Origin of the sequence: Reichenbachiella sp. MSK19-1, assembly GCF_003590315.1 — a bacterium.
Taxonomy (GTDB): domain Bacteria; phylum Bacteroidota; class Bacteroidia; order Cytophagales; family Cyclobacteriaceae; genus Reichenbachiella; species Reichenbachiella agariperforans.
On sequence record NZ_MIER01000016.1, the window covers coordinates 634,388 to 749,730 of the forward strand.

General features: G+C 43.7%; 97 protein-coding genes and 3 tRNA genes (2 of these 100 running past the window's edge). 49 read left to right on the plus strand and 51 right to left on the minus strand.

From position 1 onward, the window contains the following. Both BGP76_RS15320 and BGP76_RS15325 read left to right on the plus strand, forming a co-directional pair. Positions 1-343 carry the 3' portion of a tetratricopeptide repeat protein gene (locus BGP76_RS15320; RefSeq protein WP_119845325.1) on the plus strand. It extends 467 nt beyond the left edge of the window, so only the last 343 of its 810 coding nucleotides appear in the window; the start codon falls outside the window, past its left edge; the stop codon is at positions 341-343. 166 nt (positions 344-509) lie between these two features. Then, entirely contained in the window at positions 510-2,060 is a 1,551-nt protein-coding gene (locus BGP76_RS15325) for an Rne/Rng family ribonuclease (protein WP_073121256.1), read from the plus strand. Positions 2,061-2,078: 18 nt separating this feature from the next. Here BGP76_RS15325 and BGP76_RS15330 read toward each other — a convergent pair whose 3' ends face one another. Then, positions 2,079-2,732, minus strand: a complete 654-nt coding sequence (locus BGP76_RS15330) for a porin family protein (RefSeq protein ID WP_119845326.1) — start codon at positions 2,730-2,732, stop codon at positions 2,079-2,081. Between the two features lie 80 nt (positions 2,733-2,812). Between BGP76_RS15330 and BGP76_RS15335 the strand changes: the two genes are divergently transcribed. Next, the gene (locus tag BGP76_RS15335) at positions 2,813-3,838 is read left to right on the plus strand and encodes a gliding motility lipoprotein GldB (protein WP_147407484.1); all 1,026 of its coding nucleotides are present in this window, start codon (positions 2,813-2,815) and stop codon (positions 3,836-3,838) included. Here the strand turns inward: BGP76_RS15335 and BGP76_RS15340 are convergent. Together BGP76_RS15340 and BGP76_RS15345 are read right to left on the minus strand one after the other, a co-directional pair. Next, positions 3,825-4,991, minus strand: a complete 1,167-nt coding sequence (locus tag BGP76_RS15340; RefSeq protein ID WP_119845328.1) for a glycosyltransferase family 4 protein — start codon at positions 4,989-4,991, stop codon at positions 3,825-3,827. The two genes, BGP76_RS15335 and BGP76_RS15340, sit on opposite strands and share 14 nt — an antisense overlap. Before the next feature lie 599 nt (positions 4,992-5,590). Further along, positions 5,591-5,664, minus strand: a tRNA-Asn gene (locus tag BGP76_RS15345). A gap of 293 nt (positions 5,665-5,957) precedes the next feature. Here BGP76_RS15345 and BGP76_RS15350 point away from each other — a divergent pair. From BGP76_RS15350 to BGP76_RS15385, 8 genes are all read left to right on the plus strand, one after another. Continuing rightward, the gene (locus tag BGP76_RS15350) at positions 5,958-6,395 is read left to right on the plus strand and encodes an Hsp20/alpha crystallin family protein (RefSeq protein ID WP_119845329.1); all 438 of its coding nucleotides are present in this window, start codon (positions 5,958-5,960) and stop codon (positions 6,393-6,395) included. A 148-nt stretch (positions 6,396-6,543) separates the two neighbouring features. After that, entirely contained in the window at positions 6,544-8,031 is a 1,488-nt protein-coding gene (locus BGP76_RS15355; RefSeq protein WP_119845330.1) for a Do family serine endopeptidase, read from the plus strand. A gap of 195 nt (positions 8,032-8,226) precedes the next feature. Next, the gene (locus tag BGP76_RS15360) at positions 8,227-10,680 is read left to right on the plus strand and encodes a hypothetical protein (protein WP_221409894.1); all 2,454 of its coding nucleotides are present in this window, start codon (positions 8,227-8,229) and stop codon (positions 10,678-10,680) included. Between the two features lie 68 nt (positions 10,681-10,748). Then, positions 10,749-12,986: a TonB-dependent receptor plug domain-containing protein gene (locus tag BGP76_RS15365; RefSeq protein ID WP_119845332.1), complete on the plus strand. Its 2,238-nt coding sequence runs from the start codon at positions 10,749-10,751 to the stop codon at positions 12,984-12,986. Then, positions 12,979-13,812, plus strand: a complete 834-nt coding sequence (locus BGP76_RS15370) for a DUF4249 family protein (protein ID WP_119845333.1) — start codon at positions 12,979-12,981, stop codon at positions 13,810-13,812. Before BGP76_RS15365 ends, BGP76_RS15370 begins: the two co-directional genes overlap by 8 nt. Before the next feature lie 39 nt (positions 13,813-13,851). Further along, positions 13,852-15,396, plus strand: a complete 1,545-nt coding sequence (locus BGP76_RS15375; RefSeq protein WP_119845334.1) for an aldehyde dehydrogenase family protein — start codon at positions 13,852-13,854, stop codon at positions 15,394-15,396. 118 nt (positions 15,397-15,514) lie between these two features. Further along, positions 15,515-18,418 carry a two-component regulator propeller domain-containing protein gene (locus BGP76_RS15380; protein WP_158584291.1) on the plus strand — a complete coding sequence of 968 codons (2,904 nt, stop codon included), beginning with the start codon at positions 15,515-15,517 and terminating at the stop codon, positions 18,416-18,418. Between the two features lie 47 nt (positions 18,419-18,465). Beyond that, positions 18,466-19,734, plus strand: coding sequence for a hypothetical protein (locus BGP76_RS15385; RefSeq protein WP_119845336.1), 1,269 nt, complete (start codon positions 18,466-18,468; stop codon positions 19,732-19,734). Positions 19,735-19,781: 47 nt separating this feature from the next. Here BGP76_RS15385 and acs read toward each other — a convergent pair whose 3' ends face one another. After that, positions 19,782-21,677, minus strand: coding sequence for an acetate--CoA ligase (gene acs, locus BGP76_RS15390; protein WP_119845337.1), 1,896 nt, complete (start codon positions 21,675-21,677; stop codon positions 19,782-19,784). Positions 21,678-21,868: 191 nt separating this feature from the next. Between acs and BGP76_RS15395 the strand changes: the two genes are divergently transcribed. After that, on the plus strand, positions 21,869-23,038 hold the full coding sequence (locus tag BGP76_RS15395; RefSeq protein ID WP_099600115.1) for an AIR synthase related protein: 1,170 nt from the start codon (positions 21,869-21,871) through the stop codon (positions 23,036-23,038). A 200-nt stretch (positions 23,039-23,238) separates the two neighbouring features. Here the strand turns inward: BGP76_RS15395 and BGP76_RS15400 are convergent, their stop codons facing one another. The 5 genes from BGP76_RS15400 to BGP76_RS15420 all read right to left on the minus strand — a co-directional run bounded on the left by BGP76_RS15400 (position 23,239) and on the right by BGP76_RS15420 (position 26,844). Next, positions 23,239-23,685 (minus strand): KTSC domain-containing protein, encoded by a 447-nt coding sequence (locus BGP76_RS15400; protein ID WP_073121231.1) that lies wholly within the window; start codon positions 23,683-23,685, stop codon positions 23,239-23,241. 629 nt (positions 23,686-24,314) lie between these two features. Further along, positions 24,315-25,589, minus strand: coding sequence for an O-acetylhomoserine aminocarboxypropyltransferase/cysteine synthase family protein (locus BGP76_RS15405; RefSeq protein WP_119845338.1), 1,275 nt, complete (start codon positions 25,587-25,589; stop codon positions 24,315-24,317). A 137-nt stretch (positions 25,590-25,726) separates the two neighbouring features. Next, positions 25,727-26,110 (minus strand): nuclear transport factor 2 family protein, encoded by a 384-nt coding sequence (locus BGP76_RS15410; RefSeq protein WP_073121229.1) that lies wholly within the window; start codon positions 26,108-26,110, stop codon positions 25,727-25,729. Positions 26,111-26,159: 49 nt separating this feature from the next. Continuing rightward, a complete protein-coding gene (locus BGP76_RS15415) occupies positions 26,160-26,729 on the minus strand; it encodes a uracil-DNA glycosylase family protein (protein ID WP_119845339.1) in 570 nt (189 codons plus the stop codon). A 38-nt stretch (positions 26,730-26,767) separates the two neighbouring features. Further along, positions 26,768-26,844: transfer RNA gene (locus tag BGP76_RS15420), tRNA-Ala, on the minus strand. A 144-nt stretch (positions 26,845-26,988) separates the two neighbouring features. Here BGP76_RS15420 and asnB point away from each other — a divergent pair. Together asnB and BGP76_RS15430 are read left to right on the plus strand one after the other, a co-directional pair. Then, positions 26,989-28,860, plus strand: a complete 1,872-nt coding sequence (gene asnB, locus BGP76_RS15425; RefSeq protein ID WP_119845340.1) for an asparagine synthase (glutamine-hydrolyzing) — start codon at positions 26,989-26,991, stop codon at positions 28,858-28,860. A gap of 67 nt (positions 28,861-28,927) precedes the next feature. Next, positions 28,928-29,791 carry a universal stress protein gene (locus tag BGP76_RS15430; RefSeq protein ID WP_073121223.1) on the plus strand — a complete coding sequence of 288 codons (864 nt, stop codon included), beginning with the start codon at positions 28,928-28,930 and terminating at the stop codon, positions 29,789-29,791. Here the strand turns inward: BGP76_RS15430 and BGP76_RS15435 are convergent. Further along, positions 29,788-30,348, minus strand: coding sequence for a hypothetical protein (locus BGP76_RS15435; protein ID WP_119845341.1), 561 nt, complete (start codon positions 30,346-30,348; stop codon positions 29,788-29,790). The two genes, BGP76_RS15430 and BGP76_RS15435, sit on opposite strands and share 4 nt — an antisense overlap. 134 nt (positions 30,349-30,482) lie before the next feature. Here BGP76_RS15435 and prfA point away from each other — a divergent pair, with 134 nt between their 5' ends. Genes prfA through BGP76_RS15455 form a run of 4 tightly spaced genes read left to right on the plus strand, consistent with a single transcriptional unit; the run spans position 30,483 to position 38,059 of the window. Further along, complete coding sequence (gene prfA, locus BGP76_RS15440) at positions 30,483-31,553, plus strand: peptide chain release factor 1 (protein ID WP_073121219.1); 1,071 nt, start codon at positions 30,483-30,485, stop codon at positions 31,551-31,553. 6 nt (positions 31,554-31,559) lie between these two features. Then, positions 31,560-32,972 carry a hypothetical protein gene (locus BGP76_RS15445; RefSeq protein WP_119845342.1) on the plus strand — a complete coding sequence of 471 codons (1,413 nt, stop codon included), beginning with the start codon at positions 31,560-31,562 and terminating at the stop codon, positions 32,970-32,972. Positions 32,973-33,003: 31 nt separating this feature from the next. Continuing rightward, entirely contained in the window at positions 33,004-33,960 is a 957-nt protein-coding gene (locus BGP76_RS15450) for a helix-hairpin-helix domain-containing protein (RefSeq protein WP_119845343.1), read from the plus strand. Between the two features lie 58 nt (positions 33,961-34,018). Then, positions 34,019-38,059 (plus strand): AAA domain-containing protein, encoded by a 4,041-nt coding sequence (locus tag BGP76_RS15455; protein ID WP_119845344.1) that lies wholly within the window; start codon positions 34,019-34,021, stop codon positions 38,057-38,059. Positions 38,060-38,066: 7 nt separating this feature from the next. Here BGP76_RS15455 and BGP76_RS15460 read toward each other — a convergent pair whose 3' ends face one another. From BGP76_RS15460 to recQ, 4 genes are all read right to left on the minus strand, one after another. Further along, the gene (locus BGP76_RS15460; protein ID WP_119845345.1) at positions 38,067-38,546 is read right to left on the minus strand and encodes a gliding motility lipoprotein GldH; all 480 of its coding nucleotides are present in this window, start codon (positions 38,544-38,546) and stop codon (positions 38,067-38,069) included. Continuing rightward, complete coding sequence (locus BGP76_RS15465; RefSeq protein ID WP_119845346.1) at positions 38,543-39,832, minus strand: regulatory iron-sulfur-containing complex subunit RicT; 1,290 nt, start codon at positions 39,830-39,832, stop codon at positions 38,543-38,545. The genes BGP76_RS15460 and BGP76_RS15465 overlap by 4 nt, the downstream gene beginning before the upstream one ends. Positions 39,833-39,912: 80 nt before the next feature. Further along, positions 39,913-41,196, minus strand: a complete 1,284-nt coding sequence (purD, locus tag BGP76_RS15470) for a phosphoribosylamine--glycine ligase (RefSeq protein ID WP_119845347.1) — start codon at positions 41,194-41,196, stop codon at positions 39,913-39,915. Between the two features lie 85 nt (positions 41,197-41,281). Then, entirely contained in the window at positions 41,282-43,465 is a 2,184-nt protein-coding gene (gene recQ / locus BGP76_RS15475) for a DNA helicase RecQ (RefSeq protein ID WP_073121212.1), read from the minus strand. 183 nt (positions 43,466-43,648) lie between these two features. Between recQ and BGP76_RS15480 the strand changes: the two genes are divergently transcribed. Further along, positions 43,649-44,725, plus strand: a complete 1,077-nt coding sequence (locus BGP76_RS15480) for a mannose-1-phosphate guanylyltransferase (protein WP_073121211.1) — start codon at positions 43,649-43,651, stop codon at positions 44,723-44,725. A 38-nt stretch (positions 44,726-44,763) separates the two neighbouring features. On the opposite strand, the gene rlmB is transcribed toward BGP76_RS15480, so the two are convergent. Next, positions 44,764-45,546, minus strand: a complete 783-nt coding sequence (rlmB, locus tag BGP76_RS15485) for a 23S rRNA (guanosine(2251)-2'-O)-methyltransferase RlmB (RefSeq protein ID WP_073121210.1) — start codon at positions 45,544-45,546, stop codon at positions 44,764-44,766. Continuing rightward, entirely contained in the window at positions 45,525-46,715 is a 1,191-nt protein-coding gene (locus BGP76_RS15490) for a GWxTD domain-containing protein (RefSeq protein ID WP_119845348.1), read from the minus strand. Before BGP76_RS15490 ends, rlmB begins: the two co-directional genes overlap by 22 nt. A gap of 57 nt (positions 46,716-46,772) precedes the next feature. On the opposite strand from BGP76_RS15490, the gene BGP76_RS15495 reads away from it, so the two are divergent. From BGP76_RS15495 to BGP76_RS15515, 5 genes are all read left to right on the plus strand, one after another. Further along, positions 46,773-47,546 (plus strand): bifunctional 2-polyprenyl-6-hydroxyphenol methylase/3-demethylubiquinol 3-O-methyltransferase UbiG, encoded by a 774-nt coding sequence (locus BGP76_RS15495; RefSeq protein WP_073121208.1) that lies wholly within the window; start codon positions 46,773-46,775, stop codon positions 47,544-47,546. A 142-nt stretch (positions 47,547-47,688) separates the two neighbouring features. After that, positions 47,689-47,763: transfer RNA gene (locus BGP76_RS15500), tRNA-Val, on the plus strand. Between the two features lie 411 nt (positions 47,764-48,174). Beyond that, the gene (locus tag BGP76_RS15505; RefSeq protein WP_119845349.1) at positions 48,175-49,170 is read left to right on the plus strand and encodes a hypothetical protein; all 996 of its coding nucleotides are present in this window, start codon (positions 48,175-48,177) and stop codon (positions 49,168-49,170) included. 3 nt (positions 49,171-49,173) lie between these two features. Next, positions 49,174-49,623, plus strand: coding sequence for a 3-oxoacyl-ACP synthase (locus tag BGP76_RS15510; RefSeq protein WP_119845350.1), 450 nt, complete (start codon positions 49,174-49,176; stop codon positions 49,621-49,623). A 307-nt stretch (positions 49,624-49,930) separates the two neighbouring features. Continuing rightward, a complete protein-coding gene (locus BGP76_RS15515) occupies positions 49,931-50,662 on the plus strand; it encodes a GIN domain-containing protein (RefSeq protein ID WP_158584292.1) in 732 nt (243 codons plus the stop codon). Positions 50,663-50,716: 54 nt separating this feature from the next. On the opposite strand, the gene hisIE is transcribed toward BGP76_RS15515, so the two are convergent. The 12 genes from hisIE to BGP76_RS15575 all read right to left on the minus strand — a co-directional run bounded on the left by hisIE (position 50,717) and on the right by BGP76_RS15575 (position 60,149). Then, positions 50,717-51,310, minus strand: coding sequence for a bifunctional phosphoribosyl-AMP cyclohydrolase/phosphoribosyl-ATP diphosphatase HisIE (gene hisIE / locus BGP76_RS15520; protein WP_119845352.1), 594 nt, complete (start codon positions 51,308-51,310; stop codon positions 50,717-50,719). Positions 51,311-51,382: 72 nt separating this feature from the next. After that, positions 51,383-52,138: an imidazole glycerol phosphate synthase subunit HisF gene (hisF, locus tag BGP76_RS15525; protein WP_119845353.1), complete on the minus strand. Its 756-nt coding sequence runs from the start codon at positions 52,136-52,138 to the stop codon at positions 51,383-51,385. Next, positions 52,128-52,847, minus strand: a complete 720-nt coding sequence (gene hisA, locus BGP76_RS15530) for a 1-(5-phosphoribosyl)-5-[(5-phosphoribosylamino)methylideneamino]imidazole-4-carboxamide isomerase (RefSeq protein ID WP_119845354.1) — start codon at positions 52,845-52,847, stop codon at positions 52,128-52,130. The genes hisF and hisA overlap by 11 nt, the downstream gene beginning before the upstream one ends. 2 nt (positions 52,848-52,849) lie before the next feature. Continuing rightward, positions 52,850-53,146 carry a type II toxin-antitoxin system RelE/ParE family toxin gene (locus BGP76_RS15535; protein WP_119845355.1) on the minus strand — a complete coding sequence of 99 codons (297 nt, stop codon included), beginning with the start codon at positions 53,144-53,146 and terminating at the stop codon, positions 52,850-52,852. Then, positions 53,128-53,361: a hypothetical protein gene (locus BGP76_RS15540; protein ID WP_119845356.1), complete on the minus strand. Its 234-nt coding sequence runs from the start codon at positions 53,359-53,361 to the stop codon at positions 53,128-53,130. Before BGP76_RS15540 ends, BGP76_RS15535 begins: the two co-directional genes overlap by 19 nt. Positions 53,362-53,435: 74 nt before the next feature. After that, positions 53,436-54,023 carry an imidazole glycerol phosphate synthase subunit HisH gene (hisH, locus tag BGP76_RS15545; protein ID WP_119845357.1) on the minus strand — a complete coding sequence of 196 codons (588 nt, stop codon included), beginning with the start codon at positions 54,021-54,023 and terminating at the stop codon, positions 53,436-53,438. Then, positions 54,020-55,153: a bifunctional histidinol-phosphatase/imidazoleglycerol-phosphate dehydratase HisB gene (hisB, locus tag BGP76_RS15550; protein ID WP_119845358.1), complete on the minus strand. Its 1,134-nt coding sequence runs from the start codon at positions 55,151-55,153 to the stop codon at positions 54,020-54,022. Before hisB ends, hisH begins: the two co-directional genes overlap by 4 nt. Before the next feature lie 38 nt (positions 55,154-55,191). Beyond that, positions 55,192-56,229 carry a histidinol-phosphate transaminase gene (gene hisC / locus BGP76_RS15555; protein ID WP_119845359.1) on the minus strand — a complete coding sequence of 346 codons (1,038 nt, stop codon included), beginning with the start codon at positions 56,227-56,229 and terminating at the stop codon, positions 55,192-55,194. A gap of 6 nt (positions 56,230-56,235) precedes the next feature. Further along, a complete protein-coding gene (gene hisD / locus BGP76_RS15560; protein ID WP_119845360.1) occupies positions 56,236-57,531 on the minus strand; it encodes a histidinol dehydrogenase in 1,296 nt (431 codons plus the stop codon). Further along, the gene (hisG, locus tag BGP76_RS15565) at positions 57,528-58,385 is read right to left on the minus strand and encodes an ATP phosphoribosyltransferase (RefSeq protein WP_073121800.1); all 858 of its coding nucleotides are present in this window, start codon (positions 58,383-58,385) and stop codon (positions 57,528-57,530) included. Before hisG ends, hisD begins: the two co-directional genes overlap by 4 nt. Positions 58,386-58,653: 268 nt before the next feature. After that, complete coding sequence (locus BGP76_RS15570; RefSeq protein WP_119845361.1) at positions 58,654-59,400, minus strand: ZIP family metal transporter; 747 nt, start codon at positions 59,398-59,400, stop codon at positions 58,654-58,656. Next, positions 59,397-60,149, minus strand: coding sequence for a bifunctional 2-polyprenyl-6-hydroxyphenol methylase/3-demethylubiquinol 3-O-methyltransferase UbiG (locus BGP76_RS15575; protein WP_073121183.1), 753 nt, complete (start codon positions 60,147-60,149; stop codon positions 59,397-59,399). The genes BGP76_RS15570 and BGP76_RS15575 overlap by 4 nt, the downstream gene beginning before the upstream one ends. A 199-nt stretch (positions 60,150-60,348) precedes the next feature. Between BGP76_RS15575 and BGP76_RS15580 the strand changes: the two genes are divergently transcribed. Next, the gene (locus BGP76_RS15580; protein ID WP_119845362.1) at positions 60,349-60,750 is read left to right on the plus strand and encodes a globin; all 402 of its coding nucleotides are present in this window, start codon (positions 60,349-60,351) and stop codon (positions 60,748-60,750) included. A gap of 5 nt (positions 60,751-60,755) precedes the next feature. On the opposite strand, the gene BGP76_RS15585 is transcribed toward BGP76_RS15580, so the two are convergent. After that, positions 60,756-61,775, minus strand: coding sequence for an FAD:protein FMN transferase (locus BGP76_RS15585; RefSeq protein WP_119845363.1), 1,020 nt, complete (start codon positions 61,773-61,775; stop codon positions 60,756-60,758). Between the two features lie 179 nt (positions 61,776-61,954). Here BGP76_RS15585 and ruvB point away from each other — a divergent pair, with 179 nt between their 5' ends. Continuing rightward, complete coding sequence (ruvB, locus tag BGP76_RS15590) at positions 61,955-62,983, plus strand: Holliday junction branch migration DNA helicase RuvB (RefSeq protein ID WP_119845364.1); 1,029 nt, start codon at positions 61,955-61,957, stop codon at positions 62,981-62,983. After that, on the plus strand, positions 62,980-63,915 hold the full coding sequence (gene queG / locus BGP76_RS15595; RefSeq protein WP_370453800.1) for a tRNA epoxyqueuosine(34) reductase QueG: 936 nt from the start codon (positions 62,980-62,982) through the stop codon (positions 63,913-63,915). Before ruvB ends, queG begins: the two co-directional genes overlap by 4 nt. Before the next feature lie 34 nt (positions 63,916-63,949). Here queG and BGP76_RS15600 read toward each other — a convergent pair whose 3' ends face one another. Further along, positions 63,950-64,456 carry an outer membrane beta-barrel protein gene (locus tag BGP76_RS15600; protein WP_073121173.1) on the minus strand — a complete coding sequence of 169 codons (507 nt, stop codon included), beginning with the start codon at positions 64,454-64,456 and terminating at the stop codon, positions 63,950-63,952. Between the two features lie 150 nt (positions 64,457-64,606). On the opposite strand from BGP76_RS15600, the gene BGP76_RS15605 reads away from it, so the two are divergent. Continuing rightward, positions 64,607-66,649 (plus strand): M3 family metallopeptidase, encoded by a 2,043-nt coding sequence (locus BGP76_RS15605; RefSeq protein ID WP_073121171.1) that lies wholly within the window; start codon positions 64,607-64,609, stop codon positions 66,647-66,649. A 59-nt stretch (positions 66,650-66,708) separates the two neighbouring features. Here the strand turns inward: BGP76_RS15605 and BGP76_RS15610 are convergent, their stop codons facing one another. Further along, the gene (locus tag BGP76_RS15610) at positions 66,709-67,134 is read right to left on the minus strand and encodes a hypothetical protein (protein WP_073121169.1); all 426 of its coding nucleotides are present in this window, start codon (positions 67,132-67,134) and stop codon (positions 66,709-66,711) included. A gap of 203 nt (positions 67,135-67,337) precedes the next feature. Between BGP76_RS15610 and BGP76_RS15615 the strand changes: the two genes are divergently transcribed. After that, positions 67,338-68,735 (plus strand): MATE family efflux transporter, encoded by a 1,398-nt coding sequence (locus BGP76_RS15615; RefSeq protein WP_119845366.1) that lies wholly within the window; start codon positions 67,338-67,340, stop codon positions 68,733-68,735. A 149-nt stretch (positions 68,736-68,884) separates the two neighbouring features. After that, complete coding sequence (locus tag BGP76_RS15620) at positions 68,885-70,888, plus strand: tetratricopeptide repeat-containing sensor histidine kinase (RefSeq protein WP_158584293.1); 2,004 nt, start codon at positions 68,885-68,887, stop codon at positions 70,886-70,888. 27 nt (positions 70,889-70,915) lie between these two features. Here BGP76_RS15620 and gpmI read toward each other — a convergent pair whose 3' ends face one another. From gpmI to BGP76_RS15655, 7 genes are all read right to left on the minus strand, one after another. Further along, positions 70,916-72,436 carry a 2,3-bisphosphoglycerate-independent phosphoglycerate mutase gene (gpmI, locus tag BGP76_RS15625; RefSeq protein WP_119845368.1) on the minus strand — a complete coding sequence of 507 codons (1,521 nt, stop codon included), beginning with the start codon at positions 72,434-72,436 and terminating at the stop codon, positions 70,916-70,918. A 100-nt stretch (positions 72,437-72,536) separates the two neighbouring features. Continuing rightward, positions 72,537-73,745, minus strand: a complete 1,209-nt coding sequence (locus BGP76_RS15630; protein ID WP_073121161.1) for a murein hydrolase activator EnvC — start codon at positions 73,743-73,745, stop codon at positions 72,537-72,539. Beyond that, positions 73,729-74,481, minus strand: coding sequence for a DUF4292 domain-containing protein (locus tag BGP76_RS15635; RefSeq protein ID WP_073121158.1), 753 nt, complete (start codon positions 74,479-74,481; stop codon positions 73,729-73,731). The genes BGP76_RS15630 and BGP76_RS15635 overlap by 17 nt, the downstream gene beginning before the upstream one ends. Next, on the minus strand, positions 74,474-76,225 hold the full coding sequence (locus BGP76_RS15640; protein ID WP_084190435.1) for a tetratricopeptide repeat protein: 1,752 nt from the start codon (positions 76,223-76,225) through the stop codon (positions 74,474-74,476). The genes BGP76_RS15635 and BGP76_RS15640 overlap by 8 nt, the downstream gene beginning before the upstream one ends. Before the next feature lie 97 nt (positions 76,226-76,322). Then, entirely contained in the window at positions 76,323-77,840 is a 1,518-nt protein-coding gene (locus tag BGP76_RS15645; protein WP_119845369.1) for a lipopolysaccharide biosynthesis protein, read from the minus strand. A 15-nt stretch (positions 77,841-77,855) separates the two neighbouring features. Further along, positions 77,856-78,641, minus strand: a complete 786-nt coding sequence (locus tag BGP76_RS15650) for an enoyl-CoA hydratase-related protein (RefSeq protein ID WP_119845370.1) — start codon at positions 78,639-78,641, stop codon at positions 77,856-77,858. A 136-nt stretch (positions 78,642-78,777) separates the two neighbouring features. Continuing rightward, entirely contained in the window at positions 78,778-79,707 is a 930-nt protein-coding gene (locus BGP76_RS15655; protein ID WP_119845572.1) for an NAD-dependent epimerase/dehydratase family protein, read from the minus strand. Between the two features lie 111 nt (positions 79,708-79,818). Between BGP76_RS15655 and BGP76_RS15660 the strand changes: the two genes are divergently transcribed. The 5 genes from BGP76_RS15660 to BGP76_RS15680 are packed head-to-tail and all read left to right on the plus strand — an operon-like array spanning position 79,819 to position 84,298. Next, entirely contained in the window at positions 79,819-80,067 is a 249-nt protein-coding gene (locus BGP76_RS15660) for a hypothetical protein (RefSeq protein WP_119845371.1), read from the plus strand. 1 nt (position 80,068) lies between these two features. Next, positions 80,069-81,256 (plus strand): glycine C-acetyltransferase, encoded by a 1,188-nt coding sequence (gene kbl, locus BGP76_RS15665; RefSeq protein WP_073121147.1) that lies wholly within the window; start codon positions 80,069-80,071, stop codon positions 81,254-81,256. Continuing rightward, positions 81,257-82,000 carry a tRNA pseudouridine(38-40) synthase TruA gene (truA, locus tag BGP76_RS15670; RefSeq protein WP_119845372.1) on the plus strand — a complete coding sequence of 248 codons (744 nt, stop codon included), beginning with the start codon at positions 81,257-81,259 and terminating at the stop codon, positions 81,998-82,000. A 15-nt stretch (positions 82,001-82,015) separates the two neighbouring features. Further along, on the plus strand, positions 82,016-83,785 hold the full coding sequence (locus BGP76_RS15675; protein WP_119845373.1) for an ABC transporter ATP-binding protein: 1,770 nt from the start codon (positions 82,016-82,018) through the stop codon (positions 83,783-83,785). A 3-nt stretch (positions 83,786-83,788) separates the two neighbouring features. Continuing rightward, positions 83,789-84,298, plus strand: a complete 510-nt coding sequence (locus BGP76_RS15680) for a shikimate kinase (RefSeq protein ID WP_255416145.1) — start codon at positions 83,789-83,791, stop codon at positions 84,296-84,298. Here BGP76_RS15680 and BGP76_RS15685 read toward each other — a convergent pair. Together BGP76_RS15685 and BGP76_RS15690 are read right to left on the minus strand one after the other, a co-directional pair. Further along, the gene (locus tag BGP76_RS15685) at positions 84,295-85,863 is read right to left on the minus strand and encodes an OmpP1/FadL family transporter (protein WP_158584294.1); all 1,569 of its coding nucleotides are present in this window, start codon (positions 85,861-85,863) and stop codon (positions 84,295-84,297) included. The two genes, BGP76_RS15680 and BGP76_RS15685, sit on opposite strands and share 4 nt — an antisense overlap. A 52-nt stretch (positions 85,864-85,915) precedes the next feature. Next, on the minus strand, positions 85,916-87,331 hold the full coding sequence (locus tag BGP76_RS15690) for a hypothetical protein (protein WP_147407485.1): 1,416 nt from the start codon (positions 87,329-87,331) through the stop codon (positions 85,916-85,918). Positions 87,332-87,448: 117 nt separating this feature from the next. On the opposite strand from BGP76_RS15690, the gene proS reads away from it, so the two are divergent. The 6 genes from proS to BGP76_RS15725 all read left to right on the plus strand — a co-directional run bounded on the left by proS (position 87,449) and on the right by BGP76_RS15725 (position 93,298). Continuing rightward, positions 87,449-88,933, plus strand: a complete 1,485-nt coding sequence (gene proS / locus BGP76_RS15695; protein ID WP_073121134.1) for a proline--tRNA ligase — start codon at positions 87,449-87,451, stop codon at positions 88,931-88,933. Between the two features lie 105 nt (positions 88,934-89,038). Further along, positions 89,039-89,506 carry an NfeD family protein gene (locus BGP76_RS15700; RefSeq protein ID WP_158584295.1) on the plus strand — a complete coding sequence of 156 codons (468 nt, stop codon included), beginning with the start codon at positions 89,039-89,041 and terminating at the stop codon, positions 89,504-89,506. Positions 89,507-89,519: 13 nt separating this feature from the next. After that, complete coding sequence (gene floA, locus BGP76_RS15705; RefSeq protein ID WP_084190472.1) at positions 89,520-90,500, plus strand: flotillin-like protein FloA; 981 nt, start codon at positions 89,520-89,522, stop codon at positions 90,498-90,500. 181 nt (positions 90,501-90,681) lie between these two features. Then, positions 90,682-91,290: a hypothetical protein gene (locus BGP76_RS15710; protein ID WP_119845376.1), complete on the plus strand. Its 609-nt coding sequence runs from the start codon at positions 90,682-90,684 to the stop codon at positions 91,288-91,290. A 602-nt stretch (positions 91,291-91,892) separates the two neighbouring features. After that, positions 91,893-92,687, plus strand: coding sequence for a sensor histidine kinase (locus BGP76_RS15720; protein WP_073121126.1), 795 nt, complete (start codon positions 91,893-91,895; stop codon positions 92,685-92,687). After that, positions 92,684-93,298: a response regulator transcription factor gene (locus tag BGP76_RS15725; RefSeq protein WP_119845378.1), complete on the plus strand. Its 615-nt coding sequence runs from the start codon at positions 92,684-92,686 to the stop codon at positions 93,296-93,298. The genes BGP76_RS15720 and BGP76_RS15725 overlap by 4 nt, the downstream gene beginning before the upstream one ends. A 368-nt stretch (positions 93,299-93,666) precedes the next feature. Here BGP76_RS15725 and BGP76_RS15730 read toward each other — a convergent pair whose 3' ends face one another. Further along, positions 93,667-95,286, minus strand: coding sequence for a M1 family metallopeptidase (locus BGP76_RS15730; protein ID WP_119845379.1), 1,620 nt, complete (start codon positions 95,284-95,286; stop codon positions 93,667-93,669). A gap of 225 nt (positions 95,287-95,511) precedes the next feature. Between BGP76_RS15730 and BGP76_RS15735 the strand changes: the two genes are divergently transcribed. Then, a complete protein-coding gene (locus tag BGP76_RS15735) occupies positions 95,512-95,772 on the plus strand; it encodes a hypothetical protein (protein WP_147407486.1) in 261 nt (86 codons plus the stop codon). Positions 95,773-96,122: 350 nt separating this feature from the next. On the opposite strand, the gene BGP76_RS15740 is transcribed toward BGP76_RS15735, so the two are convergent. From BGP76_RS15740 to BGP76_RS15750, 3 genes are all read right to left on the minus strand, one after another. Further along, positions 96,123-96,881 (minus strand): phenylalanine 4-monooxygenase, encoded by a 759-nt coding sequence (locus BGP76_RS15740; protein WP_255416146.1) that lies wholly within the window; start codon positions 96,879-96,881, stop codon positions 96,123-96,125. Between the two features lie 129 nt (positions 96,882-97,010). Next, positions 97,011-97,973, minus strand: coding sequence for a methylenetetrahydrofolate reductase (locus tag BGP76_RS15745; RefSeq protein ID WP_216011783.1), 963 nt, complete (start codon positions 97,971-97,973; stop codon positions 97,011-97,013). Positions 97,974-97,981: 8 nt separating this feature from the next. Then, positions 97,982-99,124, minus strand: a complete 1,143-nt coding sequence (locus BGP76_RS15750; RefSeq protein WP_073121115.1) for a PLP-dependent aspartate aminotransferase family protein — start codon at positions 99,122-99,124, stop codon at positions 97,982-97,984. Positions 99,125-99,237: 113 nt separating this feature from the next. On the opposite strand from BGP76_RS15750, the gene BGP76_RS15755 reads away from it, so the two are divergent. Further along, complete coding sequence (locus tag BGP76_RS15755) at positions 99,238-99,924, plus strand: TVP38/TMEM64 family protein (protein ID WP_119845381.1); 687 nt, start codon at positions 99,238-99,240, stop codon at positions 99,922-99,924. Here the strand turns inward: BGP76_RS15755 and BGP76_RS15760 are convergent. Beyond that, positions 99,914-101,536, minus strand: coding sequence for a mechanosensitive ion channel family protein (locus BGP76_RS15760; protein ID WP_158584296.1), 1,623 nt, complete (start codon positions 101,534-101,536; stop codon positions 99,914-99,916). The genes BGP76_RS15755 and BGP76_RS15760 overlap by 11 nt on opposite strands. Positions 101,537-101,569: 33 nt before the next feature. Then, the gene (locus BGP76_RS15765; protein ID WP_119845383.1) at positions 101,570-102,481 is read right to left on the minus strand and encodes a prolyl oligopeptidase family serine peptidase; all 912 of its coding nucleotides are present in this window, start codon (positions 102,479-102,481) and stop codon (positions 101,570-101,572) included. Positions 102,482-102,815: 334 nt separating this feature from the next. On the opposite strand from BGP76_RS15765, the gene BGP76_RS15775 reads away from it, so the two are divergent. The 4 genes from BGP76_RS15775 to BGP76_RS15790 all read left to right on the plus strand — a co-directional run bounded on the left by BGP76_RS15775 (position 102,816) and on the right by BGP76_RS15790 (position 107,538). Further along, a complete protein-coding gene (locus tag BGP76_RS15775; RefSeq protein ID WP_119845384.1) occupies positions 102,816-104,261 on the plus strand; it encodes a BatD family protein in 1,446 nt (481 codons plus the stop codon). Positions 104,262-104,344: 83 nt separating this feature from the next. After that, positions 104,345-105,421: a chorismate synthase gene (aroC, locus tag BGP76_RS15780; RefSeq protein WP_119845385.1), complete on the plus strand. Its 1,077-nt coding sequence runs from the start codon at positions 104,345-104,347 to the stop codon at positions 105,419-105,421. A gap of 26 nt (positions 105,422-105,447) precedes the next feature. Next, entirely contained in the window at positions 105,448-106,854 is a 1,407-nt protein-coding gene (locus BGP76_RS15785) for a dicarboxylate/amino acid:cation symporter (protein ID WP_119845386.1), read from the plus strand. Between the two features lie 84 nt (positions 106,855-106,938). Next, entirely contained in the window at positions 106,939-107,538 is a 600-nt protein-coding gene (locus BGP76_RS15790; RefSeq protein WP_119845387.1) for a NifU family protein, read from the plus strand. 74 nt (positions 107,539-107,612) lie between these two features. On the opposite strand, the gene BGP76_RS15795 is transcribed toward BGP76_RS15790, so the two are convergent. After that, complete coding sequence (locus BGP76_RS15795; RefSeq protein ID WP_158584297.1) at positions 107,613-109,088, minus strand: RagB/SusD family nutrient uptake outer membrane protein; 1,476 nt, start codon at positions 109,086-109,088, stop codon at positions 107,613-107,615. Positions 109,089-109,115: 27 nt separating this feature from the next. Then, complete coding sequence (locus tag BGP76_RS15800) at positions 109,116-112,262, minus strand: SusC/RagA family TonB-linked outer membrane protein (RefSeq protein ID WP_158584298.1); 3,147 nt, start codon at positions 112,260-112,262, stop codon at positions 109,116-109,118. A gap of 832 nt (positions 112,263-113,094) precedes the next feature. Here BGP76_RS15800 and BGP76_RS15805 point away from each other — a divergent pair. After that, entirely contained in the window at positions 113,095-113,313 is a 219-nt protein-coding gene (locus BGP76_RS15805) for a hypothetical protein (RefSeq protein WP_370453802.1), read from the plus strand. On the opposite strand, the gene BGP76_RS15810 is transcribed toward BGP76_RS15805, so the two are convergent. Further along, positions 113,273-113,680 (minus strand): hypothetical protein, encoded by a 408-nt coding sequence (locus tag BGP76_RS15810; RefSeq protein WP_119845390.1) that lies wholly within the window; start codon positions 113,678-113,680, stop codon positions 113,273-113,275. The genes BGP76_RS15805 and BGP76_RS15810 overlap by 41 nt on opposite strands. Further along, the gene (locus BGP76_RS15815; RefSeq protein WP_158584299.1) at positions 113,661-114,062 is read right to left on the minus strand and encodes a Panacea domain-containing protein; all 402 of its coding nucleotides are present in this window, start codon (positions 114,060-114,062) and stop codon (positions 113,661-113,663) included. The genes BGP76_RS15810 and BGP76_RS15815 overlap by 20 nt, the downstream gene beginning before the upstream one ends. 258 nt (positions 114,063-114,320) lie before the next feature. Between BGP76_RS15815 and BGP76_RS15820 the strand changes: the two genes are divergently transcribed. Continuing rightward, on the plus strand, positions 114,321-114,800 hold the full coding sequence (locus tag BGP76_RS15820; protein WP_119845574.1) for a hypothetical protein: 480 nt from the start codon (positions 114,321-114,323) through the stop codon (positions 114,798-114,800). 483 nt (positions 114,801-115,283) lie between these two features. On the opposite strand, the gene lipB is transcribed toward BGP76_RS15820, so the two are convergent. Then, a protein-coding gene (gene lipB, locus BGP76_RS15825) for a lipoyl(octanoyl) transferase LipB (RefSeq protein ID WP_119845392.1) crosses the window boundary here: on the minus strand, positions 115,284-115,343 show its final stretch. Its footprint extends 657 nt past the window's final position; only the last 60 of its 717 coding nucleotides appear in the window; the start codon falls outside the window, past its right edge; the stop codon is at positions 115,284-115,286.

Sequence of the window (115,343 nt, forward strand, 5' to 3'; positions counted from 1 at the left end):
GAAATTAGCCATGACGATGGTGATCTCTGACAATCCGATGCAGGGTATATCGATGTTGCGTGAGATACTAGATGAGTATCCCGACAATACTACAGCACTATATAGTCTCGGCATGCTGTCCATTCAATCTGGACAATATGACAAGGCCATATGGCGATTTGAGAAATTGATGACTATTGATGCGACGAATCAGCAAGCAGCCTTTCTTTTGGCAACTAGCTATTTTGAGACTGGGCAGCGTGACAAGGCAAAGCAATGGTTTGAAAATATAAAAAGTACTAGTACTGATCCAGCGATACTTTCATCGACAGATCAATACTTGAAAGAGTTAAATGAATTTTAGAACATTAAAGATTTTTTGTTATGCCGTGTGGTAAAAAAAGAAAAAGACATAAGATCTCTACTCACAAGAGAAAAAAGAGACTAAGAAAGAACAGACACAAGAAGAAGTAATTGTGCTTTCTTGGGTTATTTGAGTTAATCAAGTTTTCATATTAAACATTTAGGAATTGAGTAACGAATTGATAATTAATTCAACTCAAAACGGATGTCGAATAGCCCTTTTAAAAGATAAAAAATTATCCGAGTTTCATCAAGACGATGATGGACATCAGTTCAACGTAGGTGACATTTACCTAGGCCAAGTGAAAAAAGTTGTGCCTGGGCTGAATGCCGCCTTTGTTGATATTGGGTATGAAAAAGATGCATTTCTGCATTATTTGGATCTCGGACCCCAGCTTCAGTCGTTGAATAAATGCACGAAACAGATTCTCTCTGGCAAAATGGCCGGAAAAAATCTGAACGGCTTTAAACGACTACCTGATATTAATAAGCTAGGGAAGATGAACCAGGTTTTGTCAAAAAACCAAAGAGTTCTCGTACAGGTTGTAAAAGAACCGATTTCTACAAAAGGGCCAAGACTATCCAGTGAGTTGTCAATTGCTGGTAGGTATATAGTACTCGTACCATTTTCGGATTCAGTAAGTGTTTCCAAGAAAATAGCAGATAGTGCTGAGCGTAAAAGATTGCTTCGTCTGATCAATTCGATTAGACCAGAAAACTTTGGAATCATCATTCGAACAGTTGCACAAGGTAAAGATGTGGCTGAACTCGACAGAGATTTGACCAGCTTGGTAGACAAGTGGTCGAAGGGAATGGAGAAACTGAAGAAGGTGAAGCCTAACGAAAAGGTGATTGGCGAGATGAATCGCGCTAATTCCATTCTTCGTGATGTTCTCAATGAATCGTTTGATAGTATAGTGGTTGATGAAAAAGCACTATACCATGATGTCAGAGATTTCATCAGAGAGATCGCTCCTGATAAGGAGAAGATTACAAAGCTTTACAACGGTAAAGCTAAAATATTTGAAGCCTACGGAATAGAAAAACAACTGAAAGGTTTGTTTGGACAATCTGTAAGCATAGATGGAGGGGGGTACCTCATCATCGAGCATACTGAAGCACTACATGTCATAGATGTCAACAGTGGTAATAAATCTAACGCAGAGGATAATCAAGAAAGCACCGCACTAAAGGTGAACTTGGATGCTGCTAAGGAGATCGCCAGGCAGTTGAGATTGCGTGATATGGGTGGTATCATCGTTATCGATTTTATCGATATGAGAAAAATAGAGAACAAAAAAGCTCTTTTCTCTAAGATGAAGGACGAGATGAAAACGGATCGTTCTAAGTATACCATTCTGCCTCTGTCTAAGTTTGGTTTGATGCAAATCACCAGACAGCGTGTAAGACCTGAACTAAATATCAAGACTAGGGAAGTTTGCCCATCTTGTAATGGTACTGGAAAAGTCACTGCGTCTATTCTAGTGACTGATCAGATCGAAAAGGATGTCGAGCACATCATGACTAAACAGAATGAAAAGAAACTAACCATCAGCCTACATCCATATTTGTATGCGTACTATACCAAAGGCTTGTTTTCAAGACAATGGAAATGGTACTTTAAGTACAAGCGTTGGATAAACGTGGTAGAAGATTCATCAATGGCGATTTTGGAGTACAACTTCATCAATAGCCTAGGAGAAGAGATCGCACTTTAAGTGCGATCTTTTTTTTGCTTAAAATTTTACGCCGACCTTGAGATGCAGCATATCCATACGTATGGCTAGGTCTGCGGCTAGGTCGTCATTCTGATCACGAACAACATTGACCAAGCCTCGGTCATAAAACACACCGGCATAAAGCCGCGTATTGATTTCTGCGCCATACTCTACACCAATACCTCCAGTAAAGGAAAAGTCAAAGAATCGGAATTTTTCAATCATGATATAGTCTTTGTCAAAAGCTTGGTCGTAGAGCAAAATTTCTCCCATGAAACCTAGCTGGAAAAACAAACGCAAATCAGGCTGAATCTCACTGGTGAACAGTTTAAGTGTAGCGGGAATTTGAAGGTATTGTGCTTTGTACTCTTCTTTTTGATTGATAATGCTCGTTGTGATTTGGTCAAAATCAGATGCAACAACAGATATTTTTTTGGGAGCGAAAAGGATGCCGGTACTAAAAGCATAAGTCTCAGTGATGGGAAAATCAATCTCTAATCCGAATTTGGCTCTAAAAGCCATGTCCCCTTTGGATACTTGACTATCATCACTAGGCTGATAGGTTGTTCTGGTAAAGGAAAAACCGGGTGAGACCGTCAGTCCAATATTAGGCTGGGCGATACAGATAATACACGAGAATAGGAGCGGTAATAGGGCTAGACATTTCTTCATGAGAATAAAATAAATACTTTTGTTGGTGATAATCAGATCTTATGGATAGTTATAAAATTACAAATCTAAAGCCCATCTTATTGAAGACGAATAGAATATTTCGAATAATTCTTAAAATTAGTTTTTGGTGTCTTCCTTTAGTATGGTTGAGTGCATGTCAGCAGGATGCATGTGATCAATGGAAGGATTATAATGAGGTCTCAGTAGAGACCTCTGTAGAGCACTTAGAAGAAGAGCTAGGGAAGCTGGCATCATGGGAAGAAGTAGTTCTTTTTTTGGGTGCGAATCGAGTGATGGCTGACTATTTTTTGGATGCCAATCAATACCCTAATGATACGATATTGGCCAAGAGGCTATTTGGCCTTATGAGAAACCCTCATATCGACACATTGTTTACGGAGGTTGGAGAGTACTTTGAGCAATTTGATCAGGAGAATCTGACAGAGCTAGAGTCTGCATACCGTGTGATCAAACATCATTATCCAGACGTAGTGATGCCTAGGATACAGACCATCATCACTGGGCAGTACAACGATCTTTATGTTTCTGATTCGTTGATTGTACTGGGGCTGGATTTTTTTATGGGATTGAATGCCAAGTATCCACCTAATGATGTGCCTATGTACATTGTCAAACGGTACATGAAAGAGAGCGTAGCTCCGATAGTTCTCAGTTTTGTGTCGAATGAGTTCAACTATATAGACACACAGCATGGGACGCTATTGGCGGACATGATTAACGTGGGAAAATCCTATTACTTTGTCTCCACGACACTACCATGCAAACCTGATTCATTGATTATTGGTTATACGGATGAGGAGATGGATTTGGTAGAACAAAACCAAGAAGTAATATGGGCGAGTTTCATCCAAAATGAAGTGCTCTATGAGACGGATCATGCGATTAAAAACAAGTTTGTTGGCGAAGCTCCTAATGTCTATGAGATAGATGAGAAATGCCCTGGGCGAGTGGGAGCATGGATTGGCTGGCAGATCGTTCGTAAGTATATGGAGAACAATTCTGATGTGTCTCTGCAGCAGCTCATGCGAGAGACTGATGCGCATAAGATATTCCAACAATCAGGGTACAAACCTAGGAATCTTTAGCGTGTACAAGTCGCTCCACAAATGATAGAAACTTCGGGGCTTGGAGTTTGAGATCAAATTGTCTTTCGGCTAGTTGACGGCTATTGATTTGATAACTGTGGAGCAGTTCGGGATTGTCTAGGAAGGGCGTGATTTTTTCCTTGAAGTTATCGCTAGAGTCGTGGACAAAGTGAACGCCACACTTTGCTTGGTAGATAAGTTCAGCGACCCACCCGTCAAAGTTGGTGATGATGAGTTTGCCAGCAGCTAGCGCATCGAATAGTTTGTTAGGGCTGCCTGTGAATAGGCTGCTATAATTCGCAAAGGAAATCAACATGGCATCTGATTGCTCCATGAGCTTTGCCATCGCTTTTTTATCCGAAAAGCCACGAATCTCTACATTCTTCAGTTGCTTGTCAGCGATGAGTTGTTCGATAGCAGGCTTGTCTGCCCCAGCTCCGACCATGACAAAACGTATAGGGAGATTCTGAACCTGCTCAGCGATGGAGATGACCCGAAAGAGGTCGTTGGCCAAGCCGAATGTGCCCGTATAGCAGATGACAAATTCATTCGTTGACTTCTGTTTTTCAGTTGGTTGAAAGAAATCACAGTCGCTGATGTTGTAGATGGTTTCAGTAGCCACGCTGGGCGCGATGGACTGGATGTGTGAGGTGATAGGTGGAGACATACCGATGTTGCCAATTGAGTGAATGTAGAATGTTTTTTCCATCCATCGTGTCAGATACTTAAGGGGCCAAGCACGGATAAATCCCATCTCTATGGGGACCAAAGGCCACAGGTCTCCCACCTCAAAGAAATAAGGTCTTTTATAGAAGAATTTGTTGAAGAGTCCAATCATCCCTGTTGTGAGTGGAGTGGTCATGATATAGCAGCAGTCGATGGCTTTGTGCCCCATGGATGCGCGACAGGCCAAATAGCTATAGCTGAGGAAAGCTATGATTCGTCTCCAAAACTTATAGGTATTGTCATAGGGTACATGAAGGTAGATGACTCGGATGCCAGCTATATTTTTCACTGTTTTAGGTGCATTGTGTGTGGTGATCATCGTGACCTCATGTCCGTTTTCTACCAATGTTCTAGCGAGTAGGTAGGATCGGATGCTTCCTCCTTCGGTTGGGGTTTTGAAGAATTGATGAAAATATAATACGTTCAAAATGTCGTGATTTGACAAAGTAAATAATAAAGTCGAATTTAGCTGGATACAACTAATCCTGCTAACAATACCTAAATCAATAATAGCGCGAATATGTCAAATGCGAAAAAAGTGATTTTTTCCACCTGTACCAGACTCTTCTTAGGATTTACTTTCATATTGTTTTCGCACTAACAATTATTTGAATAATAAGAGGTGAAGTAAAACAAGGGGGAGTTCATCAACTTCGCCTATCTCGATGATCGTGGCAAGTACAATGTCAAATCAGATTCTATTTATATCAAGATGCGATTAGATTTTATGCCCATAAGCTGCCTTTGCTGCTCATGTGCTTAGTGATGAAATACGGAAGAGCTGTGTGTCAGGTATGAGCATTTCATAAATGAGTTTTACGCTGTGCAGTTTGGGAGAGAAAAACACATACAGGCAGAGCAAGCTAAAACCAGAGAGTGTTTCGGTGCATTTGCTCAGAGGGAAAAGACTAGGGATACCTTACTTCGTGATCCTCTCTAGTTTTTGGTGTGAATTGAAGAGGTGTTAAAACAAAAAAACCCGTTAGAAAATAAATTCTAACGGGTTTTTGTTTTTTTAGCTTTTTGCTCCTCTTGTTGGACTCGAACCAACGACCCTCTGATTAACAGTCAGATGCTCTAACCAACTGAGCTAAAGAGGAATGTATTGAAGTCATCTTTATGACCTCCCCGATTTGGGAATGCAATGTTAGTAGCTATATTTTAGATTCACAATATCCGAGCATAAAAAAGTGTAAATCTTTTTTGAATATGTAAGTGTTGTGTCTGTTTGTAGTACATGGTTTATGAATAATTCGGACATAGTGTCTGTAAAATAGAGTAGGAGTTGATTTTTTAAGTCATAATGACATGTTTTAATGCAAAATGCACACTTGGTATAAAATTCTCTATAGGGTTGGTGTAAATGATTATTAAACCTTAAAATTTTATAGATATGTCACTTATTCATTACAACCCAGCAAGAACTACAACACAAGGTGTTAACAGATTCTTTGATGATATTTTTGGCGATAATTTTTTTAATACAGACGCCGTTCAGTACAAGAGTTTCGTGCCGCAGGTGGATATTTCTGAAACCGACAAGGCATTTGAGTTGCAATTTGCATTGCCAGGATTCAAAAAATCTGATATTAAAGTGGATTTGAATCAAGGTGTACTGACTGTGTCGGGAGAGAGAAAGTTCGAAGAAAAAAAAGATGGCAAAAATTACCATGCTGTAGAAACCAGATATGGATCTTTTAAGCGAGCGTATCAACTGCCAGACAGCATCAATGATGAACAACTGGATGCCAAATATGAAGACGGTATTCTAAACATCTTGGTACCTAAAGACGTAAAGAAAGTACAGCAAAAAACTATAGCAGTAAAATAAGTTTAGGTTAGGTTGGTTTGAACCCCGATTCTGGATTTCGCAAGAATGAATGGTCGGGGTTTTCCTTGTTAAACATTGTTAAACGCTGGATCAAGTTCTATTTTATTACGTTAATTGTTCGAATTCCTTAAAAAAATTAAGAATAGTTATGAGTGTAAGAAAAAATTTTATCGGAATGATAGCTGCTTCCATTTTGGGAGGAGCAGTAGCCATAGGTGGCTATGAATTGATTAGGGAGGAGGCATTGCCTCAGGAAAATGCGCCGTCTGAGCAGGGAGTACAGTTTTCGAACTATAACACTATGCCTAAGGCAACGGCACCTGTGGGGATGAATTTTGTAGAGGCGGCTCAGGTAGTGACGCCTGGTGTAGTACATATTAGGAGCACCGTTGGGGCGAGTACGGCCAGCAATGGCCGTTCTGGTGACCCCTTTGAACAGTATTTTAGAGAGTTTTTTGGTGCGCCTGGGCAGGGCTATCAGCAGCGCCCTTCGGTCGGGACAGGTAGTGGGGTCATTATGAGCCCTGACGGGTACATCGCGACTAACAACCACGTGGTGGAGAATGCTGATGATATAGAAATCCTCCTCAATGATAACCGTACGTATAAGGCAGAGTTGATAGGTACGGATCCTACGACGGATTTGGCTCTGCTAAAAATAGAAGAGAAAGGATTGCCATTTGTTCGGTTTGGTGATTCGGATAATATTCAGGTCGGTGAGTGGGTACTTGCAGTAGGTAATCCATTTGAGTTTAGATCTACCGTGACGGCCGGCATCATTAGCGCGAAAGGTAGAAATATTAACATACTGCGCAACCGCAATAGACTTCAGATCGAGTCTTTCTTGCAAACAGATGCGGCTGTCAATCCAGGTAACTCTGGTGGAGCTCTGGTCAACCTCAATGGCGAATTAGTGGGCATCAATACAGCTATTGCTACACCTACTGGTTCTTATGCGGGGTATTCATTTGCCGTCCCAGCCAATCTCGTGAAGAAGGTGATTGGAGACATTAAGGAGTTTGGAGTCGTGCAGCGTGCATTGTTAGGTATTAATATTCAAGATGTCAATGCCAAGCTCTCCGAAGAAGAAAACCTTGGGGTTTTACAAGGGGTCTATGTCAGTGGCGTCAATGCCAATAGTGGAGCATCAGAAGCAGGGATCAAAGAAGGTGATGTGATCATCGCCATTAATGATCGACGTGTCAACAAAACGTCTGAGTTGCAGGAAAAGGTGGCTCTCAACAGGCCTGGTGACCAGATCAAGGTAACCCTGCTTAGAGATGGAAAGGAAAAAACGGTCACGGCTACTCTACAAAATACCCTAGGAACGACAGCTACAGTCGCTGCGACTAACAATAGTGTCATTATTCAAGGAGCCACTTTCGAAGATGCTTCGGATGAGGATATGACTAAGTTGGGCATCAAAGGCGGTGCAAAACTGGTGGTGTTGGAAAGTGGAATATGGAAAGACGCTGGCATCAAGGAAGGGTTTATTATTACAAGGATAGACCGAGGAGCGGTCGCCAATGTGGAGGATTTGTCTCGTGCATTGAGTCAAACTAATGATGGATCTGGTGTCCTCATAGAAGGGATTTACAGCAATGGCCAGAAAGCATACTACGGTATGGGTTGGTAGTTTGGACTCGATTATAAAATTAAAAAGGCCATAGAGTTTAAAATTCTATGGCCTTTTTCTTTCTTATCCTGCCAAATCACTTCATTTTTTGACGAACGTACTGGATTATTCGATGACTGATAGCGACTTGAGTGAGCTTTGTTTTTAGCTTTGTTGAAGCTATTTATTTTAGAAAAACCTATTAACCCTTATGTTATGAGACAGTTATATTTATTGCTTCTCGCGTTGGTCATCATGACCGTGACCTTTTCTGGATGTATCACCGAAGATAACTCTGGAGAAATTGCAGACCTAAAAGAAGAATTACAAGCAGAGATAGATGCGCTCAAAGCGCTATTGGAAGAGAGTAATAGTATTTCGCAAGTGTTGGTTGAAGACAATGTTCTGAAACTTATTTTTGCGAATGGAGAAGTGCTCACCACTATATTACCTGAAAGCGAAATCCCACAGATCGGCGACAATGGCAATTGGTGGATTGGAGCCGTTGATTTGGGTGTTCCAGCACAATCGGAAATTCCAATCATAGGAGCTAATGGCAATTGGTGGATTGGTGGTGAAGATACGGGGGTGAGTTTTGCAGTTACGGATGGTCAAAATGGTAAGGACGGCGTTGATGGTGCAAACGGGTCGGATGGCAAAGACGGCGTGGATGGAACCAACGGCAAAGACGGAGTTAATGGATTGACACCCTATATTGGAGAAAATGGTAATTGGTGGATTGGAACGGAGGATACTGGTATAAAGGCCGAAGGGCAAGATGGTACGAATGGCTCTGATGGTAAAGACGGTGTGGATGGTACGAATGGTACTGACGGTAAGGACGGTGTTGATGGAACCAACGGCACGAATGGCTCAGATGGTGTTGATGGTAATACCCCATTTGTCGGAGCTAATGGTAATTGGTGGATTGGAACGGATGATACTGGTATAAAGGCCGAAGGGCAAGACGGTGTTGATGGAACAAATGGATTAGACGGTGCGGATGGGATAGGTATTTCCTCCGTAGAGTATGATCAAACCTCTGGAACATTGACAATTACCTTAGATGATGCTACAGTCTATAGTTTTGTTCTGTCATATGAGGATACACTCAAAGCAGTGAAACTGAACGATCTCAATGGTGAATATATGGTTTCTGCGATTTACAATGGAGACCTGCCGTTCGTGATGTTTGATTATACTGTAGATAACCGCTTAGAAACTGTTACTTATTATACAACAGTGTTAAACCAACCAGTTAAATATTTATCAATTGATAGAAAATACACTGTAGGTGGTGATATAGAATCTCAATCCTATACAGAATGGGCTACCAAGAAAAAAGCGATTCAAGAAGGAGAAATATGGCCAGAAAAAGAGTTAGGGATTAATATGACTCCAGAAGACGCGTTTTTTGAATTGACAGGGTCAGTCGATGAGACCTTGTCGGATGAATTTTATTTGTCGTTAACTGGGAATGCCGTGTACAAGGATAGTCTTATATATGTGATGGGACTTGATGACAATGGTGAAACTATCGTGAGAAAGTTCATGGTTCGTGAAACTGATGCCACTGAGCCATTTGGAATGATTGAAGTAGGGCCTGAGGGAGTATATGTATGGACAACTCCATATGATGAAGAGAATGAGGAATGGTCTGGTTCGTACGAAACCACTAATTCAGCATATAATTATAGATCGATATATTATGATGGTAGCACTTATGTTTTAGGAGCTAGTGAGACTATTACTTATTACCCTTGGGGGCAACAAGTATTAGCGATTACAGACCCTATAGACGATACCAGTGTTGCTGGTAAAGTGGATGATTATGTAGGTATATATAGTGGGGACTATGAAAATCCTGATAATGCACTCTCGGGAGATTTTAAAACACTGTTTAAAACATATAGCACGTACGAGCCTGGTGACCAGATAGACAACTACTCTCTAGTATATGCTTATGAAGGAGAGAACTTCAGAGGATATGATGATGGCGAAGGAGAGGACGTTTTTTATGTGACTGTTGATAACGGTAAAATTGTGACTGTTGCACTCTTTGATGAAGGAGAAAAAGAGGATATGCTAGGCTTTAACTATACGGATAATAAACTAACTTCTATTGATTATATCTATGAAGCTATTGATGACATAGTTATGGTTAGCTATGATGGACAGGGTAATCCAATTGAGTTTTCGGTTAATCCATCGTTATTAGAAGAGCAATCTGTTGAGGGGAATATCGATAACGAACTCTTGGCATCTCTGGGACTAATTTACTCCTACGATGAGTATGACCCCACGTTAGGGATGGTAGTAGAAAAGTATCATTATCCAGATGCCTATACCCCTTTGATTAATATCACTTATAACTATGATATGAAGAGCTTCATGAATCATACGTTTATGGCAGCTAATCCTTTAACGTCCTTTTTTGACGTGTCTAATGCGATTAGTGAGATCGGCTGGGCGGGTCATGGTAGCGCTACTTTTAATGAGTACCTTAATTTTAACGAAGGAGGCTATCCTGAGGAGATCAAAACATATCTTCAGGTATCTGCTAGCGATGTGCCTTTGGAGGCGACAGATGAGCTTGAAGATTTTGGTATCCCAATCAATGGTTCTGTTGCTGTGAAATACAAGTTGGAATACGTTAAAAAGAATCCTTAAGATATTAGTACCTAATTTAACCTTTGGAAACCTCAGCCTTTTTTGGTTGAGGTTTTTAATTTTATAGCATGAGTAAGCTTAGCCTTTTCTTCTTTGCTTTTGTGTTACTGTTTTCATCTCAAAGTATGATGGGACAGACGATTCTAAATGGACGAGTGGTTGATGATGAAGGGATAGCAATACCTGACGTATTGATATCCACCAATACCCAATCTACTGTGTCAGATGATGATGGCTTTTTTGTGCTTTCGATCAGTAACGATTCTCTTTTGACTATTACTCACGTTAACTATGAGAGCAAATACATTGTTGCAAGGAAGAGGAAGGAGACTATAGTCGTTGAGTTAAAGTTGAAATCACGGCAACTGGAGGAAGTTAGCATCGTCGATGAGTCAAAGGTAGCTTCGGATAGAGTAGACCTTCATGAGATTAGCAGGATGAATGTGCTCTTCGGAGAAAGTGATGTCATTAAGTATCTCGTGACATTGCCAGGGATCGCTAGTATCAATTCTTTTGATGCGGGTATTTCGGTGAGAGGAGGGAGCACCACAGAAAATGCCTTTTTGGTGAAGGGCATGAGAATAGCGGACCCTACGCATATTACCTCTTTGGTCACGGCTTTTGATCCTTATGTACTGAGTAGATCGACCGTGTATAAAAGTGGTTTTCCCTCCATGTACAATGGGAGGTTGTCAGGGTACGTGGATATGAATAGTGAGACCATTGAGATCGAGGAGGTAGAGGCAGAGCTTTCTGTGGGGATTATATCTTCATCGGCCAAGGTTGCGATTCCTATCGGGAAGGGTGGGAATAATCAGATTAAATTTTCTGCGAGACAGACCTATCTACATCTAATCTCTACAATGTACAACCGTAAGTCCAAGACGGGTACATTGCCCAAGTATGGTTTTCAAGATTACTCTTTGAGTTACCATGGCCGTATTAGTGATAAGTGGTCCCTGTCAGCTTTTGGTTTGGTGTCAGGAGATGAGTTGCCATTCGAACTAACCCAAAATGATAATCAGCATATGCAATGGAACGCACAGTCTGCTGTAGTTTCTTTGGATAGAAAACTCAAGAGAAATGGTTCGCTGAAAATACTGGGAGGAGTGAATGGTAACGAATCAGTATTTGAACAGGATTCAAATGACCAATATATCTCTTCAGAGGCGAACAATCAGTCTGTCTCCGTACGTTGGGATCAGCCTCTGACCCAAACATTTGCTTATCATATGGGCTACAGCTATGAGCGGAATGATTATAGCCTGTCGAAAAACGAACGGGACGAAAGCATTTCGAATAATAGCATGCAGAGCCTGTACGGGGATTTGATCGTCTTCCCAAATTTAAACTGGGTATTGACCGGAGGGATTAACATGACTTATTATGAAGGTCTCAGGTCTTTTTATGATGTTTCCCCTCGCGTGAAGGTTGAATATCTCTTAGATGATTTGGAGCTGTGGGTAGATTATGCACGTACGCGACAGTACGAGGAAAAACTCCCTTTTTTCGCGATTAGAAGTCCAATGGATATCCCTGTACCCTTAGGCGATAACAACCAGTCTGCCCGCTGTGATGCGGTATCTTTAGGTGCTAAGTATGAACTACTGGAAGGGTTAAAACTTACTTCATCTGTCTTCTTTAAAAGGCTGGATTATATAAAGGATTTCAGTGCGAGCAGCCGGTCCAATTTGGAATTTGAGTACATAGAAATGGTAGAAGGGCAAGGGCATGCCTATGGAGTAGAAGCAGAGCTAGTATGGACGCACCAAAAATTGTCAGCTGGTGTGAATTATACCTATTTGGAATCAAAAAGACAGTTTGATGAGATCAATGAAGGAGATGTTTTTAGTCCACCTTTTGATATTACCTCTAGTGCTGGCGTCAGTCTGTCCTATGCGCTCAATCGACATTGGTTTATGTCGGCTTTTTGGACTTATACTTCGGGTATCTATGTGACTGTTCCTGAAGGGGTGGCGGTGGCCAAGGACATCACCAATCCAGGGACTACGGTTAACTATGTGCCGATATATGGTGATCGCTATTACTACCGCTTACCAGCGCGTCACCGTCTTGATTTGGGAATTAGCTATAGGCGGCCTGTTAAGAACAAGCACGCTATCAAATTTTCAGGAGGTACTTATAACACCTACAATCACAAAAATGTCGATTTTATTTATCTAGAAGCGGAGCAAACCAGCACCTATTTGGTTTCTTTCGTCCCCAAGAGTAGAATGGTTTTGCCTTTTGTTCCTTATCTCTCCATTACTTTTTACCTGAGCGAGAAAGGAGGGCAAAATGGTTAGTAGGCATGGTTGGGTAGTTTTGGTTTTTATGTGCTGGGCTTGTGATTTCAATAGAGAATTAGAGACGCCCTATATCGAACCTCATGACCAGTACTTTGTGGAGTGTTATATGCGCCCTGATGAACTGTATAACCTTACGGCTACAGAGGTCTCCCCTATTTTCGAGGAGTATATTTTAGATTATTCCCTAGATTTTGATGTTTATATCATAGATCAAGACACGGTAGAATTGCGACAGAGTCTATTCGTAGAGCCTGAGACGGGGTATATATACAACTATGGCAGTGGTCACAGACTGCCAGAGAATATAGCGGGAGTTAGTATGTTAGTGATCAGTCCGACCAGGGATACGATTCGTGCGTATAGTCGGGTTCCAGAACAGATATTACTCGATACAGCTTTTTTGATTCACAACCAGGTCAACATTGCATTTTACACTTCGGAGGATTCTGAGGATAATTATTACATCTATTACTTGAATTATGACGTGCTAAATCATTCGGGTGCTCAGATTAAAAAAAGTGAGGTTGCCTATTTAGATTTTCATGATTATTCGGAGCGAGTGTTAAAGCAGTCTTCTTTGTCAGGAGATTCGTTAGATTATGCGGATGAGGTGCAGGTAACGTTGATGCGAGTGACACGCGAGAATTTTCTCTACCAGAGGTCCCTACAGGATGCGAAAAATGCTAGCAAAGACAATGTAACCTATCCAGCACCACTGGAAGGAAATATAGAGAATGGAGTGGGGATTTTCACCTGCTATACAGAGGATATACGTCGACTCGTTGCGCATGAGAATGTCTCAGGAAACAGCTTGCCATTCTAAATGTTTTGATAGATTTGTTAAAACATAAAAACCCAAATTATGTCAAATCAATACGGAATAAAAGAGGCCATCGATAGCCTCGGATTATCACCTGCCGAACTAGGTAGCAGTACTGGTAGCACTTGGATCAAGAGTACTGGCAGTGAAATATCATCTCATTCTCCAGCAGACGGTCTCCTGATAGGGAAAGTTCAGGCTGCTGATGAGAAGACCTATCTTCAAATCAGAGAGACAGCTCAAGCGGCTTTTAAAGCTTGGCGACAAGTGCCAGCACCTAAGAGGGGCGATGTAGTGCGCCAGCTAGGTGATGCCTTGAGAGAAAAGAAAGAAGCACTTGGCAAATTGGTGTCTTACGAGATGGGAAAATCCTATCAAGAGGGACTCGGAGAAGTACAGGAGATGATCGATATCTGCGATTTTGCGGTGGGTCTTTCTCGACAGCTCTATGGATTAACCATGCACTCTGAGCGACCAGGTCATAGAATGTACGAGCAGTATCATCCGTTAGGGATTGTTGGGATCATTTCGGCATTTAACTTCCCAGTAGCTGTTTGGGCTTGGAACACAGCTTTAGCTTGGGTGTGTGGTGATGTGGCTATATGGAAGCCAAGTGAAAAGACTCCACTCACGGCCATTGCGTGCCAAAAAATTACTGCAAAGGTATTTGCTGAGAATGACGTACCCGAAGGGGTAAGCAACCTCGCGATTGGTGATGCGCAGATTGGCCAGTTGCTGAGTGCCGATAGTCAGGTGCCACTCGTGTCGGCAACAGGTTCTACCCGAATGGGCAAAGCTGTGGGAGAGACAGTAGGCAAGCGTCTTGGACGCGCATTGCTAGAGTTGGGTGGTAACAATGCCATCATTATTACACCAAATGCGGACTTGGATATGTCACTCATCGGGGCGGTATTCGGAGCAGTTGGCACTTGTGGCCAGCGTTGTACTTCGACCCGTCGATTAATTATTCATGAGGATATATTTGATGAGGTAGCTAGCAAATTGAAGAGTGCCTATGCTCAACTCAAAATTGGGAATCCACTTGATGAGAAGAACCATGTTGGTCCCTTGATCGATACGTTAGCGGTCGATATGTATGAGCAGTCTATTGCAAAAGCAAAGGCTGAGGGAGCCAAAATGATAGTGGACGGAGAAGTGTTGACAGGAGACGACTATGCTTCAGGATGCTATGTGAAACCTGCGATTTTTGAAGTTAAAAATGATTATGAGATCGTGCAGCATGAAACCTTTGCGCCGATACTTTATTTGATTCGCTACAAAGACCTAGATGAAGCGATTGCTATTCAAAACGATGTGCCACAAGGGCTTTCGTCAGCGATAATGACACGCGATATGCGTGAGTCCGAGCAATTTTTGTCCTATGCAGGTTCTGATTGTGGGATTGCCAATGTCAATATAGGAACCTCAGGTGCTGAAATAGGTGGTGCATTCGGAGGAGAAAAGGAAACAGGAGGAGGTCGTGAGTCTGGTTCAGACGCCTGGAAAGTCTATATGCGTAGACAAACTAATACGATTAATTATACCAACAATCTGCCATTAGCTCAAGGGATTAAATTTGAGTTTTAATAGCGATTTTCACTAATACTCTAGGGCTTAGGTGCTTTTTAATTAAATTAGGAAACACTTAAGCCCTATGTGTCTACAGCAGCTGTACATTCGACGAGTTTTTAACATATGCGTCCTAATGTTTTTAGGGGTGCAAATGGCTGTGGCTAAATTGGATTCCCTGTCTATTCAAGCACCTCGGTTGAATTTTCATCATATAGATGGCTTGAATAATAATAAGATTACGGCGTTTTGTCAAGATCATGATGGTTACATGTGGATAGGAACCTATAATGGCCTACATCGATATGATGGACAAAATTATCGTCTTTTCTTGCATAACGGAGATTCGAGTGCTCTCAAATCTAGTCGTATAAAGTGTTTGTTGGAAGATTCCCGAAAGACCCTCTGGGTAGGATCTATGGATGGCCTGTCCCGTTATGTACTAACGCAGGATAGGATTGAGACTATAGAAGTAGAACAGCGTTATTTTCCAGATTTACAATCCCCTAATATTATTCTAGATTTTGTAGAAGATCCTGAGAGAGCGCGCTTGTTGGTCGCCTCTTTTACCGAAGGGTTGTTAGTCTATGACTATCGATCAGATCGTTTTTATCCCTATTTTGAAGCAGGGAATGAGGCTCCATTGTTTAATTATGCTTTTAGTAGTTTAGAACTACGTGCACTGGCTCTTGATCATAAACACCAAAGACTTTGGGTTGGAAGCAGTGCTAAGTACTTAAACTACCTAGATCTAGAAACGGATGAGGTGGGTGAAATAGGCCTACTAGATGAAAATGGGCATGTAGTAGAAGATATTGTCTCATTAGAGATTGTGAATGAAAATAATCTCTGGGTAGGCACATTAGAAAAAGGAGTATTTGTTATTGACATTAGTAAAAAAAAGCCAGTGGTACTCCGTCATTATTATCACGATCGTGGTGATCCCTTTTCGCTCAGAAACAATTTTGTTACCCAGATATACTTGGACAAAGAGAAAAGGATTTGGGTATGTAATGATAATGGAGGGTTACATCTATACGATGCACAGATAGATGGGTTCCATAGCTACATTCCTGATAGTAGTCCTAATTCTATTACCAATATATCTATTCGCTGTGTTTACCAAGATCAGCAAAACCGTCTATGGGTAGGAACGGCATTAGAAGGGGTCGATATAGTAGACCCGCTATTGTATAAATTCCAGCACCTTCAAAAGACCTATTCCCAGAAGGTTAATTTGAGTAACAATATTATTCGAGATTTTTACGAAGATAGCGAAGGGCGTATGTGGATTGCTACAGATGGAGGTGGTGTTAATATTTTTGACCCGATAGATAAGACCGTTGAAGTATTGAAGTGGGAAGAAGGAAAAAACCATAGCTTGTCTTCGGATGCTGTCCTTACAATGCTGGAAGTGGAAGAGGGAGAGGTTTGGGTAGGAACTTGGAAGGGAGGAATTAATATCATAGATGAAAAGACATTAGAGGTTTCTTTCTTTCAGCCAGAAAATGGCGCACTAAAGAGTGTTTTCGAACTAATTCAGGATAAAGAAGGGATGATCTGGGCGACTAGTTTTGGTCAAGGAGTACAGCGTATTGATCCAACTACTGGACAAGTGAAAAGCTATCTACATGATAGAAAAGATCCAAATAGTCTAAAGAGCAACTTGACATTTGCTCTTTTTGAGGATAGTCAGGGCAATATTTGGGTAGGAGGAGCGACTAGCGGACTCTATATATTAAGACATGAAAACAAGGGGAGTGGAAAGTTTGAACAACTTCAATTCAAGACTGGTAGGCCATTAGATATAGCGAATGATTGGGTGGCTCAAATATATGAAGGCAATGATCAGAACATTTACTGTGCTACTTCATCAGGACTCATAAAAGTTGATCCGGAGACGATGCTTTTTGAAAATGTAATTAAAGGTAAGCTGCCAAGTCATGATATTCGTTCCATATTACAAGATAAAAGGGGTAGATTTTGGATAGCCTCTGTAAATAAGTTGAGTCAGTACGACCCGTTGGCAGATAGTGTTATTAGCTACACTTATAGAGACGGTTTACAAAATGATGAATTCACAAAAAATGCCGCTTATATCTGTCAAGATGGGGTGATTTATCTGGGAGGAACTCAGGGGGTGAATTATTTTGATTCAGAAAATATCCCTTTTAATGAATGTCCACCACAGGTACATATTACAGGTCTAAAATTATTTAACAAAGTGGTTGAGCCTAATGATTCCACAGGGCTGATACAGGAGCACATTAGTACGGTTGATGAAATTACTTTTGACAATGATCAGTGGCGTTTTACTCTGTCCTACATTGGGCTGAACTATACAAGTCCAGAGTATAATGCTTATGCATTTATGCTAGAGGGGTTGGACACGGATTGGAATTATGTAGGAAATCAGAAAGAAGTAACCTACTCGCATTTGCCTTTCGGTCAATATGTTTTTAAAGTAAAAGCCGCTAATAACGATGGGGTATGGCAAGAATCTCCAGCGTCGATACGTATCATTATTTTACCTCCGTGGTGGTTGACATGGTGGGCCATTTCGGCAGTAGTGATTTTGGCGGGGTTGATTATTTATGCTTTTATTAGATGGAGAATATTTAAGATTTCCATCAGAGAGCAGCAGCTCAAGGTGATGGTGAAAGAGAGAACAGCACAGCTTAGCGAGAAAAATAATGAGTTGAAAGACCTTAATTTAGCGATTACTGATCAAGCTGAGGAGTTAAAGGCATACAACGACGCCCTCAATGAAATGAATGAAAAGCTAGAAGAGCTGGTCGAGATACGTACGCAAGAGATTAGAGATAAGAATAGCAAGCTGACCAAGTTTGCTTTTGACAATGCACATCGGGTACGAGGGCCATTGACTCGGATTATGGGACTTATGAGTCTGATCAAAAAAGAATCAGAATTCGACCAGCGTGAATTTTGGATAGAAAAAGTAGCCGAAGCATCCCATGAAATGGATGATATCACTAGAGATATGGGAAGTGAGATCGACGAACACCTCAAAGAGGAGTAGTTGAGTTTTGATTAGTATTGCCTCTTATTTTTACCAACTATTATATCATGCGCCGTTTCTTAGGGTTATTTTTTTTGCTGTCTAGTCTAAGGGCCATTTCACAAAATGATTTTAGAGCAGGTTATATTATCAATCACCAACAAGATACTATTTCAGGATATATAGATTATCGAGGCAACAAAACAAACTCTGAGAAATGCTTTTTTAAATCAGAGCTAGACTCAGAAGATAAGGTTACCTATACGCCCCAAGAGATCCAGTCCTATCGTTTTATAGACAGTAAATATTATGTTGCTCAGCGTGTCGAAACCAAAGAGGGTTCGAAGATGGTGTTTACAGAGTACTTAATAGACGGGATTGTAGATTTCTACTATTATTTTGACTCAGAGGGTGGGCATTATTTGATTGATTGTGATGGGGAATTGAGACCTTTAAATAATGAGGAGGTAGAAACCTATGAAAATCATCATACTTACAAAAGTGAGAGCAAGGAATATGTTGGATTATTGAGATACGCCTTTAGAGATAGCCCTACGTTGATGCGAAAGGCAGGTTCTAAACCTCTAAATCACAAGAATTTAATTAACCTAGGGAGTCAATACCATGCAGAGGTCTGTGCTGACGAATCATGCATAGTGTACGAGAAGAAATTACCCGCAGCTACAGTCAATTTTGGTCCGCTCATAGGTGGGCAGCTGGTTTGGTTAAAGAGTGGTGAAAATGCTTATCGAGACGCGTCACGTTACTTAAACGGAAATACCTACTCTTCAAACCCTTACGGCCTAGCGGGTCTATTTGTTAGGATCAATCTGCCTAACTTAGATGAAAGAGTATATTTTCAATATGAGATTAGTTATCAGAGATGGACTGCTTCTAGTCTTAATGTTGAACATCTCGAAATTTATGATATTGATCGCCGTAATTATATTGTCTTCGATAACCAGATGGTTAGCAATTCGTTGGTATGGCGGTTTCATTTTCCAAACAAAAAACTTAGACCGATACTAGCGGCAGGTGTCTTTATGGATTTTATAGTTGACCAAGATGGATACCGCGATCAGACTATTCACTATCATGATGGAGGTCCCTATGACGGGGAGGTATTTTATTACCCAACGGGTAGATATGAACTGAGTTCATCTAATGTCGGGGTTAATTCTGGTATTGCTTTTGGATCAGGCTTAGTGTACCAAACCGCGAAAAAACGAGAGATTCATATGGATCTAAAATATCAGCTGGGACTCGGTTACTTTGGAAAGATGAGTTCTCACCAATTATTGTTCACTCTCGGGTATGGTTTGATAAAGAGGAAATAAAAAACCACTGCCTTGATGTCTGGCAGTGGTTTAGTATGTGTTGATTTTTACTGCGCACCCTTGATGATCTCATCGACTACTTCTGGGTTGAGTAGTGTGGAGGTGTCACCTAGGTTTGAAGTGTCCTTTTCGGCAACCTTTCTCAGGATTCTACGCATGATCTTACCGGATCTGGTTTTTGGCAATCCTGATACGATCTGCACCTGGTCTGGCTTGGCGATTGGCCCGATGATTTTGCTGACCGTAGCACGAATTTCCTCTTTGAGATTCGCTTCCGTGCGTCCTTCCATATCACAGATCACATAGGCGTAGATACCTTGCCCCTTGATGTCGTGTGGGAAACCGACCACTGCCGATTCGATGACTTTTGGGTGCTCGTTGATGGCATTTTCTACTTCGGCTGTGCCCATTCTGTGTCCAGAGACATTGATGACATCATCAACACGCCCTAGGATGCGGTAGTATCCGTCTTCGTCTCTTTTAACTCCATCTCCAGTGAAATACATCCCCTTATACGTGGAAAAGTAAGTGTTGATGCAGCGCTCATGATCACCGTAGGTCGTGCGTATCATTGAGGGCCAAGGGTGACTGATGCACAGGTTGCCTTGTACGCCGTTACCTTTCAGTATGTTGCCATCAGGATCTACGATCACTGGACGGATGCCCGGTAGTGGTAGAGTTGCATAGCCAGGTTTGGTAGGAGTGAGTCCCGCTAGTGGAGAGATCATAATTCCTCCTGTTTCTGTCTGCCACCACGTATCGACGATTGGACATTTTCCCTTGCCGATATGGTCATGATACCAGTGCCATGCTTCTTCGTTGATGGGTTCGCCTACCGTACCGAGTACTTTGAGTGAGTCCAGTTTGTAGGGTGTGACCGCTTCTAGCCCATATGCCTGTAGGGCACGGATGGCTGTAGGCGCAGTGTAGAACTGATTGACCTTGTACTTGTCAACGATCTCCCAAAATCTACCTGCATCGGGATAAGTAGGTACCCCTTCGAACATGATCGTAGTAGCTCCTGTGAGTAAGGGGCCATATACGATATAGGAGTGTCCTGTAATCCAGCCGACATCTGCGGTACACCAGTAGACATCATCGGTGTTGTATTGAAACACGTTTTGGAACGAATACTGGGTGTAGACCATGTAACCTCCCGTAGTATGAACGACTCCTTTGGGCTGTCCCGTCGAGCCAGATGTGTACAGGATGAAGAGCATGTCCTCTGAGTCCATTTCTTCGGCCTTATTGTTGGCGTCTACTTTGGCCACTTCGTCATGCCACCATAGGTCTCTGTCTGCCTTCATGGTGACAGGTGTCTTGGTGCGCTCTACGACGATGACTTTTTCGACTGTTGTTGTTTTTTCTAGTGCTTCGTCCACGACTGATTTTACGCCGATGGATTTCGCTCCTCTGAAGTTTCCGTCTGAAGTTAAGACCATTTTGGCCTCACAGTCGATGATACGGTCTGCGAGTGCTGACGATGAAAAACCAGCAAATACTACAGAGTGTACCGCACCGATACGGGCACAGGCCAGCATCGCAATGGCCGCCTCTGGGATCATCGGCATGTAGATGATAACGCGATCGCCTTTTTGGATGTTGTTATTGAGCAGGACGTTGGCAAATTCACACACCTTCTGGTGGAGCTGCTTATAGGTGAGTGTAATGTTGTCCTCCTTGGGGTCATTGGGTTCCCAGATGATGGCGGGCTTGTCTCCTATGGTGAATAGGTGGCGCTCAAGGATGTTTTCGGTGATGTTGAGTTTTCCGTTGATGAACCATTCTGCTTTGCCCTTCTCAAAATCTGATTCTACTACTTTGTCCCATTTCTTTCTCCAATAAAACTGATTGGCTACTCTCTCCCAAAAGGTGTCGGTATTGGCAACACTCTTTTCGTAGGCCAAAAAGTATTCACTGAGGTTTTCTACTTTGCTTAACATGTATAATAATTTAGTCTCGTTTTTTAAGAAAATAAATATACTTTCTTTTCCATCAAAACCTAAGAAGTATTAGCTAGGAAGGGTCAAAATGATGCTTAATGTCTAAGATTAGATTGATAATGAACTCGCTAGAATCAGAGAGCAAAAGAGATAGTTTATTAGCTTTGCGGCATTATTCATAGCTCGATACCATGGACGAAAGATATATGCAGCGAGGCGTGTCGGCCTCTAAAGAAGACGTACACAACGCCATCAAAAACATAGACAAAGGGGTATTCCCAAATGCCTTTTGTAAAATCGTCCCTGATATGCTCGGTGGTAGCGAGGACTACTGCAACATCATGCATGCCGATGGTGCAGGGACCAAGTCGTCTTTGGCCTATATGTATTGGAAAGAAACGGGTGATCTGTCGGTCTGGAAAGGGATCGCGCAGGATGCAGTCATCATGAATACCGACGATCTGCTGTGTGTAGGTGCAGTCGACAACATCTTGCTCTCGTCCACGATAGGTAGGAACAAAAATTTGATTCCGGGCGAAGTGCTCACCGCACTGATCGAAGGCACAGAAGAAGTCCTCCAGATGCTCCGTGACAATGGTGTGGATATCAAATCTACGGGTGGTGAAACAGCTGATTTGGGTGATCTCGTACGCACCGTCGTAGTAGACAGTACCGTCATCGGCCGCATGAAAAGAGCCGATGTGATCAGCAATGAGAAAATCAAAGGCGGTGACGTCATCGTCGGACTAGCCTCGTATGGACAGGCCAACTATGAGACTGAGTACAACGGCGGTATGGGTAGCAACGGATTGACTTCTGCGCGCCATGATGTCTTCGCCAAGAAGTACATGGAGAAGTATCCAGAGTGTTTTGACCCATCTGTACCAGCTGAGCTGATTTATTCTGGGAGCAAAGATTTGCTAGACAAAGTAGAAGGCTCACCGCTAGACGCAGGTAAACTCGTCTTGTCACCGACCAGAACCTACGCGCCTATCATCAAAAAGATACTGGAAAGCTATAGATCACAAATCCATGGTATGGTACACTGTAGCGGTGGCGCCCAGACCAAAGTACTACACTTCGTCAATGATGTACATGTGATCAAAGACAATCTCTTCGAGATTCCTCCGCTGTTCAAGCTGATTCATGAGGAGAGTGGTACGGACTGGAAAGAAATGTACAAAGTCTTCAACATGGGGCACCGTATGGAACTCTATGTACCAGAAGAGCTAGCGGCAGAGATCATCGCCATTTCGGAATCCTTCGGCGTACCTGCTCAAATCATCGGTCGCGTAGAATCCTCCGAAACCACCAAAGCCACCATCAAAACGGTGAACGGCGAGTTCGAGTATTTGAAATAAGACATGGGTGAACTGTGCGTACTCCAAGGGTTTAGAAAAGCCCCACTTTGCTGTATGGAGAACTTTCGGATGGGTAGCGAAAAGGTTAGTGCCCTCATGTTTGGTGTTGGTTTGTGATACACAGCCCCTTTCTACCAACAAAAAAATCCCATCAGCCTGAGCTCATGGGATGTGGTGTTTTCAATCTCTAGAAGAACGCCTTAGTCCTGTACTTGGTCTTTTTTAGACTTTCTGTAGAGGTAGGCATTGAAGATGTTTCGTTTGGCAAAGCGGTAGGGCTTGTCTGCGTTGACTAGCTTGGCATACATGTTTTTGTTGACCCCAAAGTATTCGTAGGTCGTGCCATCCATGAACGAGACCTCTAGCAACAGCCCTTTGTGCTTGAAGTCTGCTATACCAGATTCGGTAGTCGTGACCGTGTATTCGGCGAGATTGGCCTCTTTGGTCTCTGGCGCGATGCTCACGAGAAAGTGGTACGCATCGATGATTTGCTGACTTTTGAGCTCAGCAGCAGCCTTTTCAGTTTCATCTTGGAACTTGTCTGGGTGCCATTCTTTGACCAGATTTCTATAGGTCGTTTTGAGTTGCTTCAGATCAGTGTCTGGAGCTACATTATACAGTTTTCGATACTCGTTGACGCGCTTCATATGGGGCTTTTTTTCTATCCAGCCGCAAAGCTAGTGATTAAACCCTCATAATGCATCAGAAAATCTAAATCCAACCTAAATACCTTTGAATCAGTTCTTTTATTGCTAGAATTAGCATCATAAATCCTATTCATGTCTCTTATAAAGAAACAAATCTATTAATGTTTTCAGCTCAGGTCTTGAAAGAAAAGGGATCACTTCGTTATTCAACGATTCGTTGTTCGAAATCCGTTATTGTTTTTTTTATAAAATAATCACCTATTATGAGTCTTTGAGGTAATATTTAAATGATTGGAATAATGAATATCGAATGCTCAATATCAAATATTGATTTTTATTTCCAGACATACCAACTGATCCATAAAAGGGGTGAATAAGATATTTCACGTGAGTAAAGGGCTGTTTTCATGAAGTACCCTTACCTCGCACCAAAGCTTGCGCAAGCTCAGGGCAATGGTTGTACGACCTTTGGTACGAGCTTGCGCAAGCTCAGAGGTGTTGTTGTACAACGTTTACCTATTTGTTGTGCAACCTTTCAAAACCATTGGGGGAAGCTAGAACTTTTTAAAAAAGAAAACCTCTGTGCCGAAATACATTTTCGACACAGAGGAAGGCAGTTATTAGGGGGATTATTTGACTGTCGCAAAGGCCTGATCTAGATCAGCGAGTATATCGTCTATATGCTCGATTCCTATACATAGCCTTAGCAAGTCCTGTGTCACGCCAGCCTTCGCTTGTTCCTCGACAGACATCTGTCGGTGTGTGGTGGATGAAGGATGGCAAGCCAGAGATTTGGTATCACCAATGTTGACGAGACGTTTGAACAGGTTCAATGCATCGTAGAACTTCTCTGCTTTTTCATATCCTCCTTTGATCCCAAAGGTCATCAGTGATGAGGGTTTGCCATCACAGTATTTTTTTGCCAAGTCGTGATACTCACTAGAGGGTAAGCCGCCATATCTCACCCAAGATACTTGGTCGTGTTTTTCTAGGTACTGAGCGACAGCCATAGCATTTTGACAATGGCGCTCCATCCGTAGACTGAGGGTTTCTAATCCCTGCATTAGCTGAAAAGCGGCCATGGCTGATAGTGCTGATCCAGTGTTGCGCAGTGCGACCGTTCGTGTACGAGCGATAAATGCCGCTGGACCGAAAGTTTCGTTGTACACTACGCCATGATATGCCGGCTCAGGATTGCTAAACATCGGGAAGCGATCAGTGTGCTGATCCCATGGAAACTTGCCACTATCTACGATTACACCACCGAGCGTAGTACCATGTCCTCCGACATACTTGGTCAGTGAGTGAACAACCACGTCTGCACCATATTCGATAGGGTTGATGATTGCTGGCGAAGCGACTGTATTGTCGACGATCACAGGGACACCCTTGGCATGAGCTGCTTTTGCAATAGCTTCTATGTCTGTGATATTTCCTGCTGGATTTCCGATAGACTCACAGTATACTGCTTTGGTTTTGTCATCGATCAGTTTGACGATATCTACAGCATCAGATGACTCAGCGAAGCGCACGTCGATTCCTTGTTTGGGTAGCATGTGTGCAAAAAGCGTATAGGTTCCTCCATATAGCTGTGGAGTAGAAATGATATTATCTCCTGCTTCGGCGATATTTAGAATGGCGTAGTTGGCTGCTGCACTGCCCGAACTAACGCACAAGGCAGCCACACCTCCTTCTAAAGCAGCCATGCGCTGCTCTAGTACGTCCACAGTTGGATTCATGATGCGGCTGTAGATATTGCCAGGTACTTCTAGGTTAAATAAATCTGCCCCGTGCTGGGCATTGTCAAATTCGTATGCTACAGTTTGGTAAATCGGTACAGCGACAGATTTTGTAGTGGGCTCGGTTTCATACCCTCCATGGATACTGATGGTTTCTTTTTTCATGCTTGTTTGATTTGCTGAGTCGATAGTGCTCAGGTCGAAATTATTTGATGATAATAAACAGACACTTTATAAAGTGTCTGTGAAAACTACGTAATTCAGATTATAAAGTCGGAAAAAAATATTCATTTTCGAATTAACTAGTACATCGTATTCCCATTTGCAGAGACTCTAGGGATTTGTTGGATTGCGTCCCAGTGCTCTACTATTTTGCCATGCTCGTCAAAGCGAAAAAAGTCCATGGTGACATATTGGTCGTCATCAGGCCAGACTTGATGGGTATGAAGTGATACAAGATCTCCCTCTGCGATCGCTCGGACGAACTGGATGGATTTGTCTGGATATTCGGCGTGCATTTTTTCGAAGTAGGAGATGAAGGCCTCTTTGCCGTCTCCTACAGCTGGGTTGTGTTGAATATAATGCGCTCCTGTATATAATTCTGTGGCCTTGCGAGGATTGCCTTCATAGGCCATTTGATAAAAAGCGATGGCATTGGACTTGTTAGTTTCTAGGGTGTTGGGCATGTGTTTTTTAGAAGGATAAAGTTTTATAGTAGTATTTTGGTTCCCCTGCTTACACGATTTCATGAATTTTTTCTTTGAGAACGGGTAAGACTTCTTGGTCAAACCATGGGTTCTTCGCTCTCCAGATATTGTTGCGTGGTGAAGGGTGTGGCAAGACAAAATACTTCGGCAAATACTCTTGATAGTTCTTGACCGTTTCGGTCAGGGTACTGTAAGTGCCTTTTCCCAAGTAGTATTTTTGGGCATACTGTCCGATGAGCAATGTGAGTTTTACCTTACTCATCTGTTCCCAGAGGGACTGATGCCATAGTGGAGCACATTCCTTTCGAGGAGGAAGATCACCTGATTTTCCTGTCCCAGGATAACAAAAACCCATAGGAACCAATGCAATCTGCTCTGGATCGTAGAAAATAGTTTTGTCTATCCCCAGCCATTGCCTAAGGTTATCTCCACTTGGGTCGTCCCATGGTATGCCTGATTGATGTACGGCTCTACCTGGCGCTTGCCCGATGATGACAATTTTACTTTGAGAATGAGCACTCAGCACGGGACGTACTCCTGTAGATAAGTGTGGTTCACACAGTGTACAATTCTTGATATCGGTGAGAAGTGCGTCCATGACCGAAGATAAAAAAAGGAAGCCATATAGACTTCCTTTGGTGGAGAATATCGGATTCGAACCGATGACCTCTACGCTGCCAGCGTAGCGCTCTAGCCAACTGAGCTAATTCCCCTTGTTAGCAGGTCGCAAATATATTCTTATTTTCCAATTTCTACTATTTCGCTACTATTCATTCTATTTGGTTCTAAAATCCCGCTAGCGAGAGATGTCGATCTTTGGTGATTCATTATTATTGCAGCTTACCATTTGATCTATTATGTGTGGGATTACAGGAATATGGGCTTTCAAAGAATCAGAGCAGGCTCAGATGGAGCATTTGGAAGAGGCCACCGAGCGAATAGCACACCGTGGACCGGATCATCATGCAACATGGAGGAATCAAAATGTTGGGCTAGGGCATCGTCGCTTGTCTATTTTGGACACGAGTGATCACGGACATCAGCCGATGCAGATTATGGATGGACGCTATGTGATGGTGTTCAATGGGGAGATTTTCAACTTTCTAGAACTACGTCAAGAGCTCATCGCTAAAGGAATTCACTTCCACTCTCATACCGATACCGAGGTGATTATGCATCTCTACGCACGGGAAGGCAAATCTTGTCTTAATCGTCTCAATGGTTTTTTTGCACTGGCGATTTATGATACGCATGAGCAGTCTCTTTTTGTCGCTAGGGATCGGATGGGCATTAAGCCGCTGCTGTATTGGCAGGACGAGTCCAAATTGCTGTTCGCTTCTGAGATGCAGTCTCTGCTAGCCTTTGCGATTGATAAGCAAGTCGACCAACAGGCACTCCACTATTACCTACAACTCAACTATACTCCTGCACCTTTGACGATGGTCAAGGGAATCAAAAAACTCATGCCAGGAGAGTGTATTGAAATCCGAAACGGAGTAGCTGAGATCAGTACTTATTATGAGTTGCTTCGCTCTAAAGTGTGTCAGGATTTGAGTTATGAGGAGGCTAAAAAGGAATTGGCTGAGCGATTGGAGGCATCGGTAAAAAAACGAATGATTGCCGATGTTCCGCTGGGGACTTTCCTTAGTGGAGGGATTGATAGCAGTGTCATCACGAGTATAGCTGCGAGACACACCGCTCAACTGTCAACTTTCTCCATAGGTTTTTCGGACAATCCTTTCTTTGACGAAACAAGCTATGCGGAACTAGTAGCCAAAAAATGTGGAACGAATCACACCACATTCAAACTTAGCAATGAAGAAATGCTGTCCTATATGGCAGATTTTGTGGAGCATATCGATGAGCCTTTTGCGGATTCATCGGCTCTGCCAGTGTATATTTTGAGCAAAAAGACCAGAGAGCATGTCACGGTCTCCCTGTCTGGAGACGGGGCAGATGAGATTTTTTCGGGCTACAACAAGCACGCTGCTTGGCTCAAAATGGATCAAGACCGATATTTTGGTAAACTGACCGCTGCGATCCGACCTATCGCTGACCGGATGCCTCAGTCCCGGTCGGGCAAGTGGTCTAACCTGATGCGCCAGGTCATTCGTTTCGACAAGGCCAAAAAGATCGCTCCGCAAGAACGCTACTGGTTTTTGGCTGCACTTGCAGATCAAGGATATGCACAGCGCATGATGAAAGCCCCCCAGCAACAGGATGACTATTACACACAGTGGATGAGTCCATTGGCTGATTATCAAAATATCAATGACATGCTGATGGGAGACACGAAGTTTGTCTTGCCCAATGACATGCTCAAGAAAGTCGACATCATGTCGATGGCTTCTAGTCTAGAGGTGCGCGTCCCATTCTTGGACCATGAGTTGGTCGAGTGGGTGCACAGTTTGCCCGTGGAATATAAGATCAATAGCAAGATGCGAAAACGGATTTTACAAGACACCTATAAAGACATACTACCTGCGGAGCTCTATCAGCGACCCAAAAAAGGTTTTGAGATGCCGCTGTTAGATTGGCTCAAAACAGCTCTTCTAGAAGAGCTAGATCAGACTGTTTTTAATCGCGACAAGATAGAGGCAGGAGGGCAGTTTAATTGGGATGCGGTCGAGAAGCTCCGAACCAAATTATTTTCTACCAATCCAGAGGACAGTCATGCACAAGTATGGGCCTTGTATATTTTTCAGAAATGGTATGAAAAGTACTTTTAAAGTTTGCCCCAAACTTGTTATCCATTGAATTTGCTTTAATTTTATTTCGAATAAAAATCAATACCTGATGCTCAATCTCAACAACCTGCTCGTCTGTCTCGATGGTACCAATTTGGACGACCATTTATTAGAATATAGTTCGATGATGGCTCGTTTTTTTAAGAACACCAAGACGACTTTCATTCACGTGGCACCATCGAATACTGATATGGCCATGAAAAAGTATCTGCAGGATAAGATAGATCGTTTGTTTACCAATGACTGTGAAAAGCACATTGAGATGGTTCAAGGCACAGGAGCACAACATATCCTGGGATGGAGTGGGCTCAAAGATATTGATGTAGTCGTGATGGGAATCAAACCCCGGTCGGTTTCTAGCGGTATCAATGCGACCAAAGTTCTCAATGGATCTTTGTGTTCGGTGATGCTGGTGCCCGTGACCGAAAAGTATGATGTGTCTAGAGTTTTGATTCCCTTGGACTTTTCAGAAAACTCTCTAAAATCACTCAACACGGCACTGAGAATCAAAGAGTACACCGATATCGAGGTGATACTACAGCATGTCTACTTCGTACCAACAGGGTACAGTAGTACAGGTAAAACGTATGATGAATTTGCTGAGATCATGCTCAAAAACAAGCAAAAAGAGTATGACGTGTTTAAGAAAACCAATGCGTTGGATGATAGTCAATTCGAAGTGATTTTTACGTTAGACGAGGATCAAAAACCTTCTGACAACATCTATGAACTGGCACAGGAGAGAGATGTTGACCTCATTATCATTGGTTCTAAGGGACGAACCAAAGCAGCTTCTATGCTGGTCGGTAGTACAGCGGTGAGCCTAGTTCACTATGATCAAGATATTCCCTGCCTGGTGGTCAAAGACAAGGATGAGAGCATGGGCTTTTTTGATGCTTTGTTGAAAATCTAATTTGTGATTTTTCCTGTGATCTCGTAGGAGCTTTCGTCTAGTGTGATGATTTTTTGATGTCCAGCGATCTCATAACTTTCTATGAGTTGGTTGCTAGAGTCAAGGTGAAGACTAATTAGCGTTTCGGTCTCATATAGGAAGTTATCTCTTTTCTCTACGAGGGAAATCTGCTGAATGATCGATTGGTTCATGATGATTTCTAGTGAAATCGGACCTGCATTTTCACTCTTCTTTCTCGTATAGGATGCTTTGTTTTTTGAGGTATTCTTGATGTATCCTCCGTTGGTAAACACTTGCTCGTACTTTTTACTTAGAACAGTTTTGAACTCCGATTGTATAAAAGCTGAATCTATCGTGAGCGTTTCTTTTTCGGTCTTTTGGTTGATGGTGGCAGTTTTGGTGATAGGCTTTTTGAGTAGTCCTGTTTTTTGCGCTGAAAGTATACTGTCTATTTGTGCTAAGAGCGGATCAGATTTAAGGATGATTTCGTCTTCAGAGATACATGATCCCAGAGACAAAATACAGGAGAGACTGATGAAAATTAGACGTAGATTCATAGGGATTAATTTGATGGCAATTTAGTGGTTTTCTTCTTTTCGGAAGGTCGCAAAATTAACCTTGCACTAACAGTACGAATTTTAGATTTTTTAGACCAACTCCATTCATTAGTTTTGTAGCAAATACGTAATACATGATTGACAAGTTAGAAGAAATTAAACACAGGTTCGAAGAGGTCGGACAGCTGATCGTTCAGCCAGAGGCTATGAATGACATGAGTAGTTATTCAAAGCTGAGCAAGGAGTATAAGGACTTGGAAAAAATTGTCAAGAAGTATGACGAGTACAGCACTGTGCTCGAAAACCTCAAGAATTCTAAGGAAATCCTAGAAACAGAAAAGGATCCAGAGTTTAGAGAACTGGCCAAAATGGAGCTAGAGGAACTGGATCCTCAAAAAATCCAACTCGAAGAGGACCTCAAAGAAATGTTGATCCCCAAAGACCCCAATGATGACAAGAACTCCATCTTGGAGATTAGAGCAGGTGCAGGTGGAGACGAAGCGGCCATATTCGCTGGAGACTTGTTTAGAATGTACCAGCGCTATGCCGAGAAGCAAGGCTGGAAGCTCAATGTCATGGATTTGACCGAAGGGTCGTCTGGCGGGTACAAAGAAATCATCAGCATGGTGACCGGAGAGGATGTCTATGGCAAGATGAAATTCGAGTCTGGCGTGCACCGTGTACAGCGTGTGCCAGCGACTGAGACGCAGGGGCGTGTACACACCTCGGCAGCTACAGTAGCCGTTTTGCCAGAGATGGAGGAGGTAGATGTACAGATCGATATGAATGATGTGCGTAAGGACACTTTCTGTTCTAGTGGACCAGGAGGGCAGTCGGTGAACACGACCTATTCGGCGATTCGATTGACACATATTCCGACTGGGCTCGTGGTATCATGTCAGGATGAGAAAAGCCAGCTCAAGAACTTGGAAAAAGCACTCAAGGTATTGCGAGGGAGAATCTATGACATTGAACTCAAAAAGCATAACGACGAAGTAGGTGCTCAGCGAAAATCAATGGTAGGTAGCGGAGATCGCTCTGATAAGATTCGTACCTACAATTATGCGCAAGGTCGTGTGACTGATCACCGTATCGGTTACTCTCAGCACAATCTGCCCACTGTCATGGATGGGGAAATAGGCAACTTCATCGAAGAGCTACGTATCGCAGAGAATGCTGAAAAAATGAAAGATGGCGAGGCTTAGGCTTTCATGGAGTTCAAGGTATTGAAAAAGACACTATTTTTTTTGGTGATGTTATCGGGCTGGGTTTTGATCCAGTCTTGTGACCCTGTGGAGGAAGAGGTCTCGACCAACCCTGCACATCAGTTGATCTTTTCGTCAGATACTGTGCGCTTCGACACCCTACTGAGTAGCGTGGGGAGTATTACTCGCCGATTTCGGATTTATAATCCACACAAAAATGCTATAGAGATAGATCGCTTGGCTTTGGGTCAGACGAATGCTTCGCCTTATACGCTCACCGTCAATGGCGTCAAAGGAAAGACTTTTGAAAAGGAGATAATTTTCGGCAAGGATAGTTTGATGGTTTTGGTAGAGGTGTTTATTGATCCGACAGATGAAGATATGCCATACTTGGTGAAGGATTCGGTTCAGGTCGAGTACAACCAAAATGCTTCGGATGTGAAACTCGTGGCATGGGGGCAGGATGCCTATTTTCTGGATCGAGAGGTGGTCGAATGTGATGTGACCTGGACTGCTGGTAAGCCCTATGTGCTCTATGATACGGTATTGGTTGCTGCAGGATGTCAGTTGACTGTCGAGCCAGGGGCACGTATTTTCATTGACAACAACTCCGCTTTAGCCATCGGTGGAACCCTCAAAATTCAAGGAACAGCAGAAGATAAAGTAATCATCCGAAATACCCGATTTGACGCAGGCTATGATGTCGCTCCAGGGCAGTGGAACTCTATATTGTTTTTAGAGGGCAGCAAAGACAATATCATCGACCATGCGGATATTAAAAATGGAGTGATAGGGTTGAGAGTAGGTAGTCCTGATGACGATGTGGACTATGATCTCATTGTATCTAATACGAGTATAGGACACATGTCATCTGCTGGTATTCTGGCTTTTACGTCTGATATTTATGTATTCAATACTGAGGTTTTCAATTGTCAATCCGAATTGGTGGGGAATTATTTAGGGGGGAATTATAAGTACGAGCATTGCACTTTTTCTAATGCTCCCAGTTTGTACACAAGGGAAGTCACTTCGGTCGTCTTGTCGGATTACATCTCCCTCGGTGATGGGTCTACCTTGTCAGAGGATTTGTCGGTGGAGTTGGTCAACTCGATCATTTGGGGTGAAGAGGACGAAGAGCTTAGTATTTACTCGTCTGGGGCATCCAATGTCACAATAGCCCTCCATGACAACATCATTCGGTCAGCCAATGAGGACTGGGTGACCCTAGGCAATGATATCAGCCAAGAAAGGAACTACCCTGAGTTTCATGTGCCTGCTTTTTATGATTATCAGATTGATTCCTTGTCTCCTGCTAGAGGGAAAGCTATCGCGTCAGAGATATCGTTAGATCTCATAGGTACACTGAGAGACACCATGCCCGATCTAGGAGCTTATGAAAGAAAAGATTCTTTGCCATAGATTATTGACGAGGATTTTCTATTTTTAATGAGTGACCAACCGTTTTTCAAATTACTTTCGTCGGTATTTTGGTTTTTCCAGTACCGAGATTCGAGGACTTTTTGTGCTCGTACCTACGATGCTATTTGCTCTTTTTATTCCTCAAATTTATAAGTCTTATCTACTCGCTAATACCGAGCATGGTGCCGTGCAAGATGAAGAGCAATTGCGGGTTTGGGCGGATGAACTTCGCAATCAGATCGTGGTGACGCAGGAGGTGGAGGAATTCCCAATCTATGCCAAGCATTTTGATCCTAACCTGATACGTACTGACCAGTGGATCAAAATGGGTTTTACAGAATCTATAGCCGAGCGTATCAAAAAGTACTTGACCAAAGGAGGGGTGTTTAAGAAGAAGGAAGATGTATTGAAAATTTACGGGATCAATAGGCGTCTAGTGAAGGCTTATTTCGACTACATGTACTTTTTACCTTCCGAGAAAAGAAGAATAAGACAAGTCTATAAACCGACGGTCACCTATGCCGCGCCAGCACCCGCTCCAGTAGAGACAACCTCACAACCTCCCACAGTCCGTCGGGTTGAGCCAGAGACCTATGAACTTAATACTGCAGATACTACTGAGCTAAAGACGATCCGTGGTATCGGTTCTTTCTGGGCCAAAAGTGTGGTGACTTCCCGTGAGAAGTTAGGAGGTTTTGTGGATAGAATGCAGGTTTACGAAATCAACTATATGCCAGACAGTGTCGCAGATTTGATCATAGACCATACGACTTTTGAGCCTTCGGCGATTCGGCAGTTGAATATCAATACATTAGAAATCGATCAATTGCGAAAACACCCCTACATCAACTACAAACTTGCCAATGCTATCGTGAAATACCGAAAGCAGCACGGTGAATATGAAGAAATAGAAGACCTAAAGAAAATCGTGATTTTAAAAGACTCCGTGTATCAAAAAATCTTTCCTTACTTAATAATTTCAGATTAAATCTGGATATTGGCGTATTGTGATAGGGCTTTCTTATTTTAGAAACTGAAGGAAATTTATGCAAGAGATTTTAAAATCATACCTACGCCGATTGACCAACCTATCAGGCAACAATCGATCATTACTCTTGCTAAAGCTACTCAAAGAGCAATTTATCGATCTCCATGAGTTTGACTTTGCACTGAACGAGCCTTCTTTCAAAATCATGGAAGGAGTGATGGCACGCAAGTCTAAAATCCCGCTTTGTAGTGTGCAGGATAGCCGTGATGAAGATAGCAATAAGCTCTCCATGCGTCTCAAAAAGCTTAAACGTGTGGATCATTTGGTATATGAAGAGCAGGGTGCTCGTGATATGTATGTGGGATGGCCTTTCGTCAAAGGCAAATTTAATGATGGTACACTCGTACGGTGTCCGCTAATGTTCTTTCCTGTATCGCTGGATGCGGATGGTAAGGAATGGAATCTGCAGTTTCGAAAGGACGTTAACATTACACTCAACAAGTCCTTCATTTTAGCCTATGCTTTTTACAACGCTTTACCTGTAGACGAAGGGTTGCTGGAGCGAGTATTTGATGATTTTGATAGAGAGAGTACTGGTTTTAAGACAGATCTTTTTGACTTGATCAAGTCTCACGGTTTAGAGGTTCATTTCAATCAAGACAACTTTCAAGATAATTTAAAGTCGTTTCAAGAATACAAAAAATCGGATTTGGATCAGTTTGAATCTGAAGGAGAGCTCAAACTTTTTCCTGAAGCTGTACTGGGCATATTTCCTCAAGCAGGGTCTTATCTCGTGCCAGACTACTTGACGCTCATGGAGCAGGACAAATATGCTTCGGTAGAGGAGTTTTTTTTAGAGCGAAATCTTGATGAATCTGAGGAAGAAAAACTGGACTCTGCGTCCTATTACAGATTTCTCAAACGTGTCAAGGAGGACCAAACCTTTACGCCATTCAAGATGGATGCCTATCAGGAAAATGCTATCAAAGCCATCAAAAAAGGGAATTCGGCAGTTGTGCAAGGGCCTCCGGGTACTGGTAAGTCCCAGTTGATCTGTAACCTAGTAGCAGACTACATCGCCAGAGGGAAAAGTGTACTAGTGGTGAGTCAAAAAAAAGCAGCTCTTGATGTGGTTTTTCAACGGCTAAAAGAGAAGCAGCTCAATGATTTTATTGGGTTACTGCATGATTTTAAGAATGACAGAAAGCCAATCTATGAGCAACTAGAGGGGCAAGTCAATAGACTCAATGATTTTATGGGAATGAATAATTCCCTAGATGCGATACAGATAGAAAGAAATTTTCTAAAGACCAGTAGGAGAATCGACCAATTGGAGGAAGAACTCGAAGAGTTCAAAATGGCACTTTTTGATGAGACAGAGTGTGGGGTGTCGGTCAAGGAATTGTATCTGACTTCTAATCTGCACGAGCCTGCTTTCGCTCTGAATCAGGAATATCGCGAGATGACTTTTGACAAAGTGGATGGTTTGCTAAAGAAGATCAAAAGTTATAGTCAGTACGCCGCCTCTTTTTTGCACGAAAGATATGCTTGGTTCAAACGCAAGTCATTTGCCCGTCTCGGCGTGAGTGACTTGAGCATAATCGTCAAGCATCTAGATGAAATGGATAGCTACATTCACGTGTTAGAGACTGTGACTGAAAAGGCTGTGGGTAAAAAACTAATGTTCGAGGATGCAGTAGAGATTATCGATAAGCGAGAAGATATCGCTCATTTGTCCGAGCTGCTACGTGAGCAACAAGTTTACCTCGGGGTACTCAAAATTCAGAAAAATGCGATTCGCCCAATAAGCAAGACGGAGGTTGTAGAGATCGAAAAAATTGTCATGCAGTTCTTCAAAGGACGAGGGCCAGAACTCTCGCTAGGAAGTGGTGAGTTGGGACGTTTTCAAGAGGTGCTAGAGCGAGGTATTAGTGCCAGAGAAAATATATTCAAATGGTTTTTTTGGCGGTTTTTCTCTAAAGATAAAATATTCATCACGCGTGTTTTGGTGGCCAATCAGATGAAAAACAACAAAGAGGATTTTTCCACTTTGGTGGACATGGTGGATAGCCGTCTAAACCTAGAGCATAACCTGTCGCAGTTCAAGGGGCGAAATGACCTAAACCGCTTACCTGATGTGTACAATAAGGTTAATGTGATGAACTGGTTTTTCTATCAAAAACAGACGATAGAGGCACGAGATTTATTGAACGAGATACGGCCGTTGAGGGATTATATCGCTATAGAATCACACAACGAAGAAACCTATACTGATAAACTCAAAAAACTGGTAACAGCACTAGAACCTATCGCGGATAAATTGGGTAATTGGTTAGAGTATTTTTCTATCCCGCAGATGCGTGAAATTTTCTCTAAGCAAGTCGAAGCACATTTTTTGCTCTCTACGCTGAAAAAGGACTTTGATGCCCTTTGTGAATTTGATGCACTCGACGAAGCGTTGACTGCAGAAGAAAAGAGTGTCATAGAAAAACTTAAAGACGAAGCTCCAGAAGTAGAAGCAGAGGTGTGGCAGGGGATCTTTTTGAACTCGCTGAAGCTAGCATGGATCGATCACATCGAACTTAAGTATCCAATACTACGGGCGGTGAGTTCAAACAAACTGGAAGATATGCAGTCTGAGCTACAGGAGTGTGTGCGTGAGAAACTACGCATTAGCAATGAGATTCTGCTGATCAAAGCGCGTGAGCGTGTCTATAAAAATGCTGAATACAATCGTCTCAATAACATGGTGACCTACCGGGATTTATTTCATCAAGTAACCAAAAAGAGGCGTATATGGCCAGTACGTAAGTTGATTGCTAATTTTCCGAGAGAGATATTTGACCTGATGCCGTGCTGGCTCGCATCGCCTGAGTCTGTGTCTGCTATATTCCCGATGGAAAAAATGTTTGATCTCGTTATATTTGATGAAGCCTCACAGTGTTTCGTAGAGAAAGGCTTGCCAGCTATGTACCGTGGCAAACAGGTAGTGGTCGCTGGCGATGACAAGCAACTAAAACCCAACGACCTCTATCAAATCCGGTGGGAAGAAGAAAATGAGGATGATATACCAGAGTTGGAATTCGACTCTCTTTTGCATTTAGCTTCTAAGCATATTATGCAGGTACAGCTCAACGGTCACTATCGTAGCAAGAGCTTAGATTTGATTCGTTTCTCCAATGAACACTTCTATGACAATAGATTAAAGATGTTGCCTGATTTTGAGGAGGTTAACCTGCACCAGCCAGCTATAGATTATGTCAAAGTTGATGGAGTGTGGGAGAAAAACTACAATGAAGTGGAGGCTGAGAAAGTAGCGCAATTGGTAAAGCAACTCCTAGCCGAGAGACCTGCTATTGAGATAGGTGTGGTTACTTTCAACTCTCGACAGCAGATGTTCATCATCGAGTATCTAGAGCAGTATGCAGTGTCTCAAGGTTTTTTAATTCCAGAGACTTTGATTGTTAAGAATATTGAGAATATTCAGGGAGATGAGAAGGATGTGATCATTTTTTCAACAGTATATGCGCCAGATATAAACGGAAAACTTACCATGCATTTTGGAAGTTTGAATGCAGAAGGAGGAGAAAACCGACTGAATGTGGCAGTGACTCGTGCACGTGAAAAAATATATCTGGTCTCGAGTATTATGCCTCAGCAGCTACGTGTAGATGATACCAAAAATGAAGGCCCCAAATTACTGAAGAAGTATCTAGCGTTTGCTTATCAGGTGTCGAATGGTGAGGAAGTCGCCTATGAATCTACTGATGCTGGACATGAGCAGGGGTGGTATCTCAAAAACCGTATTGCTGAGCTGGGCTATCAGCATTTTGATCATGTAGATTTAGTTCAGCGATTTCCCAATATTGATTTGACGATCAAAGGTGGTGATGACTATGCGGGAGCGGTACTGACAGACGATGTATACTATCATCAATCTGTCTCTGTGAAGGATGCGCATGTGTACAGAGATTTTACGCTCAGACAGAAAAAATGGCCATTTACACGGGTATATAGCCGCCAGTTATGGGTCGATTCTGAGCACGTCAGAGAGCGAGTCAATCGTTTGATATCCAGGAATATAAAGGAGGGTAAATAGGGTTAGGTTAATCTTTGCTAGGCTTAACTTTGAGACCGAAGGACATGATACCTGGCAGTTCTTCCATGCGCATAAACTGCTTGATTTTAAAAGTGTGTTCACCTACTCTGTCAAATTTCAGCTCTTCGAATATTAAGATTTCTCTATCAAATAAATCACCAATACCTGTCCCAAGGGGCTTTCCTGTTTTCCTATCAAAGAGTATGAGTTCTTGGAGTTTCGTATCTAGTATCTCTGTGGTGGAGTCTTCTAGATAGTAAGTGACATACAAATTGTAAAAGGGGTAGTCTACGGCGTGCCGAACGTTATAGGAGAGGTCATAAGTACTCGTTGTATCGAGGACATCAAAGGTAAAAGCAGCCAAAGAATCGACGTGCCAAACGCCTGCTGTGATATCATGATTCTGATCGATGACCATGTCATTAGAACAGGAATAAAAGGTTAGTGATGCTATGACACTAGCCAGAACTAGGAGATGTCTTCTCATGATTGATTTGAATTCTTATTGTTGTTAGGCTTTTTTGGTCTGCGTTTTTTCTTACGATTTTGCGTTGGTTTAGCATCGTTGGAAGGAGTGACCTTTTTCACGGGATCTGCACTCTTATTCTCTCCTCCTTGTTTGTTGGCTGGATTGAAATTCTTTTTGTTCTTGTTTCGGCGTTTCTTGTTCGAATTGGGCTTGTTTTTGCTTTTGAACTTTTTATCCATTTGCTCCAGATCACTATTGAGTGATTGAAACTCGGTAGATGGGCCTCCCTTGGTGTCCTCTAGGAGTGTTTCAGGTGTTTTTCCCTCCTCGTTTTGCTTTTGTATTTCTTTGACACGTTCAGTAGATAGTGCGATCCACGCATTGTCATTTTTGTAGCCAAACCACATTATCTTTCTAAAGATGTCTGTTTTTTGAAGTCTTGCTTCCCCTTTTTCAGTGACTAGTCCTTTTTCCACTTTTGGGATATGTTCTAGCGCCTCCATGTAAGTCTCTAGCTCGTAGTTGAGGCAGCATTTGAGTCGGCCACACTGGCCAGATAACTTGCTAGGGTTCAAGGAGAGGTTTTGGTACCGAGCCGCTGAGGTCGACACACTTTTGAACTCGGATAACCAAGTAGAGCAGCATAATTCGCGACCGCAAGAACCTATCCCGCCAAGGCGGCTAGCTTCTTGTCGCAGACTAATTTGACGCATTTCGACACGGATTTTAAATTCCGCAGCGAGTTGTTTGATCAGCTCTCTAAAATCCACTCGTTCGTCAGCTGAGTAATAAAATGTAGCTTTGGAGTTGTCTGCTTGATATTCTATATCTGTGAGTTTCATCTTCAGCTTGAGCTGATCGATGATTTCTCTTGTTCTAAACAACGTTGGGTTCTCTCGCTTCTTAACGGATTCAAACTTCTCTAAATCCTTGTCAGTTGCGATGCGATAGATACTACGAATTTCGTCATCGTTTTTGACCTTTTTCTTTTGCATCTGTAGACGCACCAGTTCTCCTTGTAGAGACACATAGCCGACGTGGTGTCCATTAGGTACATCTACTACGACAGCATCTCCTGGATAGAGTTCAAGATCATTTACATTGCGAAGAAATTCTTTCCTTCCGTTTTTGAATCGAATTTCAGCTATATCAAAAGTGTCAGTGACGGGTTGATCCATGTTCGACAACCAGTCAAATACGTTCATCTTATTACATCCACCACTACTGCACCCACCATTGCTTTGACAGCCTTTGACTTGGCCATCCGCCGCTGTGAGTACTCCGCACGAACTACATCCTGACATATAATTTTGTTTAGAAAGCCCTAAATATAATCAAGAATTACTACGATATAGAGAGGAAAAGATATTGATCATAGGGGATGTTATGATTTGTAATTGAGCAGGTCTTGGCCGATATCTTTTCGGTAGGTCATTCCTTCCCAAGTGATCTTTTTGAGATTGGCATAAGATAGGTCTAGTGCTCCCTGTATCGAACTAGCCAATGCCGTAGAGGCTAGAACACGACCGCCGTTGGTGACGATGGTTTGGCCGTCCTGCTTAGTACCCGCATGAAAGACAATACCTTCGGATACTTCCTCAAAACCTGTCATTGGTAATCCTTTCGGGTAAGAACCAGGGTAACCTGCAGATACCGCTACTACTGTCGTGGCAGTTTCTGGACCGACTTCTATGGTTTCGGATTTTAAATCCTTTTTAGCTGCTGCGATGAGGTGTTGTAGTAGGTCTGATTTGATACGAGGAAGAACTACTTCTGTTTCTGGATCCCCCATTCTTACGTTATATTCGATTACGCTTGGCTCGCTGTCCTTATTCATGAGGCCGATAAAAATAAACCCTACGTAATCAATGTTGTCTTTTTCAAGTCCTTTGACGGTCGGAATGATAACTTTCTCTTCGACGTTTTTCATAAACGCCGCATCAGCGAATGGTACGGGAGACACCGCACCCATTCCGCCTGTGTTAGGACCTGTATCTCCCTCTCCTATTCTTTTGTAATCTTTGGCTTCTGGCAGGATAAGGTAATCTTTACCATCAGTGAGAACAAAAACAGAAAGTTCGATTCCGTGGAGGTATTCTTCGATCAGGACTTTGCTACTTGCATCTCCGAATTTGCCCGCGAGCATTTCGTCGAGCGTGTCTTCAGCTTCTTGAATGTCTTCTGTGATAATCACCCCTTTGCCAGCTGCGAGACCGTCAGCTTTGAGAACATAAGGGGCTTCTACTTGCTTGAGAAAAGCTTTTCCTTCTGCTATATTGTCTTTGGTGATTGTTTTAGAACCAGCAGTCGGGACTCCGTGACGTTGCATGAAATCTTTAGAGAAATCCTTACTGCCCTCTAGTCTCGCGCCCGTTTCGTCTGGACCTATGAGTAGAATGTTTTTGAGTGTGTCTGTACTTGCAAAATAGTTTCGAATTCCTTTGACCAATGGCTCTTCAGGGCCTACAATCACTAGTTCGATATTGTTATCAAGAACTGCTTGTCCGATCTGCTCAAAATCATTGACCCCCAAATCTAAATTTGTGGCGATATCTGCTGTTCCAGCATTGCCAGGTGCGGCATATACGGTATCACAAAGTGCGCTTTGCTTGATTTTCCAAATAAGGGTATGCTCTCTCCCTCCAGATCCTATGACAAGTACATTCATTTTCAATTTCGCTTTGTTTTACGACGAGCAAAATTAACGGAAATAACTTATCAGTCGTCACCTATAGGCAATAATACCCAAAGAATTAGTTGGCGTATTCGGACATGAATTTGATCCTCATCAATCTGACTTCTTCGAGTGAATACCCGTCGTATTCTAATTCATCCATTGCTACATCGAGATCATCTGTTTCGGCGGTTAGAAAATAGTCTAGTAGATCGTCTTGTCTATCCTCGTCAATGAACGAATCAATATAGTAGTCTAAATTTAGTTTAGTACCTGAAAAACAAATATGTTCGATTTCATCAATGATGGCGTCAAAGGTCATGCTTTTCATTTCAGCAATTTCTTCTAAGTCAACTTTTCTGTCTATTTGTTGTATCAGAAATATTTTAATCTTGGACTTATTGATCGCCGATTTGATAACTACATCGGATGCAGTAGTAAGGTCGTTTTCTTTGATGTATTGGCTGATTAGATCAATGAAGGGCTTCCCAAACTTCATGACCTTGCCCATCCCTACCCCATTGACTTGAGCTAAATCTTCGTTATTGGTAGGATAGCTAGTCGCCATTTCTTCTAAAGAGGGATCCTGAAAGATAACATACGGAGGAAGACTTTTTTGCTTTGCAACCTTTTTTCTAAGGTTCTTTAATAGTTCGAATAACTCTTCGTCATGAGCCTTTTCTACGGGAGGTTTTTCTGCCTCTAGCTCTTCGCTGATATAGTCATGGTCTTTGGATAGCTCTACAGAGTACGGTTTTTTCAGGAAGTCTCTACCCTTTTGGGTGACCTTTAGTACGCCCAAATTTTCTATGTCTTTGGACAAAAATTCGTTGAGGAGCGTTTGTCTTACCACGGATCTCCAAAACACTTCCGTGTCTTGATTTCCTATGCCGTATACGTCGAGTTTATTGTGCTCATAGCTTTTGACGTACTGACTCTCTATTCCTCTAGCTACGTTGACTAAATGTTTAATTCCAAAGCGCTCTTCGGTTTTGATCGCGATATCAATCGTGTGACGGATATACTCCTTTCCTTCGAATATTTCCTTAGGATGTGCACAGTTGTCACACATGCCATTTTCTGAGCAATCTGTGTCTGTGTACTCTTGCCCAAAATAATGGAGCAGTTGGCGTCTTCGGCATACTGAAGATTCAGCATAGGACGACATTTCCTCTAAAAGCAACTTGGCGTTTTCACGCTCAGTGACGGGCTTGTCTTTGTTGAATTTCTCTAGTTTGATGATATCATCTAGACTGTAAAACATGACGCACTTGCCTTCTAGACCATCACGCCCTGCACGCCCTGTCTCTTGATAGTAGCCTTCTAGGGATTTAGGCGTGTCATAGTGAATCACAAAACGGACGTCAGGTTTGTCGATCCCCATCCCAAAGGCTATCGTTGCGACGATTACATCTACATCCTCGTTGAGGAAGTCGTCTTGGTTTTTCATCCTGACAGAGGAGTCTAATCCTGCATGATAAGGAGCTGCTTTGACATCATTCACCTTGAGTAGTTCCGCAATCTCCGTTACTTTTTTTCTGCTTAGGCAGTAGATGACACCAGATTTCCCTTTGTGTTCTCTGACAAAGCGAATCAGCTGTTTGTTGACGTCTACTTTGGGTCTGATTTCATAGTAAAGATTCTGGCGGTTGAATGAAGACTTGAAAACGTCAGCATCTTCCATCTGCAGGTTTTTCTGGATGTCCAGCTGTACTTTGGGTGTGGCAGTCGCGGTTAGCGCAATAATCGGAATCGAACCGAGTTGTTCTACAATGGATTTGATACGCCGGTATTCGGGACGGAAATCATGCCCCCATTCGGAGATACAATGCGCTTCATCAATAGCGACAAAGGAGATTTTTGCCTCACTCAAAAAGGCTACATTGTCTTCCTTAGTTAAAGATTCTGGAGCTACATATAAAAGTTTGACTTCCCCCGCTAGCACTTCTTTTTTGACTCTTTTGATCTCAGTCTTATTGAGTGTCGAGTTGAGAAACTGTGCGTTGACACCAAAAGCGTTAAGCTGATCTACTTGATTTTTCATCAGAGCGATCAGGGGAGAGATCACAATCGCTGTCCCGTCTTGTATGATTGCTGGCAACTGATAGCAAAGGGATTTGCCTGCACCAGTAGGCATCAGTACAAAAGTATTTTTACCAGACATGATATTTTGTATGATATCAGCCTGATTGCCCCGAAAATTACTGAACCCGAAGGTTTTCTTCAGTTGTTCACGGAGTTGGTCGACCTGTTTTACAACCATTTTCTCAAATTTTTGTGTGATACATAAGTTAGCTAAATTCAGACTAATTAGGAACAAGCAGCTTGCTTATGTATTCCAATTGATATATTAAATCTATTTCTTTAAATGTCACGAATTAAGTTGACTTTCTCCTTCCTCTATGCAACCGATGTATATATTTGCACGAAAGAAAACGAATAAGTCATGGACTCAAACGTACATATAGTAATAATGGCAGGTGGGGTTGGAAGTAGATTTTGGCCCTACAGTAGAAACGCCAAACCCAAACAGTTTATTGATGTATTGGGTGTCGGAAAGTCACTACTACAGTTGACCTATGAAAGATTCCTTTCGGTCTCCAACAAAGATAATGTAATAGTAGTTACAAACCATGACTATGCAGGCTTAGTAAAAGAGCAACTTCCCGACCTTTCGGATCATCAGATTCTTTGTGAGCCAAGTAGAAGAAATACAGCGCCTTGTATCGCTTATGCAGCGTATAAAATTCATGCTAAAGACCCCAATGCTATAATGGTCGTGACGCCTGCGGATCATGTGGTTTTTCAGTATGAAAAGTTTGCTAATGTCGCACAACAGGCTATTGATGCTGCGAATGGCACGGATAAGATCGTGACTATTGGCATCAAGCCTACGAGACCCGAAACTGGATATGGTTATATCCAATACATGGAGAAAGAAAAAGGTGTCGTGAAAAAAGTAAAGACGTTTACTGAAAAGCCAGAATTGGAATTGGCCAAGACATTTTTAGAAAGCGGTGACTTTGTATGGAATGCAGGAATATTTGTATGGTCTACAAAAGCCATTACCAATGCTTTTAAAGAATTTTTGCCTGATATAGCTGAGTCATTTGCTGAGGGGGAGGATTTATATTATACAAATGAAGAACAGGTTTTTATTGATAAAATCTACCCCGCTTGCGAAAGCATATCAATTGACTATGGTATACTCGAAAAATCACCTAATGTTCACGTGATTGAGGGTGACTTTGACTGGTCAGATTTAGGCTCGTGGGATTCTCTACATGATCTACGTGACAAAGATGATGACCAAAATGTGGTAGATGGTGACGCGCTTATGTTCGATTGTAAAAATAGTATTGTCAAAGTAGAATCGAACCGGGTGGTAATACTGGATGATCTAGATGGGTATCTCGTTGGTGATTTTAAGGATGTGCTTATTGTCTGTAAGAAGGATAATGAAGCAAAATTTAGAGACTATGTCGCTAAAGTAAAACTAGAACGAGGAGAAAAGTACATATAAAAAGAAAGCCTGTCACCTTAGATGACAGGCTTTCTTTTTTAGCTTCTTTGGCGCATACTTTCGTAGAGGATGATACCTGCTGCGACGGAGACGTTGAGTGACTGAATACTTCCCAGTATTGGAATCTTTAATTTGTGATCTGCTACCGCCAATAACTCATCAGAGACACCGTCTTCTTCGGATCCCATAATAATAGCTGTAGGAATACTCAAATCCGCGCTATAGACGATCTCATCAGACTTTTCGGTACAGGCAATGACCTGAAAACCACTGTCTTTTAGGTATTTGACGGATTCTGTTAGCCGAGGTTCTTTTGCTATGGATAGATAGTTGAGTGCTCCTGCTGAGGTTTTTACTGCATCACTATTGATCATGGCAGCACCGTTGGTAGGGATGACTACTCCGTTGACCCCTACACACTCTGCAGTACGACAGATCGCTCCGAAATTCCGAATATCCGTGATTCGATCAAGTATGAGTATGAGTGGAGCAAAGCCGTTTTCGTAACTAGTTGCTACGATGTTGTGTAAGGGTACAAAATCGATGGGTGAAACGAAGGCCACTACCCCTTGATGATTTTTTTTGGTGAAGCGGTCTAGCTTTTCGGAAGGTACGCGAGAAACACTGAGCATGGCTCCTCCATTGCGTAATGTCTCGGTGAGTTCTTTGGTGAGCTCATTGTCGAGACCTTTTTGGAGAAAAATCTTATCTATTGTTTTGCCTGATTTGATCGTTTCTATGACCGCACGTGTACCAAATACCATGTTGTCGTAAGTGACCGATTTAGGTTTTTTATAGTTTATATATTTCCTTGTCTCCATTTTTTTATTTCGCTAAACCATATTCCTGAGTAGCTCTTTTCTCGTTCGAGTACGTAGTGGAACTGGGTGAACAAATTGATTTGTTTGACAAAAGTAAACTTAATATCTCCCTCGTAGCGCGAATACTCCCATATTTCTTTGTCCTCCTCTCGTTCTACGCGCTCTGGTGGTCCGAAGATGAGGTAGATCATTCCTCTATCCATTTTCCAGCCTTCTTTGTAGGAGGTGAATAGCTCGTTGGCATCTTGAACGTTTCTGTAGAAAGCCTTGATCGTACCTGCGGCCATATTCTTGGCGGGAATGATTTTTAACCAAAAATCTTCAAAGGCCGTTTTTGAGTCTTCTGCCACTAACATGGTTTGATATTCTTCACTTGTACTGATGTAAACCAATGGAGCAATGACTTCTTCTATTTGGGTGAGTTTGGGGTAGCTGCTTGACTGGCTCATGCACATGGAGCCGGTGTTGGTAGTCGTGTCTGTTTGGATAAAATAGAGGGATTTGATGGTGTCAAGCTTAAAGGCGTTTTGTGGTATCGCCGACTTCTGGATATCTAAGATCTGGTTGGTTGTATCGAAGTTGGGGGTGACCATAGGAGGCAGTGCGTGCTTGAAAGGCGTAGTGTATTGGTACAGGTAGTAGGTCTGGTCAACAACACCTAAAGATGATAGGTGCACGCTGTCCCCAAGATGGAAGAGCGGGCCAATCGCCGAGTCCTCTAGTCTCATACAAGAGAATGTAGCCAACGGAAAGGCCAGAGACTCATTGACCGCTATGTCATAGTAATAGGTAGTGTTCTGGTAGTTAAATTGAATGACAAGATAGTTGTGTTCGTTTGGGACGGAAAACCGAAACTCAAAATGTTCTCCAGGAACTAATCTTTTAGTGTTTTGGTAACTAGGCGTCACTTTTTGATCCTTGGAGGACGAGAATTTTTCTTGTGATAGCAGCGTCAGATTTTCGATTTGATCCGTAGATGAGTAGCGAGTATAGTCAATCGACAATAGCAATCTGTATGTTGTATCTGACTGAGAAAGACTGTAGTTCAGTCGTACCCCATTCTTCTTGTAGTTTTGGCTAAAATCTAGCTTGGATAGATCTATGGATTTGACTTGAAAGCATAGGCAGTATAGACATAGAGTGATCAGGAGAGTTTTGTTCCACGGCATGTTCTAAATATAGATTATTTTCGGGTTTTGAGATCATTAATACTTTAGTTTTGCTACATGTCGACATTTACAACTGAAATCGCTTCTGATAAAATCGTCTCAGACAACCCCATACACCAACGGTTGCTAAAGGCCTATTATGAAGCTAAACCATTCGTCTCTGGCAAGGTTCTCGAGCCTGGCTGTGGTGAGGGTAGAGGTATAGAATTGCTGTCCCCAGTGGCAGAGGAGTATCTGGCATTAGACAAGATTCAGGAAGTGATCGATGCGCTCAAGGAAAAACACACGGGTGTGGAATTTCGCCAAGCAGTTTTCCCTCCTTTTGATGGTATTCCTACAGATAGTTTTGATGTAGTTATCAGTTTTCAAGTGATAGAGCATATCCAGAACGATAAGCTTTTTCTCGAAGAGATTCACCGTGTCCTCAAACCAGGAGGAACGGCTATCATTACAACTCCTAATATCAAAATGTCTCTATCACGAAACCCTTGGCACATCCGTGAATACACGAGCAGCGAATTAAAAGCACTAGCTCAAGGAATCTTTTCCAAAGTAGAGATGAAAGGGATCGCGGGCAATGAAAAAGTAATGACCTACCACGAGCAGAACAGAACTTCTGTCAATAAAATTATGCGCTTCGATATTTTCAACCTACAGCACAAGTTGCCTGCTCCTATATTGAGGATTCCCTATGAAATACTGAACCGACTCAACCGGAATAAACTTCAAGATCAAGACGCAGGTTTGGTAGCGGAGATTCATCATGATGATTTTTATCTAGCTGATGAGTCTGACCAAAACCTAGATTTATTTTGTATCTTGACTAAGTGAGTTATTACAATCAGTTGGAACCAGAAAGTGAGCGTAAGAATAAGTTTTGGGGGCTTATTCTATTAATTATTATTTTGGGGCTGCCATATTTGTTATTCAAATTGTTTGGGTGATATTTGCGCCTCGGTTAACGAAACTAAATGGGGTATTAGCTCAGCTGGTTTAGAGCGCTGCCTTGACAGGGCAGAGGTCACTGGTTCGAATCCAGTATGTCCCACTCCATTCCCTTACCGTTTCGATTTTTTTCAACGGTATAGACTCGATATAAATCTTATCAATACCGACTGCTGTTTTTGTTCAAAAGCCTTTGTCTAGTATGTCGTTTTGCACTCATTAAATAAATTTGCTCTGTATGGCGGATCACTCTGTAAAGTTGTGGGGTAAACTCGGTAGACAGATTCGATATTTTTTATTCCAGTCATTCAAATTAAGCTCAAGGCTTATAAGAGATGGTTATTCACGAAAAACAATAATGAATTTCGAACAATGAATCTTGAATCACGAAGTAATCCTAGATCTCTCCCCAGAAATACCGATTGACCCTGTATGGCAGGGGATTTATAACCTTCAGTGCATATAGATGCGTTTGCTTGTATAATTATCTCATACATTCCATGTAATTTGTAGTATGAAACGACTCCTGCTTTTATTCTCGTTTGCTGCCACTATTGCCCACGCGCAGATAGATGTCAATACTGAGGCGTCTTTGCGTGGTATATCTGTTTACGATCAGAAGATTATATGGGTGAGCGGCAGCCATGGAGCGCTTGCGAAAACAGAAGATGGGGGAATAACATGGGCGACTGTGAAAATCCCAGGCACAGATTCGTTAGACTTCAGAGACGTAGAAGTACTTAGCCCTACAGAAGTCGTCGTGATGAGCGCAGGTCTAGGGAACAAGTCCAATGTCTATCGAACGATAGACGCTGGAGTTACATGGAAGTCCGTGTTTGCCAACAACTATCCTGAAGGATTTTTTAACGGGATTTCTTTTTCTGACTCAAAAACGGGTGTCTTGACGGGAGATCCTATAGCGAATAAACTTTTTGTACTCAAGACTAAAAATGGAGGTGCATCTTGGAAGCGTGTCAACCCTAACAAACTACCCATGATGGCAGAAAATGAAGCAGGAGGGTTTGCAGCAAGTGGCAGTCATCTTTACTTAGGGGATAATTTTTTTATGAATGGAACAGGGGGGCGTATGGCTCGCATATTGAAAGCCAACAGTTCTTTTTCTGTATGGAGTGCTATATATGTCCCGTTTATTCAAGGAGAATCCAGTCAGGGGATATTTTCTCTGGACTTTTGTGATGAGAAACATGGCGTGGCTGTTGGTGGGGATTACACCAAAGAAAACCAAGGTAGTGATAATGTAATGATTACTGAAGATGGTGGGGAGTCATGGGTTCCTGCAGATAATTTTCCAGTTTACCAGTCATCTGTTCGTTTTGTGAGTTGTGATCAAGTCGTATCGACGGGTCCTGGAGGAACCTACGTGTCTAATGATGGAGGTTATACTTGGCAAAAGACCACTTACGAAGGATACCATACTTTAGATGTCGCTCCAGATGGTAGTATTTGGGCAGCAGGAAGTGGAGGTAGAGTGATGAAGATAATTTTGTAACCAGTGACAAAGAAAGAAAAGGTCTACAAAGCTTGCGAGGCAGTTTTAGTAGAGAAGATATATATCGCCAAGTCTGGTATGGAGGCTGCACAGGCCTCTGCGAATAATGAGACCAAGTCATCGGCTGGTGACAAATATGAGACGGGTCGTGCGATGAGTCAAAACGAGCGAGATATGTATGCCAAGAAACTAACAGAACTCGTGCATCAGCAGAAAATGCTCAAGGGGATCAATCCCAAAAAGATATCTGACAAGGTAGAGTCGGGAGCACTGTTGCGTACCGAGAAGGGCAATTTTTTTATATCAGTCAGTTTGGGCTTGATCAAAGCTGGTACAGTGTCTGTGATGGCTATCTCTCCACTGTCGCCCATCGCGCAATTGATTCTGGGTAAAGTGGCCGGGGATACCTTCTCATGGATGAACCAAAAACAAACGATTTTGGAAATCGAATAAAAAAATAACGGCACCATAGTTATGGTACCGTCAGCAGCATTTATTCGAGAAAAATTATCTTTAATCAAGAGCTAGTCTAGGTTGATCTAGGTGTTGTCTGATTACAATTCAAAGATGCACATCTCTCTCGCTGTATTCAATACCTATATTCAGGTATATTGTCATTTACCCCGCTCTATTTAGCATATATCGTGTTTTTGTAAAGGGCATACGGGTCATTTTTTTCTGTTTTGATTGGAGAGTTTAGAAATGGCACACTTATTGGCTAATCCATTCTTACATTTTGAATAGAGAAAAAATGAAGGATATGAATAGTAAGCATAAAAAAATCTGGCGGCTAGGGTTGCTCGCAGTAGTGATCATGTTTGCGTCTTGTGATGATGCCACGATTAGCCCATCTTCGACGGTCACTACGGAGGAGATAGCGATTGAGGATTTTAGTAGTATCAGCGTATCGGATGCATTCGATGTAGAAGTGTTTTACTCGGATGAGCAATATGTCTTGATTGAATCCAATGAAAATCTTCATGAATTTATAGAAGCGTACCAAAAAGAAGGAGAATTGGTCATAGGTGTAGAAGGAGGGATTGATATCAGTGGTAGAACTATCTTGAAAGCTCGGGTATATACCAATAACCCAATAGGGTACATTTCTGTAAGGGGAGCGTCTAGACTGACGGCCACTGATGTGATATACAAAGAGGATGTGACGTTTGATTTGACGGGGGCGAGTTTTTTGAGAACCCAAATTGCAACAGAGAACATCATTGCGAATATACAAGGCGCATCTAATCTGGAACTTAGAGGTAGTGCCACTTCGATTCAATTAGAGATCGGAGGGTCTAGTAGAATGCAAGACGCAGACATGGAGGTCAGTATGGCAGATGTCAAACTCTCTGGGGCGAGTAGTGCCGAAATAGTAATCACAGATGAGATTCGACTAAACGCTAGTGGGGCAAGCGTGCTACGTTACGCAGGAGATGCTCGTATCAAAACAATAGATTTGACGAGTGGATCAACAATAGAAAAGATCAACTAAGAGATTAATGATGAATAAAAAAAGGTGGTGAGGACATGTCCTCACCACCTTTTTTTATTTGTGTCGTTCGTCCAATACCTTTACGACATCCTCTAGCGAGTAGCCTTTGGCTCTGAGGAGTATCAGGTAGTGGTACATCAAATCTGCCGACTCGTTGAGGAACAAGCCTTCGTCATTGTCTTTTGCCTCGATGACGACTTCTACGGCTTCTTCTCCTACTTTCTGAGCCACCTTATTGATGCCTTTTTTGAAAAGAGAGGAGGTGTATGATTTTTCGTCTGGGTTGTCGTGACGGTCTTTGATGACTACTTCTAGTTGAGAGAGAAAACCATAGCTTGCTTTGTTTTCTTCGCCCCAGCACGTGTCTGTTCCTTTGTGACAGGTAGGTCCTACGGGATTGACAGCTATCAACAGCGTGTCATTGTCACAGTCTAGCTTGATGTCTTTTAGCTCTAGGAAGTTGCCACTTTCTTCACCTTTGGTCCAGAGCCTTTGTTTGCTACGGCTGTAGAAGGTTACCTTGCCTGTTTCTTGGGTTTTAGTCAGTGCTTCTTGATTCATGTAGCCTAGCATCAGGACATTCTTTGTCTTAGCATCTTGAATGATCGCAGGTACTAGTCCATCAGTTTTTTCGAAATCTATATTCATAAGTATGTAGTCGTTAGTCGGAGGAGGTAGTCAATTGCCCTTTGGGTTTTTGTCTATTGTTTCCAGACTGATTTATATTCTCATCGCTATTCCTTGCGATTTTAGTTCCTGTTTTAGTGTTGGGATTTCAATTTCTTTGAAATGAAATACGCTGGCGGCCAGTGCTGCATCTGCTTTGCCATGCACAAAGGTATCTGCAAAATCTTGAATACTCCCCGCTCCGCCCGAAGCGATGATCGGGATGTTGACCATATCGGACATTTTAGCCAGTGCTTCGTTGGCAAAGCCAGCTTTCGACCCATCGTGATCCATCGAGGTGAACAATATTTCGCCTGCACCACGGCTTTCTGCTTCGCGCACCCAGTCAAATAAATCAATCTCGGTAGGGATTTTCCCTCCTACCAAATGCACCTTCCAGTTGCCATCTATCTGCTTGGCATCCACCGCGAGTACGACGCACTGACTCCCAAACTGTGCCGCGAGTTCGTCGAGTACTTTGGGTTCTTTGACCGCCCACGAGTTGATCGATATCTTGTCTGCGCCACGATGCAACAGAGTGTATACATCTTCCACAGATTTGATCCCACCACCGACGGTGAATGGGATGTTGACTTTCTCGGCGACTTTCTCCACGAGCTCTGCGGTGGTTTTTCGGCCATCTCCAGTGGCGGTGATATCGAGGAAGACGAGTTCGTCGGCCCCTTGCTCCGAGTAGATCGCAGCAAGTTCGACAGGGTCTCCAGCGTCACGTAGGTTGACGAAGTTGACGCCCTTGACGGTACGGCCATCTTTGATGTCCAGACATGGGACGATTCTTTTAGTCAGCATATGCTTCGAGTTGTTTCAGTGAGATCTTGTTTTCGTAGATGGCTTTGCCGATGATGATGCCGTCCATTTTTAGTGCAGCTGCAGCCTCTACATCTGTGATGTCTTTGACACCTCCGCTAGCGACTATCTTTTGTTTTGGAAATTCACGCATCAGGTCTTCGTACAAATCTACGGCGATTCCTTGCAACATACCGTCTTTGCTGATGTCTGTACAGACCATATACTGATTGCCCATTGCTTCGTATTCTTTGATCAGGTCAAAAAGGTCTACTTGAGATTCTTCTTGCCAGCCGTTGATGGCGATCTTGCGATTGGTGGAGTCGGCACTGAGGATGATTTTTTCACTCCCGAACTTCTGGAGCCACTCACCGAATAAGTTTTTGTTTTCTAAGGCTACACTGCCGAGGTTGACCTGAGCAGCACCCGCATCAAAAGCGATGTTGATGTCCTTGTCCGAACGAATACCTCCCCCAAAATCGACGATCAGCCCTGTGTGAGCAGTGATGCTTTCGAGTACTGCTGCATTTTTGATTTCACGAGCTTTCGATCCATCCAGATCTACGAGGTGGAGGTATTTGATACCCGCCGCTTCGAATTCTTTGGCCACTTCGAGTGGATTTTCGTTGTATATTTTTTTCTGGTCATAGTCACCCTTGGTGAGTCGGACACACTTGCCATCTATTAGATCTATTGCGGGAATGATACGCATAATTATATCTTCAGTTTATCGGGGTTTCTGCGAGAGTCCCATACTCTCAAAATTCTTATTTCTTTTGGGGTTGTCTGATAGAAAATCAAATAGTTGAGGACTGGTTTTACTCGTACATCATCAAAATCAGAAACTCTACCTGTATTAGGGAATACTTTGAGGGTTAAGACTGACTTATTAACGAGTTTGAATAGCTTGGAACTGTACTGGCTATTTCCTGTTTTATCTACCCAGTATTCAACAATCCTTTGAAGATCAAAAGCCGCTTTGGCTGTCCAAATTATTTTTCTTTCAGCCATCCTTCAATTTGATGGTTGACTTCTGTATGGCTGAATGTTCGCCCTGCTTCAATGTCATCAATTCCTTCTTGAATAGCTGCTTTTTGAGCATCACTTAGTGTCATGATCTTCTGACTCATTTCGAGTTCAAGGGTTACCATCTCCAAAATTTGGTTTAAAATGGTTTCTTCTTTGATCAGTTTTAATTTTTCTGTTATCTGTTCTAAGGTACTCATGGTGTAAAAATACCTAATCTATCGATGATTTTCAATTTCGATCCTTGACTCCCAACTATCCATTCCCGACTAATCTACATCTCAATAAAATTCTTTAAAATCTGCTGGCCAAATGTCCCACTCTTTTCGGGGTGAAACTGGCAGCCATAGAAGTTGTCTTTGTGAAGTGCCGCACTGAAGGGGGTTGGATAGCTCGCTTTGGCAATCGTCCATTCCGAATCCGGTACGTAGTAGGAGTGCACAAAATACATGTACGCTTTCTCTTCCAGTCCGTTGAATATCGGTGTTTTCAACGCTTCGATTTGGTTCCATCCCATGTGAGGGACTTTTACTGTTCCTCCAGCGAACAACTTCACAGGTAAAGGAAATATACCGAGCCCTTGGGTGTTATTTTCTTCGGATGACTCACACATCATCTGCATGCCGAGACAGATACCTAGGAAGGGCTGCTTGGCGTTTTGGATCACCTCGATCAATTCGTAGTTTTCCAGTGCTTTCATCGAGCTACTTGCCTCACCTACGCCAGGGAAGATGATTTTGTCTGCGGATTGGATCTCTGCGGCATCTCGGCTTAGCATCGGTGTGATGCCCATGCGCTCCAGCGCAAACTTGACCGAGCGAACATTGCCAGCTCCGTAATCTATTATTACTACTTTACTCATAGCATCCCTTTGGTTGATGGCAGGATCATTTTGTCTTTGTCTTGTTTGACGGACATTTTGATGGCTTTCGCAAAAGCCTTGAAAATGCCTTCGATCTTGTGGTGTTCGTTGTCTCCTTCTGCTTTGATGTTGAGGTTGCACTTGGCTGCATCAGAGAAGGATTTGAAGAAGTGGAAGAACATCTCGGTAGGCATCTTGCCGACCATTTCGCGTTTGAACTCCGCATCCCATTCGATCCAGTTTCGTCCTCCGAAATCTAAGGCTACCTGACAGAGGCAATCATCCATCGGTAGGCAGAAGCCGTACCTTTCGATTCCTTTTTTGTTGCCTAGCGCTTCGGCGATCGCCTCGCCGAGGGCTATACCAGTATCTTCGATCGTGTGGTGTTCGTCTACTTCGAGATCACCTTTGACTTGGATTTTGAGATCCAATAGTCCGTGTTTGGCGATCTGATCCAGCATGTGATCAAAGAACTTGATGCCCGTGTCGATATCGGCTTGGCCTGTGCCGTCTAGTTCCACTTCGATATCGATATCGGTTTCTTTGGTGGTACGCTTGACGGTACCCTTGCGTGAACCACGACTGACGAGGTTGTAGATATCTTCCCAATCAGTGGTTGTCAGCGCGATGGAGGGTTGCAATTCTTCTATCTTGGTAGATATTTCATCAGCGCCCAGTCCTTCTTCTTGTTGGATGAAAATCGCCTTTGCACCCAAGTTTTTTGCCAATTCTACGTCTGTGATACGGTCACCGATCACGTATGAATTGGTCAAGTCATAACTGCCATCCATGTACTCGGTGAGCATGCCGGTGCGCGGCTTGCGTGTCGGAGCATTGTCAGCAGGGAAGCTGCGGTCGATTTTGACTGCATCGAAATTTACTCCTTCGTTTTCAAATGCCTGCATGCACTTGTTGTGCGCTGGCCAGAAGGTGTCTTCTGGAAAAGAGTCCGTGCCCAAACCGTCTTGGTTGGTGACCATGACGAGTTCATAACCGAGTTTGGCGATTTTGGCCATCCACTGGAATGCCCCAGGGTAGAATTCCAGTTTTTCCAGAGAGTCTAGTTGGTAGTCCACTGGAGGCTCCAATACGAGGGTGCCGTCTCTGTCGATGAATAGTACTTTTTTCATAATAGATATTTGGTCAACTTCGGTAGTCAACGGTTTCTTTATTTCTTTTCGTAGGCAGTTATTCCGTCCAACAATCGCTGGTTTTCCTCGGGTGTACCGATGGTGAAACGAAGGCAGTTGGCACACAAATGTTCTTTGGAGCGATTTCTTACGATCACCTTTCTCTCTAGTAAGAAATCATACAAAGCGTTGGCATTTTCGACCCGAGCGAGTACAAAGTTGGAGTCCGATGGGAACAACTCTTGGACACAAGGCGACTGAGCCAGTGCCGCTTCTACTTTCTTCTTTTCATCCAGGATAATCGCCAGTTGCTTTTTGAATTCGTCCTCTTGGTTTAGCGCCTTCAGTGCCGCTTCTTGGGATAGCACATTGACGTTGTACGGAGGTTTGATGGCGTTGAGTACACGGACGATTTCTTCGGATGCAAAACACATACCTACTCTCAGGCCTGCCAACCCCCAAGCTTTGGACAGGGTCTGGCATACGATGAGGTTGGGGTAGCGGTCTAGCTCGGTGAGCCAAGAATCCGTCTCTGCAAAATCTATATATGCCTCATCAATCACGACGATTCCCTTTTTCAAATCCAGAATCTGACGAATCTCCTCTTTGTTGAGCAGATTGCCCGATGGGTTGTTAGGCGAGCAGATGAAGAACAGCTTGGTATGCTCGTCTGACGCAGCGATCATTTTTTTTGCGTCAAGCGAAAATCCTGCATCCAAATTGACTTTTCGAAGTTCCACGTCATTGATCTCTGACAAGACGGGGTACATGCCGTAGCTCGGATTGTGTGAGATGACATTGTCCACTTTGGGTTCGCAGAATGCGCGATAGATGAGATCCAGCACTTCATCGCTCCCATTTCCGAGTAGGATTTTCTCTGGTGCGATGTTTTTGATCTCACTTAGGCGTGCCTTGACGGGTTTTTGATAGGGGTCAGGGTAGCGATTGACGCCATTGTCAAACGGGTTTTCGTTGGCATCTAGATAGACCTCTGCTACGCTATCAAATTCGTCACGTGCCGAGCTGTAGGGCGTCAGCGACTGTATGTTCTTTCGTAAAAGACTTCTTATGTTCATGGCTTTTTATTCGCCTCGTGTTTTTAAATAATCTAACCGTACGGTGACGGCATTTTTGTGTGCGTCTAGCAGTTCGGCTGCCGCCATGTGTTCGATGGCAGGGCCTATATTTTGTATGCCTGTGGCCGTGATTTTCTGGAAGGTGATTTTCTTCATGAACGAATCCAAATTCACGCCGCTGTATGACTTGGCATAGCCATTGGTTGGTAGGGTATGATTGGTGCCCGAAGCATAATCTCCCGCGCTCTCCGGGGTGTAGTTGCCGATGAATACCGACCCTGCGTTCCGAACCTGATCAAGGTAGAAGTCCTCGTTTTGGACACAAAGGATGTAGTGCTCTGGCGCGTATTCGTTGATGAAGTCCACACAGTCCTGATCCTCTGCGATGCAGATGATTTTGGAGTTGGCGATGGCTTTTTGGGCGATCTCTTTGCGGGGCAGTACGGCGAGTTGCGCTTCCAATTCGGATTGGATCGCTGTGACTTGGCTCTCGCTTTTGATTACACAAATCACTTGACTATCGATCCCATGCTCGGCTTGGGATAGCAAATCAGATACGACGAAAGCCGGTACAGCGGTTTCATCTGCCATGACGAGCAGTTCTGATGGACCTGCAGGCATGTCTATTGCGACACCTAGTTGTGCGGCTCGCTGTTTGGCAGCTGTGACGTATTGGTTGCCTGGCCCGAAAATCTTGTCCACTTTTGGGATACTCTCTGTGCCGAAAGTCATCGCGCCGATGGCTTGGATGCCGCCGACTTTGTACACTTGCTTGACGCCCGCGTATTGCGCGGCGAAGAGAATCGCCGGGTTGACCGACCCGTCGGGTCCTGGGGGGGTGCAGAGTACGATTTCGTCGCATCCTGCTATTGTAGCGGGGATGGCAAGCATCAGTACGGTCGAAAACAAAGGGGCTGTCCCACCAGGGATGTATATTCCTACTTTTTGGATGCCTTTGGCTTCTTGCCAGCACACTACGCCAGGAGCCGTTTCGACTTCTACACGTCCAGGTTTTTGGGCGGCATGAAAGGTCTCGATGTTTTGGGCAGCCAATTGAATGGCCGCTTTCAGTTCGTCAGAGATGCGCTGCTGGGCCGCTTCGATTTCTTGATCCGAGACAACAGATGAAGACAACTGTGCCTTGTCGAACCGCTCGGTAAACGACAAGACAGCTTGGTCGCCATTTGTCTTGATCGCATCAAATACACCATCAACCGTGGACTGCAAGTTTTGCTGCTCGAGTACAGGGCGCTGTGTCAGTGCTGCCCATTCTGATTTTTTGGGATAGAGAGAGACAATCATAGTACCATTTTTTCGATTGGGACGATGAGGATTCCTTCTGCACCGGCAGCTTTCAGTTGGTCGATGACTTCCCAGAATTTTCCTTCCTCGATCACGGTGTGTACTGAGCTCCATCCTGCTTCTGCCAAGGGCAGTACCGTAGGGCTTCTCATCCCTGGGAGCATGTTGATCACACCATCGATTTTGTCATTGGGTACGTTCATGAGGACATACTTCGATTTTTTACCTTTTTGTACCGCATCCAGTCTGAATAGAAGGGTGTCCAGTAGTTCTTCTTGCTCTGGGGTCAATTTTTTGCTTTTGACCAAAACGGCTTCAGATATCAAGATTTGATCCGCTTCCTTGAGGCCGTTTTTAAACAAAGTACTGCCTGAGCTGACCAAGTCACAAATCCCTTCGGCCAAGCCGATGTTGGGAGCGATCTCTACGGATCCTTTGATGACGTGGATGTCGGCTTTCACGTTGTGTTGGTCAAGGTATTGCTGAAGGGTGTTGGGGTAGGAGGTAGCGATACGTTTGCCGTCGAAGTATTGTACGCCTTCATAGTCCAGTTCTTTGGGTACAGCAAGAGATAGCTTACACTTGGAGAAACCGAGTTTTCTCACTACTTCTATATCGTTGCCTGCCTCGACCAGGAGGTTTTCGCCGACGATAGCAATGTCTGCCACACCATCTTCTACATATTGGGGGATATCACCATTTCTCAAATACAAAACATCCATCGGGAAGTTAGACGCGCTGGCCTTCAATTGATCTTTGCCATTGTCAATGTGAATGCCACAGTTCTTCAATAGACCAATAGAGTCGTCGTTTAATCTTCCGGATTTCTGAACTGCAATTTTTAATGTACTCATGTTTCTGTTTTTAAAGTCTGGGTGTTCTGGAAAGGGCAAAAAAAATCCCGTCCAAAATTAATCAGACGGGATTGATAAAAGTATTTTTTAGACACAACTATATCACCTCGCCTGAGCGTTTCATTGTATGGTGATGATGTTGTCTGTTTGTTGTCATAACTATTGCCGCAAATGTAGGAAAAATAACGGGTTTGCAAACGGCTCGATCGTGAATTATTTCAGAGAGTTTGTCGAGCAAGGATATGTTTTGGACTGCCATTATATGGTTTTAAAAGATCATTTCTGAAAGGACAGCCAAGCCTGCACCAAAAAGGCTGATGATGAGTTTGCGTGAACTCCAGCGGTGTCCGGGGCTCGATTCCAAGAATATCGTCGTAGAGATATGGAGGAAGTTTCCCGAAACGAATGCAAACAATAGGACCATGCCTGTCGAGTCGAGCAATCCGAAATCTCCTAGAAAATGCCCCGTAAATACCCCGATTGGTGAGGCCAAAGCAAAGATCGTCAGCAAGATCAGTTGTGTCTTGCGAGACTTGTATTGGCAAGCGAGTACCGAGATCAGCGCCAGAGCTGCAGGGATTTTGTGAAAGATGATGCCTGCTAGTAGAGTGCCTTCGGTATGATCGGCATGTACGCTCCCGGGATGAGCGAGTAGCGTACCCTCGAGAAAACCGTGGACGCTGAGTGCGACCATGAGCGAGATGCTTTTGAGGGTCGTATGTCCTTCTTCCCCTTTGTGATGGTGGTGCATGTGCCCGTGCTCTACGCCATCGGTGAAGTATTCTAGTACTTGTTGAAAAAAGAACCCTAGGAGTATGAACCCGCCTACGTGCAGGTGGTCTTCTCCTGCTTCGAATATCTCAGGAAGGATGTGGATGATGGTGACCGAAAATAGAAACGAGCCCGCAAACACGAGCAAGTGCTTGATGTTTTTGCTGATGATGTCTATGGAGTTGATCGCAAGGATACCTCCTAGGGAGGCGGACAAGAATAGGATTACGGCGCTTTTGATCATGCGGGTTTTTGTATCACAAAGATGAGACGATCGGATTTTTCTTTTTCGTAAGGAGCCAAACTATAGTCTCCGAATAAATCTAACACCTTAAGCCCATTTGCGTCGAAATAGTTCAAAAAATCTGTGCGGCGAATGGCTTTTACCTTTTCCATGTAATCAAAGTGCTGGCCGTGATCATCCACGGAGATGTTTTTGACGATGTATTGATCGTCGGTGTATTCGCGGCTGATCTTGAAGTGTATGTTGTCGATGGTTTTATCTTCTGCCTCGACGAGGTGATTGACCACCACATAGGGATTCAGGAAGTCGATCAGCAGTTTCCCTCCAGGCTTGAGTGAAGCAACCGTGGCACGGATCACGTCCAAGTTTTCGTCGATCGAGTCAAAATACCCAAAGGATGTGAACAGATTGAAGACATAATCAAAGGCCTCTGGTCGATAGATGTCTCGCATGTCGTGGATATCGAAGTGCAGCGTGTTGTTCTCCTTTGTCTTGGCAAAGGTTATATTTTGCTCGGAGAGATCGACTCCAGTCACGTCAAAACCCTTTTCGTTGAGATAGATCGAATGACGGCCTTTGCCACAGGCTAGGTCTAGGATTTTGGCATTGGCCGAAAGGTCAAAGTATGTGATGAGGTTGTCTAGGAAACGACCTGCTTCAGTATAATCTCTGTTTTTGTATAAAATGTGGTAATAGATGGTGTCAAACCATTCATCAAACCATTCTTTTTTCTGCGCTTGTTTCTCCATTCGAGCGCAATATTAATGCGCAGGGCTAAGAAGACCTAGTCTTGCCAAGGATCGGCGTGTCGAAAAGCTGCTGAAACCTTATCATATGGTGGTGTTGATGAGAATATAATCACCTGATTAGATGATTCACATCATGTGGCTTGGCTCAAGGCACGTCAAAGAGTGCCCTAGTTTTGTGTGCTAAATCAGTTGATGTATTATGACAGAAAAAGTAACGCAAGTAAAGCTTAGCTATGGTCGGTGTGCTGTTTCACCTAAGTTTTTTGAAGATTTCTATGATGATTTTATGGACTCGTCACCTTTGATTCGGGCACGGTTTGAAAATACTGACATGGAGGCACAAAGAGCACTGCTGAGGCACGGGTTGTCTCATCTCATCATGTATGCAGCAGGGAGTCATGCTGCAGGCATGAAAGTAGACCGGCTAGCCGACTCTCATGCCAGAGGAAAGTTGGATATCCAACCTTGGATGTATGATCACTGGATTGAATCATTGATTAGAACCGTCCCTCGTCATGACAAAAAAGCTAATGCGCAATTGTTGTTAGTATGGAAGGAAATGATTCAGATGGGGGTAGATAAAATGATTTCTGCTCATTAGGTTTATTACTTTATAATCTCTACTACGGGTTGAACACCTAGCGAAATGTAGGTGTCTAGGCTACCGTCTTCTTTAGAGAAGATCAAAAATCCATCGATCTCTGGGGTCGCTTCTAAGAGTTCAATGGATTTTTCTACGCCTAATACCATGCAGGCTGTGGCATAGCCGTCTGCGAGTGCGCAGTTGGGAGCGTAAATGGATGCGCTAAGTAGATGATGCCTCACAGAGTATCCCGTATATGGGCTAATCGTGTGCGAGATAATTCGCCCTTCTTCTTGGTAGTAATTGCGGTAGTTGCCAGAGGTCGCCAGCGCGGTGTTTTTTATGAAAGTAGTTGCAAATAGATTGCCCACTTCTGGAGTCATTTCAGGTTTTTCGATTCCAATTTTCCAATAGGTTCCATTTTCATTTTTTCCACGGCAAACTACTTCGCCACCGATCTCTACCATGAAATTTTTGATGCCATTGGCGAGGATGTAGTCTGCGATCACATCTACGGCATAGCCCTTGGCTGTGGCACTGAAATCCAGTACTACGCCTTTGTTCTTTTTTGCGCTCGTCGCATCGAAGGTTACCTTATCAAAGCCGATATTGACGATCAAAGAATCGATCAGACTGCTATCTAGTGATATTTTCTTCTCTGGTCCAAAACCCCAAGCGTTGACTAATGGGCCGATGGTAGGGTCAAATGCGCCGTTGCTTTTGTCATAGATTTCTCGGCTGGTCATCAACATCGGGTATAGGTAAGGCGTCAAATAAGTCGCGGTATCTGTTGTGTTAAACGTCGAGATTTCAGAGTTGGGGATGTAGGTAGATAGTGAGTTATTAAAGTCCACGAGTAGTGAGTCAATGTCGTTTTGGAGATCCCGCCCAGCTAGATCCATATACTTGATCGAATAGGGTACTACCCCCATCGTCGTACCTGTGATGTGTATGGTCTTGGGCTCATCTTCCTTGTGCATTTGCCTCCAAACAATGAGGATGCCGAGGGCTAGTACGATGAGGAGTATTCTTCTTTTTTGCATGTGATCGTATCGATATGGGAGCGCAAAGAAATCGAAGAAAGACTAGAAAGCGAAATGTATGGCTTGGCTAGTGGAAATGATTCCTGTCATAATCATTATTTTTGCCACCATCGGTAGGGTATTGGCATAGAATTGATGGGCTTTCCTTGTAATTTAGCCATCAATAGGTAGAATCTAATATGAGAGAAGATTATTTGAATCCAGAGGGTGAGGATATGGTTCCTGAAGAAATTGAGTTCGAAAAGGCGCTGAGGCCTTTGTCATTCGATGATTTCGCAGGGCAACAAAAGGTAGTGGACAACATCAAGGTGTTTGTACAGGCAGCCAAGCAACGTTCCGAGCCATTGGATCATGTGCTACTGCATGGCCCTCCAGGGTTGGGAAAGACGACGCTATCTCATATCATCGCTAATGAACTGGACGCCAGCATCAAAATCACCTCAGGGCCTGTGCTCGATAAACCGGGTGATCTAGCGGGGCTATTGACTAATCTGGAGCCAAATGACGTTTTATTCATTGACGAAATACACCGGCTCAATGCTGTTGTGGAAGAGTACCTCTACTCTGCGATGGAGGATTATCGGATCGATATCATGTTGGATTCAGGCCCAAATGCACGCTCTGTACAGATCGGCTTGAACCCATTTACGCTCATAGGCGCGACTACTCGATCGGGGTTATTGACCTCTCCGCTCCGTGCTCGGTTTGGTATCAATGCCCGACTGGAGTACTATGATGCGGAGTTGCTGTCTGGGATTGTCAAACGTTCATCTGCTATACTGAATACGCCGATAGAAGAAAATGCAGCGTTAGAGCTGGCGCGAAGGAGCCGCGGGACTCCTCGGATCGCTAACAACCTACTGCGTCGCACGAGGGATTTTGCTCAGATCAAGGGAAATGGCACGATCACCAAACCCATCACGGATATGACACTGGAGGCATTGGATGTGGATGCCAATGGCTTGGACGAAATGGACAACCGTATTCTATCCACGATCATTGAAAAATTCAAAGGCGGGCCTGTGGGACTGTCCACGATCGCCACGGCATGTAGCGAGGAGGCCGATACGATAGAGGAGGTTTACGAGCCGTTTTTGATCAAAGAAGGCTATATCAAACGAACCAGTCGTGGACGAGAGTGTACGGAGCTGGCCTATAAGCATTTGAAAATCGTACCTCCATCTCGTACAGGGACTTTGTTTGATTGATTTTGGATCAGACTAAGCTCACATATTTCATCAAACAAAAAGCGACCGAAGAAGGCTTTTTGTCCTGTGGGATCGCAAAAGCGGAATTCTTGGAGGAGGAAGCGCCCAAGTTAGAAAAGTGGCTTAACCAAGGCATGCATGGGGAGATGGCCTACATGGCCAATCATTTTGACAAGCGTCTTGATCCAAGAAAACTTGTCGATGGTGCCAAATCGGTGATCTCTCTGCTGTATAATTACTACCCTGAGAAGAACTTGGCAGAGGAGGACAATTACAAGATTGCCAAGTACGCCTATGGCAAAGATTACCATTACATCATCAAGCCTAAATTGAAGACGATTCTCAACGAGATCATCGAGCACGTAGGGGGTGTAAATGCACGTGTCTTCGTGGATTCTGCACCTGTCCATGAGCGCGCATGGGCAGCTAAAGCAGGGCAAGGCTGGGTGGGTAAGAATTCGTTGTTGCTTAATAAGCAGAGTGGCTCTTTTTTCTTCTTGGCAGAAATCATCCTCGATGTGGATCTAGACTATGATGGGCCAGTCAAGGACTACTGTGGTACCTGCTCCAAGTGCATGGATGCTTGTCCGACTGATGCGATACCTGAGCCTTATGTGGTGGATGGGAGTCGCTGTATTTCTTACCTCACCATAGAGCTGAGAGATCAGATTCCTGAGGAGTTTCGGGGCAAGATGGAAAATTGGGTGTTCGGCTGTGATATCTGTCAGGACGTATGTCCTTGGAATCGTTTCTCAAAAAAGCATCAGGAGGAGGCTTTTGTACCTCACGATAAACTGGAGGGAATGTCAACGTCTGATTGGGAGGAGATCACCGAGGAGATGTTTCGGGAGGTATTCAAAGGGTCGGCGGTGAAGCGGACTAAGCTAGAAGGACTGAAGCGAAATATTTCTTTCGTAAAAAAGAAAGCCTAACACCTCTACGAGCAGAAGTGTTAGGTTGGTTTTGTTACTCTTTGAAGGTGTAGTATATACCGACGTTGAACATGGATTGAGGGGACATCTCTAGCTCAAATTTGAAATCTTCTTGAATCAGGCCTACAGTGGCTACTCGACCCACCATGCCCCATCTCGGTGCAACGCTCAAAGCAAAGCCAGCATCTAAGAAAGCATCAAAATAGGTGTCTGAGGTGTCACTTCCTCCACCATCTAGTGCATCAACATGACTATTGACCAATCGACCATTCGCACCGATGTATAGACCAAATTTTTCGCCAACTGACCACCATTTTCTGAGGTAAACATGTGGAGCGATTGTGTTAGAGTTATCAGTACCAGAAAAAGACAGTACAGCACCGAGCTGTAGCTCATCCGATAACCAATAACCGGCCTCAGGAGCTACTTTCCAGTCATCATTGTAAAACATGATGCCGCCCCCGACGTACATACTGCCTTGCTGTGCATACATCGTGTTTGCAGCGAATAGGATCACTACTAGGAATAATAATTTTTTCATGTGTATTAAATTTAGGTTCTAGTTAAAATTTGTCAAAAACCTGTTGGTATGCAACCTCGGGGTGTGAATAATTTGTTAATTGAAATCGTTCTGAGCAAAATTGCGTCTCATACCAGTAAGTGAATCTGAATAATCATATAATAGATAGATATGTTAGAGAATAATCCCTTGTTATTGCCATTTGATAGCCCATTTGAAGTAGCTCCGTTTTCGTCCATCCGACTAGAACATTACAAGCCCGCGATCGAAAAGCTCATAGAATCATCACTGTTAGAGATTGATAAAATCGCTGCGTCTGTAGATGCGCCGACTTATGACAACACCATAGTGGCGTTAGACCGCAGTGGCAAGCAGCTCTCGCAGGTAGCAGAGGTGTTTTTTAATCTTAATTCTGCGGAGACTTCTGAAGAAATGCAAGCATTGGCTTCTGACCTGTCTCCAATCTTGACAGATTTCAGCAATGCGATTATGCAAAATGCGATTTTGTTTGATCGTGTGAAAACTGTGTACACTGCTACCGATCAATCACTCCTTGATGCAGAAGATAGCATGTTGCTAGAGAAAACCTACAAGGGCTTTATCCGAAGTGGTGCTAACCTGAGTGATGAGGATAAAAAGAAATACGCTGAGATATCAAAAGAGCTGGCTCAACTTCAACTCAAATTTGGGGAAAATGTGTTGGCAGAGACGAATGCCTACGAGATGATTATCGAGGATGAAAAGGATCTGGCAGGATTGCCAGAAGGGATCAAAGAAGGAGCTGCTGCGACCGCAGAGGCCAAAGGGCATAAAGGTAAATGGATGTTTACACTACAGGCACCGAGCTTTGTGCCTTTCATGGAGTATGCAGACAATCGTGCGCTCCGAGAAAAAATGTTCCGAGCCTATATGTCCAAGGCATTCAAGGGCGACAAGTTTGACAATCAAGAGAATGTAAAGAAAATAGTCGCGCTGCGTCAAGAGAAAGTAGCACTGCTAGGCTATGAGAGCTATTCGGACTATGTACTGGAAGAGCGCATGGCTGAGTCTGCTGACAAGGTCGAGGCATTCTTGAACGATCTACTGACCAAAGCTACCCCAAAGGCCAAAGCGGAAGTAGAGGCTGTGAAGGCTTTTGCTAAAGGTCAAGGGTTCGAAGGTGAGCTGGAGCGATGGGACTGGTCATATTACTCGCAGAAGCTTAAAAATGAAAAATTTCAGATCAATGACGAAATGCTTCGTCCTTATTTTAAACTGGACAATGCAGTAAAAGGCATCTTCGATGTAGCCAACAAGTTGTATGGGTTGACATTCAAACATAACCCTGAGATACCGGTGTATCATCCAGATGTCAAGGCCTACGAGGTATTGAATGAAAAAGGAGAACACGTGTCAGTATTCTTCGAAGATTATTTTCCTCGTGAGGGGAAAAGAGGTGGTGCATGGATGACTTCTTACAAGAGTCAATACAAAGACGGAATAGATCATCGACCTATCGTGTCTATTGTGTGCAATTTCACACCAGCGACAGGCGATAAGCCATCACTATTGACTTACAATGAAGTCGAAACGCTTTTTCACGAGTTTGGTCATGCGCTACATGGCATGCTCGCCGATAGCAAGTATTCGTCACTGAGTGGCACGAGTGTCTACTGGGATTTTGTGGAACTACCCTCACAGATTTTGGAAAACTGGCTACAGGAGAAGGAGTGTCTTGATTTATTTGCAAAGCACTATGAGACAGGAGAACCGATCCCAGAGGATTATATCCAGAAGATTAAGGATTCGTCTAACTTCAATGAGGGCTACCAGACCATGCGTCAGTTGAGTTTTGGACTCATGGATATGGCTTGGCATTCGCTCAAAGCGGATGAAATTCAGGTAGATGACGTGAGAGCATTTGAGCAAAAAGCTATGGCACAGACGGAGTTGTTTGGTGCGATTGAAGGAGCGTGCATGAGTACGCAGTTTAGTCACATATTCCAAGGGGGCTATGCCGCAGGCTACTACAGCTACAAGTGGGCAGAGGTGCTGGATGCAGATGCTTTTTCTGTCTTCAAGGAAAAAGGGATCTTCAACAAAGAAGTTGCCACCTCCTTCAAGGAGAACATTCTTTCGCGAGGCGGTAGTGAGCATCCGATGGAGCTGTACAAGAGATTCAGAGGGCAAGAGCCTACGGTGGATGCTTTATTGGAGCGAAGTGGGCTCAAATAAAAATAGACTTGTGCTATCGAGAGGATGTTTTACAGTTCTCTCGATGGTCAAACTACCAGTCATGGTCTATCTATAATCATTTCTATGTGTGTGGGATGTTGATCATTTATAGGATCATTATGTTTAACGGGATACAGTATTTGTGTGAGCTTGATCTGATAGGAATCTATTTTTGCCACATCGGGTTTGTCAGAGTCACCTACTGAAAGCTCGAAAGGCTTGTGATTTAGGTAGCCACGCATCGTGAAGCTCCCCCAGCGAATGCAAACCACATCTTCGGGGCATAGTGAGTTTTCTAGGACTGATTCGAAGTAGATAGGAACGTCTGTATCACGAATGGTCAGTGTTTCTCCGTCAGAGATAGAGAATGTTTCGCCCAAGTAGATATACTTTTCAGTATCGGAGGACTTACAGCGCTGTAGCAGTAGCGCCACTAGCAGGATAGCCACGAGTGTACCTATGATTAGGGTGGTTTTTTTCTTCATATTCATAAGACCCGATAGAAAGCCGTATAGTTGGAAAGTTTTTTATATGGATACATGTGTATCAAGATTTAAAAACTACGTACCTTGCATCACCAAAAAAATAGTATTGTCATGTTAATAGTAAGAAAGAATTGCCCCGCCCTCATGTGCGTCTAACCTAGACGCCAGATCAGCTTCTTTTATTTACTTATAACCATATTCTGATGACATCTCTATTTAATAAAATATATAAATATTTTCTGCTCGCACTGCGTGGAGAGGAAACGGAGTTTACCACTGGTAGTATTAATAAGGCTATTTTTTTACTGTCCGTACCGATGGTGTTGGAGATGGTGATGGAGGCCTTATTCGCTGTGGTGGATGTCTACTTTGTCGGAAAAGTCAGCGTAGATGCTGTAGCGACTGTGGGGCTCACCGAGTCTGTGATGATGATGGTATACGCTATTGCTATCGGACTAAGTATGGCTGCTACTGCAGTAGTTTCTCGCCGTGTAGGAGAGAAAGATTATAAACGAGCAGGGGATGCCGCATTTCAAGCGATTTTGATTGCAGCCATTTTTTCGGTGGTCATTTCCTTTTTTGGGATCATCTATGCCGAGGATATACTAAGGTTGATGGGCGGGTCTGAAGCGCTTGTCTCCAAGGGGTTCGGGTATACGCGTGTCATGCTAGGGGGGAATCTTTGCATCATGCTGTTGTTCCTGATTAACGCCATCTATCGTGGAGCAGGTGACGCATCCATGGCGATGCGTTCGCTATGGATAGCTAATGGGCTGAATATCGTGCTAGATCCTTTGTTCATATTTGGATGGGGACCTATCCCAGCTTATGGTGTGGAAGGAGCAGCTATTGCGACGACTATTGGTCGTTCGATGGGTGTGTTTTATCAAGTCTTTGGGCTACTGTCAGGTAGCCGTATTATCAAACTAGGGTTAGAAAACATTAACCTGCGATGGAAAACCATCAAACGGATTTTCAATATAGGGCTTGGAGGCATGGGGCAGTTTCTGATCGAGTCGGCCAGCTGGTTATTTTTAGTGAGGATTATTTCGGAGTTTGGCTCTGCTGCTTTGGCTGGTTATACGATAGCGTTTCGTATTATCGTCTTTACGATTTTGCCCTCTTGGGGGATGGCCAATGCTGCTGCGACACTAGTAGGCCAGAACTTAGGCGCGAACAAGCCTGATCGGGCAGAGAAGTCTGTTTGGTTCACAGCACACCTTAATACTGCTTTCCTTTTTGCTGTCTCTATTTTGTTTTTCATCATGGCGCCAGATTTTGTAATGATTTTTACCGATGATATGGTTGCAACAGAATATGGAGCTACCGCTTTACGTATCATCTGTGTGGGATATATCACCTTTGCCTATGGCATGGTGATCAGTCAGGGCTTCAATGGTGCGGGAGACACGAAGACACCGACGATTATGAACATCATATTCTTTTGGTTTGTTCAGATCCCACTGGCTTATGTACTTGCTTTTGTGTTCGAACTTGGGTTCAAAGGAGCAATTTATTCTGTTGCAGTGGCCTTTGCGTTACATGCTTTGGCATGCATTTTCTGGTTCAGAAAAGGTAAATGGAAATTAATTGAAGTGTGATTGATCTAACGCCTTTTCGCTATCGTGGAGGTGAAGGGGAAATGGTGATTACTGAGACTGTGGCGGGAGCGTTGGTCAAAATTCTATATTGAATAGAAAACCATTTATTTTGATATGCTTCAGTTTCGAAAAATATGTATCTTTTCGATATGAAGAGATACATACTTGTTTTATTATCCTTCCTCATGTTGTTGTCTTCTTACAGTTATTCTCAGTCGCAGGGCGTTGAGGGCATTAAAAAATCACTGTCCACTGCCAAAGAAGATAGTAGTAAAGTGCGCCTACTCAATGAATTGGTACACGAGCTGTCATATGGGGACAAGTATGAGGCATTGCCGAGAGTTTATCAATCTATTGCTTTGGCGAAACGTATTTCTTTTGATGACGGGTTGTATGATGCGTATGACCTATTAGGAGTGATTTATCTAGATAAAGGGATTTTAGATTCGGCTGAAATTTTTATGTTGAAGGCGCTCCGGTACTACGAGAAGAAGGACGATCAGCAATCTTTATTCAAAATCTATCAAAACCTCGGGCATGTACATGTGCAGCGAGGTAGTTTTGAGAATGCAGAAAGCTATTACAGTAAAGAGTACGCTATTGCCAAGCGGTTAGGAGATCATCGCCTAATGGGTAATGCACACAATGATAAGGCTTCTTTATATATCAATATAGGCTGGAATAGCATAGAGGTGAAAAACGATACCGTAGCGCAGATGAATTATTTCGAAAAGGCTGTGCCACATATTCATAAAGCTATTGGTTATTTTAAACAAGCGGAGTACGAAAGAGGAGTCGCTTTGGCTTATGGTAACCTAGCGATTTTGCAGGAAGAAATGTATGAGCTGGATGCGTCTAAACAGAGTATGCAAGCGGCAATGGCCTATTTTGAGCGCATGAACTATACGGTGTATCTGGTATCTGCCTACAACCATTTCAATAAGATTTATCAAAAAATGGGGCTCTATGATAGCGCATTGTTTTACTTGGAGAAGAGTCTCGACTTATCTCGTGTCTTAGAAAGTAAGATTGATACTCGAAATGTTTATGGTCAGTTTAGTTCATTGTATGTCCAATTGGGAGACTTTGAAAAAGCCCTTTTCTACCACCATCAGTACGACGAACTCAATGATCAGATCCTCTCCGAGTCTAAGCAGGCTACTATAGATGAGCTAGAAGTAGCTTATGCTACGAATAGAAGAGATCATGATTTGGCATTAAGTGAACTGGAGAACAAAAAGCAAAAAATAGTGATCGTATCTGGGGCTATTTTGATGATTGCTTTAATGCTGATGATGTTTTTCTTTTGGAAAAAGGGGCTGAAAGAAAAAAAGCTTAATATCGAACTGGCACAGAAATCAGCCCAATTGAAGAAGAGCAACTTGCTCATCGCACAGCAAAACGCACAACTCACCGAGTCTTATAACGAACTGAATAATTTGACTGCAGTGGTTGCACATGATCTTCGTACCCCACTTAACAATCTGAAAGCACTCAATAGCCTTGTGAAGATGTCTGGGTCTTTAAATTCGGAGCAACATGAACTTCATGATAAATCACTACAGGTGATAGAAGGAGGGGAATCTCTGATCAACGATATAGTGAATCTCACGCGCATAGAAAATGTAGCAGAGGTTAGTTTTGAGGAGCTGTATTTGAACAGTTGGATGGCGGAAGAGATAGAGATTCATGCAGCCTATGCAGAACAGAAGAACATCTCTTTTGAGATGCGTGCTAGTAAGGATCAAATCTACCTAGTGACGGACAAAGAGAGTTTGACACGTATCATGGATAATTTATTGTCCAATGCCATTAAATTTTCTAACCCTTCGAAACGAGTATTGGTCATGCTACAAGATACGGGTGATGATGTGACAATCAGCGTCACAGATCAAGGGCCTGGTATGACCGATGAGGATGTGGCCAACGCGTTTCAACGGTTCAAAAAACTGTCTGCTAGGCCTACGGGTGGTGAGAATTCTACAGGTCTAGGATTGTCGATCGTGAAGACGCTCGTGGAAAAACTAGGCGGTACGATTACTATCGAATCACAGTTGGGTGTTGGTACGACATTTCATATGAGACTGGCTCACTCAAAAGGGAACGAGCAAGGCTTAAACGAAAAAAACCGAAGCGGTATCGCTTCGGTTTGATAAGAATTTGTATAAAGCTGGATGATATTAGATTAATATATCTCCGGTCATTTCTTTTGGAATATCTACACCTATCATCTTTAGAATTGTAGGTGCTAGATCACCAAGTTTTCCATTCTTTACGGGTTCTTTTATGTCGTCATCGACAAAGATACACGGCACCAAATTAGTCGTGTGTGCGGTGTTCGGAGAGCCGTCAGCATTGACCATGATGTCAGAATTGCCATGATCAGCGATGATGATCGCAGAGTAACCGTTGGCCTGAGCGGTTTCCGCTACTGATTTAGCACATGCATCTACTGTCTCACAGGCTTTGACTGCTGCCTCGAATACGCCCGTATGACCTACCATGTCCGCATTGGCAAAGTTGAGACAGATGAAGTCTGCATCTCCTTTTTTCAACTCTGGATTGATTTTGTCACGGATATCTGCAGCACTCATTTCTGGTTGTAGATCGTAGGTCGCTACTTTAGGAGAAGGACACAAAAGTCTAGTTTCTCCATCGAAGGCTTCTTCTCTACCACCAGAGAAAAAGAAAGTCACGTGAGGGTACTTTTCAGTCTCTGCGATACGGATTTGCTTTTTTCCAGCAGCGGCGAGTACTTCACCGAGGGTGTTGACGAGGTTGTCTTTGTCATACATGACCGTCACACCTTTGAAGGTGTTGTCGTAGTTGGTCATAGTGTAATACTTCAGAGACAGCTTTTTCATTCCAGCTTCTGGAAAGTCTACCTGCGTCAGTGCTTCGGTGATTTGACGACCTCTATCCGTACGGAAGTTAAAACAGATCACTACATCATCTTCTTCGATAGTTGCTAGAGGCTTACCTTCTTCGTCTACGTGTATGATAGGTTTGATGAATTCGTCAGTTACGCCATCTGTATAAGATTTTTCTACGGTAGCGATCACGTCATTGGTTTTTTCTCCCTCACCGTTGACCATGGCGTCATAGGCGAGTTTGACTCTTTCCCATCTTTTGTCTCTATCCATGGCATAGTATCGTCCAGTTACAGAGGCAATTTGGCCAGTCGTAGCATCTAGATGCTTTTGTAGGTCTGTTAGGAAGTTTTTTCCGCTTTTTGGGTCCGTATCACGACCATCAGTAAAGGCATGAACAAACACATCTTTTAGACCATAAGCTGCTGCGCCATCGCTGAGTGCTTTGACATGGTCGATGTGGGCGTGGATTCCACCATTAGATACGAGACCTATAAAGTGGACTTTTTTCTTATTCTCTTTTGCATAAGCAAAAGCTTCTAGTAGTGTTTCGTTTTTGGCCAATGAACCATCTGCTGCTGCTTTGTTTAGTCTAACGAGATCTTGATAGACTACTCGTCCTGCACCGATGTTCATGTGTCCTACTTCGGAGTTACCCATTTGCCCTTCGGGTAGACCTACTGCTAGTCCAGATGCCTCCAATGTGCTGTTGGCATATTTGCTATACATAGCGTCTACGAAAGGAGTTTTTGCGCTGTTAATCGCTGACACCTCGGGATTTGTACCTATTCCCCAGCCGTCTAGTATCATTAATATTACCTTCTTGTTCATAGGCGCAAATATAGAATTTGCTTTGCTCCTATCGAAGGTTTACTAGCAAAAGAGTCCCTAAAACAGACAATTTGCCATAGATGTTTCGTGAGGGGTAGGTCTACTTTTTAAAGAGCCATTTTTCTGGATCAAGTTTCACGTTGTTTTTCCAGACTTGAAACTGTAGCTCTGTGATGCCATCTTTGTTGGTGAAGACTGAGCCGATACTTTGTTTGGCGGTGATGACTTGCCCCTTTTTGACGTTGACTGTTTTTAGCTTAGCGTATAGTGTGTAGTAGTCACCGTGCTGAATGATCACGACGCTGTTCATGCCAGGTACGAATGCTGTGGTAGCTACTTTGCCAGAGAAGACGGCTTGTACATTGGCGTCTTTTTGTGTTTGGATGTCTACGCCTTGGTTTTCGACAGTGATGTTTTTTAGTACAGGGTGGGCATGTTTTCCGAATTTTTCGGAAACAAAACCTGATGCGACTGGCCAGGGTAGTTTGTTCTTGTTGTCCTCGAAGGAGGCGGAGAGTACTGCTCCTTCTGCCGAGAGAGAGATGGTGTTGGCACTTGTATTTTTACCTTTGTTGGATGCTGCGATTTCTTTCTTGATGATATCTGCTAGCAAGTTGTCGAGTTGCTCGATAGATCGTTTTCTGCTGGCTAATTCTCTTTTTAGTTCTTTTTCACGCTTACTGAGATCTTGGACGATCTGGTTTTGCTTACTTTTCAGATTGATTAGGTTTCGATTTTCGGCAATTTTAGAATTCAATAATTCCCCTTGCTCTTCTTTTTTGCTTACCAGATTAGATTTTTGACCGTTGAGTGCATCACGGACTTTTTCTATCTGAGTCACCTGTCTTTGGCGTGCTTTGGCGTATTGTTCGAGGTATTTGAGTCGGAGAAAGAGTTGATTAAATGTGCTCGCCGAAAACAGAAAAGTCAGTTGACTATAGCCTTGGTTGGCTTTATATGCACTATAGATCATGTCAGCATACTCTTTTTTGAGTTGTGCTAGATCGGATTCCAAGGCGTTGGTCACGATACTAAGGTCACTGATTTCTCCATTGAGCATGGAGATTTCTTGGTTGATGGTCGACATGACGTCTTGTTGGATATCAATCTGGTGATTGATGGCCTTGAGTTGCCCGAGGGATGAATTTTTTTCTGAAGCTGTTTCCTTTAGGATTTTTTCAGTTTCATTGATTTTTTTGAGGTTTTCCTTCTTTTCTTTTTCCAACTGTGCTTTGCTCTTTTGAGCGAGTAGACTCGTAGAGAGCAGCGCAAAAACACACAGGAGCAGGAGTTTAGTTTTTAAGTGCATATTTAGAAGGAATGCCGATATGATAATTGTAGTCCTTTTTGTCAATCTCTACTTTGAGATGATCCATTGTAATATTAGCACTTTTTTCTTTTTTGTACTTTGTGTCATAGTAGGTTGCTTCGATTTCTATAGAGGTGGGATAGATGGCTTTTTCTTCCTTTTGAAAATCTCCATAGGTCACCATGACTTGGTTGTCAGTATTGATACTCTCTGCTAATAGTTTTTCCAGTTTCATAGAATTAGCTCCTATGTAACTGGTTAGTCGTAGATCTCCTTTTTCTTGTACGATCTGATAATATCCGTTTTGCTTGACCGCTCGGTCTTTGTGTTCGATGTGCCAGACTAGGTTGCCAATGACTATCGATTCGATCATGCTCAATTCGAAATTAAAATTGAAGCCTTTAAAAAGCTCTTGCATGCTACGAACGGAGTATTCTTTGTGGATTTTATCCAGAATTAGAAGCGAATCTTTGTCAACTACTCCTCGGGCAGCTTCTATACCAAACCCTGGGGATAGTGAGAACCAAACCGCGCTATCTTTTTTCATTCGGATGTTGGCGGTGAATTTGAGGTTGTCATCGCCTTTGTATTTCATCTTAGATTTGATGGCTATGTTGTCATAGGACAAATCGTTGAGGTGAAAGCGCTCGTTGTTGCCGTTATTAAAGAGTGGAAACTTCTTGTTACAGGAGGTAAGTAGAAGGATGCAAATGATGCATGTGAGTATTTTATTCATAGAGCTGTCTATCCGCTATTTTCTTGTCCAATGTACTGGTGTCGTCTACCAAATCTCGTGCCCTTTTCCATTGTGTGACTGCTTCGTCTATATCCCCAGACTGAAAAAGCGCATCACCATAGTGTTCGATGATGACGCCACTTGCATCATATTTCATGGCTTCTTTGAGGTAACGAACCGCTCCGTCATAGTCTTCCATCATATAGAGCACCCAGGCATGTGTGTCTAAGTAAGTAGGGTTTCCAGGATAGTCTTTTACTAGTTTAGAAGACATGGTTTTGGCTTTCTCTAGATCTTTTTTTCGGAGGGAAAGAAAGTAAGAATAGTTGTTCAGTACATGGTCATTGTCTGGTTTTGCTTTGAGGGCTGCCTCATAGGATGCGTCAGAGTTTTTGTGATCACCGATGCTATTGTATGCGTCTCCAAGTTGACCGTTAAACAGGCTGTTCATGTTGGCGTCTCTAGCAGCGTAGACTTTGCCTGCATTGAAAGACTTGATGGCTGCTTCGTAGTTTTTGCTGATCAAGTGAGCTGTGCCATTGTAGTAGTATAGAGAGGCTTGGTTAGGAAATATCTCTAGTGCTTCGTTGGTATGTTTGATGACTGCTTGATAGTCCTGCATATCCATGTCTAGGTTGAGGATGTTTTGCCACACGTTGAAATTGGATGCATCTACGGCTATTGTGCGTAGGTAGTACTCTCTAGCCTCTTCTACCTGACCCAGGTTGAAATACAAATCTCCAGTCATCGCAAGCGCTTGATAGGAATCTGGATGTGTATCAACGAGCAATACAGACAGCTCCAGTAGCGGCTCGTTTAGAGACTCGTTGGGTAGCATACCGAGGTAGCCCGCTAGGGTTCGTATTTTGGCAGTTACATCGACCGTGTGGCTAGCGAATGGAACTTTCAATGACTCTAGTGCGAGAATTGTATTTCCTTCTTTTCTGTAGACCTCTGACAGTAGTATGTATAGTGTTTCGTTTTGCGGGTGTGCCTCTATTTGAGTAGTCAAAAACTCTTTAGCTTCTGCGATTCTTTCGTTTGAGATGAGGATACGAGCGAGCGTCATGATATAGGACTCATCGTCAGGGTTGATGCGAATCAGTTCATGTCCTTCACGAATGGCACCATCTAAGTCATTCTGTTTGAGGTAGACTTGTTGTTTTTGTACAGATATTTCTTCCATAGGCCCTAGCTTGGATTGGGCTTTTTCGTAAGTCACTAGTGCTTCTGTGAATTTTTGTTGGTAGATCTGTATGGCTGCCAAATCGAAGAGGTACTGTTCTGAATTAGGGACATTGTCGGTTAGATCAATATAGGTCTCTTCTGCTTTGTCGAGTTCTCCTTGGCTGGTTTGGAGATTGGCCAATAGGAGGTAGTAGAATTTGTTTTCTGGCGCTAAATCTTTGGCTCTTTCTGCATAGGGGACGGCTTTTGGGATGTCATTCTCGGCGTTATAAACCTCTGCAATTTTGAAATTGGCGGTGGCATTGTCTGGGTCTATTTCTAGTACTCGCTCAAAAAAAGTAAAAGCCTTCACATAGTCTTTGAGGATGAAAAACTTTTCTCCTTCTAAAAAATAATGATCAAGCTCTGTTTTTTTCTCTTCACTTAGTTCGCTTTTGGCAGACTTGTCCCTTTTTCGATTTTTCTTCTGAGCATAGCCAGTCTCAGTCACCATGAAAAGTGCTAGAGCGATAAAGCTTAATTGAATGTAGTGATGGATGTATGCGCGAAAAATCATTGTATCGAATTGAAACGAAAAACAAAATTAACTAAAAAGAAGAGTTCCTTATCAAATTCAGTGCCTTTATACCTTGTCTGTGACTAATTTAGGCTTTTTAGGGAATCCTAAAACCGAAAATAATGCGGCCTGAAATGTGTTTTCTTTCTCTAAAATAGATGTACGCAATGAACAGTACTACCGCTGAGTTTTTGATCAGAAAATCAATCATCCAGTGTCCTAGGTCGAGATTAAATAGTAAAGCCACGCCTACGGATGATATGGTCAGGTACTCTAGTGCTTTGCGCCAGTCGTAAGGAATCGGGTAGTGCTTTTGCCCAGCGAAATAGCTCAATAGCGTCATGCTGACAAAGGTAGCCAGTGTCGCTATTGCACTCCCGAAGTAGCCGTAGATTGGGATTAGCAGGTAGTTGAGGACAAAGGTGATCAATGCACCTGTGGCTGTGATCCATGCCCCATAGCGAGTTTTGTCTGAGACTTTGTACCACACGGAGAGGTTGTAGTTGATTCCGCTAAATAGGTAGCCCAGTAGTAAGAAAGGCACGATGTAGAGTGCTTCTCGGTATTCTGGATTGGTCAGGAATACCATACTGATGGGCTGGAGATTGACGGATATCGCAAAGAACACGAGGGCGTTGAAGATGATAAAACCACTCATCAACTGAGTAAACAGTTTCGGAGAATTCTTGTCGCCCGCACTGGAGAAAAAGAAAGGTTCTGCAGCGTAGCGAAAAGCCTGAATACCGAGCAACATAAATACGGAGAGCTTATAGCAGGCGCCAAATATCCCAAGTACAGCTTGATTGCTTTTGCCGGGATAGAAGCCTTCGGGTAACCAGTATTTGAGCATTGAGCGTGAGAGCATCTCATTGGTTACGACTGCTAGACTCATGATGAGCAACGGAAAGGCATAGATTAAAATGGGTTTTAATTTTTCTGGATCGAGTCGAAACTTTAGGACTTTAAACTCCTTCCAGAGTAGAAAAAGCACTGCTGCATTCGCTAAGAAGTTTGCCCAAAACACGTACTTGACCTTGAAGGCTGCGTCGTAATATTTTGCAACCCAGCTTTGTAACTCAGGGAGTATATTTCCCTCTGATATCTGGTAGCAAAACACGAAGAAGAAAAGGTTGAGTACTACGGTGAGGGCGACATTGAAAAGTCGAATGAATGCGAATTTTTTGGCTTTTTTTTCTAATCGTAATTTCGCGTAAGGTATCGCAACGATGGCATCTATGGCGATGATGAGTGCGAGTAAATAAATGACCGTAGCATGCCCTTCATAGCCCAGTAGATTTGCGATCTCATCGGCAAACAAAGCAGCCGTTCCAGATAAAATCAAACTGGATGCAATGATAGCACTCAGTGATAAATTGTAGATTTCTGCTCGGTTTTCTGCTTTGGAGGCATAGCGAAAGTAAGCCGTTTCCATCCCATAGGTATAGAGGGCTAGCAGAAAGGCAACATAGGCATATAGCTCAGTGACGATACCGTATTCCGCGGTAGCAAAAACACCCGTATAGAGCGGTACCAAAAAATAGGTAATCATGCGCCCGATGATACTGCTGAGTCCATACCAGACAGTATCACCTGCGAGTGCTTTTAATCCCGCCATGATGGTTTACTTGCTTTATTCGCCAATGAAATTCGGCTTGCGCTTTTCGATAAAGGCCCTGGTGCCTTCTATGAAGTCTTCTGTGCCACAGCATATCCCGAAAGAATTGGCTTCTGTCTGGAAACCATTTTCTCCTGTGGTGTGTACGGCATTGATGCTGTCGATCATGAGGCCGATAGCTACGGGTGCTTTCTCTTTGATTTTATTGAGGATCTCAAAAGCCTTGTCCATAGAGGCTTCTTTACTATCCATAACATAGTTGACTAGTCTTAGGTCGAGTGCTTCTGACGCAGCGATCATGTCTCCAGTCATGAGTAGTTCCATGGCTTTGCCTTTGCCTACGAGGCGGGTCATGCGCTGTGTGCCACCGTATCCCGGGATAATACCAAGGTTGATTTCGGGTTGACCAAATTTGGCCGTATTACTGGCGATACGTATGTGGCAGGCCATCGCTAGTTCACACCCTCCACCCAGCGCGAATCCATGGACAACAGCAATGACGGGCTTAGATAACCTTTCGATTTTCCCAAAGAGCTCTTGGCCTTTTTCTGCCATGCTTCGGCCATTGACCTCAGTGACTAGTGCCAGTTCTTTGATGTCGGCGCCTGCTACGAAGGCTTTGTCTCCTGCGCCTGTGATGATTACCCCTTTTACACCTTTGTCATCATCTATTTTTTCAAATACCTGACCGAGTTCGGTGAGTGTTGCATCGTTGAGCGCATTGAGTGCGTTTTCTCTATTGATCGTGACGATTAAGATTTCGTCCTTGTTTTCAACTATTAGATTTTTCAGTTCCTCCATTTTTGTTCAAAAGGCCTTGCCAAATGTATTTAAAGCTGTGAATAATTACTAATGATACTGCTAAATATGAGAAGGAGAGTATGGATTGGAGAAAAGCGTGCTTGCTCTTTTTAGAAGCAAGTACGCTTTTTTTGATTTAAAGGTTTTCTAGGATTACTTCTGTCATTTTTGGTAAGTCGAATTCAGGTTTCCATCCCCAGTCTCGCTGTGCAGTGCTGTCATCTATGCTCTCAGACCATGATTCTGCGATCCCCTGTCTAAAGTCTGGCGCATAGCTGATTTTAAAATTAGGGTAGTGTTTTTTGATCTCTTCGTAGATTTCTTTCGGTGTGAAACTCATGGCGGAGATGTTGTAACTCGATCGTATCGTGATTTGCTCGGCGGGTGCATTCATGATATCTATGGTGGCACGTACAGCATCATCCATATACATCATGGGGAGACGGGTGTTTTCTTTGAGAAAACAGCTAAAGTCCTGCATTCCTTTGGCTTTGTGATAGATGTCTACCGCATAGTCTGTGGTACCACCGCCAGGGAGAGATTTGTAGCCTATCAAGCCTGGATAGCGCAGGCTGCGTACGTCGACGTGATGCTTTTCGAAGTAGTAGTCACACCATCGCTCACCAGCCAATTTGCTAATGCCATAGATGGTGTTTGGGTCCATAAAGGTCTGTTGCGGTGTGTTGACCTTGGGCGTGTTAGGTCCAAATACTGCGATAGAACTGGGCCAATATAATCTTTTGAAATGCCCTTCCTTTGCCAAATCTAGTAAGTTGACAAGGCTGTTCATGTTGAGCTCCCATGCGAAGCGCGGACTGGCTTCTGCGGTGGCAGAAAGGAGTGCTACGAGATGGTACACTTCGGTGATCTGGTATTTCTTGAGCACCTCTTTGACACGGTTGATATCCATGACGTCTAGCACTTCGAAGATACCGTCTTGTAGTGCCGCTACGGGCTCTCTTTTGTCCGCTGCTATGACGTTTTCGGCACCATAGATTTGGCGGAGTTGTACGGTGAGCTCTGCACCCAGCTGGCCGCACGCACCGATGACTAATATATGATTCATAAGGGTAAAATGTTGTTCGTCAAAGGTAGTGAGATTTCCAGTGCTGAAAGTGCGATTTTGCTCTATAAAAGCCATAAATTGCCCATATTCTAACATTATATACCTGTCGACATGGAAAACGATCAAAGCTTTGAGGCATATTTAATTTCGAAAAAAATTGATTCATCGAAATTTAAATTGGAAGAAAAATCGCTCTATGATGCGCTCCAATCGGACTTTGATCAGATGAACGCCAATAGTTTTACGCAACAGAAACTATTTCTCATCAATCCCCTGAGACGGAAATATTTACTCGATACGACTGCAGCACCCTCTGTAGCCAAACCGAAAACAGTTTTCAAACCCAAAATCCAAAAATGATATGTATCAATCACTAAAAAACAAGCTAACTGCGGATCTAGCAGAGATCGAAGCGGCAGGGCTGTTCAAAAAAGAACGAATTATCACCACGCCACAGGGAGCGGACATCAAAACCACTGAGGGCAAAGAGGTGATTAACTTCTGCGCAAACAACTACCTCGGGCTATCTTCTAACCCTGAAGTATTGGCAGCTGCCAAAGAAGCCATTGATACGCATGGTTATGGGATGTCTTCGGTTCGGTTCATCTGTGGGACACAGGATATTCACAAGGAACTGGAGCATAAGATTTCGGAGTTTCTCGGGATGGAGGACACGATATTGTATGCGGCGGCTTTTGATGCGAATGGTGGAGTGTTTGAGCCGTTGTTTGGGCCGGAGGATGCGATCATATCCGATGCGCTCAACCATGCCTCTATTATAGATGGTGTCCGTCTATGCAAGGCAGAGCGCTACCGCTATGCGCACAATGACATGGCCGATTTAGAAGCCAAGTTGATCGAGGCGAAGGATGCCCGGTGCAAAATAATTGTCACTGACGGTGTGTTTTCTATGGACGGTACGATTGCACAGTTGGACAAAATCTGTGACCTAGCAGACAAATATGATGCAGTTGTCATGTCAGATGAGTGTCACTCGACGGGGTTTATGGGCAAGACTGGTCGAGGGGTACATGAATACCGTGACGTGATGGGTAGAGTGGATATCATCACGGGTACACTGGGAAAGGCACTGGGTGGAGCATCAGGCGGTTTCACTTCGGGCCCCAAAGAAATCATAGAGATGCTGAGGCAAAAATCTAGACCTTATCTCTTTTCGAATACTGTAGCACCATCTATTGTGGGAGCTTCTATCAAGGTAATCGATATGTTGAGCAAGACGACTACACTGCGTGACAAGTTGGAGCGCAATACAGCATATTTCAGAAAAGGTATGATAGCCGCTGGCTTTGATATCAAACCAGGAGACTCGGCAATTGTGCCGATCATGTTGTATGAGGCGGTGCTTTCTCAGCAGTTTGCAGCACGATTGTTAGAAGAAGGGATTTATGTTATTGGGTTTTATTACCCAGTTGTACCACAGGGACAGGCACGTATCAGAGTCCAGTTGTCAGCCGTACATGAGATCAGTCATTTGGATCAAGCCATAGCAGCATTCACTAAAGTAGGAAAGGAACTCGGGGTTATCTAGATGAGATATTTTTTAGAGATTTCGTATGATGGGACGGCCTACCATGGCTGGCAGGTGCAGAACAATGCCTCGACCGTGCAGCAAACGCTCAATGAGGCACTGTCTACCATTCTCAGATGCGAAATCTCTACTATTGGTAGTGGAAGGACCGATGCAGGTGTTCATGCCTTGAATCAAGTAGTGCATTTTGATTTGAGTGATGAGGTAAATACCGATGAGCTGTGTCACAAGCTGAACCGACTCTTACCACGTGATATAGCTGCGCTGGAGTTGAGAGTTGTGACCGACGAAGCGAGTGCACGCTTTGCTGCGATATCGAGATCATATCTATATCGTATCCATCAGCACAAAAACCCATTTTTAGAGTTGCGGTCTTATCACCATTATCGATCATTGGATATAGATTTGATGAATGCCAGTTGTGAGATTATTAAAAACTGGACAGACTTTGAAAGTCTCAGCAAAGTACAGACGGATGTTAACCACTTTAATTGCCAAATATTCGATGCAAGATGGGAGCGGTACAACGATGAAATCCATTTTCACGTTAGTGCCAATAGATTTTTAAGAGGGATGATCCGTGCCATGGTAGGAACTATGCTGCTAGTCGGTGAGGGCAACATTAATTTGGATACTTTTGAGGAAATATTGGCGAGTAGAGATCGAACTAAGGCTGGACGTAGTGTGCCAGCGCATGGACTCTACCTCAAAGACATCATCTACCCTGAGGATATTTATATATAACATCAACATTCGGTTTTGAAGAAGGAAACACCCAGCGGCAACATCTTAGACATTCAGGTGCTCAAACGACTATTTGTGTTTGTTAAACCTTACATCGTTCAGTTCAATTTTCTGATATTTTTGACCATTGCGCTAGCAGTGTTGGTACCGATTAGACCCTATTTGATTCAGTACGCTATAGATACAGAAGTAGCCAATGGAGACTATGATGGATTGATCCGAATGGTTTGGCTACTGGTCGGGTTGCTGGTCGTGCAGGCCTTTGTGCAATACTACCATACCTATTTGTCGAGTTGGCTGGGACAGCATATCATTCGAGATATTCGCACGACGCTCTATGCTCATGTACAGCGACTCAAGCTTAAATTTTTTGACAACACGCCGATTGGACGACTTGTGACGAGAAATGTGTCAGACATAGAGACGCTAGCAGACGTGTTTAGCCAGGGGATTGCTATGATGATTGGGGACTTGCTGCAGCTGATTTTCATTTTGGGTTTCATGTTCTATACCAACTGGCAGTTGACGTTGGTGAGTTTGTCTACGTTGCCTGTATTGATTTTTGCGACCTACATTTTCAAGGAGAAAATCAAAGTCTCCTTCAATCACGTCAGAACAGCCGTGGCGAATCTCAACTCATTCGTCCAAGAACACATCACGGGGATGAATATCGTCCAGATTTTCAATAGCGAAGATGAGGAGTTTAAAAAATTTAAAGAAATCAATCAAGAGCACAGGCGCGCAAATATCAAGTCTGTGCTATACTATTCGGTGTACTTTCCAGTAGCGGAGGTGATACAGGCGATCGGTATTGGACTGGTGGTTTGGTATGGAGCGATCAACATGATCGATAGTGCCTTCAAACCTGGAGAACTGATTGCGTTCATTATGTACATTATGATGTTTTTTCGTCCCATCCGAATGATCGCTGATAAGTTCAATACGCTACAGATGGGGATCGTGAGCTCCAACCGTATCATGAAATTACTCGATAGCCAAGAACACATTCCAGATGAAGGGAACTATGTGCCGGATAATTTTCAGGGTAGTGTTTCCTTCAAGGATGTTTGGTTTGCCTACAAGGATGAGAATTATGTACTGAAGGATATCAACTTCGAGGTAGAGTCTGGTCAGACGATTGCTTTGGTGGGAGCTACGGGTGCAGGGAAGTCGTCGGTGATCAATCTGCTGAGTCGTTTCTATGATATCAATCGGGGAAGTATTGCGATTGATGGGGTCGATATCAAGGAGTATGATCTGAGTGCACTGCGTCAGCATATAGGCGTGGTGTTGCAGGATGTGTTCTTGTTTTCGGGATCTATCCGTGACAATATCTCTTTGGGTAATCCCGATATTCCGCTGGAGAAAATTATCGAAGCAGCTGATTTGGTTGGGGCTAGGGAGTTTATCGATCGTCTGCCTGGAGGGTTGGAGTACAATGTGATGGAACGAGGCGCCACACTCTCGGTAGGTCAGCGTCAGTTGATCTCGTTTGTACGGGCGATGGTCTATGATCCAAAGATTATCGTACTGGATGAGGCAACTTCTAGTGTGGATACAGAGACAGAAGAGTTGATCCAAAATGCCATCAATAAGATGATGAAAGGACGTACCTCTATCGTGATAGCACACAGACTATCTACGATACAGCATGCGGATAAGATACTCGTACTCGACAATGGAGAGATAAAAGAGAGTGGAACTCATGACAAATTACTTGCGAAAGACAGTTATTATTCGCAGCTTCACAAAATGCAATACAAGGAAGTATTAATCAGTGAATGACCATTGGCTTATCCTAAAAAAATATTTATAGTTGGTATGCCGGGATCTGGCAAAAGTACTTTTGGTAAGATCCTCGCAGAAAAGATTGGTCGTCAGTTTTTTGACTTGGACGAGCAAATCGTAAAAATGTCTGGCATGACTATCCCTGAGATTTTTGCTGATGCAGGTGAAGATCAGTTTCGTATGTTCGAGACTTATGCGTTAGGTATGATCACTCAGCTCAATGAGCCATCGCTCATCGCTACTGGAGGTGGCGCGCCTTGCTTCAATGGGAATATGGATATGATGAAACAGTCTGGTACCACGATATTTCTCAATACGCCAGTAGAAACGATCGCAGCACGTGTGATGGAGGACAAAGCCTCTCGCCCCTTGGTCAATGCTATTCCTGATGAGAAAATAGTAGAAGATATGAAGGTGCTTTTTGAGAAGCGCATCACTTTCTACGAGCAAGCTGACTTCACTACAGACTCTCAGATAGACGAGGTGATAGCCTATCTCGACGCTCTCTAGAAGTTAAACCCAAAGGTTACCGATGCATTCAGATTTTTGTGATCAATATGAGCGGAGGGACTGATGTCTTCATTCAGATCGTCAAAGCTGTATATCGTGTAAGGACTCCTTAAAGTCTCATACTGCGTGTGTACTATAGATAGATCGATGAACATGTCTTTGGTTCTATAGCCTAGGCCTCCAGATATTCTCTGTATGCTATTGTCTATTGAGCTATATCGGTATGGATCACCATCATGGGCATATCCCGCACGTACCATGAATTGGTTGGTGATTCTAAACTCGCCTCCTATACGAATATTCATAGCGTTTTGATAACGTGATTGAATTTCATTATTGTCCGCAGTGGTAGAGAAATCGTTTGACGACAAGTTAGCACTAGAATAGTCCGTGAATTCTACGTCAGCTGACAAGAAACCTGATTTTCCCAGAAATATAGAAGCTCCCGTAGAGAATTTCCAAGGAGTAGATAAGCTGTACTTGGATTCAGAATAATAAGGCCCACCTTCAGGTGCATAATCATCCAGCGTCATGTCATTTCCATCGATATTAAAGACGAAGTTGTTGTTCCAATCGACTAAAAAATCTTCAGAGCTAGTGTCGTACATGCCGTAGATAGTTGGTGTCTTAAATGAGGCACCTACACGTAGAATAGGAATGGGACGAACTATTATGCCGAGTGTACCATTGAGACCAGTGCCGTCAATTCGCAGTGTATTAATAAGACGATGTGAGTTAATGGCTGGATCTATGCTTCCATCGTAGAAGTATTCAGATTCGGTAAAGGTTTGTTCAGAAAAGTAATTGATGGTGGTGATGCCTAGTCCACCGCCAAAGTAAAAAATATCATTAATATTAGCACCGCCTGCGAAGTTCCATTCGTATTGTGCGCCAGTGGTTCTGATTTTTTCGACTTGTCTAGGTTGATCACCGATTAGCTTGTAGTAACCTGTAAAGGACGAGCCTGTAGCATCATCAGTTAATGTTTCTGGATTGATAAGATAGCTCTGGTAAGCATCATATTCTATTCCTCCTAGATTGTCTTCTTGTATTCCCCATGCTCCATCGATGTAGGAGTCTATGATAGAGGATTTTCCGACTTCCGTCGTGTTAAACCCATCATAGTTATACTGACCATGAAAGTTGTTGGTACGGGTCATGGTGATGGCAAATGTCCCGCCCTTGAAGGGTGAGTTTTCATCCTCATTAGGCATGCTAAAGGCAATCCCTAGGTTGGCGAAATTAAAATTGGCTTTGAAATCATGCGTATTGTTGCCAAAATACTGTGCATCTGTATTGTTGAAGTCCAGAGACGGCGTCACTGTGATGCCAGATTGGCGGATAGAGCCTAGCCCCGCAGGGTTAACATAGGCAGCATTCATGTCTCCTCCCAGAGATACTTGTGCGCCACCGATGGCTTGCATACGCGCAGTACCTCCATAGTAGGTTCTGCTAAACAGCAGCGCATCATTGTAATACCCGTATGCCCCTTCTTGCGCTTGCGCGATACGGATTTGTGTGACGCAAAGCATCAGAATAACTGATGACAAGATAACTTTTGACATTGTCATGGACTTCATGCAGTGTGAATTTGAGTTAATGTTAATGTGTTACGTACTAGCGTCTGCTTCGGCTCGATGAAGAACTAGACCCGCTGCTTCTCGATCCTGATGAACTTCTTGACCCTGACGAGCTTCTAGAACCCGATGAACTGCCAGACGATCTAGAGCCACTAGAGTAGCTACTACTTGATCTAGATGGGCTACTGCTGTAGGAGCTTCTCGATCCACTGCTCGACTGTGAACTACTACGCTGTTGGGTGTTTCTTGACGGAGCAGGAGAAGAATAACTACTGTTAGACGTTCTGGTGCGCGTCTGTGTCTGCGTGCTTGTAGGCTGCGTACGTGTGCGAGTGCTGGTGTTTCTACTATTACTGTTTGTACTCGTAGAGGTTCTGCTTGCTCTCTGGTATGAGTTTGATTGACTGCTGCTCGGTGCAGGTCTTGTGGCACTATTTCTTCTAGTATTAGTTGTGCTCTGGCTAGCTGTCGTGCGCCCTCTTGACGAACTAGACGTTCTGCTGTTTGCTACGTATTCGTTTTGTGATGAACGGCTTCTCGCTGCACTGCTGGCAGATCGCACACTGCTATTCGATGTGCGAGTCCTCGAAGAGGATGAGGCCACTCTGGCATTGGATGATTCACTGGTTCCCGATGTTCTGCTAGCTGATGAGCGGGTAGGCTCTACAGATGAAAGTCTACTAATACGGCCATTGTCGCTAGAAACATTCGACCCACGGCTGTATCTCGCACCTCTAGAGACGTTTCGAGAAGAGTAATAGCCATCATAGAAACCGTTGTAATACCCATTGTTGTAGGCATAGTATCCACCACCATAGTAGGGAGAATACCATCTATATCTGTTGTAGCTGTATACTGGACAGTAGAACGGGTCATAGTAGAACGGATCGTAGTAGCCATATCCGCCACCAAATCCACCGCCAAATCCCCATCCGTAGCTCATGCTCATGGACCAGCCAAAGCCTGAACCATAGCCGATACCCCATGAGGGTCCATATCCTCCGTACCCACCGTAGGCTGGGTATCCACCACCATACCCATTACCACCATAGTAGTTGTTGACGACTGTGGTCGGCTGCTGCTGTGCACTGTAGCTGTAGTCTGCACCAGAGTAGTTGTTGTCATATTCTTCTACATAGTAGTCTTGATCTGAGTAGATGGGCGCATTTGCATAGGCCTCTGATGCGACCGTATTTGTCTCATCCTTGTATTTTTGGATGTAGTCAGGGTTGACTTGCTTGTCCGCATAGGTGTTAGAATAGGTATTGGTATTATAAGCACTGATTGTCTCTTGCGAGTCTTTGGCTTGGGCTTCTTCTTGTTTTTCCTTTTTTTCTCTATCCGCAGCAGTGAAGTACATGTCGTCGTACTCTTGTGCCATGACGGGAATTTGGCTTCCCAGTAGTAAAACACCTAATGATAGGTTGGCGATGTTAAAGTAGATTCGTTTCATAGTGACCTCCTGCTAAATGATGATACTTTCGGTTATATTATACGGCAAACAATTATATTTGTCACGTAATTTCATCAAGAAATTAGCAATTTTCATACCAAAGAATACAAAATCAAGATGAGCAAAGGATTACCAAAAAGAAGCGAGGATTATTCGCTGTGGTATAATGAATTAGTGAAAAGAGCAGATCTAGCAGAAAACTCAGCGGTCCGTGGCTGCATGGTGATCAAGCCCTATGGTTATGCTATATGGGAAAAAATGCAAGCGACACTCGATGAGATGTTCAAGGATACAGGACATAGCAATGCATATTTTCCGCTTTTCATTCCCAAATCATACTTGAGCAAAGAGGCTGATCATGTAGAAGGGTTTGCTAAAGAGTGTGCCGTAGTGACACACTATCGATTGAAAAATGATGAAAATGGAAATGGCGTAGTTGTCGATCCAGATGCCAAACTGGAGGAGGAGCTGATTGTCAGACCTACATCTGAGACGGTGATTTGGAACTCTTACAAAAATTGGATTCAGTCATATCGTGACCTGCCTTTGTTGATCAACCAATGGGCTAACGTAGTACGTTGGGAGATGAGAACTCGTTTGTTTTTAAGAACTGCTGAGTTTCTATGGCAAGAAGGGCATACCGCCCATGCCACCAGACAAGAAGCCATCGACGAGACGGTACAGATGATGAATGTCTATGCGACATTTGCTGAGGAGTACCTGGCGCTACCTGTACTGAAGGGTGTGAAGACGGAGAGTGAGCGATTTGCTGGTGCGGAGGACACCTACTGTATAGAGGCTCTGATGCAGGATGGCAAAGCACTGCAAGCAGGTACGTCGCATTTCTTGGGACAGAATTTTGCGAAGGCTTTCGATGTAAAGTTCGCGAATAAAGAAGGTGGGGCGATGGAGTACGTCTGGGGAACATCATGGGGAGTGAGTACGCGACTCATGGGCGCATTGATCATGGCGCATTCGGATGACAATGGGTTAGTATTGCCGCCTAAGTTGGCACCATTCCAAGTGGTGATTGTACCTATATTTAGAAGTGAAGAACAACTGGCAGAGATATCTGAGGTAGCCAATAAGATCAAAGCAGATCTGAAGAAGTTCGGTATTAGTGTCAAATATGACGATAGAGATACTCATAAGCCGGGATGGAAATTTGCTGAGTATGAACTGAAAGGCACACCTGTGCGGATCGCAATTGGGCCGAAGGATTTGGAGAACGGTACAGTAGAGGTAGCTAGAAGAGACCTCTTGGAGAAAAATGTCATGCCAATGGATGATGACTTTGCGCAGAATATTTCAGTACTGCTCGATAATATCCAAGACACGATCTATCAGAAAGCGCTGAAATACCGCGAAGAGCACTCGTTCAAGGCAGATAGCTACGATGAGTTTAAGAAAATCATCTCTAGTGAAGCGGGCGGGTTTGTTTATGCGCACTGGGATGGCACGGCGGAGACCGAAGAGAAAATCAAAAACGAAACCAAAGCGACCATACGTTGTATTCCTATCGATCAAGTAGAGGAAGAAGGGAAATGCGTCTATTCTGGTGCTCCTTCTAAGGGGAGAGTCGTTTTTGCGAAAGCGTATTAGATAAATGTAGAAAAGTCGTCAAGAGATTGGCGACTTTTCTAGTATAGACACGTAATGTACGTGAGATATAGCTGTATATTAGGCAACCAAAAAAAGACCTTTACTTTGATAGACTGGATTATCATTTGTTTACTAATCTTAACAGGCATTGCCCTGATTATTCTGGAGATTATCTTCGTACCGGGGACGACTATAGTTGGGATTGGTGGTTTTCTCGTAGGAGGATATGGCATCTATCATAGCTATGAGTTGTTTGGGGCTGAAACGGGGCATTGGGTACTAGCTGTATCTGTTGTTGCTGGGTTTGCAGCTATTATCGTGAGTTTCAAATCGAACACTTGGAAGCGGTTTGCACTCAAGGGTAGTATTCAGTCTAAGGTGAATGAGAATAGAAATATTTCCCTAACGGTAGGGCTGGAAGGAATGACCGTTTCTTCGCTCAAGCCGATCGGGAAAGGAGAGTTTGACGGGATCGTGTATGAGGTACGATCTTTGGGCAATTTTATAGAACAACAAAAGGCCATCAAGATTATCAAGATGGAACAAAACAAAATATACGTAGAACTAATTTAACTGAATAGACATGATGTATTATGCTATCTACGCCATTATAGCGGTCGTAGGATTTTTCGTTTTCTTGTACTTTGTGCCACTAGGGCTGTGGATTACAGCGCAGTTTTCGGGAGTGAAAGTCGGCTTGTTCGAGCTGGTATTCATGAGAATCCGAAAGGTGCCGCCATCACTGGTTGTTAATTCACTGATCACGGCGACCAAAGCAGGTTTGCAAGTGACCTCTAGCGAACTAGAGACACACCATCTCGCAGGAGGGCATGTGCCTTCAGTGATCAAGGCATTGATTTCTGCCGATAAGGCCAACATCGAGTTGGAGTTTAACCAAGCAGCAGCGATCGACCTAGCGGGTAGAGACGTCTTCGAGGCGGTTCAGATTTCTGTTAACCCTAAAGTAATCACTACTCCACGAGTAGCAGCAGTAGCATCTGATGGTATTCAATTGATCGCTGTAGCGAGAGTGACGGTACGTGCCAACCTGACGCAACTCGTCGGCGGAGCAGGTGAAGATACGATCCTGGCGAGAGTTGGGGAAGGTATTGTGACCTCTATTGGTTCGGCAGTGACGCACAAGGATGTGTTAGAGAACCCAGATAAAATTTCGAAATTGGTACTGTCAAGAGGACTGGATGCGGGTACGGCGTTTGAGATCCTATCTATTGATATCGCAGATGTGGATGTAGGAAAGAACATCGGTGCAGATCTGCAAACAGACCAAGCAGCGGCAGACTTGAAAGTAGCAGAGGCTAAGGCAGAAGAAAGAAGAGCGATGGCAGTAGCGGTCGAGCAAGAAATGAAAGCCAAAGCACAAGAAGCCCGTGCGAAGGTGATCGAGGCAGAAGCTGAGATTCCAAAGGCGATGGCTGAGGCATTTAGAGAAGGTAACTTGGGCATCATGGATTACTATAAGATGGACAACATCAAAGCAGACACCGAGATGCGTGAGTCAATCGCTAAACCAAAGTCTACTCCGACTAAAAAGAAGGACGATAAGTAATTGATCTTCTCATTAGATAATATTCAAAGAGCCCCGAATACACATTCAGGGCTTTTTTGGTTTTCGTCTTCTACGAATACTGTGTTTAGGGTATTTACTTTCTGGATCAACGTAGACAATTTTGATTTCTACGGTCATAGCTGTACTTTCAATAATTAACTATAATTAAACTTAGAATGAAATGAGAAATTTAATTGTTTTTGGAGTTGTTCTTTTTTGCTTGATATCATGCAACCAGATCCAACCAGAAGGGGGCTTTATGTCCCTCGAAGAAGAGTTGGGCTATTATAGAGCTTTGGATCTGCCAATTCTGTCTGTAGAGGAGCTTGAAGAGCTTAAAGAGCAAAAAGCTCAGTTGAAAGAGAAGCTTCGTGAAGAGTTCCTCATGGGGCCAAGAGGTAAACGGCTATCTAAGAAGCGAGAAGGAGAGGTGAAAGGCGAAGTAAAGAAATTAGATAAGGTGTTTAAATATGTAGAGGATCGGATACCGCTGGACCTGTCATTTTCTAGAAGTTTTTACTACACTCTGGGTACAATGCGGGAGATGGTTACGCTCTACGACAGCTTGAATGAAAATTGTGATGCTAATATTGCAGGTGTTGGTCTATTTCTAAACAAGAGAGCGGGTTCAATGGGAGGTATGATTAGCTATATTGATTGCACAATGTTTCCTGTTAATGAGAAGAACAAAGTCCTTGAGGATTTTTGTGAGGGATTGCCAGGTAAACTGAACAAAGAAAAAGACGGTACAGCTTTTAATAACAGTGCCATTTGCCCAGATGATTGCTAATTATTCTAAATGACTAAACTATTCCTTTATGGATCGATTAGCTCCCCATTAATCCCATTATTCATAATGGGATTAATGTTTCGCTCGTTCAATTTCAACTTGAAAGTTTTGAGTGTGATTATAGGACTTTCATTCTTGTCGGATGTTGGTTCGTTTGGCTATTATCATCTCACTGGACATTCTACCTATTGGATTGTCAATACCTATAACTTACTCGATACAATTTTAGTTTTTTTCTTTTTTAGTAGGATTTTGAATCACAGGTTGGTATCCTATTTTATGCTTGGAATTATACTGGTCATGTCGGGATATTATTGTTATTCTGTTGGTGTTCATGTTATTTGGGGCGAAGTACTGTCAATGAAAAACATACTGGTAATGGGACTTTGTATCTTGTACTTTTTGCAAGTGTTTCAAAGTGATACAGAAATTTTTTTGGAGAACACACCACTGTTTTGGATAGTCATAGGTTTTATTTTCTATACAGCAGGGTCTTTCTTCCTGTGGTTGATGAGTTCTGAAATAGTGAACAATCCGAAATATTCAATGCTAATAGTGCACCTCGGTAACATTCTAAAAAACATCCTTTTTGCCTTAGGTCTATGGAAAGCCAGAGTAGTCAATTGAATGTGGAGATGGTGCTCATCTTGGGGACGAGTGGGATGCTGTTTTTGGTCACCTCCATCGTCTTGTTTATCTATCTCTATCAACGCAAGCTGATCAAGAAGAAGCTAGAGTATCAGGAGATCGAGGATTTACTCAAAAAGCAAGAGTTGAAATCTGCCTACGCGATGCTGGCAGGTAAGGACAAGGCCTACAGAGAAGTAGCCGAGGAGCTACATGATAACCTTGGTAGTATGCTCGTGACGCTCAATATGCTCTCGGACACTATTCCCCAAAAGACTGACCCAGCGTCGCTGAACCTGATCGCCAAGAAGATATCGGAGGTCGCTACGAAAGCCACCGAGGCGACACGTCAGATTTCGCATAGTCTACATTCGGAGGCACTGATGCATTTTGGCTTGGCCTCTGCGATTCACGAACTGGCTGGGGCACTCAATGAGTCGCACACGATCTCGGTCCATGTAGAAGTTCAGATCACGACCGAATTAGAGGGACATGTGAGTCTGAATCTCTACCGTATCATTCAGGAGCTGGTGAACAATACCCTCAAACATGCCAAGGCCAAGAATCTAAACATCGATGTATCAGAGGCCAAGGGGCATCTCAACGTCATCTTTGAGGACGATGGGATTGGGATGGTCAATGTCGAGGAGTATGAGCGAGGACTGGGGCTGAAAAATATTAAATCTCGAGTAGCGAAGCTAGAGGGGCAGATCACGATGGAATCAGGTCTGGGAAGAGGTACCACTTGTATAATAGATATACCATTATGAGCGAAATCAAAGTGTTGTTAGCGGACGATCATGCCATCGTCATGGAAGGGTTAGAAGTGATCCTGAGTTCGGACGAGCAGGTGCAGGTAGTCGGTACAGCCGCCAATGGCGAAGAGGTACTGGCATTCGTCGCAGCGAATGAAGTGGATATGGTGATTCTCGATATCAACATGCCCGTCATGGACGGAATCACGTGTGCACGGAAACTGAAAAAGAAGTACCCCACTCTCAAAATCATCATCTTGACCATGTTTGCGCAAAAGTCATTTGTAGATGAGATACTCAAAATAGGAATCGATGGATGTTTACTCAAAAACAACACGGGTAAAGAACTGATTGGAGCGATCAATCGGGTCATGAGTGGACAGCCCTATTATGACAGGCTCAGGGAGTTTAAATCTGATGAGGAGATCAAACAACACAAGTTGAGCGCACGAGAAATCGATGTGATACGACTTATGGCAGAGGGGCTGACCAGTACAGAGATTGGTGAGAAGTTGTTCATCTCAGACCTCACCGTGCAGACGCATCGCCGCAATCTCATGCGCAAACTCGACATGAACAAAGGCGTACAGGTCGTGCAGTACGCCAAAGAAAATGGATTGATATAGCTTTTTAGATTTTAGAACCTAGATCAATGGTCTGATATTTAGCACTTCATAAACTGAGGTTTGATCTATCGAGAGGAAAGATTATTTCGAAAATTTCACTGTTTGAGCGAAGCGAGGTTTGAAATTTTCTAGTCTTTTTGCTTCCTTTTTTGGCAATGAAAAAAGGAAGAGCCTATCTGGCTTGAAGACATAGTACGATTGATGCATTTCAGAGACGGTTTTAATGAAAGTTAAAATCAAACTTAGATTACTAGCTTTTTAGATTTTAGTACCTAGACAAAAGGACAGCGCATAGTAGAGCAAACAAACCTAGAGCGCCTCAAATATTTGCCCTCTCGTCATACCCAAACGATCATCATTATCGTCATTTATTTTATCTTCATCTCCGCGATGTAGTAGTTCGGGTCGACGACTAATGCCGTCCCCATCTCCTGTTGCCATGTTCCTGCCTGTGGGGTTAGGGTTCGCGCTACGCCATCTATCGTCACTTGGATCGGCATGTTAAACCCATCCACCGTATTGGTCCAGCGGTAGTTTAGGATTTCGTCTTTGCTGTAGTATTCCAAAATCGGTAGGCGTGTATCTCGCAGGTATTGGTCAAAGAACGCGGCTAAGTCTAAGTCCGCTTTTTGACTGATGTAGTTTTCTATCTGCTGACTGGTGACCGTCTGATGGTAAAACTCCTCCCCCAGTCCGCGCAGAATCTCACGCCATAGTACGTCATCATTGATCCAGCTGCGTAGGGTGTTGAGCATGTTGGCGCCTTTGTAGTACACATCCGAATCGTGATGCTCGGCGTTGATGCCATAGTCTCCGATGACGGGGTAGGCATTGGCGATGTTCATTCTGGTGCCGCGTACATACTCCCTACCCGCATCTGTGCCGTAGAAGTACTCTACAAATATCCCCTCGGAGTAGGCCGTGAAACTCTCGTGTATCCACATGTCAGCCGCATCACGATGGGTGATGTTGTTGGCAAACCACTCGTGTCCTGACTCGTGGATGATGATGAAATCAAATTTGAGTCCCCAGCCTGTACCACTCAGATCCCTGCCCAGATAGCCATTCGCAAATTTATTGCCATAGGTAACGGAGCTTTGGTGCTCCATGCCGAGATAGGGCGCTTCTACGAGTTTGAATCCATCCTCGTAGAAGGGGTAGGGGCCGAACCAGTGCTCGAAGGCTTCTAGCATGCGGTGGTTTTCTTTGAACTGCGCACGCGCCTTTTTTTCGTTGTATCGGAGTACCCAGTTGTCTATGTCCAGCGTCCCTTTTTCTCCCGCATAGGTCTCGTGCCAGTGGGTGTAGTTGCCGATGTTGATATTGACGCCATAGTTGTTGATGGGGTTGGAGACTGCCCAGTGATAGGTCTTCGTTTTTTTCTTTTTGTTTTCCTCTGTCTTGACGAGGCGTCCGTTGGATACGTCGATGAGGCCTTTGGGCACCTCTACACTGATCAGCATGCTGTCCACTTCGTCGTACATGTGATCCTTGCATGGCCACCAGACCGATGCGCCCAGCCCTTGGCAAGAGCTGGCGATGAAGTGCTTGCCTTTTTCGTCCTTCTTCCAACTGATGCCGCCATCCCACGGCGCGTGGACTGCTTCTCTCGGTTGGCCGCTATAGGTCACGACGATGGACTCTGTAGCACCCTTTTTTTGTTCTTTTTGGAGTGAAATGAAATGTGCATTGCCTTCGGATTTGAAATCAAGCACTTTTCCATCTTGTGTCACCTGGGTGATCTTCAGTGGAGGCTGTAGATCGACCTGTATGACCTGATGTGGTTCTAACACTTCGTACTGGATCAGGTTGCTACCCACGAGGCTTTTGCGCTCTGGCAGTACCTCCACGGTCAGGTGGTAGTAGGTCAGGTCCCACCAGACACGCTCCGGCGTGATCGTGCCACGTAGGCTGTCTTGTCTGTCGTAGGTTTGTGCTGTGCTCAGTTGAGCCGCGAAGAGCAATAAAGAAAGGAGTACGTAGCGCATAATAGTAGAATCTATGTGTGCTAATATCGCAAATTTGTCAGCAATAAGTCAGGGGACTTATATGAGTGGTCAGATTGGACAATGAACTGGCTTGAACAGAGCCTTTGTAAGTTGTCTAGGCTTGGTTCATGTATTTCTTAGTTCGACTATGGATTTTAGTTATATTGTGTTAGTGGAGTATTGACAACAGTCACCTTGTTTATAACTCCCAAGACATTCAATGTCATGAAAATCAAAGTTGTAGTTTTTCTAGTGTTTTGTCTCATGATTCTGGCAAGCGGATGTCAAGAAGAAACAAGTGACGAAGTAGGTGTCTGTGGAGAGACCGATTTGGTAAAGGAAGAAACGGATCACACTGGGGTCATATATTATCATAGTGAAGAGGTAGCCTACGCTATTTACTCCTCGATAGAGGGGACGATAGACAGTCAAGATGTAGGCATACTTTGCTCCTTAGAAGAAGAATATCAAGTCGATGGTCAATAGGTGCTATTCAGTGGATGCTACAAAGCGTATGACAAAACTCCCGCTCAGGTTATCGCTGAACAGCATTATTATTATTTAGAGATCACGCAGATAGACTTAGTATCAAGTAATTGAATGATTATGAAATCCGTACATGTATTGATCTGTTTGCGGATAGGGAGGAATGTCTTCGAAGACTTCAGTCATTTTTAGGAATGAGGGAAGTCTTACACCTCCCCAAAACAGGTATTTAGATAAGTACCTTGCAGCTGATGATTTGATATCTGATTCTGGGAGAAACCCTCTCGCCTTTCGTGTGTGTGTTCTTGAGTCATGCAAATAGAATTGTTTTTACTTTAGTTCCCGCTCATTCACACCCTTTCCTCTATACAGACTTCTAGCTCGGGCAGGCTATCAAAGAGAGTCTGGTAGCTGTCGATGACGAAGTATTGCTTTTGGAAGTCGTGTTTGTAAAAGGGCGTGTCGAGTACAGTCGATACATCATAGGGGATGCGTGGCACGTTGGGGTCTTCTAGGGCATAGAGCGATTCGCCAGGAGAGGACACGATGCCTGCGCCATAGATTTTGATTTCCCCATCCTCTCTGATCAATCCAAACTCTACTGTAAACCAATACAGTCTGCTCATCAGTTCAATCGCTTGTGGACTATCGATGTGTTTGAGCACGATGGCGGCCAGTCCCTTCATGAACGCACTGAAATGTGGGTTGCTGAGCAAGGGGACATGTCCAAACACGTCGTGAAACATGTCTGGTTCTTCGAGATACTCTAGTTGGGATAGATCTCTTAGCCAGGTGGTGACTGGGAAATGTTTGTTGTGCAAGAACTCGAAAAAGGGTCGGTCAGCGATCAGGCCTGGGACGATGTATAGGTGCCAACCTGTCGCTTGTTTCAGGTAGGCGTTGGTTTCTTCCAGTCGAGGGATTTTGTCCGCAGTGAAACCACAGATGTCTAGCCCATCTAGATAGGCAGAGGAAGCTCTGTCCTTTAGGATGGTAATTTGTTTCTGATAGAGCAACCGCCAAACCTCGAAATGTTCAGGTGTATACTCGTCATAAGCCTGATGCATGGGCTCGGTTGGGAAATCATAGGGTGTTTTGTTTTCCAACATAGGGGTGTCATTTTGGGGTAGCATAAAAAACTAACAACTGTTAGTTTTTTATGAAATTTACAAAAAAGCACGGAATAGCGCAATTTTTATTCTTCTCAAAATGAAAGGAGTCGTGGTTGGGCGTGTCGATCAGGAGTTGCCAGCGAGTAGCTCATTCTTCAATGCTGACGCACGCTGCATCATTTCAATCTCTCGGAGGAGTTCTATCGAGGCATCTATTTCTGCTTTGCGAATCGCGACGCTTTCGATGTTGAATCCTATCGGGATGCCTTTGACACGACTGTACTCCAGCAGTTCTTTGGCGACAGTCTTGCAGATATCCACCGAGCGAAAGAGAATGTTTTCGGAGTGCTTGAGGTCATTTCTGAGCCACTTAGGGATGTAAATCCCCAGCCACTCCATGAACTGTAGGGTCTTGAGCGAACCACAGGGCGTGAGGGTGAAAATAATAGGAGCCAAAGGAGTCTTGGTCTCTAGGCAGTGGTAGTAGTAGTCTGATAGAAAGTCTTTGGCATTGTCTATACTGTAGACGCACTGGGAGATGAAAAAGCTACAGCCATTTTCGATTTTTCGGGTCACCCGCAGGTGTTCGTCTTCCTTTTTGAAATGACGCTCTGGGATGGTGACACCACCGATGAGCACTTCGGAGGCAGAGGCGAGACGTGCGGCATAGGCTTCCTGTAGAGTGAGTCCATTCTCTTGCGCAGACGGAGACCCTACAAAAACAGAGTATTCTATTTTATTGGGGTTCTCTTTGAGCCAATCCTGAAAGCTGTCCGGGGTGAATTTGCCGACACTCTTGTAGACGATCTTTGGGATGTCGAGTGCGGTGAGGTATTGTGCACTATACACGCCTGGATCCAGAGTCTGCATGTAGGGAAATGGTCTAGGCACATCGGTGCGAGAGGACTCATCTTGTATGTCGTACAATACCAGTGCATCTAGTTTGATGTCCCTGAGTCGAGCGATCTGCTTGTCAGCGATCGCTTGTATCTTCTCTTTGTCAGTGGTGTATTTGGGAGGAGTCAGTCCGTAGAATAAGTACTGCCCTTTGTTTTGTAGTAGTTTGTCTTTCAGCATGCAATCAATCATGTAATCAGCTATTTGCCGAGGGCTTGTTCTAGGTCTGTGACTAGGTCTTCAGCATCTTCTATTCCTACACTCAGACGAATGAGCGAATCTTTTAGTCCCGACTTGATGCGTTCTTCTCTCGGGATACTTGCGTGGGTCATGCTGGCTGGATGACCGACCAGCGACTCCACTCCTCCGAGGGATTCGGCAAGGGTAAATAGCTTTAGTTTTTCCATCACTTGGATGGCGGGTTCGATTTTGTCATCCTTGAGTACAAAGGCAATCATACCACCAAAATCACTCATTTGCCTTTTGGCTACCATGTGGTTTTGGTGCTCTTCGAACCCAGGCCAGTAGACTTTACTCACTTTGGGATGAGACTTGAGGAAATGTGCAATTCTTCGACCGTTTTCACAATGTCTCTGCATTCGGATGTGGAGGGTTTTGACTCCTCTCAGTGCTAGAAAGCAGTCCTGTGGTCCGGGTACTGCCCCAGTAGAGTTTTGGTTGAAAGCGAGCTTTTCGTAGAGGTCGTGGTGATTGGTCATGAGTGCGCCCATGATCACGTCCGAGTGTCCTGAGATGTATTTGGTCACCGAGTGCATCACGATATCAGCACCCAATGTCACGGGGTTTTGGAGATAGGGTGTAGCAAAGGTGTTGTCTACGCAAAATAGCGCGTTGAATTTTTTGCAAACGCCAGCTAACCCTTTGATGTCTATGATGTTCATCATTGGGTTGGATGGTGTTTCTATCCAAACGAGTTTGGTATGCTCATTGAAGTGCTCGGATATACGGTTCAGTTCCTGCATATCGACGAACTTGAACTTAATCCCAAAATCTTGATAAGTCTGGGTGAATAATCTGTAAGTGCCACCGTAGAGATGAGTAGAGGTGAGAACTTCATCCCCAGGTTTGAGTAGTTTGAGCACTGCGTCTATGGCACTCATACCTGAAGCAAAGACCAACCCGTGGGCTGCATTCTCTAGTGCTGCGAGGTTGTTTTGTAATACGTCGCGTGTTGGGTTTTGAGTGCGTGCGTATTCATAGCCTTTGTGCTTGCCAGGAGAGGGTTGAGCGAAGGTAGACGTTTGATAGACGGGAGTCATGATCGCGCCAGTGGTGGGGTCTGGCTCTATTCCCGCATGTATGACCTTGGTACCAAATTTCATAAGAGTTGGATTTTGGATTTCTACCCTCTAACCGATCGAATAATATCAATTGTTTTGAGGATTCGTGATTGACAAAAGTAATCAATATCAGATATTCGCAATTATAATTCATCATGACATTTGGAAGATTGACTCAGCTACGAATATTTAGACTTTTTAGGGAAAACCGACGCATGGCCGTATTGATGGCTTGGATGGCGATTGTGCCGATAGGTACTTCGTTGGTGAGTGGATATTTTTTGCTCGGAGCGGAGGAACTGATCGCTAATATGGTGACATGGCAGTGGCTATTGTTCTACGCATGCACCATGCTGACGATGGCACTGGCCATCACTCCGACAACTTACATTGCTTTGCTCAGTGGCTATTTTATTGGGATGGAAAGTTTGATCGGTGTGGTAGTTGCTTACCAAGGCGCATCCCTTTTGGGCTACATACTGGCACGAGGGATCAACCGCGGGTTTGTCGACCAAATTATCAGTTACTATCCCAAATCTGCGGGCTATTTTGATAACGTACTCGACAAGCAGGTGATGACGACATTGTTGGCACGGTTGTCACCCGCTTTGCCTTTCGCTCTCATGAACGTGGTGCTTTCAGCTGCTAAAATCCGATTGGCTAGTTTCTTTTGGGGTGGACTGATTGGGATGTTGCCTCGGACTTTGTTCTTTGTGTGGGTGGGTAGTCAAGCGCACCAGCTTCGAGATGCTGTGCACTATGATCATGGCATGATCGCCAGTATAGTATTGACTATAGCGGCGATCTATGCGATGTTTTTGATGATCAAACCTAAGCCTTAGCTTCCATATTGAAATATTTGTTAAGCCTAGCCTGAAGGTCCTCCTTGGTTAGCGTGTATTCTGGCGAAAGACTGGCTTGCCCTGGCAGATTTTCAACGTGTAGTGTCTGTGTTGGGAACGCAAAATGAACACTCAGCTCTCTGCCTAATTTTAGGATTTCCAAAATAATCTCTTGCTTGAATTTTAACTCGTCTGACCAAGTAGGTGCTGAGAAAAAGATATAGAACAGAATGTCAAGCGAGTGCGAGCCCATCTCACTGAGGTGAATCTCATAGTTGTCCTTGTTGGTGTTTGGGTGATGTAGGAGGATTTGTTCTAGCCCCTGCACAAATACCTCGATGCGTTCTGGAGGTGTATCATAGGTGATCGCCAGCATTGTACGAAACCTTCGGTATTGTCTTAGGCCATTGTTGTCGATGGTGCTGTCTGCTAACTGACCGTTCGGGACAGAGATCACAGAGTTCCTAAATGTCCGGATTCTAGTCGATCGAAACCCGACTTCTTCGACCATGCCGTCTATGTCATCACCTGCTGTGATCCAATCTCCGATCTGGAAAGGCTTATCTATGAAGATCATCATCGAACCGAAAAAGTTTTTGATGGTATCCTGAGCTGCCAAAGCGAATGCCAGACCTCCAATAGAAAGCCCTGTCAGGAGCGGAAGGATGGGGACATTCATGTTTTGCAAGATGATGAGTACACCTGCTACGATGACCATGGCGCGTAGAATCTTCTTGAGTAGCGGTACGAGCTGATCGTCCAGTTTGCTTTCTGTACGGCTGACAAGACGGGTCAAGTAGACTTCTAGAACATTGACCAGCCGGTAAAGTGAGATCATTCCGTAGAGAGGGATAAGTCCCTTGAGTGCCATGACTACATAGTACCCGACGATCTGTGGGAGCTGTAGGAGTGGATAGACCATGCTGATGAATATAAATACGCAGATCATGCCGATCGGCTTGGTGACAGGAAGTAAATATTTGCTGCCAATATTTTTCTGTTTGAAACGGTCGAGAAGGGAAATGAAAACACGCTCGAATAGGAGGGCAAAGATATGTTTTATTAAAAAACTGGCGAACAAAATCGCTGCGATTCCTATGATTTGCCACAGTTTAAGCCCTAGGATTTTCATGCCTAGGACACTTTCTTTGACTTCTTCGCTGATGAGAAAATCTGTCCCGAATTTGAATATTTCTTTATGTACCGAATCGATTTGAGCGATTTCAGGAGGTTGGAACTGCCATCGTCCCCGACGCTTCTCTATGAAAATTTCGGGGTAGTTCTTATTGATGACATAGCGGTACTCGTTGGTCAGCGAGTCATAGTAGTCTTTACTCTTTGGCACTTCGTCGAAAAATATGAATATGCCTGCTCCTTCTAAAATTTGCTCTAGTTTGACAGCATATTTTTCTTTCTCTTCTTGTTTGAGTGATGGGTTGTTAAAAACGATAGAAGCAGCGGGTAGATTTCTGCTCCCTGATTTGATGTTGGTCGAGAAGGTCTTTAGGGTCTCGTAGGGAGATTCTAGCCTGCTCGTGATGGTGTCCTTTTGGACATGAGCCAGCGTGGGGAGCGAAAGACAAAGGAATAGCAGTGTGAAAAGATGTCGCATATACATTTCTGGATTTGGCTGCAAAAGTATGAATTATTGTTTTTTCTGCTTCAGCATCCAGTTGTAAATGTCCTCCCCTGCATAGACACGTTTCCAAGTGTCGTGACCTAGGTCTTCTTCCGTAGAAAAGCGAAAGTTCTTGTGCCCTGCTGCTTCTAGTGCATTCATGCCAGGGTAGAAATATTCTGACTTGACTACCTCATCTCGTCCCCCTACTACGCACCATATGGGAGTCTGCGCACCAGCGAGTGTGGGCATCAGATCAGGGTGTCCCCAGCCGACGATAGGGCTGATCGCAGCGAACAGATCGGTGTGTTTGCTACCCATGTACCACGTCCCAAATCCTCCGTAGCTTAATCCTGTGAGATAAATGCGTTGGGTATCTACGCGATAGTTGTTTTGGACGTGTTCAATCATTGCGACCAAGTCTTCTTCTACCATTTCCCAACCGCGCATAGGACCATAGTTTTCATAAGGGAGCGAGTCATTGGCTACTGATCCAGACATTTCTATTTGGGTCGGAAAGAAAGGCTCACGGCCTGGTGTTCCTTCTTGGAGTCTTTTGGGGGCATTTTCCACTTTTCTATTCAGTAGGTAAGAAACACCCAATGTATCGAACCCGAACATGTGTAGCTGCGGCATGATGATCAAAAATGGAAGGTCTCTGCGCTGTACCCATGCCTCATAGACTGGGCCATGCGCCATGGTATAGGCTAGTTCTTCCTGGCCATTGCCTCGCTCGCCGTGACCATGGAGGAACATCATGAGTGGCCAGTCGGCTTGCGTATCGTCGTATCCTTTGGGTACATACAGGTAGTAGTTGCGATCGCTTTGGTCTGTTTGACTCGTGTAGGAGATGGTTTCTAATCGCTCGGTACTCGGCGCTTTGCTTTGGCAGGCCAACAGGGTGATAGCAGCCAGTAGGATAGTAAAGTAAGATTTCATGATAAATAAAAAAGCCACAATTAAGTGGCTCAATTTAGTGGGATAATTTGAAATGTCGATCAAGAATTTTGGGGTACTGGTTTCCGAACTTTTCGTAGCACCATGCTCTTAATGCTTCGATTTGTTCGCCTACTGATGTTATTGCTTTTAAAAGCTCTTTTTCGAATAATGATCTGTCAAAACTTACTTTCGACAGAATCGTTTTTGAATACTCTAACATTTAACTTTCGGTTTAGTGCTGATTAAAAAGGCAGTTCGTCTAACTGTTTTTTATCGGGCGATGAATATAATAATTATCAATTAGATTTGCAATTTTGTCACTTAAATACGGGCTATGAGTAAAGTAGGTTTTTCCTTCATTATTTTATCAGTGTTAATGTCATTTGGGCTACAAGCGCAAAAGGTGAACATAGAGATGGGGCGTAACGATATCGCGCTCAACCAGCTCTTTACGATCACTCTAGAAGTACAGAACGCTCGCTTGAAGAGTTACAGCGGTTTCCCTGAAATATCGGGATTCCAAAAGCGAGGTACATCCTCATCATCGTCAACTAACTTCATCAACGGAGTTCGCAGTTCGACCCAGAGCATCACCCAAAACTATCTACCCACTGCAGAGGGGACTTTCAAAGTGGCTCCTTTTACGATTCGGGTCAACGGAGAAGATGTGAGATCGGAAGGTACGACTGTGCGGGTAGGGCCAGCGATACAGCAGCAATCTCGTAGGCAAGATCCTTTTGGAGACCCTTTTCAGGATTTCTTTGGGCAGCGAAATCAAGCCCAGCCACAGGAGTTTGTTAATATAGAAGCGGATGCATTTTTGGCTCTCACGACGGACAAGTCTGCGGTCTATCCTGGCGAGGGTTTCACGATGACCTTGGCTTTTTATGTGTCCCAAAACAACAGAGCTGAGATGCGTTTTCATCAGCTGGGTGAGCAGCTAGAGGAAATTATCAAGAAGATAAAACCAGCGAATTGTTGGGAGGAGAATTTTAATATCGAAAGTATTTCTGGTGAATCTGTGACCATTAATGGCGAGCAGTTCAACCAGTTCAAAATCTATCAGGCGACTTACTACCCGCTCAATAACGACCCTATAGAGATTCCAAAAATAGGGCTAGAATTGATCAAGTATCAGATAGCCAAGAACAGGACTTTCTTTGGGCAGAACAAAAAGGAAGAACTGGTCAAGTTCTACTCCAAACCAAAAACAGTCACGATCAAAGAAATGCCTGAGCATCCGCTAAAGGAGAGCGTGTCAGTGGGGAATTACAAACTGGAGGAGAAAATCAGTGACAGGTCAGTCCATACGGGCAATAGCTTCAACTATGAGTTCTCTATCGTGGGAGAAGGAAATATCTCAGGAATCAATGAGTTGCAGTTGAAGAGCGATGAGAATTTTGACCTTTTCCCTCCCAATACCAAGCAAAGTATCAACCGAAACAATGGGAAAGTAAGGGGACGTAAGTCTTTTAGTTTTTATGGCATCCCTAATGAGCCTGGAACTTTTGACATGGGAGATTACTTCAGTTGGATTTATTTTAATACCCGAACGGAGAAGTATGATACTTTAAAGTCTGATGTGACCCTCGTCGTGACAGGGGAGAGCAAGAAGAATGAATCCATCCTCTCCAACGATATGGGGTCATTCTACGATGCGATGGATATAGAGAATAATAAGCTCGTATCGCTAGATAGTCGCAAAAACCTACGAACTGTCATCAATGTTATTATTTTTGCGATGATAGGTCTGGTCGTAGCGCTGATGTTCAAAAAGTAGCGTTTTCGGACCGAAAACAACACCCCACTTTAAATATTCTTCACGGAGGCTGATAATCGATCGTGAGACAAAAAATATAGTAGATGAGCAATTCATTTGGATCAGTTTTTAAGATCACAACATTCGGAGAATCACACGGCAGAGCTTTAGGCGTCACCATTGATGGTTGTCCAGCAGGTATCACATTGGATATGGATTTTATCCAAGACGAACTGGCGAGAAGAAAGCCAGGGCAGTCTAAGATCACGACACAGCGTAAAGAGCCAGATTCGTTTGAGATATTGAGCGGTGTGTTCGAAGGGAAAACAACGGGTACACCTTTGGCGATGGTGATTTTTAATACGGATCAGAAAAGCAAAGATTACTCGCACATCGCGGATTCTTACCGACCTTCTCATGCAGACTTTACCTACCAAGAGAAGTATGGAATCCGTGACTATCGTGGAGGTGGACGCAGCTCGGCGAGAGAGACTGCCGCGCGTGTAGCAGCAGGAGCTGTTGCCAAACTGGCATTGCGTCAATTGGGAATCCAAATCCATGGCTATGTGTCTCAGGCAGGGGATATCAAAACCAGCAAGTCTCATACTGAGTTAGATTATTCGCTCACTGAGTCTAATATCGTGAGATGCCCAGATCTAGAGGTGGCTGATGATATGATCTCCCTCATTGATAGCGTGAGAAAGGATGGAGACACCATAGGAGGAGTGGTGAGCTGTGTGATCAAAGGCACGCCAGTAGGGCTAGGCGAACCAGTGTTTGACAAGTTGCACGCTCGATTGGGTGCAGCAATGCTAGGCATCAATGCCGTTAAGGGCTTTGAGTACGGTAGTGGTTTCGAGGGAGCCAAGATGAGAGGTTCTCAGCACAACGATTTGTTCGATAGCAAAGACGGAAAGGTCACCACACGAACCAACTTGTCTGGTGGTATCCAAGGCGGTATTTCGAATGGGGAGGATATTTACTTCAATGTCGCCTTCAAGCCTGTAGCGACGATCATGCGTGATCAAGATTCAGTTGATGTCCATGGCGAAGCGGTGACAGTTTCGGGCAAGGGGCGCCACGATCCATGTGTTGTGCCTAGAGCCGTACCTATCGTAGAAGCGATGGCAGCCTTGACGATTTTAGATTTCTATTTGCTCCAGAGAACAACTAATCTTTAACTTAGGCACTTAACCCAAAAGTGAAAATGAAAAAATTACCCTTACATGTCAAAATAATACTGGGGCTGGTCGCTGGTGTTGTTTGGGCACTGATCTCTAGTGCCCTCGGTTGGAACGAATTTACGATTACATGGATCGATCCGTTCGGGACGATTTTTATTCGATTGTTGAAGTTTATCGCAGTGCCGTTGGTGCTATTCTCGATCATCAGTGGAGTCGCTGGACTCAGTGATGTATCGAAGCTGGGTAGGTTAGGCGGTAAGACTTTAGGCGCTTATCTTGTCACGACGATCGTCGCGGTAGGGATAGGGTTGGTACTGGTGAATATAGTCAAGCCTGGTGCCTTCATGGACGATGAGCAGCGTTTAAAAAACCGTATCGCTTATGAGATGTGGCTCAAGGACAACGCTATGAGTCCAAAAGATGGTGAGTGGTATATCAATATGCCTGAGAACTCACATCTGATAGATGAAAGCATGAACAATCAGATCGCTGTAGAAGATCTGAAAGAAGTAGAGAAAAAGATGGCTCTGGCCAAAGCACAAAAGGATGCTAGTCCGCTACAGTTCATTGTAGATATGGTACCTGAGAATATTGTGATGTCCATCTCCAACAATAAGTTGATGCTACAGGTGATTTTCTTTGCAATCTTTTTTGGGATCACGATCGTGATCATCCCTCGAGAGAAGTCTCAGCCAGTTGTCGACTTCATCGAAGGGCTCAATGCTATTTTTCTCAAGATGGTAGATATGGTGATGCAAGCAGCCCCTGTGTTTGTATTTGCGCTGTTGGCTGGAGTGATTGCTAAGATGGCAGATACACCTGCGGAGGTATTGGAGATCTTCCTAGGATTAGGGTCATATTCGTTGACATTGCTGGCAGGATTGGCATTCATGGTATTTGTGTTTTATCCAGTATTACTTAAAATTTTCGTCCACAAGATCAGTTACAAAGAATTGTTCAAAAACATCAGCCCGGCGCAGTTCTTGGCTTTTTCTACCAGTTCTAGTGCAGCGACCTTGCCTGTAACGATGGAGTGTGTGGAGGAGAACATGGGAGTACCGCGTAACGTGACCAGCTTTGTATTGCCAATCGGCGCAACGGTCAACATGGACGGGACGAGCCTGTATCAGGCAGTGGCAGTAGTGTTCTTGGCGCAGCTGCACATGGTGGATTTGACCGTGGCACAGCAGTTGACTATCGTACTCACTGCTACGCTTGCTTCGATAGGAGCGGCAGCTACTCCGAGTGCAGGGTTGGTGATGATGATCATCGTACTACAGTCGGTGGGTTTGAATCCTGCGTGGGTAGCGATTATTTTCCCAGTAGATCGTATTTTGGATATGTGCCGTACAGTCGTCAATGTGACAGGTGATGCGACCGTATGTTCATTGATCGCAAAATCTGAAGGGGAGCTGGAAAAGTATTCCTAATCAACCCAACCAATTTATGTGCTTCACGTCCTAAGTGATGTGGAGCAATTCCACTAGTTTTGCAAAAGAAGAAAAGATACAATCATGGAAGACGGAGTAAAAAACGCACCAGCAACGATATACCTAGAGTCAAACCCAAACCCAAACACACTCAAGTTTGTGGTCAATTATTTTTTGATTCCAGAGGGAATGAATTTTGACTATCCGACAGTGGAGTCAGCGACCAATTCTACACTAGCACAGGAGCTATTTACCTTCCCGTTCGTCAAGGGCGTGTTCGTGATGAGCAATTTTGTTACTGTCACGAAGGATGCTGAGACAGACTGGGCAGAGGTACAAAACGGGATAAGAGACCACATCAAAGGTTATTTGGATTCAGGACAGTCAGCTGTAGACCTATCCAAGGCGTATGAACAAGCGCAGACGGAGGAGCAGGCAGCAGCACCCGTATCAGCACTCGATGAGAACATCAAAGGTATCCTCGATGAGTATATTCGTCCAGCGGTAGAGCAGGATGGGGGGGCGATCAGCTTTCATTCGTACCAAGATGGTGTAGTGAAAGTGGTCTTGCAGGGATCATGCAGTGGATGCCCATCGTCTACGCTGACATTGAAAGCAGGGATCGAAAACCTACTAAAGAGAATGGTACCAGAGGTAAAAGAAGTAGAAGCGATCAACGGATAACATCAGTTGTCTTTAAAGAAAATAGAAAAAGCCCTTCATCGAAGGGCTTTTTTGTTTTGTAAGGCTCATCAGACTCAAGGGTTCTCTACGATCAGATTGTTGGTGGCGCTTTCTCCACTAGGGATAGGCCAGATGTAGTTGCTGGCTCCTGGGTTGACAGCAGGAGCTGTGCCGATCGCACCTACTTTTGCGGGTAGCGTAAGCCCCCTCCGCTGTAAGTCCCCCAACCTGTGTCCTTCGCCGACTAGCTCAATTCTCCTTTCGTTCCATATCGTGTTGAGCAAGGCGTCAGTAGTATTGACCGCTGCATCGGCAAATACATGGCTGGGGTTGGCTCGGTTTCTTACCGCTTGCAGGAGTTGTGCGCCTAGGGTCAGATCGCCCGTGTTGGCTGCTGCTTCGGCATAGTTTAGCATAATCTCGGCGTAGCGAATGACAGGTACATAATCCCTAAAAGGGGCAACGGTAATGGAGAACTTTGTTAACACTTTTTGGTTATTGGCATTGGTCGTGACGAGCAAGGAACGACTGTCTTCTGGACTGTTGAGTGCTGGATCACTGGCTATGCCCGCGGCTGCCATGAATATGATGGGTTGACCTAGATAGTTGAAAGCCAACGAACTCTGGGTCGGGGGTGTTTCTGTGGTAGAATTAATAAAGGGTATCGAGAATATGGCTTCTGGACCTGTATAGCTACCACCAAACACTGTGGCGATATCGGTTTCTAACTCATGCGTAATCGTGCTAGTCACATACTGATAGGGCATGGTGCTAGGGACAAGTTTTGAAGATTCCGAGACGACATTTGGGTAGTCCCCTTGTAGCAGGTAGACCCTAGATTTCAAAGCAATGGCGGTAGCTTTGTGCGCCCTGGAGGTATTGAGCAAGGCTGTGGGATAGGATTCTGGCAATTCCGTTTCTGCTTCGTCTAAGTCTTGGAGGATTTGATCATAGACTTCTGCGACGGTGCTTCGCGCGAGGTTGTTGTGTCCGGAGGTTCTAATGGGCGACAAGCGAAGCGGTACGCCCAATCCATCTGGATCATAAGTATAAGGCCGAGCGTAGGTCTGTACCAAACACAAGTAACTCAACGCTCTTACATATTTGGCCTCTGCCCTATAAAAGGTACTCGTTTCTTCTGTGATCACGTCCGTATCTTCTAGTGCACTGAGGAGGATGTTGGCGGAATTGATAGCGGTATAGGCAGCCGACCATACGTTGTTGGCAAAGTCATTGGTAGAAGCGACACTTTGATTCCAGACAGCCGATCCTGCTGCGGCATTGCCATCATTTTGTCCAAACTCATCTGCTCTCTGCTCATTGAAGACGATGTATCTGCCACCATACAGGGTCGGGTTTTGCAGTTGTCTGTACAGGTTATTGACTTGAGCGAGTATTTTTCCTTCCGTACTGAAAGCTTCGGATTCTTCAATGGCTGTTTGAGGTACAGTGTCCAAAAAATCATCGTTGCAAGCAGACAATCCCAAGAAGGGAATGAAGCTTACAACTATTACTTTCCAATTGAACCCTGTCTTATATGTACTATTCATTATTTTATCTGTTAAGCTCATAGTGTATCAAAATTGTACGTTCAGACCGACTGTGAAAACTCTAGCTGTGGGTGGGACATTCTGGTCTTTGCCTGAGTTGATGGAGTTTCCATTGATGGATATTTCAGGATCTGAGCCTCTGTAATTGGTGATGGTAAATACGTTAGAGGACTGGACGTATAGATAAGCATTGTCAATCGTCCCGCTCAAAAAGGAATGGTGTACAGGGACATGGTATCCCAAAGAAAGATTCTTCAACTTCATATAGGCGCCACTTTCTACTTTGGTACTGCTGCTAAAGGAGAACCCTGCTGATACATTGTCTCCATAATATAGCTTTTGGATTTCGGTGACTTGGCCAGGGGTCGTCCACCTGTCTTTGATGAAGGTGCCATTGTTGAAATACCTTTGGTCAGAATTGGTGGCTCTGGTGCCATTGTACAGCTTGTTGCCCCCGACAAAGGTGAAGTTGATGTTCAAATCGAAGTTTTTGTAGGTGAAGGAATTGTTGATCCCTCCATACACCGTAGGTAGGGAAGGCCCTTGGATCACGCCATCCTTATAGTTGTCGATCGCAGGCGCTTCTGATCCATCGAGATATGTCCATTTTGGGGAGCCGATATGATTGTATTGTACCGTATTGCCCTCACTGTTGACGAACATCATTTGTCCGTTGTCTGGGTTGACCCCAGCACAGGGAACAGCAAACAATGACCCCACCGAGTAGCCTACACGGGTCATGTTTTGCACACCAAATACACTCGGAACGAACACATCGCTGACCAGCTCGGTCACTTTGTTCTCCAGGGTAGATAGATTAAAACTGGCATTCCATCCGAAATCAGACTGCTTGATGATCAGCGCACTGATGTTCAATTCAATTCCTTTGTTGTACATGCTACCAACATTGGCGTTGATATAATTGTTGGGCAAGCCCGCCGACAATGCCTGAGGGGCTTGTAGTATGAGTCCGTCTACGAGGTTTTTATAGTAATCAAATTCGATATTCACCCTGTTGTTCAGCAAAGAGGCATTGAACCCAATGTCCATCTTGGTGCTTTTTTCCCATTTCAAATCTGGGTTAGCAGTCTGCGAGTAGCCCAGTGTGGAGGAGCCGCCATAGGTAGATGAGCTGTAGGTACCGATGGACGCATAGTCGCCAATTTCGCTGTTGCCTACGATTCCATAACTACCTCTTATTTTTAGTTTGGTGAGGACGGTTGCCAGTGCGGACGTTTTATAAAAACTTTCTTGATCCACATTCCATCCCAGCGAACCACTGCCGAAGTTCCCATATTTGTTGTCTTCTGCTAATGCAGATAATCCGTCTCTTCGGAAATTGACACTCACAAGGTATTTTTTTTTGTAGTCATAGTTGACAGAGGCGAAATAGGACAGTAGTCCATTGACGCCATATTGATTTCCCGAGGGGGAAATGTTTTTGTATACGCCTTGGTAGAGCGTATAGCTCGGGTCGGTCAGGTTGCTTTGTTGTGCTCCCCAACCGTCGATGGTCGTTGTGATTTTTTCATGTCCTACCAATGCGTTGATGGCGTGTTTGTCATGAATGTTGAGACGGTAGATCAAGGAGTTGACAAAGTCGATGCGAGAGAATTTGGTTGTCGAATTGGTGGCCACTCCATTGGCAGATGCACCGCCACCATTCAAGGGATTCAGGAATGATTTGTTTTCTGCTTGTAAGAAATTGGCTCCTAGGCTGGTTCTAAAAGTCAAATTTTTCAATACTTCGAGTTCACCAAATACATTGCCTATCAGTGAGTTGTTGTCAGAGGTGTTTTTGTCTTCGTAGATGGTAGCGGCGAGATTGTATGCATTGATCGAACCGACCAGGCTGGGGTCATTGGCACCATAGCCTACGCTGTTGCCATTTTGGATGCTGTACGAGCCGTCTTCGTTGTAGACGGGTACGTTTGGCGGCAATACGTATGTCATCCTACCCAGCCCTTCGTTGGTGATGTACTCGGTATTGTAGGCAGAGGAGGACATAGAGTTACTCGAAATAGCGCCTGTATTTGGAGCGGTATTTTTGGACTTGTTCATGGAGACATTGGTGCCAATCTTGATCCTTTTATTCAATTGATGATCTATGTTGATTCTTGCCGAAAAGCGCTCAAAATTGTTGGTCTTTATAAAGCTGTTTTGGTTGAGATAGCCCATCGATAGGTAATACCGTGTAGAATCATGTGCGCCAGAGATACTTACATGATGACTTTGTGACAGCCCGGGTTCGTAGGCCACATCATACCAGTTCGTATCGACTGTGCTGCCATCGGGATTTTGCATCAGAGCAAACCCGGGTTCTTTGCCCGCATTTACCATGGCTTCATTCTTGATCATCACATAGTCTTCGGCACTGAGGAGCTCGGGCAGGTTGTAGGGTGTGCTGACGCTAAACCAAGTGTCATAATTGACCTTTGTCTTGCCACGGCCTTTTTTGGTGGTGATGACCATGACGCCATTGGCAGCTCTAGAGCCATAGATAGCAGCCGCAGCGGCATCTTTCAATACGTCTATCGATTCGATATCATTGGGGTTGATATCCGAAAGCGGATTGTTACCAATCAACCCACCAATGGATCCTACAAAAACAGTGACCCCATCGATCACCACCAATGGATACAAACCAGAGGTGATCGTGTTGATGCCTCTCACTCTCATGACGGGCGCGTTGTTGAGCACACTGGAGGATTGTACAATGTCAACACCTGTCGCCTGCCCGCCCAACAGTTGATCAAAACTAGTGGTCGGCCTATTTTGCATTTGATCCATAGAGACCCTCGACACAGATCCAGAAAACTCACTCTTCCTTCGTGTATCGTATCCACTAGATACCAATATCTCCTCCAGTTGAATCGCGGATTCTTGCATGCTGATGGTCAAGGGATCGAAGGAGTTGATCGAAATGTACTTCTCTTGATACCCGATATAACTCGCCGTGATGAGGAAGGGCAACCCCTTGTCAGCGGGTAGTCTAAATTCTCCCTTTTCGTCCGTCACCGCACCAATGCTAGTGCCCTCGATCTTTATGTTGACGTTGGACAAGGGGAGATCATTGGATGCGTCTATCACCCTGCCTGAGAGAATGGACTGTTGTGCATAGGAGGAGAAACCTAAGAAGGTAAGGCAGAGCAGGCCTAGGGTCATTATGAGCATACCCTTTGACTTACTTCGAGTGATTGATGTAAAAATTCTTTGTAAAGTTTGTGCCATATAGCTGAACTGAAATAACGTAGATGCTTTTTAATTTTTCTCTGAACCCACACGTCCCTGTTTTGCTTTATCGAAAACAAACGAAGTTGATGTCTCCTTGATCTTGTATGGATTAAAGGTCAATGATATACAATGGAGGGAAGTCAATCTTAGATAAAGGATGAATGAACCGATTTGATGGATGGGAGGATGGTTTTGATAAATGAGCTGGAGAGATGAACAAAATCACCGTGCTATCCGCCGGACTTTGCTTGCTCTCCGATGTAAGCTTACATCAGGTGTCAAGTAAGCTTACTTGGAGGCTCAGGTAAGCTTACCTAGAGGCTCATGTAAGCTTACCTGAAGAGTCACATAAGCTTACATGGAGATTATAGTAAGCTTAGTTCAGCATGTTGCCCCCTAAATTATTGAAAAGCCCTTGTTTTAAGACGGGAAGGGACTGACTCTACGACCTTGCTGGGATATAACTCGTTACGAGCCACAGAAATTTACACCCATGTAGCAGTCAAAGGTTTGGCAACCATAAAAAATCTACTAACCGGAGTTCGATGCTTAAAGAAGGCTCATGAGCTAGAACAGGGTAAAATAAAATGACCTTTGATAAAAAGTGCAGAAAAACCCTTCAAGGGTTCTCTTTCCATAGCATGGAGCAAAACGAATGATGTACTAATCCCTTCAAAAAAGCCCTTGAAGGGATATTCAAAATCGTAGCAAGAGCAGCCTCAATAGCCAGAATTCGCAAGCCCCATACTTTCCTCCTTTCTTTTTCAGGCATTTGCTAGAGTCCGGCAAAGACTTGCGCTACATTCAGACCTTGCTGGGGCACAACTCGTTACGAGCTACAGAAATTTACACCCATGTAGTAGTCAAAGGTTTGGCAACCATAAAAAATCGACTAGATTTAGCAAAGATACATTGCGGATATGTGACATGGTGTCACGTGTTATGTGTAACTACTTATTGTTTGGTTTGTTATTTGGGAAAAGCGATTTAACAACAACGAGATAGTATGTCAAAATAGTAATGCTTAACGTTCCAATTGTTGCGAGATATTCTGTTTCTGAAAAATGAAACGTTTCATAAAACCCTTTAACCACTATAAAAGCTCCAATAAAAGCTGCCCACCCCAACGAAAACCAAAATGATCTGTTTGCGTTTTTTCGTCTCAAATCTCGCTCAGATTCTTTATCCTTTTTGTTTAACCTGAAAGTTTCATGGGTAATCCAATCAGATAAAGTTTCTAGCTTTCCACTAAACAACTCTAATTGCTCTTGCTGACTTTTTTCGTCAATTTTTATATCCTGAGTCGATGAGGCTGAGCTAAAGTAATCCTTTGCATTATCAAGCGGGTTGTTGCTCATCCATCTTTTTATTAATAAGATTACTATAGTAATCTGCAATTATATCGTTTGGTATATCAACATTGTGTTGACCATTGAACACTTGTGACCAAGGAGAACCTTCGGTATGTGTTAATGCACTAAGTTTCGTGCCTGAAAAGCTTTTATACGCATTCCACAATAGGCTAATGAACTCTTCATCCTTCTCATTAAGATTTTTCTCACTATACAAATCCATTAATTCTATATCTACAGAACTAGCGCCAAATCTTTTTATTACGCCATAAAGCTCTGGTATTACAGGGCCATATTTCCACGCCTGAACCCTGTTCTGAATTAGAGGTTTGTTGAAAAAACCAAGATAATAACCATGAGCAATGTATGTTAGCTTTAATAACTTCATAGTATCTATACCAAGTCCTTCCTTGGAGGCAAGCTTTATAAAGCTCTTGGATATATCGAAACAGTTATACATTGAATTAGTAATTACCTTGTTTGCCGTAAATAAACGAAATATTATTGAGTATTGAAAAATACACTTAACAATAGATATAGTGTATGTCCATATCTTGTTGAGTAAATACATACGATTCTCTTGCTCTTGCGTTGTGGACGTATGTTATATCTGGTCGTTATATGCAAAAAGAAAGATGACTTTACAATGAAAATTATTAAGAATACACAAATTATAATTTCATGTATATGGCTAAGTGCATGTGCTTTAAAGCCTGCAACTTCTACTAAGAACGGAGATGCCAGGGATTATAAATATGCCTACATTTCACAAACAAACAGCCTGACATCAAGTACGGGTGTAAGCGTAGATGGCAATTACTACTCAACAAGTAAAAGCGTCAACCCAAGAGATATAATATCAGGAATTTTAGCGAAAGAAGGGTTCGTTTTGTTAACAGAACTAAGAAAAGAAAAAGCAAGTGAAACATTGATTGTTAATTATGGAGAAAGCGGTAGAAGAAATACAGGAATGGGCAGTTATGCCATCGAGGTAACCATTCAATTTATTTCATCAGAATCATCTGAACTAATCTCATCCTGTACAGCTGAAGGACGTGGAGAAACAGAGGCAGACGATATTAGAAAAGCAATATCTAGATGTCTAAACGCTCTTATTTTGGAATGAACAAATAAAACGCACATAACTTTACCTACCACTCCATGGTGACTACTGCTAGAGTCGAGTGTGCAGGTTTCTACCAGCACTGGAAAATCTTCGCTTTTCCTCACATGGGTCAAAAAAGGTAGTGATGAAAATTGAAGATTTTCCTATTTTGTATCCGAAACAAAATACACGTCAAGTACCACAGAGGGTAGCTGGGCGATATCTATGCGGCATAAAAGGTGCTAACATATGCTATGAATGGGTTTCATCTGTCAGGATATTTTGGTGAGGATGCCAAAGTTTGCCACAGGTTTTAAATTTAAATCAAGGCGTGGCTATGTTCGAGATGAGAGGTTAGTGAAGTAAACAGGTTACTTCAAGTAACCTGTTTACTATGCAAAGTTGTCTTTAGGTATCGTATTCAGTACACCTTTATATCATTTTACGGCATATAGCCTTTGCAGGCCAGCATAGTTTCTGGCACTAGCTGTAAGCGCAACCTACTTACACCCACTCAAACTCAAACAAATCAGCCAAATGTGCTTTTATTTTTAGCTCGACTTC

What these genes read in the sequence shown, in the direction of transcription:
- BGP76_RS15330 (WP_119845326.1), bottom strand. Translation starts at nt 2,732, where the DNA reads ATGAAGAAATGTCTAGCCCTATTACCGCTCCTATTCTCGTGTATTATC.
- BGP76_RS15350 (WP_119845329.1), top strand. Translation starts at nt 5,958, where the DNA reads ATGTCACTTATTCATTACAACCCAGCAAGAACTACAACACAAGGTGTT.
- BGP76_RS15355 (WP_119845330.1), top strand. Translation starts at nt 6,544, where the DNA reads ATGAGTGTAAGAAAAAATTTTATCGGAATGATAGCTGCTTCCATTTTG.
- BGP76_RS15360 (WP_221409894.1), top strand. Translation starts at nt 8,227, where the DNA reads ATGAGACAGTTATATTTATTGCTTCTCGCGTTGGTCATCATGACCGTG.
- BGP76_RS15365 (WP_119845332.1), top strand. Translation starts at nt 10,749, where the DNA reads ATGAGTAAGCTTAGCCTTTTCTTCTTTGCTTTTGTGTTACTGTTTTCA.
- BGP76_RS15370 (WP_119845333.1), top strand. Translation starts at nt 12,979, where the DNA reads ATGGTTAGTAGGCATGGTTGGGTAGTTTTGGTTTTTATGTGCTGGGCT.
- BGP76_RS15375 (WP_119845334.1), top strand. Translation starts at nt 13,852, where the DNA reads ATGTCAAATCAATACGGAATAAAAGAGGCCATCGATAGCCTCGGATTA.
- BGP76_RS15380 (WP_158584291.1), top strand. Translation starts at nt 15,515, where the DNA reads ATGTTTTTAGGGGTGCAAATGGCTGTGGCTAAATTGGATTCCCTGTCT.
- BGP76_RS15385 (WP_119845336.1), top strand. Translation starts at nt 18,466, where the DNA reads ATGCGCCGTTTCTTAGGGTTATTTTTTTTGCTGTCTAGTCTAAGGGCC.
- acs (WP_119845337.1), bottom strand. Translation starts at nt 21,677, where the DNA reads ATGTTAAGCAAAGTAGAAAACCTCAGTGAATACTTTTTGGCCTACGAA.
- BGP76_RS15395 (WP_099600115.1), top strand. Translation starts at nt 21,869, where the DNA reads ATGGACGAAAGATATATGCAGCGAGGCGTGTCGGCCTCTAAAGAAGAC.
- BGP76_RS15400 (WP_073121231.1), bottom strand. Translation starts at nt 23,685, where the DNA reads ATGAAGCGCGTCAACGAGTATCGAAAACTGTATAATGTAGCTCCAGAC.
- BGP76_RS15405 (WP_119845338.1), bottom strand. Translation starts at nt 25,589, where the DNA reads ATGAAAAAAGAAACCATCAGTATCCATGGAGGGTATGAAACCGAGCCC.
- BGP76_RS15410 (WP_073121229.1), bottom strand. Translation starts at nt 26,110, where the DNA reads ATGCCCAACACCCTAGAAACTAACAAGTCCAATGCCATCGCTTTTTAT.
- BGP76_RS15415 (WP_119845339.1), bottom strand. Translation starts at nt 26,729, where the DNA reads ATGGACGCACTTCTCACCGATATCAAGAATTGTACACTGTGTGAACCA.
- asnB (WP_119845340.1), top strand. Translation starts at nt 26,989, where the DNA reads ATGTGTGGGATTACAGGAATATGGGCTTTCAAAGAATCAGAGCAGGCT.
- BGP76_RS15430 (WP_073121223.1), top strand. Translation starts at nt 28,928, where the DNA reads ATGCTCAATCTCAACAACCTGCTCGTCTGTCTCGATGGTACCAATTTG.
- BGP76_RS15435 (WP_119845341.1), bottom strand. Translation starts at nt 30,348, where the DNA reads ATGAATCTACGTCTAATTTTCATCAGTCTCTCCTGTATTTTGTCTCTG.
- prfA (WP_073121219.1), top strand. Translation starts at nt 30,483, where the DNA reads ATGATTGACAAGTTAGAAGAAATTAAACACAGGTTCGAAGAGGTCGGA.
- BGP76_RS15445 (WP_119845342.1), top strand. Translation starts at nt 31,560, where the DNA reads ATGGAGTTCAAGGTATTGAAAAAGACACTATTTTTTTTGGTGATGTTA.
- BGP76_RS15455 (WP_119845344.1), top strand. Translation starts at nt 34,019, where the DNA reads ATGCAAGAGATTTTAAAATCATACCTACGCCGATTGACCAACCTATCA.
- BGP76_RS15460 (WP_119845345.1), bottom strand. Translation starts at nt 38,546, where the DNA reads ATGAGAAGACATCTCCTAGTTCTGGCTAGTGTCATAGCATCACTAACC.
- BGP76_RS15465 (WP_119845346.1), bottom strand. Translation starts at nt 39,832, where the DNA reads ATGTCAGGATGTAGTTCGTGCGGAGTACTCACAGCGGCGGATGGCCAA.
- purD (WP_119845347.1), bottom strand. Translation starts at nt 41,196, where the DNA reads ATGAATGTACTTGTCATAGGATCTGGAGGGAGAGAGCATACCCTTATT.
- recQ (WP_073121212.1), bottom strand. Translation starts at nt 43,465, where the DNA reads ATGGTTGTAAAACAGGTCGACCAACTCCGTGAACAACTGAAGAAAACC.
- BGP76_RS15480 (WP_073121211.1), top strand. Translation starts at nt 43,649, where the DNA reads ATGGACTCAAACGTACATATAGTAATAATGGCAGGTGGGGTTGGAAGT.
- rlmB (WP_073121210.1), bottom strand. Translation starts at nt 45,546, where the DNA reads ATGGAGACAAGGAAATATATAAACTATAAAAAACCTAAATCGGTCACT.
- BGP76_RS15490 (WP_119845348.1), bottom strand. Translation starts at nt 46,715, where the DNA reads ATGCCGTGGAACAAAACTCTCCTGATCACTCTATGTCTATACTGCCTA.
- BGP76_RS15495 (WP_073121208.1), top strand. Translation starts at nt 46,773, where the DNA reads ATGTCGACATTTACAACTGAAATCGCTTCTGATAAAATCGTCTCAGAC.
- BGP76_RS15505 (WP_119845349.1), top strand. Translation starts at nt 48,175, where the DNA reads ATGAAACGACTCCTGCTTTTATTCTCGTTTGCTGCCACTATTGCCCAC.
- BGP76_RS15515 (WP_158584292.1), top strand. Translation starts at nt 49,931, where the DNA reads ATGAATAGTAAGCATAAAAAAATCTGGCGGCTAGGGTTGCTCGCAGTA.
- hisIE (WP_119845352.1), bottom strand. Translation starts at nt 51,310, where the DNA reads ATGAATATAGATTTCGAAAAAACTGATGGACTAGTACCTGCGATCATT.
- hisF (WP_119845353.1), bottom strand. Translation starts at nt 52,138, where the DNA reads ATGCTGACTAAAAGAATCGTCCCATGTCTGGACATCAAAGATGGCCGT.
- hisA (WP_119845354.1), bottom strand. Translation starts at nt 52,847, where the DNA reads ATGCGTATCATTCCCGCAATAGATCTAATAGATGGCAAGTGTGTCCGA.
- BGP76_RS15535 (WP_119845355.1), bottom strand. Translation starts at nt 53,146, where the DNA reads ATGGCTGAAAGAAAAATAATTTGGACAGCCAAAGCGGCTTTTGATCTT.
- BGP76_RS15540 (WP_119845356.1), bottom strand. Translation starts at nt 53,361, where the DNA reads ATGAGTACCTTAGAACAGATAACAGAAAAATTAAAACTGATCAAAGAA.
- hisH (WP_119845357.1), bottom strand. Translation starts at nt 54,023, where the DNA reads ATGAGTAAAGTAGTAATAATAGATTACGGAGCTGGCAATGTTCGCTCG.
- hisB (WP_119845358.1), bottom strand. Translation starts at nt 55,153, where the DNA reads ATGAAAAAAGTACTATTCATCGACAGAGACGGCACCCTCGTATTGGAG.
- hisC (WP_119845359.1), bottom strand. Translation starts at nt 56,229, where the DNA reads ATGAACATAAGAAGTCTTTTACGAAAGAACATACAGTCGCTGACGCCC.
- hisD (WP_119845360.1), bottom strand. Translation starts at nt 57,531, where the DNA reads ATGATTGTCTCTCTCTATCCCAAAAAATCAGAATGGGCAGCACTGACA.
- hisG (WP_073121800.1), bottom strand. Translation starts at nt 58,385, where the DNA reads ATGAGTACATTAAAAATTGCAGTTCAGAAATCCGGAAGATTAAACGAC.
- BGP76_RS15570 (WP_119845361.1), bottom strand. Translation starts at nt 59,400, where the DNA reads ATGATCAAAAGCGCCGTAATCCTATTCTTGTCCGCCTCCCTAGGAGGT.
- BGP76_RS15575 (WP_073121183.1), bottom strand. Translation starts at nt 60,149, where the DNA reads ATGGAGAAACAAGCGCAGAAAAAAGAATGGTTTGATGAATGGTTTGAC.
- BGP76_RS15580 (WP_119845362.1), top strand. Translation starts at nt 60,349, where the DNA reads ATGACAGAAAAAGTAACGCAAGTAAAGCTTAGCTATGGTCGGTGTGCT.
- BGP76_RS15585 (WP_119845363.1), bottom strand. Translation starts at nt 61,775, where the DNA reads ATGCAAAAAAGAAGAATACTCCTCATCGTACTAGCCCTCGGCATCCTC.
- ruvB (WP_119845364.1), top strand. Translation starts at nt 61,955, where the DNA reads ATGAGAGAAGATTATTTGAATCCAGAGGGTGAGGATATGGTTCCTGAA.
- BGP76_RS15600 (WP_073121173.1), bottom strand. Translation starts at nt 64,456, where the DNA reads ATGAAAAAATTATTATTCCTAGTAGTGATCCTATTCGCTGCAAACACG.
- BGP76_RS15605 (WP_073121171.1), top strand. Translation starts at nt 64,607, where the DNA reads ATGTTAGAGAATAATCCCTTGTTATTGCCATTTGATAGCCCATTTGAA.
- BGP76_RS15610 (WP_073121169.1), bottom strand. Translation starts at nt 67,134, where the DNA reads ATGAAGAAAAAAACCACCCTAATCATAGGTACACTCGTGGCTATCCTG.
- BGP76_RS15615 (WP_119845366.1), top strand. Translation starts at nt 67,338, where the DNA reads ATGACATCTCTATTTAATAAAATATATAAATATTTTCTGCTCGCACTG.
- BGP76_RS15620 (WP_158584293.1), top strand. Translation starts at nt 68,885, where the DNA reads ATGAAGAGATACATACTTGTTTTATTATCCTTCCTCATGTTGTTGTCT.
- gpmI (WP_119845368.1), bottom strand. Translation starts at nt 72,436, where the DNA reads ATGAACAAGAAGGTAATATTAATGATACTAGACGGCTGGGGAATAGGT.
- BGP76_RS15630 (WP_073121161.1), bottom strand. Translation starts at nt 73,745, where the DNA reads ATGCACTTAAAAACTAAACTCCTGCTCCTGTGTGTTTTTGCGCTGCTC.
- BGP76_RS15635 (WP_073121158.1), bottom strand. Translation starts at nt 74,481, where the DNA reads ATGAATAAAATACTCACATGCATCATTTGCATCCTTCTACTTACCTCC.
- BGP76_RS15640 (WP_084190435.1), bottom strand. Translation starts at nt 76,225, where the DNA reads ATGATTTTTCGCGCATACATCCATCACTACATTCAATTAAGCTTTATC.
- BGP76_RS15645 (WP_119845369.1), bottom strand. Translation starts at nt 77,840, where the DNA reads ATGGCGGGATTAAAAGCACTCGCAGGTGATACTGTCTGGTATGGACTC.
- BGP76_RS15650 (WP_119845370.1), bottom strand. Translation starts at nt 78,641, where the DNA reads ATGGAGGAACTGAAAAATCTAATAGTTGAAAACAAGGACGAAATCTTA.
- BGP76_RS15655 (WP_119845572.1), bottom strand. Translation starts at nt 79,707, where the DNA reads ATGAATCATATATTAGTCATCGGTGCGTGCGGCCAGCTGGGTGCAGAG.
- BGP76_RS15660 (WP_119845371.1), top strand. Translation starts at nt 79,819, where the DNA reads ATGGAAAACGATCAAAGCTTTGAGGCATATTTAATTTCGAAAAAAATT.
- kbl (WP_073121147.1), top strand. Translation starts at nt 80,069, where the DNA reads ATGTATCAATCACTAAAAAACAAGCTAACTGCGGATCTAGCAGAGATC.
- truA (WP_119845372.1), top strand. Translation starts at nt 81,257, where the DNA reads ATGAGATATTTTTTAGAGATTTCGTATGATGGGACGGCCTACCATGGC.
- BGP76_RS15685 (WP_158584294.1), bottom strand. Translation starts at nt 85,863, where the DNA reads ATGTCAAAAGTTATCTTGTCATCAGTTATTCTGATGCTTTGCGTCACA.
- BGP76_RS15690 (WP_147407485.1), bottom strand. Translation starts at nt 87,331, where the DNA reads ATGAAACGAATCTACTTTAACATCGCCAACCTATCATTAGGTGTTTTA.
- proS (WP_073121134.1), top strand. Translation starts at nt 87,449, where the DNA reads ATGAGCAAAGGATTACCAAAAAGAAGCGAGGATTATTCGCTGTGGTAT.
- floA (WP_084190472.1), top strand. Translation starts at nt 89,520, where the DNA reads ATGTATTATGCTATCTACGCCATTATAGCGGTCGTAGGATTTTTCGTT.
- BGP76_RS15710 (WP_119845376.1), top strand. Translation starts at nt 90,682, where the DNA reads ATGAGAAATTTAATTGTTTTTGGAGTTGTTCTTTTTTGCTTGATATCA.
- BGP76_RS15720 (WP_073121126.1), top strand. Translation starts at nt 91,893, where the DNA reads ATGGAAAGCCAGAGTAGTCAATTGAATGTGGAGATGGTGCTCATCTTG.
- BGP76_RS15725 (WP_119845378.1), top strand. Translation starts at nt 92,684, where the DNA reads ATGAGCGAAATCAAAGTGTTGTTAGCGGACGATCATGCCATCGTCATG.
- BGP76_RS15730 (WP_119845379.1), bottom strand. Translation starts at nt 95,286, where the DNA reads ATGCGCTACGTACTCCTTTCTTTATTGCTCTTCGCGGCTCAACTGAGC.
- BGP76_RS15735 (WP_147407486.1), top strand. Translation starts at nt 95,512, where the DNA reads ATGAAAATCAAAGTTGTAGTTTTTCTAGTGTTTTGTCTCATGATTCTG.
- BGP76_RS15740 (WP_255416146.1), bottom strand. Translation starts at nt 96,881, where the DNA reads ATGTTGGAAAACAAAACACCCTATGATTTCCCAACCGAGCCCATGCAT.
- BGP76_RS15745 (WP_216011783.1), bottom strand. Translation starts at nt 97,973, where the DNA reads ATGATTGATTGCATGCTGAAAGACAAACTACTACAAAACAAAGGGCAG.
- BGP76_RS15750 (WP_073121115.1), bottom strand. Translation starts at nt 99,124, where the DNA reads ATGAAATTTGGTACCAAGGTCATACATGCGGGAATAGAGCCAGACCCC.
- BGP76_RS15755 (WP_119845381.1), top strand. Translation starts at nt 99,238, where the DNA reads ATGACATTTGGAAGATTGACTCAGCTACGAATATTTAGACTTTTTAGG.
- BGP76_RS15760 (WP_158584296.1), bottom strand. Translation starts at nt 101,536, where the DNA reads ATGCGACATCTTTTCACACTGCTATTCCTTTGTCTTTCGCTCCCCACG.
- BGP76_RS15765 (WP_119845383.1), bottom strand. Translation starts at nt 102,481, where the DNA reads ATGAAATCTTACTTTACTATCCTACTGGCTGCTATCACCCTGTTGGCC.
- BGP76_RS15775 (WP_119845384.1), top strand. Translation starts at nt 102,816, where the DNA reads ATGAGTAAAGTAGGTTTTTCCTTCATTATTTTATCAGTGTTAATGTCA.
- aroC (WP_119845385.1), top strand. Translation starts at nt 104,345, where the DNA reads ATGAGCAATTCATTTGGATCAGTTTTTAAGATCACAACATTCGGAGAA.
- BGP76_RS15785 (WP_119845386.1), top strand. Translation starts at nt 105,448, where the DNA reads ATGAAAAAATTACCCTTACATGTCAAAATAATACTGGGGCTGGTCGCT.
- BGP76_RS15790 (WP_119845387.1), top strand. Translation starts at nt 106,939, where the DNA reads ATGGAAGACGGAGTAAAAAACGCACCAGCAACGATATACCTAGAGTCA.
- BGP76_RS15795 (WP_158584297.1), bottom strand. Translation starts at nt 109,088, where the DNA reads ATGAATAGTACATATAAGACAGGGTTCAATTGGAAAGTAATAGTTGTA.
- BGP76_RS15800 (WP_158584298.1), bottom strand. Translation starts at nt 112,262, where the DNA reads ATGCTCATAATGACCCTAGGCCTGCTCTGCCTTACCTTCTTAGGTTTC.
- BGP76_RS15810 (WP_119845390.1), bottom strand. Translation starts at nt 113,680, where the DNA reads ATGAGCAACAACCCGCTTGATAATGCAAAGGATTACTTTAGCTCAGCC.
- BGP76_RS15815 (WP_158584299.1), bottom strand. Translation starts at nt 114,062, where the DNA reads ATGAAGTTATTAAAGCTAACATACATTGCTCATGGTTATTATCTTGGT.
- BGP76_RS15820 (WP_119845574.1), top strand. Translation starts at nt 114,321, where the DNA reads ATGAAAATTATTAAGAATACACAAATTATAATTTCATGTATATGGCTA.